The following is a 115,343-nucleotide window of genomic DNA, read 5'->3' as shown; positions in this document are numbered from 1 at the left end:
CTCGGGGTGGGTAGCGAGGGCGTGCAGCACCGCAGCCAGCGCGTGCACCGTCGTGTTGACCCCCGCCGCGAACAGCGAACGCACCACCTGTGGCGCTTGCTGGACGGTGATCTCACCGCGGTCGGCCGCCGACCAGATCTGGGCTCCGAACCCACCTTCGGCAAGCGCCTCACGCTCGCAGTGGGCGCTGACCCACTCCGAGAGCTCCCGCGCTCGCGGGGCGCTCGCCGCGACGAGGTCGTTCCGCGGCCCGAAGGCGTTGAGCAGGAAATCGCTGAACGGCAACAGGTTCTCCCTGCCCGCTTCCGGGATGCCGAGCGCGTCCGGGAACACCCGCAACGGGTACGCCTTCGCGAGCATGGACACGGCGTCGAACTCGACACCCGCTCCCGCCCGGGCGGCCAGCAACCCGTCGACCATCTCCTCGGCCACAGCGGTCCACTCGGTTCGCAGGCGGCGCTGCGCGCGGGGGCCGAGGAGGTCGGCCAGCACCCGGCGTGGCGCGTCGTGCTGCGGGGGGTCGGCCTCGACCACGGCGCTGAGCTGCCGCCATGGCTTCCGGATCCGGAAGTTCGACAGACCCACCCCTGCTCCGGACTGGAAGCTCTGCCAGTCGCGCAGCCCCGCGTACACGTGCTCGTAGCGGGCCATCGCGTAGATGTCGTGGGCGCTGAGGTACACGAGTGGTCCGGCCTCGCGCAGCGCGACCTCGAGCGGGAACGGGTCCTCCAGCTGCTGCCTGCCGAAGGGGTCGGTGTCGATGACGGGTACCGGCGCCCCAGAGCGGGCGGCCGTGGGGGAGAGTGTCTCGGTCATGGTTACTGCCTCCGTCGCGGGGAGCCTGTCGATCCGGCTGTTCGTGGTGGCCCGCCGTCACCGCGGTTCGTCGAGGTCCGGCAGCCGTGGTCAGAGATCCAGTACGAGCCGATCGCCGCGCGACCGGGACACGCAGGGGAACATGCAGTCGCCCGCGGCGCGCTCGTCGTCGGTGAGCAGCGAGTCCCTGTGGTCCACGACCCCGTCGAGGACGCCGGTCGCGCAGGTGCCACACGTGCCGCGCATGCAGGAGGACAGCACGTCGACGTGGGCGGTGCGCACGGCGTCCAGCACGGATACGCCCGGCGTGACGGTCACGGTCGTGCCCCTGCGAGCCAGGACGACCTCGAACGGTGCGTCCCGTACCTGCGATTCCTGCTGCCTCGCGGTGAACCGCTCGGTCCGTAGCGCGGGCGCGGGCCAGGTGGCGCACGCGGTGTCGACCGCGTCGAGTAGCCCGGGCGGGCCGCAGCAGTACACCCGGACGTCGTCGCGCGGCTCGCCGAGCCAGGTGTCGAGGTCCGGCCTCCCTCGCTCGTCCTCCGGCACCACGTGGACGCGGTCGCCGTAGCGTGCCAGCTCGCCGAGGAAGGCCATCGACCCCCGGTGGCGGCCCCCGTACACGAGGCTCCACTCCGCACCGAGGAGGTCCGCCTGGTGGAGCATCGGCATCAGCGGTGTGATGCCGATGCCACCCGCGATGAACAGGTAGTTGTCCGAGGGAACCAGTGGGAAGTTGTTCCGTGGACCCCCGACGCCGACGCTGTCCCCGACCCGCAGCCGGTCGTGCACGTAGGCCGAGCCGCCGCGCCCGTCCGGCTCGCGGAGCACGCCGACCCGGTACCGGTAGGCATCCCACCTGTCGCCGCACAACGAGTACTGGCGCGTGAGCCCGCCGGGCAGGATCAGGTCGATGTGCGCGCCAGGTGTCCAGTCCGGCAGGCGGGCACCGTCCGGGTGTGCCAGCTCGAGAGCGACGACACCTTCGGCGACGGTTTCCTTTGCCGTCACGCGCAGCGCCGGCGCGTGGCTCCCGCCGGCACCGACTTCGTCGACTCCCATGTGAATCCTCCGCGGCGGTTGGCGTTCCCTGTGGAACGGGTCAGACCTTGACCAGCTCGATGACTGACGTGAGCGACGTGGGGGTTATCGGGTACGTGGCGCGCACGGCGAGCCGCGCGTTCCCGGCGAGCTCGGCGATCTGGCCGAGGGTGCGTTCGCGCCCGCCGGTGTAGACGAGCATGCGCAGGTCCATCGCGGTGTTCGGCGACTCCGCGGTGTTGATCGCCTCGACGACGAGGACGACGCCGTCGTCGGTCGCGGCTTCCGAGCAGCGCCGGAGGATCGCGGTGGCGTGCTCGTCGTCCCAGTTGTGGATGACCGAGGACAGCAGGTAGCCGTCCGAGCCGGGCGGTAGCGGATCGAAGAAGCTCCCGGTCACCGTCTCCGTGCGCGCGGTGAGCCCGGCGCGCTGGAAGAGGCTGCGCGCGGCCTCCGCGGGCCCCGGCAGTTCGACGAGGGTTCCGCGGAGGCCGGGATACCGGCACAGCAGCTTGCCGAGAAGCGCGCCGTTGCCGCCACCGACGTCGACGACGTTCCGCAGCCTCGTCCAGTCGTACGCTTCTGTGATCCCGCTGTTGTCGATGTCGATGTGGTGCCCCATCAGTACGTCGAACGATGCCGACAGGGTGTCGTCGGATGCGAGGTCCTCCCAGAACGGCACGCCGTAACGCACGGCATAGGCCGGTGAACCGGTCCGGATCGTGTGGGCCAGCTCGACGAAGCTGAGATCCCCTCGCCCGACCGCACCGTGAATGTCCAGCCATTTCCGCATGCCCCCCGCATGGTTCTCGCGTAGGTGTTCCCCGGACTCGGTAAGGGTGTAGACGCCGGGTTCGTCGTCGGCCAGGAGGTCGATGGTGACCAGGTGCCGTAGCAGGCGGTCGAGCGCGCCCGGATGGGTACCGGTGACCGTGGCGATGTCGGCCGCGGTGCGGAACCCGGCCGCGATGTGGTCGGCTACCCGTAGCGTTGCCGCCACCCGTACCGCCATCGGTGTCGCCAGGTCGGCCATGGCTCTCAGCCCGACACGCCTGGCCTCGTCCACAGCCATCCGCTCTCCCTTCGTATGCAGGTAGTTCCGTGCCCGGTCCGTGACCCATCCGTGCGAGCCCGGAACCGGCTGCCGTCGGGGATGCCGCGGGGACGCGCCGTGGCCCGGAACGCTGTGCCGGATGCTCGTCGGGGTGTGCGCGTGACAGGCCGTCTGACGGGCCGTCAGACGGCCTGTCACGCGGCGGGTACCGGCCGGGCCCGTTCTCACGACGACGGTCGATCGGTCCGCGATGCCGCCTGCGCCGCTGTGTTCGCGACCGGGGACGTGCCGGGCGAGCCCGCCGGAGCGCGCGTGGCGCCGCGGGCTCCGCGGCGGAACAGCACCCGCCCGACGACGGACGGCTTCATGAGCTCCTGTGGCGGGTCGACGAGTGAGATCGCGCGGATGAAACGCCGCGCCACGACCGGATCGCTCGTGGCCGCGGCCTGCACCCGCGGCATGTACATGTTCGCCATCCGCGTGGCGAAGGTACGCCTGCCACGTACCTTCGGGTGGCCGAGATCCGCAGCTGCCGACATACTCCACGGGGCGTCGGTGGTGCGCGCGAGATCGCGGAAGTACGGGCCCGGCTGCGGCTCGACACCCTTCTCGAGGTGCTTGCGCAGCACAGCCGCACCCATGGCGGCGACAGTCATGCCCTGGGCGTAGACCGGGTTGAAGATGCACGCCGCGTCCCCGATGACCAGGTAGCCTTCCGGGAATCGCCGGAGGCGTTCGTAGCGGCGCCGGACACTGGCCGGGAACCGGAACGCTCCGGCATGCGCTCGCTGCTCGGCGTCGCGGACCGCCTCGTATATCTCGGGAACGGGCAGCGACTTGGCATAGGCAAGGAAGCCCTCCCGGTCCGTCGGTGCGCTGTCACCGTTGATCCCGGTCAGGGTAAGGGCGTAGCGGTCAGCCAGGCGCGCGAATATCGCCCCGCGCGGGTACGTCGGAGTCGCCGTCGGGACCAGCGCGATGTCCTCGCCGAGCGGGTCGTTGGGCAGCGGTCCGATGAAGTCCATGGTGGTGTAGGTAAGGTCCATGTGGACCTTCTCCTCGGGCGCTCTGGTGTAGCCGAGCTCCTCCAGCCAGCGAGGTGTGCGCGATGCCCGCCCGGTGGCATCGATGACCAGGTCGGCCTCGATGATCTCCTCCCTGCCTGCGCCGGCATCGCGGTCGCGCCCCTGGACGCGAACGCCGGTGATCCGGGTGTTGTCGGCAGAGGGGCGCAGACCGACGATGTCGGTGCCGTCCCGTACGGCGACCCCCGGGATGGCGCTGGTGCGGGTGCGGATGAAGTTCTCGATCACCGGACGGTTCGCGCCTACGCACGCCAGTCCGGTCTCGGCCTCGGCGAACATCGTGCCGTTGGCGTAGTAGTGGCAGGTCGTACCGTAGTCACCGACCGGCACGTCGAGGGCGAGCATGTCGTCGACGAAGCCCGGGAACAGGTCCTCGATGATCTCCCGCCCACGTTCGAGAAGCGCGTGGATGTGGATCGCCCACGGGATCGACGGGCGCAGCCCGGACCCCACATCCGTGAGGTCGTCGCGCTCGATGACGGTAACGCGGCTGTAGGCTTCGGAAAGCACGCGAGCGGACAGCATCCCGGCGATGCTTCCGCCGAGCACGACTGCGTGATCGCCGATCTGCTTTCCCATGGTCGTACCCTCCTGATCGGGTGTGTCAAGTCGTCCGGCAAGACTAGCCCGATGATCGGTACATTAACTTCTCTCGTGTTGCTGACTGTCTCGTTGCGACAGTTTTTCTCCGTAATTGCGGGAAGGGATCGTATCAATAGGCAGGGGCTCTTCGGGAATGTAGCGTCTCGGATGGACGAATACAGGCGATCCCGTGCGTTTCGGGAAGCGTGCTGCCGGACCGAGTACGGAGAAATGAGGACTACGTAATGCGCCAGTTCCGTGTCGAAGCCAGCCAGGAAGCACTCGACGACCTCCGTGCGCGTCTCACCGCTACCCGGTGGCCTGCCGAGACACCGGACGTCGGGTGGAGCCGTGGAGTCCCGCAGGCGTACCTCAGGGAGCTCGCCGAGTACTGGCACAGTGGCTTCGACTGGCGAGCGGTCGAGGCACGGGTCAACGAGTTCCCGCAGTTCGTCACGACGATCGACGGGACCGATATCCACTTCCTGCACGTGCGCTCGCCCGAGCCCGGTGCTGTACCACTGCTGCTCACTCACGGCTGGCCCGGGTCGTTCCTGGAGTTCCTCGACGTGCTCGGCCCGTTGACGGACCCGCGAGCGCACGGCGGTGACCCCGGGGATGCCTTCCACGTTGTGGTTCCGTCGTTGCCCGGCTTCGGTTTCTCGAGTCCGCTCACGCAGCACGGCTGGTCGATCCCCCGGGTAGCGAACGTCTGGTCGGAGCTGATGGCGTCCCTCGGGTATGACCGCTACATCCCGCAGGGTAGCGATCTCGGTGCCTTCGTCACGATCCTGCTCGGTGTGCTCGACAGCGATCACGTGGTGGGAACGCACGTCAACTTCCTGTTCACGCCCCCACCCGACGACGCTTCCGAGATCGGCGAGCTCGATCAGTCTGATTTGGACCGTCTGAGCCAGATGGCGAGTTCCGCAGACGACGGCTCGGGGTACATGAAACTCCAGGCGACGCGACCGCAGACGCTCGGCTACGGACTGACCGACTCGCCGGTAGGGCAGCTTGCCTGGATCATCGAGAAGTTCCAGGAGTGGACCGACTCGGACAAGACGCCGGAGGACGCCATCGATCGTGACCGTCTGCTCGCCAACGTCACGCTGTACTGGTTGACCGGGACGGCGGGCTCGTCGGCGCACTTCTACTACGACAACGCCGAGCTCTTGCCGGTCTCGGCGTCCCCGCCCGAGCCCTTGCCGCGGGTGCCGGGGCCGGTCGGTGTGGCGGTATACCCCCACGACATCGTGCGGCCCGTCCGGCGGTTCGCCGAGCGCAGCTTGCCGGACATCGTGCACTGGAACGAGCTCGACAGGGGCGGGCACTTCGCAGCCATGGAGGAGCCCGAGCTGTTCGTCGATGACCTGCGGATGTTCCGGCGGACGCTGCGGGCGCGGTAGGAAGGAGAACGAGATGGGTTCGGCGTTCGTCGTCCGTTACGAGACGACACCGGAAGCGGCAGACGAGAACCAGGCGCTGGTGGAGGCCGTGTTCGCCCAGCTGGCCGAGCAGCGGCCCGCGGGCCTGAGCTACGCGTCGTTCCGGTTGGACGACGGGGTGACGTTCGTGCACGTCGGCTGTATCGAGGGCGACGGCAACCCCCTGGCGGCGTCGACTGCGTTCCACGAGTTCCAGCGGGAGTTCCGCGCACGCGCTCCGGAGGGTCCGGTGGCATCCGGCGGTGTGCTGGTCGGTTCCTACGGATTCGGCGGGGAGGCAGCGGCTGCACGCCCGGCCACCGCGAGCAATGGAGAGGACGTGCCCGGATCGGCGTCGCTCTAGCGTGGAGCGCGGGCGCCGGAGGAACCGGCTTCGGGCAAGGCCCGGCCTGTCACCCGGTGATGGATCGATATACCGAGGAGAGTCCGAATGGTGGAGTCAGCAAACGCTGCCAACGTGGAGAACGTCGGGTTCGGGGTACGTGGCCTCGAGCTCGAGACCGTGACGTCGGCCGATGGCACGCGAATCGCGTTCGAGCGGTCCGGCGACGGCCCCCCTGTGGTGATACTCGGCGGGGGTCTCAATGAGAAGGCCATGTTTGCCAGGCTCGCCGAGGCACTGTCGGACCAGTTCACCGTGTTCAACTACGACCGTCGTGGACGTGGTGGGAGCGGCGACGCGCAACCCGCTGGGTGGTCCATAGAGCGGGAGGTCGAGGACCTCGCGGCCGTGGTGGAGGCCACCGGTGGGCGGGCGTCGGTCTTCGCCAACTGTACGGGCGGGATGATCGGCATTCGCGCGGCGGCCGACGGGGTACCCATGGGCAAGCTCGCCGTGTACGAGCCACCGTACGGTGGGCCGAAGGTCCCGGACGGCTATCTGGACGAGCTCAAGCGGCTCATCGCGGAGGACCGCAGGGGCGACGCCGTCACCCTGTTTTTGAAGGAGGACGTCTTCTTCAGTGACGAGGTGATCGACGAGCTCCGGGAGCATCCGGTATGGCCGTCATTCGAGGCGCTCGCCCCGACGATCGTCTACGATGCCATTCTCAGCGACGACCACGAGCGCGTCCCGGCCGACCTCCTTCCGTCCGTTCCCGTCGACACTCTCGTGATCAGCGGCAGCGACAGCGCGGACTGGTTGCTGGAGACCTGCCGTTCCGTCGCCGAGGGGATACCGCGGGGACGGTTCGTGAGCCTGCCGAGCGAGGGGCACCTGTTCAACCAGAAGCTGGGTGCGCCGTTGCTGGCCGAGTACTTCCTGTCGTGAGCTCGACGCCGGTCCGTCACAGCAGGAAGCGCGGAGATCCCGGCGCGGCGACCGTTCCGGGCCACGGGCTCACCGGGGTGCCTGCCCTCGACGGTGCCCTCACCGTCGACGCGGCCGACCTCGCGCGTGTCGCGCGTGACTTCGGCAACCAGGTCCACCGCGTGCCGCGTGCCGTCCTGCTACCAGGCAGCGCGGCCGACATCGCATCGATCGTGCGGTACGGGAGGGAACGCGGGATCCCCGTGGTGCCGCGCGGTGAGGGCCATTCCGTTCACGGGCAGACCCAGGTGCGCGACGGCATCGTCGTCGACATGCCTGCGCTGTCCCGCATACGCGCGGTCGGTCCGGACCGGGTGCACGCCGATGCCGGGGCACGGTGGGGCGCGGTGCTCGACGCTGCGCTCCGGGACGGCACCGCGCCGCCGGTACTGCCGGACTACCTCGCGCTGTCCGTCGGTGGCACGCTGTCGGTCGGTGGGATCGGTGGCGCCAGCCATCAGTACGGATACCAGGCCGACAACGTCCGTGACCTCGACGTCGTCACGCCCCGCGGGGACCTGGTGACGTGCTCGCCGCACCGCAACGGCGATCTCTTCGACGCGGTGCGGGGGAGCCAGGGCCGGCACGGGATCATCACCCGCGCCACCGTCGACCTGGTACCTGCGCGTCGTTCGGCGCGGCGCCACCTGCTGAGCTATGCCGACCTGCGGGTGTTCCTCGCCGACCAGTGCCTGCTCGCCGGGCAGGGACGGTTCAACCACGTAACGGGCTGGGCCAGGTATGCCAGCGGGGTCGGCTGGCGATACGTGCTGGAAGCGGTGTCGTTCTACGACCCGCCGGAGGAACCCGACCCGGACGTGCTGCTGCGCGGCCTCGGCCACGAACGCGGCGCGGAGGAGATCGCAACGACCGGCTACCGGGACTTTCTCCTGAGGTACACGCCGGTCGAGGTGGACTCGCGGGAGCCGGATCCGTGGCAGCAGCACGCGCACCCGCGGTGCAACGTCCTGCTGCCCGGCAGGTACGCCGAGGCGCTGATCTCCGGTGTGCTCGATGACCTCGCCCCGGACGATCTCGGCCCCGGTGGAGGCGTTCTCATCTACCCGATTCCCACCGCTCGGCTGGCCGCGCCGAATGTCCCGCGGGTCCGGGACGCGGTCACGGTGGTGTTCGGGGTGCAGCGGGCCGCACCGTCGGACGACCACGCGACGATCGAGCGAATGCAACGGGCCAACGCCGACCTGTACGCGGCGGCACGGCGGATCGGAGGCGTCGGGTACAGCGGTCTCACCGCCCACCACGAGGCACTGTACGGCGCGCATCCACGATTCTCGGAAATTGTTGACCGTCCGAGCAACGTAAGAGAATACCGGAACGAAATGAATTGCTAACGTCGTCCGATCACCACTCCGGTGGGGAGGACGTGGTCTTTGACAATTTTCTCGTGTCCTTAGGAGATGTCCGATGGAGAATCACTGCCCTGTCACACTGGACACTGCGGGCCAGGATGTTCACGCGGAAGCCGAGCGCATCCGCGAGAACGGACCGGTCGCACGGGTCGAGCTGCCCGGCGGCGTGCTTGCGTGGTCTGTTACCGGCTACGAAGAGGCCAAGAAGGTACTGTCCGATTCCCGGATCAGCAAGGATCCACAGAAGTGGCCCGCCTTCACCTCCGGTGAGATTCCGTCCAACTGGCCGTTGATCGGTTGGCTCCTGATGGACAACATGACCACGAACGACGACCCCGACCATATGCGTCTGCGCAAGCTGGTCTCACGCGCCTTCACGCCACGGCGGGTGGAGGATACCCGGCCGCTCATCGAGAAGACTGTCCACGACCTGCTCGATCAGCTGGAGGAGGCCGGGCCGGACGAGGTCGTCGACCTGAAGGGACGGTTCGCCACGCCGTTGCCTGCGCGGGTGATCTGCGAGATGTTCGGCGTTCCGGAGTCGGCCCGTAACGCGGTCCTGCGTGGAGCCGGAGTGAACGTCACCACGTCCATTTCCGGCGACGAGGCCGAAGCGAACGTCGAGAAGTGGCACGAGGAACTGTACGAGCTCGCCGAGATCAAGCGGCGGACCCCCGGTGACGACCTGACCAGCGTCGTTCTCGCTGCGAGGGAGGACGACGGCACCCGGCTCACCGACGAGGAGATGGTCGGCACCCTCCACCTCATGCTCGGCGCCGGGTCTGAGACCCTGATGAACGCGCTCAGCCACGCCGTGCTCGCCCTGCTGAGCCAGCCGGAGCAACGTGAGCTGCTCGAGGCCGGCCAGATCTCGTGGGACGACGTGATCGAGGAGACGCTCCGCGTGCAGGCCCCGGTGGCTCAGCTGCCGTTGCGCTTCGCCACCGACGACATCGAGGTCGGTGGCGTCGTGATCAACAAGGGTGACCCGGTGCTCATGGGATTCGCCGCCGTCGGGAGGGATCCCGACGTGCACGGTGCGAGCGCCGCCGAGTTCGATGCCACCCGTACCGACAAGACGCACCTGTCGTTCGGCCACGGCTCGCACTTCTGCCTCGGCGCACCGCTGGCCCGGTTGGAGCTGAGGATCGCGTTGCCCGCCCTTTTCGCGCGCTTCCCCGATCTCAGCCTCGGAGTGCGGCCCGACGAACTGGAGCCGCAGGGGACGTTCATCATGAACGGCCACAGCGCCCTTCCTGTCCGGCTGGGCTCTCCGGTACCGGCAAGCATCTGACCGCCCGACGCGCGCTGGAACCTTCCCACGGTTCCAGCCGGTCGACGCATCGTGCCGGCGAGCCGGTGCCGCACGGTCGGTGTGCCTCCGGTGTGTTCGGCAGTTGTGGTGATCGTGACCCCCTCTCCGGTCCCGGCTTGCCTGTCGACCGGGACCAAGAGGGCAAGCCGGGAGTCGTGTCGCGACACCGCCAGAGACGAGGATGCGGTAGCGACACAGTCGCCGGACGCCGCACCACGGTACCGGCGAAACAACCCGCCACCTCGTGTGGGGAACACGGTGACGATCACAGACATATTACCACGGCAATGCTCGCTTCTATCCGTAATCGACGAGTCCTCAGTGCACCGTAAAGATGCGGAAAAACGGATACGGGGCGGTATGCGGGAAACACGTCAATGAGACCTCCGCATTCCTTCCGGGGTACGGACGAGAACGTTGTTTAGGAGTAGCGATGCGGGTTCTCTACCGCGTTACCGGAATCCTGTTTGCGGTCGTGCTCGTGTTCGGCATGGGCGTGCTGACCGAGCGCCCGTCGCTCGGGGAGAGTGAGAAGGACGATCTCGCGGAACCCTACGACTTCGACGTACGCGATCTCAACTCCGCGCCGGAGGGCGCGAAGTACGGGCGCACGGTCGCCCCCGATCTGCGGCACTTCCGTGCGTGGATCTCCGGGGTGGGTGCGGGAGTCGCGCTCACCGACCTGCGCGACCTCGGCAGGCCCGCGGATGCCTGCCTGGTCGACCCGCGGGACGACAGCGTGACGCTGCGGTCGGTCCCCGGCAGCGGAGCGCCGGAGTACCCGGTGGTCGAGCTGCTTCCCGACGGGCTTCCCTACGACGACACCATGGCGCCGATGGGCTGCGTGCCCGCGGACCTCGACGAGGACGGCGATGTCGACTTCCTCGTCTACTACTGGGGCCGTTCCCCGGTGCTGTTCATGAACGAAGCGGGGCCGGACACGGCGCCGAGCGCGGAGGGCTTCACCGCGCACGAGCTGGTCGAGCCGATGCGGGTCTGGAACACCACGGCGGTGAACGTGGCCGATCTGGACGGTTCGGGTCACCTGGACATCGTGATCGGGAACTACTTCCCCGACGATGCGCGCGTGCTCGATCCGTCGGCCGACGACGAGACCCGGATGGAGATGCAGCACAGCATGAGCCTCGCCCGCAATGCGGGGCGCAACAAGGTGCTGCTGACCGAACCGACCGGGGAGTCCGATGCGCCCCCCGAGGTGACGGACGCGAGCAACGCGCTTCCCGAGCACGTGGCTACCGCATGGACGCTGGCGATGGGATTTCAGGACCTGACCGGCAATCACCGGCCGGACGTGTATGTCGCCAACGACTTCGGCAACGATCACCTTCTGGTCAATCGCTCCCGCACAGGTGAGCCGCGGTTCGACGTCGTCACCGGCGAGCGGGACATGACGACGCCGAAGTCGAAGGTGCTCGGCAACGGATCGTTCAAGGGTATGGGGGTCACATTCACCTATCGCGACCCGGACGAGCTGCCGATGATGGTCGTCAGCAACATCACCTCGCCGCATGCCCTGCACGAGAGCAACTTCGCGTTCGTGCCCGACGGCACCGGCAGCGACTTGCTCGACGGAACCGTCCCGTACAGCGACGAGAGTGAGCCACTCGGCATCTCGCGCAGCGGTTGGTCCTGGGACGTGAAGTCCGGTGATTTCGACAACAGCGGCACCGAGGAGCTGCTGCAGGCGACCGGGTTCATGGCAGGTGAGACCGATCGCTGGCCGGAGCTGCAGGAGGTCGCCATGGGCAACGACGCGCTGTTGAAGTACCCGGCGGTGTGGGCCAACTTCGAACCGGGTGAGGACGATCTGTCCGGGCACGAGCACAACCCGTTCTGGGCGGCCGACGCCGGTGGCGGTTTCGTCGACCTGGCGCCGCAGCTCGGTCTGGATTCTCCGGACGTCACACGGGCGTTCGCCCTCGGTGACGTCAACGGCGACGGCCTGCTCGACGCGGTGGTCGCCAACCAGTGGCAGGACTCCAGGGTGCTGCTCAACCGGGCGCCGGATGCGCCGCCGGGAATCAGCCTGCGGCTGGTGCGGCCGGGCGAGTCCGATGGTGGGTGGCCTGCCGCGATCGGAGCGTCCGTGACGACCCGCGAGGGCGTGGAGCCGGCACAGAAGCGCCAGCTCTACCCGGCGAACGGGCATGTCGGGGTATCGGCCGACCGCATGCATCTCGCCGCCCCCGGCAGCGGGCCGCTACCGGTCACGATCACGTGGCGCGCCGGTGGCCGGACACACGAGGCCGAGGTCGAGGTCCCTCCGGGCTCGGCGACAGTCGAACTGCACGACGACGGGACGGCGGTGCTGCGATGACAACCTCTCACCAAGGCGGCGTCGAGTACGTCGACGACCACAAGGTCGATCGGCACCTCACGCGGCACGTACTGGCGGATCCACCGGTTACGGACACGGCCGGGTCCACGCCCGGGGGTGCGGTGAACGGCACGCAGGCCGCGCCGGCGGCGAGCAGGCTCAAGCCCCTGCGGATGTTCGCCATGTCGATCACCGCGTTCACCGTGGTCGGTCATCTCCTGCTCGGCTTCGAGCAGTCCCCGGTCACACCGATCGCGGCGGTGTGCTTCGGCTACGTGATCGACCTGCTCCTGGAGTACCTGGACGCGCGGGCCGGTGACCGCAAGCCTGGCTACGCGGGTGGGTTCGGTCAGCTGGTCAGCTACCTCCTTCCCACGCACATCGCGGCGCTGGCTGCCGCGATGCTGTTGTGGGGTAACGAGTCATTGTGGCCGTACCTGTTCGCTGTCACGGTCGCCGTCACCAGCAAGCACCTGATCCGGATCAAGGTGAACGGCAGGTGGCGGCACTTCCTGAACCCGTCGAATTTCGGTATCGCCGCGACACTGCTGCTGTTCCCCTGGGTGGGGTTCGTGCCGCCGTACCACTTCACCAACAACGTGACGGGGGCCCTCGACTGGCTTGTGCCGCTCGGTGTCCTGATGGCAGGCACCATGCTCAACGCCAAGCTGACCGGGCGCTGGCCGCTCATCCTCGGTTGGGTCGGTGGCTTCGGCGCGCAGGCTGTCGTCCGGTGGGCCGTGCTGGATCACTCGCTCGTGGCAGCGCTCGTGCCGATGACCGGCGTGGCGTTCATACTGTTCACCAACTACATGATCACCGATCCCGGAACGACGCCGGGTCGGCCGCGGAACCAGGTCGTCTTCGGCGTGACGGCGGCCGCGGTGTACGGGCTCCTCGTCGCCTGGCACGTGGTGTTCGGCCTGTTCTTCGCGCTGGTGATCACCTGCATGCTGCGCGGCCTCGTGCTGGTGTCCGCTCCGTGGTGCAGGCAGGCGATTACCGAGAGCCTGCGCCGGAGGGCCGGGCGGGGCGGCAGCATCGTGCCGCCGTCGACGGCAGGCGTCGATGGGGCGAGATGAGGGGAGACATGCGATGACCACGACACCTCAACCGGAGCGCACGCGGGACGTGCGTACCGCGAGCCCCTGGCGGGTCGTTCTGTACAGTGCCCTTGCCGGGGTCGTCCTGGCCGTGCTGTGGTCGCCGTACCTGGTCGACCACGTGATCGCCGGAGGGATCGCCAACCCCGTCCTCGGCGGAGATATCCGGGAGATCACCATCACCGGGTCCGGAATGGCCATCGCGTTCGCGTTCATCACCGGGATGGCCGGCATGTTCACCGCCTGCAACGTCGCCGTGTTCAGCGCGCTCGCCCCGATGACGGCACAACGTTCCACCGCACGCGGCGGCGTAGCCATCCTGCTGCGGCCGGTGGCGTCGCTGCTGTCCGGCGCGGTGCTCGTCGCAGGGCTGTACGGGGCGATAGCGGTGTACTTCAGCAGCGGCATGCCGCAGCTGTCCGATGCCAGGATCGGGGACCCGGAGACCGGGATACCGGTCCGGCTGGTGCAGGCCGGCATCGTCTTCGGCGTGATCGGTGTCATCATGCTGTGGCGCGGGCTCGCCTACGCCGGGATCGCACCGAACCCGCTCGCCGGAGTGTTCGCGCGGCACTCCTGGGCCGAGATGTTCTTCCTCGGCGGCCTGATCGGAGCGTTCCTCATCGGCAGGCCGTACCCACCGTTTCGTAACCTGTTCGACTACGCAGCCTCGAGCAACGATCCCCTGCTCGGGTTCGTCACCTTCGCGCTGCAGTCGGTCGGCAACGTCATCGGCGTGGCCGTGATCTTCGTGGTGGTCGTGCTCGTGACGCGCGGACGTTTCCAGCGGTGGCTCGTCAGCAGGCCCGGCCGTCCTGAACGGTTCGCGGCCGCGGCGTTCGTCGTGGTGGGCACGTTCTTCGTCTTCTACTGGGCGGTCAAGCTCGGCTACCGCGCGGGCGTGATGTGGTGGCCGACCATGCCGTACCACTGATACCCGGCCGTGTGCCGTCGCTCGGGGCGGAATCGCCTCCCGGCCGTTGATGGCGCGGAAATTCGGGCGGGGATCCGGTAATGGTGCATGGTCCGGCGTATTTGTACCCCCAGCACAATCCGAGAAGACACGGTATCCGCGGGTCCGTCATGATTGAGTTGTCAGAATAAATTATGAACGCGCATCTGGCGTCTCGGGTTCGTGTGTTCATCAGAACGCCACGCAAATCTGTGGTCGGCGCGGAGGGTGGAAATCAGCTCATGGCAACGTCCATGCCGTGTAGGGCGCGACTCGACATTCCGGTGTCGATTTCGTTGAGACAATTGTTCGGCATGTTTCTGCTCCGTCCCCGGGGGGAGCCGTACTCGAAGGCGACGAGTTTCCAGGGCGGATCGTGTGGAGCGCGGTGATAATATGAGCAACGAGCGGATCGCGATCGTTGGTATCGGTCTTCGCTACCCCGATGCCGGTTCGACCGCCGAGCTGTGGGAGAACGTGCTGGCCGGCCGCCGCGCCTTCCGGCGACTTCCCGATGAGCGGATGAACCGCGCGGACTACTGGTCGCCCGACCCGGACGCTGCCGACCGTTTCTATACCGAGAAGGCCGCCGTACTGCGCGACTTCGAGTTCGACCGGGTCGGCTACCGCGTCGCGGGCAGTACGTACCGGTCCACGGACCTGACGCACTGGCTCGCGCTGGACGTGGCGGCCCAGGCGCTGGCCGACGCCGGGTTCCCGGACGGCGACGGCCTACCGCGGCAGGCCACCGGGGTCGTCCTCGGCAACAGCCTGACCGGCGAGTTCTCCCGGGCCAACCTGATGCGGCTCCGGTGGCCGTACGTCCGGCGTACGGTCGCCTCGGCGCTCGCAGGGAAGGGGTGGGACGAGGAGGAGACCGCGACGTTCCTGTCCGAACTGGAGACCCAGTACAAGGCACCGTTCCCTCCCGTTGACGAGGACACTCTCGCAGGCGGTCTCGCCAACACCATCGCGGGGCGGATCTGCAACTACTTCGATCTCGGCGGCGGCGGGTACACCGTCGACGGTGCGTGCTCGTCCTCGCTGCTCTCGATCCTCACCGCAGGCAAGGCGCTGGTCGCCGGCGACGTCGACGTCGCGGTCGCCGGTGGTGTCGACCTGTCGATCGACCCCTTCGAGGTGATCGGGTTCGCCAAGACAGGCGCGCTGGCCACCGGCGAGATGAAGGTCTACGACCGCGACTCGAACGGGTTCTGGCCCGGTGAGGGCTCGGGCCTGATGGTGCTGATGCGTGAGCCGGACGCGCTCGCGCGCGGCGCGCGGATCTACGCGTCGATCACCGGCTGGGGCATGTCCTCCGACGGGAAGGGCGGCATTACCCGACCCGAAGCGGGTGGTCACCGACTGGCGCTGGCACGCGCCTACGGGCGCGCCGGATACGGCATCGAGACCGTGTCCTACTTCGAGGGGCACGGGACAGGGACCGCGGTGGGTGACGCCACCGAGATCGAGGCGCTGTCCACCGCGCGGCGCGACGCCGACCCGGAAGCGGAGCCGGCCGCGCTGAGCACGATCAAGGCGAACTTCGGGCACACCAAGGCTGCGGCAGGGGTCGCCGGGCTGATCAAGGCGGCCCTTGCCGTGCACCATCAGGTCATTCCACCGGCGACCGGGCACGACCGCCCGCACTCGCGGCTGGCCGACGACGACGCCGCGATGTACGTGCCGGACCGGCCGCGGCTGTGGCCCGAGGACCATCCGGTCCGCGCAGGCGTGTCGGCGATGGGATTCGGCGGGATCAACACGCACATCGCGCTGCAGCAGGCTCCCGAGGCCGGGCGCAGGACCGAGCTCGACGCGCGCACGCTCGAGGTGTCCGGCGGGCGCCAGGATGCCGAGCTGCTGATGGTCGACGGCGCCGACCGCGCCGCGGTGCGCGACCGCGTGGCGCAGCTGGTCGAGGTCGTGCCCAAGCTGGCCTTCGCCGAACTGGCTGACCTGGCGGCCACGCTCAGCGGGGAGCTGTCCGGCCGTCCCGTCCGGGCCGCCGTCGTCGCCGACAACCCGGAGGACGCCGAGCGCAAGCTGACGCGCCTGCTCGCCCGGCTCGACAGTGGCGACAGCAGCCTGTTCTCGCCCGCCGACGGGGTCTTCCTCGATCATCGGCCGGTGCCGCCCGCGATCGCCTACCTCTTCCCCGGGCAGGGCTCCGGCACCGGAGCGGGTTCGGCGATACGCGGCCGGTTCCGTGTGGCCGAGGACGTCTTCCGTGCGGCGGACCTGCCGAGCGGCGGCGACCAGGTCGCTACGCAGGTGGCACAGCCGCGCATCGTGTCGGGGTCGCTCGCCGCGCTGCGCGTGCTGCGCGAGCTCGGCATCCACGCGCAGGCCGCTGCCGGGCACAGCCTGGGCGAGCTCACGGCGCTGCACTGGGCCGGGGCGATGACCGGGACGCAGGCGCAGCGGCTCGCCGGGATCCGCGGGCGGGTCATGGCCGAGGCAAGCCGCGGTGACGGTGCCATGGCCGGGCTCGCGATCGACCCTGACGGGGCGGAGCGTCTCGTGCGCGGCGAGGACGTGGTCGTCGCCGGGTACAACGGGCCACGCCAGACGGTGATCTCGGGCATGGCCGAGGCCGTGGAGCGGGTCTGTTCGGCCGCGCAGGCCGAGGGTGTCCAGGCCACGCGGATCAACGTCTCGCACGCCTTCCACTCGCCGTCGGTCGAGCCTGCCGCCGCCGCGCTCGCCGACGAGCTGCGCGAGTTCGAGTTCACCAGGCTCGAGCGGCCGGTGGCCTCCACCGTGACCGGCGAGGTGCTGCACGCCGCCGAGGACCTGCGCGCCTTGCTGCAGGATCAGGTGGTGCTTCCGGTGCGCTTCCGCGAGGCCGCGGCCACCGTGGCCGAACGGGCGGACCTGGTATTCGAGGTCGGGCCCGGATCGGTCCTCACGGGGCTGCTCGCCGAGATCGCGCCCGATGTGCCCGCGCTGCCTGTCGACACGGACAGCGCATCCCTCGCGGGGCTGCTCAAGGCGGTCGGGGCGGCGTTCGCCCTCGGTACGCCGGTGGATACCGATGCCCTGTTCGCGGGCCGGGCGGTGCGTCCGATCCCGCTCGACGGTTCGATGACCTTTCTCGCCAGTCCGTGCGAGCAGGCTCCCACCATCGATGCCGACCTGGCCAGTGATGCTCGGGCCGGCACGCGAAGCGATGGCGCCGCGGCCGCGGGGGATGCCGCCCCTGCCCACTCCGCGGCCGCGGCGCCGTCCGGTACGGACCCCGCGACCGGCGCGGACACCACGCTCGAGCTGCTGCGGACCCTTGCGGCCGAACGGGTGGAGCTGCCGGTGGAGTCGATCAGCGCGGATACCCATCCGCTGGACGACCTGCACCTGAGCTCGATCACGGTGGGCCAGCTCGTCAACGAGACCACACGGGCGCTCGGCCGCCCGCCACTGGAGGCGATGCCGAACTTCGCTACCGTCTGCCTCGGCGACCTCGCCGAGATGATCGACGAGCTGGCCGAGACGGCCAGGGAGGGCGACACGGCACGGGGCGAGGTGCCCGGGGTGGCCGACTGGGTGCGCCCGTTCGCGGTCGAGTACGTCGAGCAGGATGCGCCCGTGGTCGACATCGGCGCCGCCGGGTCCGGGACAGCGGTCGGCGACTGGACGGTGTACGCGCCGCCGGGGCACCCGCTGGCCGAGCCGCTGCGCGACGCGCTCGCGGGCGCGGGTGTCGGCGACGGCGTCCTGCTGTGCCTGCCCGCCGACTGCGATGAGAGCCATCTCGGCATGTTCCTCGACGCGGGACGTGCCGCCCTGGCGGCACCGACAGGCACGAGATTCGTCGTCGTGCAGCACGGTCTCGGCGCGGCCGGTCTCGCCCGGACACTGCGCCTGGAGGACCCGTCCACGCGGACGACGATCGTGGACCTCGCCGAGGTCGCGCCCGCCTCGGAGCCGGGGGTCAGCACGGCGGTGCGGCGGGTGGTCACCGAGGTCGCCGCCACGGACGACTTCGCGGAGGTGCGTTACGAGTCCGACGGCAGGCGCACGGTTCCGGAGCTGACCGGGGCTTCGGTAGCTGTCCCGGACCCGGCAGCGCCGCCACTCGAGGAGGACGACGTCCTGCTGGTCACGGGAGGTGGCAAGGGCATCACCGCGGAGTGCGCCCTCGCGGTGGCGCGCGACACCGGCGCCAGACTGGCCCTGCTGGGCCGCGCCGACCCGGACAGCGACGAGGAGCTCGCGGCGAACCTCGCCCGGCTGGACGCGGCAGGTGTGCGGTACCGCTACGAGCGGGCCGACGTGACATCGTCCGCACAGGTGCGGCACGCTGTCGATGCGGTCGAGTCCGAACTGGGCACGGTGACGGGTGTGCTGCACGGTGCCGGCCGCAACGCCCCTGCGGCGCTGTTCAGCCTGACCGAGGACGCGTTCCGCGACACCGTGGCACCCAAGGCCAGCGGCCTGCGCGCGGTACTGTCCGCTGTGGACGAGAGCGCCATCAAGCTGCTCGTAACCTTCGGCAGCATCATCGGGCGTGCCGGCCTGCGCGGGGAGGCGCACTACGCTACCGCGAACGACTGGATGACGGAGCTGACCCTGCGCCATCAACGCCGGAACCCGCACTCGCGCGTGCTTGCGCTGGAATGGTCGGTGTGGTCCGGTGCGGGTATGGGGGAGCGGCTCGGTGTGGTCGAGGCGCTGAAGCGGGACGGCATCACCCCGGTGTCCACGGAGGACGGTATCGAGGTGTTGCGGAACGTCCTCGCGGACCCCTCGGCGGGACCGGTCCTCGTGGTCGGCGGGCGGACCTCGGGCCTGCCGACGCTGCCCGTGCGGCGGGCCGAGCTGCCCCTGGCACGGTTCGTGGACCGGGTCGTCGTGCACTACCCGGAAATCGAGCTCATCACCGAGGCGGACCTGTCGGCGGGGAGCGACCCCTACCTGGAGGATCACCGGCTGGACGGGGACCTGCTGTTCCCCGCGGTCATGGGGATGGAGGCGATGACCCAGGTCGCGGCGGCGCTGTCCGGCCGGACCGGGTCACCGTTGCTGGAGAACGTCGAGTTCCTCCGGCCCGTCGTGGTGCAACCGTCCGGCTCCAGCATGCTCAGGGTGGCCGCGCTCGCGCGGGAACCGGGAACCGTGGACGTGGTGGTACGCAGTTCCGAGACCGGGTTCAGCGCGGACCACTTCCGTGCGAGGCTGCGTTTCCCCCGCCCGGACGCGCCGGGGGGCGCGGAACCTCCGGCGAACGAGTTGCCTGCCGTCCCCGTCGATCCGGTCACCGAGCTCTACGGCGGGGTGCTTTTCCAGGGTAAGCGGTTCCAGCGGCTGGCAGCGTACCGGCGGACGGGTGCGCGGCGTGCGGTGGCCGAGATCGTCACCGGTTCCGACGTGACCTGGTTCGCGCCCTTCCTGCCCCAGGAACGGGTGCTCGCCGACCCGGGAGCGCGGGACGCGATGATGCACGCCATCCAGTGCTGCGTGCCGGACGCGATCCTTCTCCCGGAAGGTGTCGAGCGGCTGTACCTGGCGGACAAGGCCGCGCAGGACGCCGAGTACCTGGTGCTGGACGCGCGGGAGCGCAGCCAGCACGGCGACAGCTACGTCTACGACCTGAACGTGTGGTCGCAGGCCGGTGAGCTCGTCGAGTGCTGGGAGGGCCTGACACTGCGTGCGGTACGCGGGCGCGACGGCGCGGGCCCGTGGGCGCCCGCCATGCTCGGGCCGTACCTCGAGCGTGCCCTGGAACGGGTGCTGGGCGGCAGCCGCACGGTGGTCGTCGAACCGGACCCCGCCGAGGGCGCGGTGGGCTCGACCAGTGAGCGGCGCGAGCGGACCGAGATGGCGGTGAGCCGGGCGTGGGGTGCGCCCGTGCAGCTGCGCTATCGGCCGGACGGTAAACCCGAGACGGATGACCTCGGCGTGTCTGCCTCGCATGGCGCCGGTCTGACCGTGGCCGTGGTCGGACCGGGCCGGCTGGCGTGCGATGTCGAGACGGTCGCCGAGCGTGGCGCCGGGGACTGGGCCGACCTGCTGGGTGCTGAGCTGCTGGCCGTTCGGGATCTGCTCGCCGCGGAGACCGGGGAGTCGGAGTCGGCGGCAGGCACCCGGGTCTGGTGTGCGATGGAGTGCGTCCGCAAGACAGGTGCGTGGACGCAGGCGGTCACTGTGGATCGCGTGCACCCCGACGGCTGGGCGGCACTGTCCGTCGGCGAGGCCAGGGTCGCCACCTGGGTGACGACGATCGACGGCCGGGAGGATCCGGTGGTCTTCGCGGTCCTCGAGGGAGAGGAGTGTTGACGTGTCGGACTACTACGAGATCCGCCACACCGTGGGGTTCGAGGAAACCAACCTGGTCGGCAACGTCTATTACGTGAACTACCTGAGGTGGCAGGGGCGCTGCCGCGAACTGTTCCTGAAGGAGAAGGCCCCTGCCGTGCTCGAGGACGTGCGCGCGGATCTGAAGCTCTTCACCCTCAAGGTCGACTGTGAGTTCTTCGCCGAGATCACCGCGTTCGACGAGCTGTCCATCCGGATGCGGCTGGAGGAGCTCACCCAGACCCAGCTCCAGTTCACGTTCGACTACGTGCACCTCACCGGCGAGCAGGAGGTCCTCGTTGCCAGAGGCAGGCAACGGATCGCCTGCATGCGCGGGCCGAACACCGACACCGCTCCCGCGCGGGTGCCGGACGCACTGCGGGACGCACTGGCGCCTTACACCGATGCGTCATCGGCGCTGCGCGCATCCGGCACCTGATGTGACTTCCGACCACGGAGGATCAATTGTCCAGCAACGGACTCAACTCGCAGGGCACGGCGGCACAGACGTTGGCGCGGACGTCGCTGCCAGGTGAGCGGCTCTCCGGTCAGGCGACGTTGCGTGAGGTCATGGCGCGGTTCGCCACCGGGGTCACCGTACTCACTGCCGGTGACGAGCACGGGCACGGCATGACGGCCAACGCGTTCAGCTCCGTGTCGCTCGATCCACCGTTGGTGCTGTGCTGCGTCGCCCGCGCGGCGCGGATGCACGAGGTAATCACGTCGGCGCAGTCCTTCGCGGTGTCGATCCTGGCCGCGGACCAGCAGGAGGTGGCACGATACTTCGCCGACTGGCGGCGCCCACGCGGGCGCGCCCAGTTCGACGCGGTCGAGTGGCTGCGCGGACCACGTACCGGAGCTCCACTGCTGGCGGGCTCGCTGGCTTGGCTGGAATGTGAACTGAGCACAGTGTACTCGGGCGGTGATCATTCGATATTCCTCGGCGAGGTGCTGAGTTCGAGTACCGGATCCGACCCTGATGCGTTGCTGTTCTTCGGCGGCGGCTTCCATCAGGTCGCGTGCTGATCGCGCGGGAACGACGCGCTCGCCAACTGGAAGGTTCACCGGTCGACAGGAGGGTTGGTTGATGACACAGGGAACTGGTTCGGATCGGGTCGACAGCACCGGAGTCGCCGGGGGTGTGCGCACCGGTCAGGAGGGGCCCCGGGCCGAGGATCCGGAGGTGCCGTACGCGCTCGCGCCTCCCGCAGCGCAGTCCGAGGTAGTGCACGGCCTGGGGCACGGGTTGCGGTGGAGCGATGTTCTCGCGGAGATGGCGCGGGACCAGGAAGCGCGGGAGGCCAGGGCCGGTTCACCGGCACGGATGCCGATCGACGAGGCCGGAAGCCACGCGACCCGTACGGAAGGGCGTGCAGCGTGACCGCCGCCGAACCCGATCCCGTCCAGGAACCGGAGACGCGTTCGGACGCTCGCCGCTCCGGCAGGATCCGGGTCGTGCGTGCCGATGGGAGCGGGACGTGGGAACCGCCGGCCGCCGACCGGTCGATGGGCGGACTCCGGCAGCGGCGTGAGCGGTTGCGCGAGGGGATCGTCGCGGGCAACAGCCGGGGTGTCGACCGCCAGCACACGCTCGGTAAGCATACGGCGCGGGAGCGGCTCGAGCAGCTGCTCGACGAGGACTCGTTCACCGAGATCGATATGTACCGGCGTAACCAGGAGGGTGGTGACGACGCCCCGCACACCGACGGCGTCGTTGCCGGTTCCGGGGAGATCGACGGTCGGAGGGTGTTCGTCTACGCGCAGGACTTCGCCATCTTCGGGGGTTCGCTCGGTGAGGCGCACGCGTCGAAGATCCACAAGGTGATGGATCTCGCGATCGCGACCGGTGCACCGATCATCGCGCTCAACGACAGCGGGGGCGCCCGGATCCAGGAAGGTGTGATGGCGCTGCACGGCTACGGCGGCATCTTCCGCCGCAATGTCGAGGCCGCAGGCGTTGTCCCCCAGATCAGCGTCGTACTCGGACCGTGCGCGGGCGGGGCGGCATACTCGCCTGCCCTTGCCGATTTCACTTTCATGGTCCGTGACACGGCGAAGATGTACCTGACCGGTCCGGATGTGGTCGAGGCCGTGAACGGTGAGCGGGTCAGCCACGAGGAGCTCGGTGGTGCGGACGTGCACGGCTCCCGGTCCGGCGTGGCCACCGTCGTGTACGACGACGAGGACAGCTGCCTCGAGGATGTGCGCTTCCTGGTGTCGATGCTGCCGGACAACAACCTGGAGCCTGCCCCGCGCGCGGAGCGGTGTGGTGCGGCGACGGACGACCGGCCACGGCTGGCCGAGATCGTCCCGGTGGAGCCGAACCAGCCGTACGACATGCGGGAGGTGGTCGGCGAGCTGGTGGATGACGGCGAGTTCTTCGAGGTGCACGAAACCTGGGCACGAAACGTGATCTGCGGGCTGGCGCGCATCGATGGTGAGGTCGTCGGGGTGGTCGGTAACCAGCCCATGGTGCTCGCGGGCGTGCTCGACCGCACGGCGTCGCAGAAGGCCGCGCGGTTCGTCCGTTTCTGTGACGCCTTCAGCATTCCCCTCGTGACACTGGTCGACGTACCCGGATTCCTTCCCGGAACCGAGCAGGAGCACGCGGGCATCATCCGGCACGGCGCGCAGCTGCTCTACGCCTACTGCGAGGCGACGGTGCCGCGCATCCAGGTGATCGTGCGCAAGGCCTACGGCGGCGCGTACATCGTGATGGACTCGCGTTCGATCGGCGCCGACCTGTCGCTGGCCTGGCCGACCAACGAGATCGCCGTGATGGGGGCGGAGGGCGCGGTGAACGTGCTCTACCGCAAGGACCTCGCGGTGGCCGCCGACCCGGACGAACGACGGAAGGAACTGGTCACCGAGTACACCGAGCGGCTGATGCACCCGCATTTCGCTGCGGAGCGCGGTCTCGTCGACGACGTGATCGACCCGGTGGAGACCCGTTCCGCCGTGGCGCGCGGTCTGGCGGTGCTGCGGGACAAGCGGAAGCACTCGCCGCAACGCAAGCACGGCACGATCCCGCTCTGAGCAGGCAGCCCGTCCCTGCGAGGCGCGTTCGAGCACGATGCGACGGATGGCGACGACCGCGCGTGAGTCCGGTCTACTGTGGAGAGCGTTGAGAGAACCTCGACCCGTTCTCCGCCACCGGCAGCTACGGTTCTCGTTCCCGTGGACGATGGGAGGCGGCACGATGGAGAACGTGTCAGCGACCGTGCACCCGCATCTCGCGGAACCGGCATCGGCGCACCTTGTCGATGAGGCCGCGGAGCTCGTGGAAGGCGTTCCGGTCGCCGGTGCAGGCCCCTGTCCGGACGAGGACCACATCGTGCTCGGCTACGACTGATCAGGACGGTTCCGCCCGTGGCGGTGTGCGCTCGGTCTGGTCGACCAGCACGCCGGGGTTGAGGATGCCGTGCGGGTCGAGGGTGTGCTTGGCGGCGCGCAGCACCGAGGCGAACAGCTCGGGCCGCTGCCGGTCGTACCACGGCCGGTGGTCACGACCGACCGCGTGATGGTGCGTGATGCTGGCACGATGGGAGTGCAGGATCTCGCCTGCCGCGGCCTTGATCTCGTCCCACTGCGCGACCTCCGAGCCGCGGCGGCCCGGGACGATCACGGTGAAGTAGGGCGCGGCACCGTCCGGGTAGACGTGCGTGAGCCTGCAGTTGATCGTCGGGGTGGCACCCGTGATCCCGGTGACGGCCGCGCCGAGCTCCTGCTGGATGGCCTCGTACAGCCGGAGGGCGCGGTCCCAGGTGCACGAGGTCTCGAAGGTCTCCACGATCGCGCTCATCCTGGCGAGCCCGTCGCGCTGGTAGGGCATGCGCAGGAACGCGGATCGCCAGGAGCGCACCGCGTCGTCGGTGGAATCGCCGGAGGGGCGGTGGTGGCCGCCGTGCTGGCGGGCCAGCTCGACGGCGTGTGCGAGCTGGTCGTCGACTGGGAAGTGGGCGGACTCGAAGCCGAGCACCAGCACGCTCTCGCCGCCGCCCGCGGCTCCGGACAGCAGCGCCTCGCCCGGGTCGAGCAGGCGGCAGTTGCTCGGGTACAGACCGGACTGGGCGATCGCGCGGGCGGCGTCGAGCGCGTCGCCGAACGCGGTGAACGAGACCGAGGTCGATGCCGTGTACCGGGGCCTGTCCTGCACGCGCATCCAGGCTTCCGTGATGACGCCCAGCGTCCCTTCGGAACCGAGGAACATCCGGTCCGGGGACGGTCCGGCTCCCGAGGACGGCAGCCGCAGCGACTCGGCCGTGCCCGCAGGCGTGAGTACGCGCAGGGACTCGACGAAGTCGTCGATGTGGGTGTGCAGGGTCGCGTAGTGCCCGGCGGCGCGGGTCGCCAGCCAGCCGCCGAGCGTGGAGAACTCGAAGCTCTGCGGGAAGTGCCGGAGCGTGTAGCCGTGCGGCCGCAGCTGGTCCTCCAGCGCGGGGCCGAAGGTCCCTGCCTGGATGCGGGCCGCGCGGTTGACCGGGTCCACCTCGAGTACCTCGCCGAGCGAGGTGAGGTCGAGGCTCAGCGTGCCGCGGTGGTCGCCGCCCCGGTACTCCACCCCGCCGACGACGGAGCTGCCCCCGCCGTAGGGGATCACGGCGATCGAGTTGGACATCGCCCAGTCGAGCAGCTCGACGATGTCGAACTCGCCGCGCGGGTAGGCGACCAGGTCCGGTGGGGTGGACAGCTGCCCGTAGAGCGCGCGCACGACGTCGCGGTAGGCCTGCCCGAAGGTGTGCGCGGCACGGTCGGCCGGGTCGGCCGAGCAGAGGTGTTCCAGCGAGGTCGGCGCGCGCAGCCGGGGTGTGGGCAGGTGCAGATCGCTGACGTCGGGGACCGGGAGCGGGGTCTCGGCCAGGCCGGGAAGCAGGTGCGCGAGCTCGACGCACTCGGCGTCGGACAGCGCGTCGTGCCGCCGTCCCCAGCCCCACCAGGATCGCGCGGGATCGTTCACGGGGAGCTACCGTATCGCGTGACCGCGCCGCGTACAGCCCGCGAACGCTGTCGGGATGACCGGTCGCGACACCCGGCAGCCCCGGCAGGCCGTGCGCGGTGGATCTACTGCGGTGCGACGCCGTTGGCGTGGCGCAGCTGTCCCTTGCCGTCGAACTGGAGTTCCAGCGACTTCCAGCCCTCTTCGGCGTCGAAGTAGAGCCAGATCTTGCCCTTGTGGTCGATCTTGTGCTGGATGCCGTCGCCGTCGGGTGCGGTGACGCCGAACCAGAACGAGCCGGTCCCGCTACTCGGCCCGAGGCAGTAGTTGTCCGGGCCGAGACGGACCGGCTCGCGGTAGACCGTCTCGTCGAAGTCGGTGAGCCCGTGGTCGACGCGGTAGAAGTCGAACTCGGCGTCGAAGTTGGCCTGGCCGGGATCGGAGGTCCGGGTCACGACGTCCCCTGGTTCGAGTTCGACCGGGTCGGCCTGCCCGCGCAGGTTGTTGTGCTGGCCCTCGCAGGCGTCCGGGCGCTGCTGCATGCCCTGGCCGCCGCCGCTGGCTAACGCCGGGCCCGCCATGACGCCGAGTGCGAGTACCGTGGCCCCGCCCGCCAGTACCGTCCGTCGCATCGTTGGATCCCTCCTCGGGAGATGGGGTCGAGTATGACTCTCCGACGGGGAGCCACCAGCCCGCGGAGGACGCGGCTGCAACGGCCAACACTACGGAAATGTCCGATTTTGGTCAATTGGCGTAGAATTGCGCGCAGGATTTGCGGGGAGCTGGACGCCGCTGCCGCATCAGGTGACCGGATCGAGCCGGCTTTCGCCGTCCCTGTCTCTATCTACCGGGTACTCCAGCACGTCGAGTGGAACCCGGTCGGCGCGGCGGACAGGGGGCGTGCCGCGCCCAGCGCTGGTTCAGTCATCGGGATACCCCAGAGTTTCGGCGTCGGTCTCGGCCCGGCTGTCCAGTTGTTCGCCGACCGCTCGGAGGTAGCCACCGAGGGCGCGGAGCTGTTCGGCAGGGGGCGGGTCCTCCTCGATGGAGCGCACCATCCGCAGTACGGCCCCCGTGATCTCGCGGTGTGTACAGGCCAACCGCGCGAGCATGTGGTGGTCACGATGGATCATTGGCGCGCTCCGTTCGGCTTGTGGCATCGACCCGTGACGCCGTGGACCAGCTCGACGCGCACGTCCTCGCCGTCCACGATCCGGTCGAGCAACAGCAGGATCTCGCCGACGCGGTCAAGGTGCTCGCGCTTGTTGATCGATCCGTACCAGCCGCGCACGAACGCCAGCTGGTCGATGAGGTCGGTGCGGTCCCCGGTCATCGCCGCACCGGCCGGACCTCATCGGACGCGAGCGTGTGGCGATGCGGCGGCCAGCCCTCGGGGTCGCGCTCGACGGCCCGATGGCGTCCGGCAACGGCCCTGCTGCGAATCCGGTCGATGCTGTCCCACACGACCACCAGCAGCACCGGTGTGCCGAACAGCGCCAGCAGCATCAGGATCCAGAACGCCTGCATCGCCTCTCCCTCCGTCGCCCACCGTTCCTCGATGAATCGCACATTAATAGTCGCATGTGCGAGTTAGCAATGCTGTTTAGTTCACTCGATAGTTTTAGTTACTCGCACATGCGATCAATGATTGGCACAATGCATGCATGACGTCACCGGTGGTCGCGAAGATCCAGCTGGGTCGGCTGCTGTACGACCTGCGGCTGGAGTGTGGTCAGTCGCGGGAGGACGCGGCCGAGGCGCTGGACTGCGACGTCTCCAAGGTCTCCCGTGTCGAGCACGGCAAGGGCAGTCTCAAGACGTCGGAAGTGGATGCGCTGCTGCGGTTGTACGACCGCGCCGACGCGCGGGATCGGGCCGTCGAGCTCGCCCGCACGGCTCGGCGCCGCTCCCGCTATCGCGTGCAGAAGTGGGCGCAGGACTTCGTCGGGATGGAAGCCGCTGCCGCCACGATCCGGGCCTGGCACAGCGAGCTCGTTCCCGGGCCGTTGCAGACACCCGCCTACACCCGTGCGCTGATCTCCGGCGCGAACCCCAACCGCACACCCGAGTTCGTCGAGCAGGCCGTGGCCAGTCGTGGCGAGCGCCAGGAGCGGCTGCTCAGTGACGACGGTCCCACCATGTTCATCGTGCTCAACGAGGCCGTGATCCGCCGTATGGTCGGCGGGGCCAAGGTGGTGGAGGACCAGCTCACCTTCCTGCTCAAGCTCAGCGAGCGCCCGCGCGTCTCGCTGCACGTGCTGCCGTTCACCGCGGGCGCGCACGCCGCGATGGACTCGCCGTTCGAGATGCTCGACGTGCCGGAGGCCGAGGTGCGGCTGGTGTATCTCGAAGACCTGGACGACAGCCGCTACCTGGACCAGCCCGAGGAGATCGAACGGTATAGCATGGTCTTCGAGAGGCTTCTCGGCGCGGCGCTCGGACCGGTAGAGACCGTCGCGCTGCTCGAGGAGGTGCGGCAGACGATGGCGTAAGGAGGATGCGTGCTGGATCGGGCCGACGACCGCGTGCGGTGGCGCACATCCAGCTACAGCAACTCCGAGGGTGGCGCGTGTGTCGAGGTCGCGCTGAGCACGCTGACCCGCGTCCGCGACACCAAGGACCGCGACGGCGGAGCCCTGAACCTCCCGCTTCCCGCCTGGCGCGCGTTCACCAGCGCACTGCACGAGGTGTGAGCCGAGCCCGCCCTTAGCCCTCGCCGCCCGGCCCCACGGCCCAACCACCGCCGATGCGCTCGTCCGGCGGCTCGTCCTCGGAGCCGGGGACCAGGTGGGCGTAGTGCTCGGAGTCGTCCTGCGGCCGGTAGCCGAGCGCGCGGGCCTCGGCGAGCGAGAAGGGGTTGCGCCGGTTCGCCGACACGCCCCACACCACCCGGAAACCCGGATCGGGTGTGTCGAGCAGCGCCTCCATCAGGCGGGCGCAGTCGTCCGGCGACAGCCAGGTCCCCAGCCCCCGGACGTTCGGCGGCCGCTCGTTGGCCGAGCCGATGCGCGCGCACAGCACATCCATCCCGTGCCGGTCGTGGTACAGGCTGCCCAGGGCCTCGTCGGTGGCCTTGCTGACCCCGTAGAAGGTGTCCGGGCGGGGAAACAGGTAGTCCGGGCAGGCCTCGTCGCCGATGGGGTGGAAGCCGACGGCGTGGTTGCTGCTGGCCAGGATCACGCGCGGGACACCGGCCCGGCGCGCGGCCTCCAGCGCCGTGTAGGTGCCGTGGATGTTGACCCGCAGGATCGTCTCCCAGTCGGCTTCGCCGCTCAGAGCCGCCAGGTGGATGACCGCGTCGGCGTCCTGGCAGGCCTCGGTCATCGCGGGCAGGTCGGTGACGTCGGCCCGCACGTGCTCGCCGCCGTCGGGCTGCTGCGGCCGCTGGATCGGCTCGGCGTCCAGCAGCCGCAGCGTGCGCCCTCGGCATGCCATCCGCGGCCGCAGCATCCGTCCGATCCTGCCTGCCGCTCCGGTGATGAGGATGCGCTGCGCCATCGCCACCCGAGGCTACGCGAGCGCCACGCCCTGCCGCGTGCGCTGCCTGCTCAGGCCAGCGCGTCCTCCAGCGGGCTGTAGGTCAGCCCGTGCGCGGTCGCGACCGGCTCGTTGACCAGCTTGCCCGCGTGGGTGTTCAGGCCCTTCGCGAGGTTGGCGTCCGCACGGCAGGCGCCGTGCCAGCCGTGCTCGGCGATCCGCAGCACGTACGGCAGCGTGACGTTGGTCAGCCCGTAGGTGGACGTGCGCGGGACCGCGCCCGGCATGTTCGCCACGCAGTAGAACACCGAGCCGTGCACCTGGTAGGTCGGGTCGTCGTGGGTGGTCGGCCGCGAGTCGGCGAAGCAGCCGCCCTGGTCGATGGAGATGTCGACCAGCACGCTGCCCGGCTTCATCCGCTCCACCAGCCGGTTGCTGATCAGCTTCGGCGCCTTCGCGCCGGGCAGCAGCACCGCACCGATCACCAGGTCGGCCTCCAGCGCGGCGTGCTCGAGGGCCAGCGAGTTCGACGTGACCGTGCGGATGCGGCCGCCGAACTCGTGGTCGATCTCGCGGAGCTTGTCCACGTTGGTGTCCAGGATCTCCACGTCGGCGCCGAGTCCGAGCGCCACCCGCGCGGCGTTGAGGCCCGCCACCCCGCCGCCGATCACGGCAACGCGCGCCGGGTGCACGCCGGGGATCCCGCCGGGCAGCACCCCGCGCCCCCCGGACGGGCGCAGCATGGCGTGCGCGCCGACCTGGGCGGACAGCCGGCCCGCCACCTCGGACATCGGCGCGAGCAGCGGCAGCGCACCGGAGGGCAGCTGTACGGTCTCGTAGGCGATGGCGGTCGTTCCGGCCTCGGTCAGCCGCTCGGTCAGCGCGCGGTCGGCTGCCAGGTGCAGGTAGGTGAACAGCACCTGGTCCTTGCGCAGCAGCGGGTACTCCTCGGGGATCGGTTCCTTGACCTTCAGGACGAGCTCGCCCTCACCCCAGGTCTCCTCCGCGGTCGCCAGCACCTTCGCGCCAGCGGCGAGGTACTCCTCGTTCGAGATGGCCGAGCCCGCGCCCGCCCCGGACTCGACGAACACGTCGTGACCGCGCTCGGTCAGCTCGCGCACGCCGGCAGGGGTCAGCGCGACCCGGTACTCGTGTTTCTTCGTCTCTCGGGGAACGGCGATGCGCACAGCAGGCTCCAAGGTCGGTGTCTCAGTTGATATGGCGATGTACTTGACACCACGATGAACCCCCGGAACGGGCCTGTCATCATGCCGGGAGAACAATGTTGTTCCCTGACCGTGGTTGTGGTGGAACAACACAGGGGTGCGGTGTGGTGCGCGGTCACGACCACCGCAGCGTGATCAGCTGGGCGAGCAGCGCCAGCCGCGTCTCCGGGTCCTCCAGGTCCAGACCGGTCAGGTTGAGCAGCTTGCGCAGCCGGTAGCGCAGCGTGTTCGGGTGGATGCTCAGCTCCCGCGCCGTCGCGCGCGGGTCGCCCTGGTGCCGCAGCCACGCGTAGAGGGTGTCGACGTAGTCGCTGTGCTGCCGCCTGTCGTGCTCGGTGAGCACCTCGAGCGGTCCCAGCTCGACCGCGCCCGCGCTACCCGCTGCGGTGGCCACCCGGTGCAGGGCCAGCGCCGTCCACACCTCGTCGAAACCGATCACCGCGCCCGGCACCAGGCCGGCGCGCACCAGCCCCAGCGCCTCCTCGGCCTCGCCCCTGGACCGTGCCAGCTCGCCGACCGGCGCCGCCGTGCCCGCTGCGGCGCGCAGCCACCCCTGCTCGCAGCCCGGCTCGGTGGCCAGCGTGTCCCGCAGCGCCGCCCAGCCGCCGTCCGGCACGACGAGGTAGAGCAGGCCGCCGAACTCGGTGGCCCGCGTCTGGTTGCCGATCCCGGCCGACAGCCGCTCGAGCAGCGCCAGCCGCAGTCCCTCCGCGCCGAGCTCCTCGTCGCCCTCGCCCTGCTGCCTGCTGGTGGCCACCGCCACCACCCGGTGGTCGGCATCGGTGAGCCCGAGCTCGGCCGCGGCCCTGCGCGGGCTCGCCCGGCCCTCCAGCACCGCGCGCAGCAGCTCGGCGTTGGCGTGGCGCTGGGTGTTGGCGTGCGCCCGCCTGCGCAGCAGGTGCACGGCCACCACAGGTGCGGCGTCGGCGAAGGCTGCGGCCCGCTCCTCGGACACCGGGCCGTCGACCACCGCCCACATCGAGCCGAGCAGCTCCCCGCCCATCCGGACCGGCACGATCAGCCTCGGCAGCGTGCCGTCCTTCTGCTCGGGGACGTAGATCGTCTGCCTGCCCCTGGACAGCTCCCGGAACACCCCGCGCGAACGGAACCGGGCGAGCACGTCGTCGGGGATGCGCCGGTCCATGATCGTCGACACCCGCGCGGGGTCGGTGAGGTCCTGCCGCGCCGAGTACGCGAGCACCCGGGAGTTGATGTCCTCGATCGTCACCGGAGCGTCCACAACGGATGCCGCGGCGTCGGCGAGCCGGAACAGGTCGGCGGCCTCGGGCTGGGTGTCGTCGGTGGCGTCGGCCTCGTCGGCGATCGCGTCGAGCACCGTGCGCAGCAGCCACACCAGCTGCGCCCACGAGGTGTCGGCGTGCACCTCGATGAGCCCGACCCCCGCCGACCGCGCGGCCTTGCGCACCTCGGCGTCCTGCGCGAGCCGGGGCTTGCACAGCACCGCGGCCGCCTCGTTGGCGCCGCAGGTGTGCACCAGCCCGACAGCGGTCTCCACCGAGTCGCCGAGCACCGCAAGCACCAGGTCGCCCGCGGCCACCCTGGCGTGCGGGTGTCCCTCGGCGATGACCACGTCCCCCACGGGACGGTCGGCGTCCGGCAGGCTCACGGTGTGCAGCAGTGTCGGGCCGACACGGTCGACGACGCTTCGCACCGAACGCATGCCTACACCTCCCGGGCCGTACGCGCGCCGGGGTCGGCGGGGGCGGGCGGCACCGGAAGCGCGGCCGGTGTCGCGGGCGCGGGACGGCTCTCGCTCACGCGCCGAGTATACGCACCGTATCCGGCCCCGCCTGACCTCGACGCATCCCACCTCAACCGGTATCGCGAGCACCGTCACCGTGGGGGCGCTCACAACCCCGTGCCCGTCCGTGCCGGCCCGCGCGATACTCGCGGTATCGGTTCCGAGGAGCGAGGGGCGAGTACGGTGAATCCCGCGACGGTCACGGTCGAGGCGCCGCACGTGTTCCACTGCCCGCTGCGGTGGTCCGATATGGATACCGCGGGGCACGTGCACAACGTGCAGCACCTGCGCTATCTCGAGGAGGCGCGGATCGACATGCTCTGCGTGCTCGCACCCAAGCACGGGGTGAGCACGCTGGCCGCGGGGATGGTGGTCGCCCAGCTCGACATCGAGTACCTGCGCCCGCTGGCCTACCGCCCGGACCCGGTGCGGATCGAGAGCCGGGTCACGCGGGTGGGCAACTCCTCGTTCGACCTCGCCCACGACATCGTCGACGGCGAGGCGCACTACGCCCACGCCACCTCGACGATCGTCGCTTTCGACGTGACGGCCGGCCGGTCGCGCCCGCTGACCGGGGACGAGCGGGCCCTGCTCACCGAGCTCGGTGAGCAGCCGACCTGACCGAGCACTCTGGACACAGCTTATGCCGCACCAGTACCCCATCCAGCTCCGGCGCGCGGACATGGACGCCTACGGGCACGTCAACAACGTCGTGTACCTGAGCTACGTCGACGAGGCGCGCCAGGACATGCTGACCTCGGCCACCGGCGGGGGTGACCTCGGCGAGAACGTCGTGGTCGCCAAGCACGCCATCAGCTACCTCAGCCCGCTGGTGTACCGGCCGGAGCGGGTGCGGGTCGACACGGTCGTGCGGCACGTCGGTGACTCGTCGTTCACCCTCGCCCACGAGGTGCGCGACGACGAGACGAGCTACTGCCGCGTCGAGTCGGTGCTGGTGGCCTTCGACCCCGTCGCGGGCGTCTCGCGTGCCATCACCGAGCCGGAGCGCTCCGCGCTGTCCGGCCTCACCTGACCCCGCCGAGGCGTTGGAGCCGAAGGTGACCGCCGGCTCCCTCTAGGGAACCAAGGTCACCCTCGGCTCCCACCACCGCGTGCCGGCCGGAGGGAGCCCAAGGTGACCGCGGTTCCATAGAACGAGCCGGATGTCACATTGGGCTCCAAACATTGGGCTCCAACCCCGCTGGGTGGACGTGGCCCGGGGTGCCGGCGGGGTCAGTCCTGGAGGGTGTCGGCGAGCCAGGGGGAGACGGGGAGGTCGCGGCTGACGCACTCGGCGCCGAGCCTGCTCGTCCACCGCAGTGCCTGCAGCACGAGGCTGCGCACCTCCCCGGGGGCTGCGTTGGCCAGGGCGATCTCGACCTGCTCGGCTGCCGCGCCCGGGTTGCCGTGTACCTCGGCGAGCAGCGTGCGCACCGCCGTGCGCACGGGCGGGTCGGCGCTGTCGATGGAGACCTCGGTGCCTTCCTCGTCGAAGACCTGCACCTGGACCGGGGTGGCACCGCCGTCGCCGAGCTCGCTCACCATCGTGCTGCACTCGCCGAACAACAGCATCACCAGCTCGCCGACGTGCTCGGTGGAGATCTCGTCGATGGCGTGCTCGTCGGCGCCCGCGTGCACGGCAAGCAGGGCGCGCTGGGCCTCGTCGACGAGTCGCGGGCGGTCAGGCCGGTCAGGGTTCACGGTTCCTATCCAACACGAAGCCGGTGACGAATGGGTAGCCGATCCTGCGCGGGCCCGTCACCTCAACGGGCGGCGTGCAGCGCGCCGAGTGCCAGCCGGTGCAGCAGCTCGGCCAGCTCGGTGCTGTCCACGTAGCGGTTGTGCGGGGTGGAGTTGAGCAAGCCGAACACCGCGTGGGCCGCCGACCGGGCGCGCTCCTCGGTGATGCCGGGCACCGCAGCGCTGATCGCACCGACCCAGACCTCGACGTACTGCCGCTGCAGGGCGCGGACCTGCTTGCGGTCGTCCTCGCGCAGGTTGCCGAGATTGCGCTCCTGCACGGTGATCAGCGCGGGGTTGTCCAGGGCGAAGTTGGTGTGGAACGTGACCAGCTCGGCCAGCGCCTTGCTGGGATCCTCCGCGGCGGCGGCGCGCTCCTTGCCTTCGGAGAACAGTTCGCGGCTTATGGAGATCAGCATCTCGCCGAGCATCGCGTCCTTGCTGCGGAAGTGCCGGTAGAGCGCGGGACCGGAGATGCCGACCGCGGCGCCGATGTCGTCGATGCCGACCCCGTGGAAGCCGTGCGCGGCGAACAGCTCGGCCGCGGCGGCGAGGATCTGCTCACGGCGGGTCGCCGGGACCGCCTGCGCGGCCGAACCTGCACTCACCTGCATCACCTCGTGGGCTCGTCGGGCCGCGCGCGGGTGTTGCCACCCGACGGGCACGCCTGTGGTGCGTCCCGGCCTGTGGTGCGGGACACTCGCGTGTGAGCTGCGGGTCCAGCCCGTATCGAGTTGGTCGCCGGGGCTGGACCTCCCAGTTAGTTGATACTAACATCGGGATCGCAGTTAACGATGACTAACGTAATCGACCCGATGGTGGGAACCAGATGGACGCTGTCACCCTGCGCACCGCCGCTGATCCGGGATCGCAGGCATTCCAGCGCAACGACGCCGGCCACGCCGCGCTCGTCGCCGAGCTGAACGACCGCCTCAAACGGGTACGGCAGGGCGGCTCGGAGCAGGCGAGGACACGTCATGTCGAGCGGGGCAAGCTGCTGCCTCGCGACCGGGTGGACGCCGTGCTCGACCCCGGCTCGCCGTTCCTCGAGCTCTCCCCGCTGGCAGCCGAGGGGATGTACGACGACGAGGCGCCGTCGGCGGGCATCATCACCGGCCTGGGCAGGGTCTCCGGGCGGGAGTGCGTGATCGTGGCCAACGACGCCACCGTCAAGGGCGGCACCTACTACCCGGTCACGGTCAAGAAGCACCTGCGGGCCCAGGAGGTGGCACTGCACAACAACCTGCCCTGCATCTACCTCGTCGACTCGGGCGGGGCCTTCCTGCCTGCCCAGGACGAGGTCTTCCCGGACAGGGAGCACTTCGGCAGGATCTTCTACAACCAGGCCACCATGTCGGAGCGCGGCATCCCGCAGATCGCCGCGGTGCTGGGCTCCTGCACCGCAGGCGGGGCCTATGTCCCCGCGATGAGCGACGAGGCGGTGATCGTGCGCAACCAGGGAACCATCTTCCTCGGTGGGCCGCCCCTGGTGAAGGCCGCTACCGGCGAGGAAGTCACCGCTGAGGAACTCGGCGGCGGGGACGTGCACGCCACCGCCTCCGGCGTCACCGACCACCTCGCTGCCGACGACGGCGACGCGCTACGCACCGTCCGGTCCATCGTGTCCACACTCGGCCCCTCCGAGCCCGCGCCGTGGGACGTGGTGCCGACCGAGGAACCCGCCGTCGACCCCGCCGAGCTGTACGGCATGGTGCCGCTCGACTCCCGCACCCCGTACGACGTGCGGGAGGTCATCGCCCGCGTCGTCGACGGCAGCAGGTTCACCGAGTTCAAGAAGGAGTACGGCACCACCCTGGTCACCGGGTTCGCCAGGATCCACGGTCACCCCGTCGGCATCATCGCCAACAACGGCGTGCTGTTCGCCGAGTCGGCGATGAAGGGCGCGCACTTCATCGAGCTGTGCGACAGGCGATCCGTGCCGCTGCTGTTCCTGCAGAACATCACCGGCTTCATGGTCGGCAAGGACTACGAGGCAGGCGGCATCGCCAAGCACGGCGCCAAGATGGTCACGGCGGTGGCCTGCGCCAGGGTGCCGAAGCTGACGGTGATCATCGGCGGGTCGTTCGGCGCGGGCAACTACTCGATGTGCGGCCGCGCCTACTCGCCCCGCTTCCTGTGGATGTGGCCGAACGCGCGCATCTCGGTGATGGGCGGGGAGCAGGCCGCGTCGGTGCTGGCCACCGTGCGCAGGGACACCCTGGAGGGCCGCGGGCAGGAATGGTCGGCCGAGGACGAGGAAGCGTTCAAGGACCCCATCAGGCAGCAGTACGAGCACCAGGGCCACCCGTACTACTCCACAGCGCGCCTCTGGGACGACGGGGTGATCGACCCGGCCGAGACCCGCACCGTCGTCGGCCTGGCCCTGTCGGCCGCGGCCAACGCGCCCCTTGACCCTGTCGGCTACGGCGTCTTCCGGATGTGACCATGAATCCTGTCGGTTCGACCCACGGTTCTTCCGTGCTGCACACCGTGCTCGTCGCCAATCGCGGTGAGATCGCCGTCCGGGTGATCCGGACGCTGCGCCGGATGGGTATCCGGTCGGTGGCGATCTACAGCGACGCCGACGTCGACGCCAGGCACGTGCACGAGGCCGACGTCGCTGTGCGCGTCGGCCCTGCGGAGGCACGCCGGAGCTACCTGTCCATTCCGGACATCGTGCGCGCCGCGGAGTCCACGGGCGCGCAGGCCGTGCACCCCGGGTACGGCTTCCTTGCGGAGAACCCGGCCTTCGCGCGGGCGTGCCAGCAGGCGGGCCTGGTCTTCATCGGCCCGCCCGCCGAGGCGATCGAGGCCATGGGAGACAAGATCACCGCGAAGGCCACCGTCTCGGCAGCTGGCGTGCCCGTCGTGCCGGGGATCTCCGGCACCCCCGACGAGCTGCTGGCCCGCGCCGCCGAGGAGGTGGGGTTCCCGATGCTGCTCAAACCCTCGGCCGGTGGCGGCGGCAAGGGGATGCGGCTGGTGGCCTCGGCAGCGGAGCTGGCCCCGGCGATCGAGTCGGCCCAGCGCGAGGCACGGGCTGCCTTCGGCGACGACGCGCTGCTGGCCGAGCGCTTCGTGCGCACGCCACGGCATATCGAGGTGCAGGTGCTGGCCGACACCTACGGCAACACGGTGCACCTGGGAGAGCGCGAGTGCAGCCTGCAGCGGCGGCACCAGAAGATCATCGAGGAGGCCCCCTCGGCACTGCTCGACGCCGCCACGCGCGAGCGGATGGGTTCGGCCGCCGTGGAGGCGGTGCGCGCGGTCGGCTACACCGGAGCGGGCACCGTGGAGTTCATCGTCTCCGGCGAGGAGTCCGCTGCCGGGGAGTTCTTCTTCATGGAGACCAACACCCGGCTGCAGGTCGAGCATCCGGTGACCGAGCTGGTGACCGGGATCGACCTGGTCGAGTGGCAGCTACGGGTCGCCGACGGGGAGCGGCTGCCGTTCACCTCCGAGGAGATCTCCCTCGACGGGCATGCCGTGGAGGCCCGGGTCTATGCCGAGGACCCGGCGCGCGGGTTCGTCCCCACAGGGGGCATGGTGCTCGACACCAGCGAGCCCGCGGGAGCGGGCGTGCGAGTGGATACCGGCGTGTGGGCGGGCACCGTGGTGGGCTCGGACTACGACCCCATGCTGGCGAAGGTCATCGCCGCGGGACGGGACCGCACCACGGCGCTGCACCGGCTGGACCGCGCGCTCGCCGATACCGCAGTACTAGGAGTGGGAACCAACGTGCCGTTCCTGCGCGGGCTGCTCGCCCAGCCGGACGTGCAGGACGGCAACCTGGACACCGGTCTGGTCGAGCGCGTGCTCGACGAGCTCACCTCGGCCGAGGCCACCGCCGTGCCCGCGGAGTTCTTCGCCGCGGCCGCGCTGGACCGGCTGCTGCAGCTGTGGCCGGCCGGCAGTGTCGTCGACCCCTGGGCCATCCCGACGGGCTGGCGGCTCGGCGGCGGCGCGGGCACCGTGTTCCTGCTGCGCGCGGGCGAGACCGAGGCCGAGGTACGGGTGCACGGCCATCCCGGCGAGGCGCACGTGCAGGTGGCCGACGGCGAGCCGGTGGCCGCGCGCGCACGCTGGGCCGGCCAGCGCGGCGAGGTCCTCGAACTGCGCTACGCCGGAGCCGTGCGGCGCTACCGCCGCGCCCTCGGCCCCGACGGCAGGCTGTGGCTGGCTCACGAGGGGCGCTGCGTGGCCGTCGACGACCGGCCGCGCCTGGCGGTCAGCCATGCCGCCGAGCAGGCCGCCGGGCCGGTCACCAGCCCGATGCCGGGATCGGTGATCGCGGTCAAGACCGAGCTGGGTGCCGAGGTCAGCGCGGGGGAGGCGCTGCTGATCGTGGAGGCGATGAAGATGGAGTACACCATCACCGCCCCTGTCGACGGCGTGGTCAGCGAGCTGCATGTACAGGCGGGCCAGCAGGTGGCCCTTGACGAACCGCTGGTCCTGGTCACCCCCGGTGAGAACGGCGCAGCGGGCGAGGCGTGAGGAGAGCAGATGATCGACTTCCGGCTGGACTCGGACTACGAGGACCTGCGCAAGACCGTCGAGGATTTCGCGCGGTCCGAGGTCGCCCCCGTGATCGGGGAGTACTACGAGCATGAGCGGTTCCCGTACGACCTCGTGGCGCAGATGGGCCGGATGGGGTTGTTCGGCTTGCCGTTCCCGGAGAGCTACGGCGGGATGGGCGGCGACTACTTCGCGCTGTGCGTGACGCTCGAGGAGCTCGCGAGGGTGGACTCGTCGGTGGCCATCACCCTGGAGGCCGGGGTCTCGCTCGGGGCGATGCCGATCTACCGGTTCGGCACCGACGAGCAGCGCCAGCAGTGGCTTCCGCGGCTGTGCAGCGGCGAGATGCTCGGCGCGTTCGGGCTGACCGAACCGGGTGGCGGCTCCGATGCCGGCGCGACCGCCACGACGGCGACGGCGCGGGACGGCGAGTGGGTGATCAACGGGAGCAAGGCCTTCATCACCAACTCCGGTACCGACATCACGGGGTTCGTCACGGTCACGGCCGTCACGGGTACGAAGGCAGGCGGCGGCAAGGAGATCTCCACCATCATCGTGCCGTCCGGGACTCCCGGCTTCACCGTGGAGCCGAAGTACTCCAAGGTCGGCTGGAACTGCTCGGACACGCACGGCCTGGCCTTCTCCGACGTGCGGGTACCCGAGGAGAACCTGCTCGGTGCGCGTGGCAAGGGCTACAACCAGTTCCTGTCGATCCTGGACGAGGGCCGCATCGCGATCGCCGCGATCGGGGTCGGTCTCGCACAGGGATGCGTCGACGAGTGCCTGCGCTACGTAGCGGAGCGCGAGGCGTTCGGCCACAAGATCGGGGATTTCCAGGCGATCCAGTTCAAGGTCGCCGATATGGAGGCACGCACGCACACCGCCCGGCTGGCCTACTACGCGGCTGCGTCGAAGATGCTGCGCGGGGAGCCGTTCAAGCGGGAGGCCGCGATCGCCAAGCTGACCTCGTCCAACGCGGCGATGGACAACGCGCGTGAGGCCACGCAGATCTTCGGCGGCTACGGCTTCATGAACGAGTTCCCCGTCGGCCGCTTCTACCGCGACGCCAAGATCCTGGAGGTCGGCGAGGGGACCAGCGAGGTCCAGCGCATGCTCATCGCCCGCGACCTCGGACTCTGACCCACCGTGCCGGGCTCTCCGGCACACCGTGTTGGGCCTTTCGGTACGCCGTGTCGGGTCGTGGAGCACGCCGTGTCGGGCCCTCCGGCACATGGTGTCGGCCGTCACGGCCGTATCGTGGACGGGCATGTACGCACGGTTGGTACTCCCGGTGGAGGCTCGATGACATCGCTCGCGGTCCGGTTGGCTGCGGCCACGTCGAACGCGCTCAGCAAGGTCGCCGGGGACGGTGTCGCCGACCTCCGCCCGATGCCGAGGGTGCTCATCGATCAGGGGCCACTGCGGTCGGTGTACCGGTTCACCGCGCACGGCGACGAGCCGGGCGGCGAACCGGTCCTGCTCGTGCCGCCGCTGGCCGCGCCCGCCCTGTGCTTCGACCTGCGCAGGGGCTGCAGCCTCGCCGAGCACCTCGTCGGTGCCGGTCGCCGCACCTACCTGGTCGACTACGGCAACGTCTCCTTCTCCGACCGCAACCTCGGCGTGGAGCACTGGATCGACGAGGTGCTGCCGAAGGCGATCGAGAAGGTGCACGCCGACTCCGGTGGCCGGGATGTGCACGTGGTCGCGTGGTGCCTCGGCGGCATCTTCTCGCTGCTGACCGCGGCGGACCGCGCCGACCTGCCCATCAAGTCGATCACCACGGTCGCCTCGCCCTTCGACTTCACCCAGATCCCGCTGGTCGCGCCGTTCCGGCCGCTGGTGGACGTGACGGGCGGGCACATCCTCACCCCCGTCTACCGCGCGCTCGGCGGTGCCCCGGCGGGTCTTGTCACCCAGGCGTTCCGGCTCACCGGGATCGACAAGGAGATCACCAAGCCGCTGGCGATCATGAAGAACCTGGACGACCGCGACTACCTCGCCCAGATCGAGGCTGTCGATCGTTTCATGGCAAGCATGCTGGCCTATCCCGGACGCACGTTCGGGCAGCTCTACCACCGGTTCTTCCGCGCGAACGACCTCGCCGAGGGCACTGTGGACCTCGGTGGCAGGGTGATATCGCTGTCCGGTGTGACGGTGCCGACCCTGGTCATCGCCGGGGAGAACGACGTCATCGCGCCGCGCGGAGCTGTGGAGCGGCTCGTCGGCCTGCTCGACGGAGCACCGTCGGTGCGGTTCGAGTCCGCGCCGGGCGGGCATCTCGGAGTGATCACCGGGCGCGCGGCGCGACGCACCACATGGCGCTACATCGACGAGTTCCTCGACGAGCAGATGCGTTGAGCCGAATGACGCTTTCAGTCCGTCCGCGGGACCGAAAGCGTCATTCGGCTCGCGTCCGCGAACGCCGGTTCCTGTCGGTGCCTTCCGCTATGTTCGGCACAGCCCGAAGCCCCTCGTGGTCTGCCCGCGACGGACTCGGCCACGGCGCACATCACGGAAGGTGACGACCATGCCCAAGCCCATTCCGGACAACTATCCGCGCGTGATCCCGCATCTGAGCGTCAACGGCGCAGCCGAGGCGATCGGGTTCTACAGCGAGGTCTTCGGCGCCACGGAGCGCGGTGAACGCTTCACCACGCCGGACGGCAGCATCGCGCACGCGGAGCTGCAGGTCGGGGACGCGGTCATCATGCTGGCCGACGAGGACCCCGAGTTCGGCAACCGCGGCCCCCACGCGTTCGGCGGCACGCCGGTGACCATCATGCTTTACGTCGAGGATGTCGACGCGACGGTGCAGCGTGCCGTGCAGACCGGGGCCACGCTGGAGCAGCCGGTGACTGACGAGTTCTACGGCGACCGCGTCGGGCGGGTCACTGACCCCTTCGGGTACGCGTGGCACGTCGCTACCCATGTCGAGGACGTCTCGGACGAGGAGATGGCCGAGCGGGCCGCCGCGCTGTTCGGCGGCTGACCCCGGAGCACGGTTCGCGATGGGAGCTGAGTGACGCTTTCGGCCCATCTGCGGGAGCGAAAGCGTCACTCAGCTCATGCTCGTCGCGATGGAGCCAGGGTGACCGCGGTTCCTTCTATGGAGCCGAACGTGACATTCGGCTCCACCCCCTGCTACTTCAGCTCGGAGCTGCTCTTGCCGAGCAGCTTGCGTGCGACGATGAGCTGCTGGATCTGCTGGGTTCCCTCGAAGATGTCCAGGATCTTGCTGTCCCTGCTCCACTTCTCCAGCAGGCTCTGCTCGCTGTAGCCGAGGGTGCCGCACAGCTCGACGCAGCGCAGCGTGATGTCCACGACCGAGCGTCCGGCCTTGGCCTTGGACATGGACGCCTCCAGCGAGTTGGGCTCGCGGTTGTCGGCCATCCATGCCGCGCTCATCGTCATCAGATGGGCGGCCTCGTAGTCGGCTTCCAGCTGCAGGTAGGTGGCCGCGGCGGCGGGCTGGGAGTTGGCAGGCCGGTCGTAGTCGACCTCGATTCCCGCCTCGGAGAGCAGCCGCGCCGTCTCGTCGAGGGCCGCACGGGCCACGCCGACACCCATCGCCGCCACGAGCGGGCGGGTGTTGTCGAAGGTCTCCATGACCCCGGCGAAGCCCTTCTTGGTGTCGATCTCCGGGCTGCCGAGGAGGTTCTCCTTGGGCACGCGGCAGTTCTCGAGGCGGATGACCGCGGTGTCGGAGGCCTTGATACCGAGCTTGTGCTCAAGGCGCTCCACCCGGATGCCGGGACGGGACTTCTCCACCACGAACGACTTGATCGCGGCACGGCCCTTGTCCTTGTCCAAAGTGGCCCATACGACGACCGAGTCGGCGCGGTCGCCGGCCGTGACGAAGATCTTCTCGCCGTTGAGCACGTACTCGTCGCCGTCGAGCTCGGCGGTGGTCGACACGGCGGCGGAGTCCGAGCCGAAGTGCGGCTCGGTGATGGCCATCGCCGCCCACGTTCCGGCGAAACGCTCGAGCTGCTCGGGGTCGGCGACCGAGGCGATGGCGGCGTTACCGAGTCCCTGCCGGGGCATCGACAGCAGCAGCGCGACATCGCCCCAGCACATCTCGATGGTGCCGACGACGGTACGCAGGTTGGCGCCGTTGACGTTCTTCTTGCCGCCCTCGCCGTTGTCGTCCTTTCGGACGCCGGACGCTCCGGCACCGCCTTCACCGGAGGAGTTCAACCCGTCGATGAGCGAGGCGAGCATGTCCAGTTCCGAGGGGTAGCTGTGCTCGGCCCGGTCGTACTTGCGGGAGATGGGCCGGAAGACCTCGTTCGCCGCCTGGTACGCCTGGTTGACCAGCGCCTCGGCCTTCTTCGGGATCTCAAGATTGATCATGAGTGTGTCTCCTGAAACTGACGTCGTGTGTGGGGCAGTGCGTCCTTGCCGGGGCTACGGGCCGAGCAGGCCGCAGGTGCCCGTCTAGACCAGGACCGTGCCTTCCATCACGCCGATGGCGCGCAGGTCGCGGTACCAGCGCTCGACCGGGTGTTCCTTGGTGTAGCCGTGCCCGCCGAGGAGCTGGACACCGGCGCTGCCGATGAACATGCCCTTGTCGGCGGCCAGCTTGCGCGCGAGTGCGACCTCGCGGGCGTAGGGCAGGCCCTGCTCGGCGCGTGCCGCGGCGCGCAGTGTCACCAGCCGGATGCTCTCCAGCTCGATGGCGATGTCGGAGACCTGGAATGCCACGCCCTGCCGGTGGCTGATCGGCTCACCGAACGCCACCCGCTCGTTGACGTACGGGATGACGTAGTCGAGCACGGCCTTGCCGGTGCCTGCTGCCAGGGCGCACCAGCCGAGCCGGGACAGCCGCACCACCTCGGTGAAGGCGTCCGGGTCCCCTCCCGCGATCAGCGAGCCCGCAGGGAGCGAGACCTTGTCCAGGTGCACGCTGGCTGTGGCGGCGCCACGCAGCCCCATCGCGGGGTCGGGCTCGGTCGACACGCCCGCCGTGGAGGCCTCGACGAGGAACAGTGCGGGGCGGTGTCCGTTCTGGCCCTCGAGGTCTGCCGAGACCACGAACAGCTCCGCCTCGGCGGCACGGGGCACCAGTGCCTTGACGCCGTCCAGCTGGTAACCCTTCGGGGTGCGTTTGGCCCGGGTGCGGGGGCGCAGCGGGTCGAACAGCGGGGCGTGCTCGGCGAGCGCCAGGGCCGCGGCCGGTACGTTCTCGCCGGTGAACGCCGGGAGGTAGGTGGCCTGCTGGTCGGCGTCACCCCACTGCGCGAGCGTGGTGCTCACCGCGGACGGCGCGAGTGTGGCCACGGCAAGGCCCATGTCCCCGTGCGCGAGTGCCTCGGCGACCAGCACGTTGGTGACCACGTCCCGCTCCGTGCCGAACCCGCCGACGTCCTCGGGGATGCCCATCATCCCGATGCCCAGCTCGGCGGCGCGGGTGAGTAGCCCGTCCGGGGTCTGGCACTTGGCGTCGGCGTCCGGTGCGGCCGGGCGGAGCTGCTCGGCGGCGAAGTCGCGGACGGTGTCGACGATCATCTGCTGCTCGTCGGTGGGGTTGAGGTCGAACAACCCGCGCTCGCTCGCCGGGCCGAGCCTGGCGGGCTTGTCGAGTTTCCGGGTGGCCTGGAAGGTGCGGTTCGCCGCCCCGACAGCACGGAAGCCGTACTTCGTCGAGCCGTGCACAAGGTCCTCGAGCGGCTTGCGGAGACCGACCCTGTCGATCACCCGCGAGCTCGCGACCTTGTTCAGCGCGGCGAGACCGGCTCCCATCGCGTCGCGCTTCCTCGGCGGGTGCCCGCCTTGCTTGTTCTTCGGAGTGGGTACGGCGTCAGACACGGTCACTCTCCCATCGGCCGCGCACGGCCGTCGCGATAACCTACTCGTGAGTAAAGTAAACCCTCGGAGCTGGTTCGCGCCAGTGGGGTCGGTCACCTCATCGGGACGGAAGCCCGAGCGCTGTCGCCATCAGGGTCTCGAGCTCGGCTCGAATGCCGGGTCTGGCCGTGATGCGCCGGGTCCGTAGCAGGTCGTTGGCGATGGTCAGCGCGATGTGCACGATGATCCTGCCTTCCTGGGTGTCGCGCTCCGGCTGGAGCGCACACAGCAGGCGTACCCACTCGCTGACGTAGTCACGCTGCACGCGCCGCAGCTCGGCGCGCTCACCCTCGGACAGGGCGCTCATCTGCTGACCGACCGCCAGCAGGTCCGCATGGGTGAACATGGTCTCCACGTAGCTGCTGATCAGGCCGCGCAGCGCCGCGGTCTCGTCGGTCGCGGTCTCGGAGACGCGCTGCCTGCCGCGTTCGAGGCGGTCGGTCACCCGCTGCGAGACGGCAAGGAACAGGGCAGCCTTGCTCGGGAAGTGCCGGTAGACGCTGGGCCCGCTGATACCGGCGGCGGCACCGATATCGTCCATGCTCACCTCGTGGAAGCCCCGTACCTGGAAGAGCCTGCCTGCCTCGGTGATCAGCTGCTCACGCCGCGAGGCGCGCAGCACCTGGGACTCGGTGACCTCGGCAGCGGTCTCGCGTGCCTGCGCGCCGGGCGCCGGAGGTGCGCTCTCCGGCAGCGTGCAGTGCAGCACCGCGCGGGCCCGCTCGGCGAGGACGCGTTCGAACCGGCGCTTGGCGATGCGGGTCGAGTGCATCGACGCGCTGCCGAACGTGCTCAGCGCCGCCCAGCACAGCAGCTCGGCATCGGCCTCGGGCAGCTCCGGGCGCACCGCGCGCAGCGCCCGTGTCCAGTTGTCGAGCAGCTCCCGGGAGCGGCGGCGCGTGGCGGCTCGATCGCTCTCGCGCATGTGCCTGCGTTGCGTTCGCCACAGCGCGGTGAGCTCGCGCCGCTCGACGGAGAGCTTCGCCATGGTCGCCAGCATGTCCTCGACCTGCTCGGCCGAGGGGTGGGGATCGGTCCCGATCGCCCTGCTGGTCGCCTCAGCCAGCTCGTCGACGCCGCTGAGCACCACGTGGGCGAGCATGTCCTGCTTGTCGGTGAAGTGCCGGTAGATCGCGGGCCCGGTAACGCCTGCCGCGGCCGCGATGTCGGAGATGCCGACCTCGTGGTAGCCGTGTGTCCGGAAGAGCTCGGCGGCCACCGCCGCGAGCTGGGCCTTCCGGTTGCGTGGCCGCGCTGTCGTCGTCCTGCTCATAGCCTGCTCACGGCCTTGTCCGCGGCGCGTGCCGGTCGCCTGGTTCCGGGCTGCTGATCGACCGTCATAGTGAACATACTCTAGCGCGAGTTGAATAGCTGACAACCCATTGACAACAGGGCGTTCAGGCGCATTATGTTAGTGAGTATTAGCGCCACGAGGCAGTAGTGCTAGCTAGCGGATGTCGCGTGCATCAGGAAGGACATGTTGGCGTGAGCAATGAGGCGTTCATTTACGAGGCGATCCGTACGCCTCGGGGTAAGGGCAAGAAGGGATCCCTGCACGGGATCAAACCGATCGATCTCACCATCGGGCTGATCGAGGAGATCAAGCGCCGCCATCCTGGTTTGGACCCCGCCGCGATCGACGACATCATCATGGGGATCGTCTCGCCGGTCGGTGACCAGGGCGGCGTGCTGCCGAGGGCCGCCGCGATGGCCTCGGGGCTGCCCGACTCGGTCGCGGGCGTGCAGCTCAACCGTTTCTGCGCCTCCGGGCTCGAGGCGGTCAACCAGGCCGCGCAGAAGGTGCTGGCCGGCTGGGACCGGCTGCTGCTGGCGGGTGGCGTCGAGTCGATGTCGCGGGTGCCGATGGGTACCGACGGCGGGGCGATGTTCCTCGACCCGGCCACGAACTACGACACCTACTTCGTGCCGCAGGGCATCGGCGCCGACCTGATCGCCACGCTGGAAGGCTTCTCCCGGGAGGACGTCGACGCCTTCGCCGCGCGTTCCCAGGAGCGGGCCGAGGCCGCCTGGTCCGGCGGGTACTTCGCCAAGTCCGTGGTCCCGGTCACCGACATCAACGGCGTCACGGTGCTCGACCACGACGAGCACCGCAGGCCGGGCACCACCGTCGAGGACCTCGGCAAGCTCAACCCGTCGTTCGCCGGTATCGGCGAGATGGGTGGCTTCGACGCGGTGGCGCTGCAGAAGTACCACAACGTCGAGAAGATCAACCACGTGCACACCGGCGGGAACTCGTCCGGCATCGTCGACGGTGCCTCGCTCGTGCTCCTCGGTGACGAGCAGGCCGGCAAGGACTTCGGCCTGACCCCGCGCGCCCGGGTCGCGGCAACGGCCGTGACCGGCTCGGACCCGACCATCATGCTGACCGGCCCGACCCCTGCCACCGAGAAGGTGCTCGCCAAGGCCGGTCTCGGCGTCGACGACATCGACCTGTTCGAGCTGAACGAGGCGTTCGCCTCGGTGGTGCTGAAGTACCAGAAGGACCTGAACATCCCGGACGAGAAGCTCAACGTCAACGGCGGCGCCATCGCCATGGGGCACCCGCTGGGGGCCACCGGGGCGATGATCCTCGGCACCATGGTCGACGAGCTGGAACGCCGTAACGCCCGCAGGGCGCTGGTGACGTTGTGCATCGGCGGCGGCATGGGCCTGGCCACCATCATCGAGCGGGTCTGACCGGGCAGCGCAAACGGCGAGGAGAGCGATGACTGAATCCAAGACCATCCGTTGGGAGCAGGACTCCGACGGCATCGTGGTGCTGACGCTTGACGATCCCAACCAGTCGGCGAACACGATGAACACCGACTACATCGATTCGATGCTGGCGATCGTGGACCGTCTCGAGCAGGAGAAGGACTCGATCACCGGCGTGGTGGTCACCTCCGCGAAGAAGACCTTCTTCGCCGGTGGTGACCTCAACGACCTGATCCAGGCTCAGCCCGAACACGCTGAGCAGATGACCAGGATGGCCGACGAGCGGGTCAAGGCTCCGCTGCGCAAGCTGGAGACACTCGGCAAGCCGGTCGTCGCAGCCATCAACGGCGCGGCACTCGGCGGCGGGCTCGAGATCGCGCTTGCCTGCCACCACCGCATCGCGGCCGACGTCAAGGGCAGCCAGATCGGCCTGCCCGAGGTCACCCTCGGGCTGCTGCCCGGCGGTGGCGGCGTGACCCGTACCGTCCGGCTGCTGGGTATCCAGAACGCCGTGCTCAACGTGCTGGCCGAGGGGCAGCGGCACAAGCCGCGCAAGGCCCAGGAGGTCGGCATCATCGACGAGGTCGTCGACTCGATCGACGAGCTGCTGCCCAAGGCCAAGGAATGGATCAAGGCCAACCCGGAAGGCGGGGTGCAGCCCTGGGACAAGGACGGCTACAAGATCCCGGGCGGCACGCCGTCGAACCCGAGCTTCGCCGCGAACCTGCCCGCGTTCCCCGCGAACCTGCGCAAGCAGCTCAAGGGCGCGCCGATGCCCGCCCCGCGGGCGATCCTGGCCGCCGCGGTGGAGGGCTCGCAGGTCGACTTCGACACTGCCTCGAAGATCGAGTCGCGGTACCTGGTGCACCTGGCCACCGGGCAGGTGTCGAAGAACATGATCCAGGCGTTCTTCTTCGACCTGGAGACCATCAACAACGGCGGCAGCCGCCCGTCCGGCTACGACAAGCACACCGTGCGCAAGGTGGGTGTGCTCGGCGCGGGCATGATGGGCGCGGGCATCGCCTACGTCTCGGCCAAGGCCGGCATGGAGGTCGTGCTCAAGGACGTCAGCGTCGACAATGCCGAGAAGGGCAAGGACTACTCCCGCAAGCTGGAGGAGAAGGCGCTCTCCAGGGGCAAGACGACCCAGGAGAAGTCGGACGCCCTGCTCGACCGCATCACCACCACGGGCTCGCCGGAGGACCTCGACGGCGTCGACTTCGTGATCGAGGCGGTCTTCGAGAGCACCGACCTCAAGCACAAGGTCTTCCAGGAGATCGAGGACGTCGTCAACGAGGACGCGGTGCTCGGCTCGAACACCTCCACGCTGCCGATCACGGGCCTGGCCCAGGGGGTCAAGCGGCAGGAGGACTTCATCGGCATCCACTTCTTCTCGCCGGTGGACAAGATGCCGCTCGTGGAGATCATCTGCGGGGAGAAGACCTCGGACGCCACGCTGGCCAAGGTCTTCGACTACACCCTGGCGATCAACAAGACGCCGATCGTGGTCAACGACAGCCGCGGGTTCTTCACCAGCCGCGTCATCGGGACCTTCATCAACGAGGCCATCGCCGCGGTCGGTGAGGGTGTCGAGCCCGCGAGCATCGAGCAGGCGGGTTCACAGGCCGGGTTCCCCGCGCCTCCGCTGCAGCTGTCCGACGAGCTCACCCTGACGCTGATGCAGAAGATCCGCAACGAGACCAGGGCCGGGGTCGAGGCGGCAGGCGGTACGTGGACACCGCACGGCGCCGACTTCGTCGTGGACCGGATGGTCGACGAGTTCGACCGGCCCAGCAAGGCGGCAGGCGCCGGGTTCTACGAGTACGACGAGGACGGCAAGCGGATCGGGCTGTGGCCGGGCCTGCGCGACGCGTTCAAGACCGACTCCGACGAGGTCCCGTTCGTCGACCTCCAGGAGCGGATGCTGTTCGTGCAGGCCATCGAGACGGTCCGCTGCTTCGACGAGGGCGTGCTGAACTCGGTGGAGGATGCCAACATCGGCTCCATCTTCGGCATCGGCTTCCCGCCGTGGACCGGTGGTGTCGTGCAGTACATCAAGCAGTACCCCGGTGGGCTGCCCGGCTTCGTCGAGCGGGCTCGCGAGCTCGCAGCGAGGTACGGTTCCCAGTTCGAGCCTCCGCAGTCCCTTGTGGACAAGGCGAACAAGGGCGGAACCTTCGAGTAGACGGGAAAGCCTCCCCCAGCAGCGTGGCCCCGCGGGATCGATCCCGCGGGGCCACGCTCATGCGTGCGAGCTCAGCAGGAGTCGCGTGGCTGCACGCCTGCGAACCTGCGGTCCAGCCATTCCAGCGCCATCGGCCCGCCGACGGCGACGCCACCGATGTGCTCGGCGAGCGGGATCGCCGTCCACTGCACGCCGGCCCCCAGCTCGCAGTAGCGGTCCCGCAGCTGCCTGCCGACCGAGTACGGGATCAGCTCGTCGAGCGTTCCGTGGTACAGCAGTAACGGGGCCTGAGGTGCGTGCTGTCCCGCCCTGTTCTCCGCCAGCCGTTCCTGCCAGGCCGGGTCGTTCAGCGGATCGTCCATAGTGGTGTAGTCGGTCAGCGCGCCGAACGGCGCCGCGGAGCCGAGCTCGGCGGTGCAGGCCTGCTCGATGCGCTGGACCGTCCGCTCACCCCGGTCGTTGAGGATCTCCTCGAACGGCACGTCCTGGTAGGCATTCGCCAGCCCCAGCGCCGCGCCGAGCACCAGCCCGAACGCGGGGCCGCGCTCGTTGAACTCCGCGACCTCGACGAGATCGGCGGGAACGCCACCGGGCGCGGCGCCGACGAGGTCGAGCTCGGGGGCGTAGCGCGGGTGCAGCTCCGCGGCGAACGCGGCCGCCTGGCCGCCCTGCGAGTAACCGGCGATCCCCACCGGCCCGCCGGCGGAGAGCCCGGCCCCGTCGGCGCGCTGCGCCGCGCGGGCGGCGTCGAGCACGGCCGGACCTTCCGCCCGGCCGGTGGCGTAGGTGTGTGTGCCGGGTGTGCCGAGGCCCTCGTAGTCGGTGACGACGACGGCCCATCCCTTGGACAGCGCCTGCGCCAGCAGAGCTGCCTCCTGCTCGGTACCGGTGCGCAGCGCGTACGAGGGAGCGCAGTGGTCACCGATGCCGTGCGTGCCGACCGCGTAGCTCAGTAGCGGGCGGTCGCCGTCTCCCGACCATCCGGACCCCGGCAGGAGCAGGGTCGCCGACACGGCATTGTCCTCCCCGGTGGCCGAGGTGGATCGGTAGAGCAGCTGCCAGGCCCGCACCGGAACGTCGAGCACGCCGAACGGTTCGGCCCGCACGTCGACCTCGCGCTGCCGCAGCACCTCGCCCGGTTCGCCGTCCGGCAGCGGTTCCGGCGGGGTGTAGAAGGGATCCTCGGAGGGCGGTGGAGGTCCCTCCGCGCCCGCGGCCGCCCCTGTCGCGGGCACGACAAGCCCGAGTAGCAGCCCCGGCAGCAGGCTCAGTAGCAGGCCGAGCGCGGTGATCGCCGCCGCCGGCTTCCGGTGCTGGAGCCGTCGCCGACGGCGGGGTCTGCGGCGTGGTTCCGATCGCATGGGCAGCCCGACCTTTCCGGTAGAGTGGTAACAACAATTTTCAAAATATAGGACGAGCTCCGCGTATCTGGCAATAGCCGTTACCAAATGCTCGTCTGCGAGCGGTACCGGTGGGCGCGTCCCCGGCCAGTACGGTGCGGTCGCGGCTACCGGAACCTGCCCTGGCGTCGGGACCAGGGTCCGAAGGCAGCACGGCGGTGCTGAGGCGAAGGAGGGAACGTGACCGAGCGCGCGGCCGCGGGCGCTCGCCCGTACCGGGGCAAGGACATCGACCAGCGGCGGGCCGAGCGGCGCGCGAGGCTACTGGATGCGGCGCTGGAGCTGTTCACCTCGACCGGGTACCAGCACGCCGGGATCGCGCGGATCTGCACGCTCGCGGGCGTGTCCACGCGCAATTTCTACGAGGAGTTCTCCGGCAAGGAAGCCGTGCTGTGTGAGCTGCACGAGCGCATCAACGCCGTGGCGATGGAGCGGGTCACCGCCGTGCTGGACGAGGCGCGCGAACAGGAGCCCGCCGGGCGGATCCGCGTCCTGATCGACGCGTTCCTTTCCGGTGTCACCGCCGACCCCCGGGTCCCCAGGCTCGCCTACGTGGAGGCCGTCGGGGTGAGCCCGGCCCTGGAACGGCAACACCGGCGCTGGGTGGAGCGGTGGGCGAGCTACATCGCGTCCGAGGCCGAACGGGTCGCCGCGTACGGTCAGGCGCCGTCCCGTGACTACCGGCTGACCGCGCTCGGGCTGGTGGGTGCGATCACCGAGCTGCTGCGCGCCTGGCAGGCCGGGAGCTCGAGTTGTTCCGTCAGCGAGATCGCCGAGGAGATCCGGGAGCTGATGCTCGACGCGATCATCCGCCGCCCGGCGCCGTAGCGTCGCCGCGCAGGCCGAGGAGCATCGCGCGTATCACGGCAGAGCACTCGTCGCGCATCCGGCGCTTGTCCTCCTCGCCGGTCTCGGCCAGCCGCAGCCCGGCCGCGCCGAGCAGCTGGAAGCAGAACCACACCGTGGTGTTGATGTCGCTCGGCCGCAGGTAACCGGCGCCGCGCAGGGAATGCACGAACTGCTCGACGAGACCGTAGGCGTACTCCTTCTCGCACTCCTTCCATCTGGTCCAGCCGAGAGCCGAGGGGCCTTCCTGCCAGACCAGCCTGCCGTAGGTCGGGTCACAGCACCGGTCGAGGAAGGACTCGAGGCCGGCCAGCGCCGCTTCCCACGGGTCGGCGACCTCGGCGGTCTCGGCGGCGATGCGCTCGATGAGCTCGAGTTCCTGCGCCGCGAGCACGGCCTCGAACAGCGCCTGCTTGCCGGAGAAGTGGTGGTACACCGCGCCGCGAGTGACCTGGGCGTCCGCGGCGACGTCCGCCAGCGCCGTCCCCGCGTAGCCGCGCTCGGCGAACAACCTCGTCGCCACGTCCAGTACCGCGGCCCTGGTGGCGTCCGCGTACATCTCCCGGCGGCTCTTGACATGCGACATACGCTAAGTCTAACGACATACACGGTGTATGTGAGAAACATAGGGTAGGTGAGCCTGATGTCAGGGTGGAGTCAGGTACGTCGGCGGTACCAGCTCGTCTATGCGGTGGCCGAGGACATCACGCGGCACGGAGCGCAGGCACTGGACGGGTGGCTGGCCGACATCGACGCGGAGTTCGGCGATCTCGGCGCGTTCCTCAAGGACGTCCAGCGCCGGTGGCACACCGCCGTCGACGCGCATCTCGACGGGGTGCTGGAGCGTCAGCCGCAGGAGATGGCGACAGCGGTCGCCGCGGCGTTCGCTGCCGCTGACAGGGCGAACGCCTCGCTGGTCCGGTTGCTCGATGCCGCGGACGGGCATCCGGCGCTGGAGGCAGGGCGGCAGCGGCACCGCTCGGAGGTGCTGACCGCCACCGGCGTGGACCCGGCTGCCCTGCCCGGTGCCGCGGAGGAGCCGGCCGGGCGGGGCGATGACCGGTGCCCGATCCGGCGAACGCGGCGCGTGCTGCGCGGGGCCTGGCGAGCCGGTGACTCCTGGGGCAGCGGGGGCCGTTCCCGACAGATGTCCGGCAGGTCGGCATGAACGGCCAGGCCCGGGCGGCTCACCCGACGGACGAACCCCTGTTCAACCCGTTCGCGGAGGGCTTCACCGACGACCCGTACCCGCACTATGCCGTGCTGCGCGACCGCGCCCCGGTGTACGAGCACCCGCTCGGGTTCTGGGTGCTGTCCCGCCACGAGGAGGTGTCCGAGCTGCTGCGCTCGGGCAACTCGGTGGAGGAGCGCAACGCGGGGCCAGGGCCGATGCGTGACGTGATAGCCGGAAGCTACGGTGATCGCGCACCCCGCATGAACGGTATGTCCATCCTGGATCTGGATCCTCCCGCGCATACGCGGTTGCGGAGACTGGTCGCGAAGGCGTTCACGCCGCGTGCGATCGAGGCGTTGCGGCCGCGGATCCGCGAACTCGTCGACGAGCTGGTGGAGCCGGTCATCGGGGAAGGCGAGGTCGACCTGGTCCGGACGGTCGCGTTCCCGCTCCCGTTCGCGGTGATCTCCGAGATGATGGGTATGCCCAGGGTCGATGTCGCCAGGCTGCGCGACCTCACCGGTACGCTGGTGCGCTCCCTCGAGCCGGTGGCCGACCCGGAGATGCTCGAGGCGATCGTCGCCGCCGACGACGAGGTGATGCGGATGATCGCCGACATCATCGCGTGGAAGCGGCGCAACAGGGGAGACGACCTGCTGACCGCGCTGATCGACGCGGAGGAGGACGGGGACAGTCTCAGCGATGACGAGCTGGTGGCTCAGGTCGCGCTGCTGTTCATCGCCGGGCACGAGACCACCGTCAACCTGATCGGGGGAGGGGCGCTGGCCCTGCTGCGCCATCCCGGCCAGCTCGCGCGGCTGCGCGCCGAGCCGGACCTGCTGCCCACTGCCGTGGAGGAGCTGTTGCGGTACGACAGCCCCGTGCAGTCGAGCAGGCGGATCACGGTGCGACCGCACCGGGCTGCTGGGGTGGAGATCCCGGAAGGGGCATTCGTGATGGCCGCACTCGCCTCGGCCAACCGGGACGAGCGGCAGTGGGGCGAGGATGCCGACCGGGTGCGCCTGGACCGGCCGCACCCGCACCGGCACGTGTCCTTCGGTGCGGGCGTGCATCACTGCCTCGGCGCCTCGCTCGCCCGGGTGGAGGCGCAGATCGCCCTGGAGAAGCTGGTCACCAGGACCGGCGATCTCGCCCTCACCGGCGAGGTCGCGTGGAACGGCCGCATCAACCTCCGCGGCCCGGCCCACCTCCCCGTCGCCGTACGCTGAATGACGCTTTCAGTCCACGAGACGGACTGAAAGCGTCATTCAACCTTCCGGCTGGCGGCGGGTCACACCGTCGCTGCGATGGCGCGCCCTGCCTGCCGGCCGGAGAACAGGCACCCGCCGAGGAACGTGCCTTCGAGGGCGCGGTAACCGTGTACCCCGCCGCCACCGAAACCGGCGGCCTCACCGGCTGCGTAGAGACCGGGTAACGGCTGCCCGTCGGTTCCGAGTACCCGCCCGGACAGGTCGGTCTCCAGCCCGCCGAGGGTCTTGCGGCTGATCACGCTCAGCCGTACCGCGATCAGCGGTCCGGCCTTGGGGTCGAGGAGGCGGTGCGGGGCGGCCACGCGCACGAGCTTGTCACCGAGGTAGCGGCGCGCCCCGTGAATCGCGGTCACCTGCATGTCCTTTGTGTACGGGTTGGCCATCTCCCTGTCGCGTGCCACGATCTCGGCCTCGACGTGCTCGGCGTCGAGCAGCTTCTCGCCCGTGCGGTCGTTCATACCCGCGACCAGCTCACCCACGGTGTCGGCGACCACGAAGTCGGCTCCCTTGCGGGTGAAGGCCTCGACGGGACCCGGCGGGCCGGGCCGGGCGCGCCGGAGCGTGTCGCGGACGCTCTTTCCGGTGATGTCGGGGTTCTGCTCCGAACCGGACAGCGCGAACTCGCGTTCGATGATCTTGTGGGTGAGCACGAACCACGAGTGGTCGTAGCCCGCACCGCGCAGGTGAGCCAGCGTGCCAAGGGTGTCGAACCCGGGGTAGAGGGGTACGGGCAGCCGGTTGCCGCGCGCGTCGAGCCACAGCGAGGAGGGACCCGGCAGGATGCGTATGCCGTGTCGCGGCCAGATCGGGTCGTAGTTGTCGATTCCCTCGACGTAGTGCCACATGCGGTCCGAGTTGATCAGCCGCGCTCCCGCCTGCTCGCTGATGCCCAGCATCCGCCCGTCGACGTGCGCGGGCACCCCGGAGAGCATGTGCACGGGAGGGTCTCCCATCCGGGACGGCCAGTTCTTCCGGATCAGCTCCTGGTTGCCGCCGATGCCGCCGGAGGCGACGAGCACGGCCTGCGCGCGCAGGGTGAACTCGCCGGTCTCCGTGCGCGAGCTCGCCTCGCCTCGCGCGACGTCGCTCGGTTCGAGTACGGCCCCGCGCACGCCGTCAACGGCACCGCCCGTTGTGGTCAGCGCGTCGACCCGGTGGCGGAACCTGAGCTCGATCCGGCCCCGGTCGGCGGCGTCGCGCACCCGCTGGACGAACGGTGCCAGCACGCCGGGGCCGGTGCCCCAGGTGATGTGGAAGCGCGGGACCGAGTTCCCGGGGCCGGTCGCGCCGTACCCGCCCCGCTCGGCCCACCCGACGACGGGGAAGAAGCGCAGTCCGAGACCGTGCAGCCACGATCGTTTCTCGCCTGCGGCGAAGTCCACGTACGCTCGCGCCCACTCGCGCGGCCAGTGGTCGTCCGCACGGTCGAAGCCTGCCGTGCCGAGCCAGTCCTGCCAGGCGAGCTCGGCCGAGTCGCGCACCCGCATGCGCCGCTGTTCCGGGCTGTCGACGAGGAACAGGCCGCCGAGTGACCAGTGGGCCTGGCCGCCGAAGGACGTCTCCGGCTCCTGCTCGACGATGATCACCCGTTTGCCTGCCTGCGCCGCGGCGTCCGCGGCCACCAGCCCGGCAAGGCCGGCACCGATCACGATCACGTCTGCGTCCATGCGGCACTCCGATCCGGGTGGCGATCAGCGCTGTCCGGTAGGACGGTATCGCGTCGGTCAGCCGCACGGGAGACCAGTGCACGAACCGTGCGGCACGCCGCCGGCCTGCGGGGTGTGCTGAATGACGCTTTCAGTCCGTCACGTGGACTGAAAGCGTCATTCAGCGTGCCTCCCACGGAGCGGGCCCCTCGCCGCTCCACCGGAACACGTCGAAGCCCCTGCCGATGTCACCCGCGTAGACGTACGGTCCGGTGTGGAACTTCGCCGCCCAGGTGTTGGTGTCCTCGAGGGCGGCCCCGGCGACCTCGACAGGGTTGCTCGGGTCCGACCAGTCCACGACGCGGGTGCCTGCGACGTACCAGCCGATCGACTGGATCTTGGTGTCCGGTGCGAACCGGCCGAAGTGCGAGGTGCACGGTCGCTCATCCGAGGGCCCGACGACATCGGGGGTGTAGTACCCGAGCGGGCCGACGGGGGCCTCCTCGTTGGTGGTGTCGTAGGCGGCGAGCCCCTCACCGGGGCAGACCCCGGACCCTTCCACTAGGAACCCGCCGATGACCAGGCTCTCGTTGTTGGTGACCATCAGCTCGCCGTCGGAGCTGGGGAACACCCCGTGGGCGTAGGAGCCCACATTGGGCGTCATCGAGATCAGCTGCGGGTCGAGCGGGTCGGTGTTGTCGTATATCTCGTAGTTGTTCTCCGAGGCCGCGTACATGCGGTCGCCGTCCGGGCTGAGCTCGCCGTCGTGCACCCCGCCGAGCGTTGCGGGACCTTCCCGCACGACCGGGTCGTCGAGATCGCTGAAGTCGACGATCGGGATGGTGTTGATCCCGCCGGGCAGCGCGCCGTTCCACGCGTAGCCGACGTCGGCGGTCGGGTGGAACGCGAAGTTGTGCACCCCGCCGAAGCCGGTGCGGAGCCGGTACATCGGTGACCACTCGTAGGGGTCGGTGATGTCGAAGACGCCGATGCCTCCCGAGCCCTCACCGCGCAGCGGGGACTCGCTCGGTCCGTCCTCGATGGTCGCGGTGACGCCGGTCCCGCCGATCACCGCGTCGCGAACGTCGAGCACGTCGTCGGTGCGGTACACCTCGATCGCGGGGATGTCGGCTGCGATCGCGGTGGCGTTGGACCTGGGTTCTGCCCCTTCCTCGGGGATCTGGACGAACCCGACGGCCCCGGCTTCCTGCGCTGTACGTACCTTCTGGAAGAACGTGTAGGTCGGGCACTGGTCGGCCTCGTTGGTCCGGCTCTGCCGGTCGTCGACGATGGCGATGTTGCCCTGGATCTCGCCTGCGACCGGTGCGTAGCTCGCCGCCGAGCACCCCGTGCCCGCGTAGACGAGCTCGGCGGACTGCCCGGCGACGGCTCCGGTAGCGCTCCACTGCTCGCCCTCGTGGAAGCCCTGCAGCTCCTCGGGGGCGTCGACGGTGACGCCGACCCCACCGGCGTCCGGGCACGGGTTGCCACTCTGCTTGGTCAGCGCGAGCACCACTCGCTCCTCGCCGGAGTCGGGGTCGGTGAACTTGGTGATGCCGACGTCGTTGCGGTCCTGCCTGCAGGTGACCTGGGAGACGAACCGGGGGTCCTCGGGGTCGGTGATGTCGAAGACGTACGCGCCGCGCTGGTAGGAGCCCAGGACGGCGAAGTCCCGCTCGGCCATCACCGGTTCGGCGTTCGCCTGGTCGGGCATCGGTTGACCAGCCCGGTTGAGCAATGCACCCGTCTCGTAGTCGCGCAGTGGCACGGTGTGCGTGAAGAACTCCAGGTCCGAGCCCGCTGTCGGCTCATCCTCCTGGTCGTCCGCTCGCGGGTCGTGTTCCTGCGGGTTGAAGTTGTACACGTGCTCGAGGTTGAACAGCTCCTCGTCCGCCGGAGCGGCGCTCGGCTGCGTCTGCGCACCGGCTCCGGGTGCCATCGTCAGCATCGTCGCCACCAGCGACACCGCGGCTCCGGCCGCCGCCGACCTCTTTCCCCGCCGCTTCGACATCGGACGCACCTCCTGGGCGTGTTTCCACCGGGCGCGCGCTCGGCGCCGCGATGTCGGCCCGCCGGGTGCCCCGTCGTTCATCGCCCAGCCGATGTCGGCGTCACCAGCCGCTCCCGCACTGGGTACAACGATCGTGCCGCTGATGTGATACGCGACACATGCGCCGGCTTGTCGGCTTCCTGCCGGATCCGGCAGGTGTGCTCGCGACTAGTCGTGCGGGTCGGCTCGCCGGAAGGTGAGCGTCTCCCCTTCCACCCCGCGCAGCCAGATGTCCTGGCAGGCGGCTGCGATGTCGTCGAGTCCCTCGGTGATGGTGGCGAAGACGTTACCGGGCACCCAGCCGGCGTCGCCGTTGATCAGCAGGTTGTTCCGCCCGTAGAAGATGGCCAGGTCGGTGGCGCCCGCGGTGTCGTAGGCCTGGCTGCCGGTGTCGTAGCCGTAGGCCGGGTTACCGATCTCCCATGGCTCGAAGGCGAAGTAGACGACATCGCCGGGGATCGGGGTGACGGTGGGGTTCTCCCTGCCGGGTTCCGGGTCGGCGAAGGGGGAGAGGAGGGTGTAGACCTCGTTGCGCGCGTACTTGGCGTGGTAGGCCTGGTCGCTCTGGGGTAGCGCGTCCCAGACCGCCCGGCAGGTCCGGGGTGCCTGCTCGTCGAGCAGGCGAGCGCGGCACGACACTCCCCGCTTGTCCAGGCTGATCGTGATGTACCTGGCCATAGTCTCTCCCTTGTGGACGTATCGGTGAGCGGGGCGGGCGGGCGACCCCGGGTGGCACCGTCGCGGCACATCCGGGACCACCCGCCCGCCACGGTCAGGAGCGTGCGGCGTCTCCGGTGACCGCGGCGACGGACTCGGACCAGATGCCGAGTGCGTCATCGACCTGCGCACCGCTGACGACGAGTGCGGGGATCATCCGGACGGTGTTCATCCACGCACCGCACATCAGCAGCAGCAGGCCACGCTCGGCGGCTGCCTGCTGGGCGGCCTTGGCGGTGTCCGGGTCTGCTCGCCCGTCCGCGGTGACGAACTCCGAGCCCACCATCAGGCCGAGGCCCCGCACGTCGCCGATCTGGGGGAATTTCTCGGCGATCTGGCGGCTGCCCTCGAGCAGCCGCGCCCCTTGCGTCGCCGCGTTGTTGACCAGGCCTTCCTCCTGGATGACGTCCAGGGTCGCCAGGGCGGCGGCGCAGGCCACGGCGTTGCCCCCGTAGGTCCCGCCCTGCGAGCCGGGCCATGCCTTGCTCATCAGCTCGGTCGAGGCGGCGATCCCGGACAGCGGGAACCCGCTGGCGAGCCCCTTCGCCGTGATGACGACGTCCGGCTGGACGTCGAAGTGCTCCATGCCCCAGAACTTGCCCGTGCGACCGAACCCGGTCTGGACCTCGTCGGCGACGAGCAGGATCCCGTGCTTGTCGGCGCGCTCGCGCAGGCCGGCGAGGAACTCCCGGTTGGCCGGGACGTACCCGCCCTCACCGAGTACGGGTTCGACGAAGATGGCGGCCGTCTCCTCACCCGGCGACATCGTCGCGAACAGGTAGTCCAGCTCCTGCAACGCGAAGCGGGTCGCCGTGGCCTCGTCCCAGCCGTAGCGATAGGCGAACGGGAACGGCGCGACGTGCCCCCCGTCCATGAGCGGGGCGTAACCGGCACGGAACCGGGTTCCGGAGGTGGTCAACGACGCCGCTCCCACGGTGCGGCCGTGGAAACCGCCCTGGAAGACGATGATGTTCGGCCGTCCGGTTGCCTGGCGTGCCAGGCGTAGCGCGGCTTCCACGGCCTCGCTTCCGGAGTTGGCGAAGAACACCGAGTCCAGCCCGGGTGGCAGCACGTCGCCGAGCCGCTCGGCCAGGGACCGCAGCGGGTCGTGCATCACCGTGGTGTACTGCCCGTGGATGAGCTTTCCCACCTGCTCCTGCGCGGCGGCGACCACCTTCGGGTGACAGTGTCCGGTGCTTGTCACGCCGATCCCGGCTGTGAAGTCGAGGTGCCGCCTGCCGCTGTGGTCGTACAGGTACACCCCTTCCCCGTAGTCGACCTCGACCGGTGTTGCCTGCTTCAGCAGTGGCGATAGCTGCGACATGGCGACCGTGCTCCTTCGTACGTGAACGTCGGCGGGCGTACGTGCCGGTTACCTTCGCCCGCTCGGCTGGACTGGGACACTCTATTGTCGATTGTTGACAATCTGTATAGCATGGCGCTCGTACCCGTTCCACGCCGCCGCGTGTGGCAGGTGGAGCGAGACGGCTCCAGTATGGCCGTAGGGATACGGTGCGTGTGCGCACCGGACGGTCCGTGCGTGCCGCACGCCCCGCTCGCCTGCGGCCGGTACCCGACGATAGGTGAGGCGGTGGCGCTGTGCCAGCGGCCACGCGCGGCGCCGCGCCATCGGCACGCGGTCACCGCGCGCGGCGGGTGCACCGTGGCGCGAGCCGACTGCGCCGTCCCGGTGTGCGGCCTAGTGTGGCCCGTAGAGGTGACTGACGACGAGGAGTGGACCCGAGGTGAACCGATGAGTATCGCAGCAGGTGAGACCGCCGTCGTGGACGGAGTCGGCAAGGATCTGTACATCGGGGGCGCGTGGCGGCCTGCTGCGGAAGGCAAACGCCTTCCGGTGTACGACCCGTCGACGGAGCGGGAGCTGTGCTCGGTCGCCGATGCCTCGCCCGCCGACGGCATCGCCGCGCTGGACGCTGCGGTGGCCGCGCAGCCGAGCTGGGCCGCGTACCCGCCCCGCGAACGGGGCGAGATCCTGCGCCGCTCGTACGAGCTGATCAGCGAGCGAGTCGACGAGCTGGCGCTGCTGATGACCCTGGAGATGGGCAAGCCGCTCGCCGAGTCGCGGGGAGAGGTGGCCTACGCGGCGGACTTCTTCCGGTGGTTCGCCGAGGAGGCGGTGCGTATCGACGGTGGCTATGCCGTCGCCCCGAAGGGCGGGGGGCGGTTCCTTGTGGCCCGCCAGCCCGTCGGCCCCAGCATCCTGATCACCCCGTGGAACTTCCCGATGGCGATGGGCACGCGCAAGATCGGTCCGGCGATCGCCGCGGGGTGCACGTCGGTGATCAAGCCCGCGGCTCAGACCCCGCTCTCGATGCTCGCGCTGGCAGGGATCCTGGCCGAGGCAGGGCTGCCCGACGGCGTCGTCAACGTCGTGACCACCAGTGACTCCGGTGGCGTTGTGGAGCCGATGATCCGGGACGGCCGGGCACGCAAGCTGTCGTTCACCGGGTCCACCGGCGTCGGCCGCAAGCTGCTCGAGCAGTGTGCCGACCAGGTGCTGCGCACCTCGATGGAGCTCGGTGGCAACGCCCCGTTCATCGTCTTCGACGACGCCGACGTCGACGCTGCCGTCGACGGCGCCATGCTGGCCAAGCTGCGCAACATCGGGGAGGCCTGCACGGCAGCCAATCGCTTCTACGTGCAGTCCGGGGTGGCCGAGGAGTTCACCCGCAAGTTCGCCGAACGTATGGAGGCCCAGCCGATCGGCCGGGGGACCGAAGAGGGTGTGGTCATCGGTCCGCTGATCGACAGCGCCGCCGTCGACAAGGTCACCACGCTGGTCGACGACGCGGTCGAGCGTGGTGCCGTGGTGCGCACCGGAGGTTCGACCATCGACGGCACCGGTCACTACTACCGGCCGACCGTGCTCACGGACATCCCGGCAGACGCGCGCATCGTCTCCGAGGAGATCTTCGGGCCGGTCGCCCCGATCAGCACCTTCGAGACCGAGCAGGAGGTGCTCGGCCGCGCCAACAACACCCCGTACGGCCTCGTCTCGTACCTCTACACCGGCGACTTCGACCGCGCGCTGCGGGTCAGCGAGGCGCTCGAGGCCGGCATGGTGGGGCTCAACCAGGGGATCGTGTCCAACCCGGCTGCCCCGTTCGGCGGCATCAAGCACTCCGGTATCGGGCGCGAGGGCGGCACGGTCGGTATCGACGAGTTCCTGGAGACCAAGTACGTGGCGATCGGGTTGCGCGAGCAGCCGTAGCGGGCTCGCGGGCCTGCCCGGCGGCCGGTACGGCGATGTCCCGGCAGATGTCCCCGCACCTCAGCCGGAGATGTCCACCCCGCCTTCGCCGATGGTGGGAGCCGACCCGGACAGCAGGCTCGTCCCCGGCGCGAGGCGGGCGACCGCGTCGTCCATGTGCGCCTCGATCACCGACAGCGCGGCGGGCTCGTCGCCGCGGCGGATGGCGTCTGTGATGCGCGCGTGTTCGGCGACCCGCTGCGTCGGGTCCGGGTAGTGGTGCTGCAGGGCGGCCAGGCACATACGGGTCTCGATGAACAGCGTGCGCGCCGTCCTGACCAGCCTGCGGCTGCCCGACTCGTGCACAAGGACCTCGTGGAAGCGGAAGTCCGCATCGGACACCGCCCGTGGGTCGTCCCGCGTGGTCGCCTGCTCGAGCTCGGCGAGTGCGTCCTCGAGGGCGGCCACCGCCGAGGTGTCCCGGCTGCGGATGATACGTACCGCCGCGGCGTACTCGATGGCCGCGCGGGTGGCGTAGATGTCGTAGACGTCGGCGGGTTCGAGCTCGATGACGAAGAGACCGCGGTGGCGTTCGCTCCGGAGCAGACCCTCGGAGACCAGCCGTTGCATGGCCTCCCGCAGGGGTCCTCTCGAGACCTGGAACTGCGCGGCGAGCTCGGCCTCGCCGAGCTGCTTGCCAGGCTCGAGCACGCCGCTGGTGATCGCCTCGCGCAGCTGGCGCGCGATGATCGCCGCGGTGGACTCCCTGGTGATGGGTTCGATGTCAGGAGACATGGTCCGCTTCACTCCCGGCTACCTGGCGGAACAGGGCACCGAGGGACGGTGCTTGCGGGTACAGTCCCGCGATCCGCAGGCCCTCCCACACCGTGACCTGGTTGGCCGTCAGCACCGGCTTGCCGAGCGCGTTCTCGATGGTGTCGAGCAGGCCGACCGTGCGCATCGCCGTGTCGGGGATCAGCACGGCGTCGGCATCGGGATGGTCGCCGCTCATCGCGATCTCGACAACGCGTTCGTCGTCGAGGCGACCCACCTCGGCTGCCGTGTCGATATCGGCGCTCGACATCGACACCGCGTCGATGCCCTCGATGGCGAGGAACTGGACGAACATCTCGGCGACCTCGTCCGGGTAGCTGGCCGCGACGGCGACCCGGCGTAACCCGAGAGCTTGTGCGGCTCGCGCGAAGGCGAACGACGTGGAGGACGCAGGTGTGCCGCTGTCGCGGGTGAGCGCCGCCACCTGCTCGGTGGCGCCGTCGTGGCCGAAGACGAAGCTCCCACTCGTGCAGGCCCACACGACCGCATCGGGGTCGTACGCGGCGAGCGAGGCCGCTCCCTCGCGTAGCCGTTCGGGGCTGCCGAGGTCGCGCAGCTCGGGCACGGCGTGCAGGTCCGTTCCGTAGACGTGCGCCACGGTCAGCCGGGCCACGTCGCCGAGAAGCCGCTGTGCGAGCGGGTAGTCGTCCTCGGCGGCGTGGTCGGGGTAGATGAACCCGATGGTGGTCATGGGGTGCCTCCGGGTCGCCTGTGGTTATTCATGATCCAGCGGACGGGCCCGCCCATCCACCTCCTGCTCTCGCCGCGGCGTCCCTTCCTGGTGTGAATAACCCGGTAGGTGAGTACGACATCATAGTGCCAGTGGGCCCGTTCAGCTGTCGTTTCGTTCAGCCGCGCCCGAGCCACCGGGGGTCTCCACGGGGGCCGGTCCACTGGGTTCGATTCCCTGGGTTCGATCCACTGGGGCCGGTCCGATGGGCGCCGCCGGCCGCATGCGTGTGACCTGCCTGCTGTGCGTACCGGGCCGGAGGGATCGCCGACAATCCCCGCGCAGTTTACCTACTCCGTGGTAGCCCTGTCGGGCATTCCGTGATGCCAGCTGCCCGGGCCGACGATCGGTAGCCCCATCCGGTCCAGGCACGCCCACATGGTGAGTTGGTTCGCCGTGAGCACCGGCTTGCCCAGCATGTTCTCCAGCGGGTCGATCAGGTCGAACGTGGGCAGGTTGGTGCAGCTGACGAACACGGCTTCGGCGTCGGGGTGGTCGGCGGCGATGATGTGTTCGGCGATCGTGCGATAGCTCACCCGCCAGATGCCGCCGCCCAGCCCCAGGTGATCGCTGGAGACCGTCTCAACATCCAGCTCGGCGAGGAACTCGTGCAGCTTGGCCGTCAGGTCGGAGTCGTACGGCGTGAGCACGGATACCCGCCCGATACCGAGATGATGGAGCGCCTCGGCCAGCGCGCCGGAGGTCGTGACCGCGTCCGGAGCGCCGGCATCGCAGATCACCTTGCGTAGCTCGCGCTCGGCGTCGACACCCTTGACGAAGCTGCCCGAGGTGCACAGGTAGGCCACTACCTCAGGCTCGACGTGCAGCACATCCCTGGTGGCCGCTGCGACGTGCTGCACGTTGCTGACCAGGTCGGCCATCTCCATGCTCACCGGAACGGGCTCGTACGGCGTGCGCGCGAGGTGCAGCGAGACCTCCACGGGGATCCAGCGCCACAGCTCACGTTCCAGCGCCAGGTCGAACGGCGCGATGACGCCGATGCCGCGTTGCGCGAGCGGACCTTCGAACGGCAGGTCCAGCGAAGACAGGTCCAAGGTCGGCGCTCCCACATACGGCTGGCAGGGTTCGGACGGTACGCGGCACGGCGGTCGCCCCGACGTGTCGCGGCAGGGCGGTCGGGCCTTCCCCGATTATCGGTGGTGTCTGCTGTGTCGCTACCCGGTTCGGTCGTGTCCGGGCCGGCGTGCCAGCCCAGGCCGAGCACGATTGTTGACAATCATACGATCCGCTCTTACGGTGTCAACGCACTGTCGGCGGTCACCGGTCGCCGGTCGCGCGCACGCCACGTAGGGTCGGGTCCGAGCGGCCCGACTGACGGATGAGGACAGGATGGGGGCAGGGAAAGTGCACCGTCCCGACGTTGACGTGCCCCGTGACGGTTCCCCGGCGACGGCACCGTCCGGATCCGGGTACGGCGGCGACACCGGGCGACCCGTCGTCGCGGTGCTGTGCGGTGACCACCGTCCGAACGGGATGGCCAAGGTCGAGCAGGAAGCCGAGGTTCGCTACGCGAACGCGGACGGGCTCGCCGACGCCCTGCGTGGCGCCGACGCGCTGTTCGTATGGGACTTCCTGTCCACGGCGGTTCCGGACGCCTGGCACGCGGCCGACCGGCTGCGGTGGCTGCACATCGCCAGCGCGGGGGTGGACCCCGTGCTGTTCCCCGAGCTGCGCTCCAGCGATGTCGTGCTGACCAACTCGCGCGGCGTGTTCGACACCCCCATCGCGGAGTACGTCCTCGGCGTGATCCTCGCGTTCGCCAAGGACCTCATGCGCAGCTACGATCTGCAACGCGAGAAGCGCTGGCAGCACAGGGAGACCGAGCGTCTCGGCGGCAAGCGTGCTCTCGTCGTGGGGACGGGGCCGATCGGTCGTGCCATCGCCACCACGCTGCGCGCCGCCGGTATGGAAGTCAGCGGGGCCGGGCGCAGCTACCGCGCGAACGACGCGCATTTCGGCACGGTGTACCCCACCGACGAGCTGTCCGAGCACGTCGGGTCGGCGGACTACGTGATCGCGATCGCCCCGCTGACCGAGCAGACGAGCGGGATGTTCGACAGGCATGTCTTCCGGGCGATGAAGAACGGTGCCCGGTTCATCAACGTCGGCCGTGGCGAGCTCGCCGTGACCGGGGACCTGATCGAGGCCCTGGACACCGGGCAGCTCGGGGGTGCTGCGCTGGACGTGTTCGACAACGAGCCGCTGCCTGCCGACAGCCCGCTGTGGACGATGCCGCACGTGCTCGTCTCCCCGCACATGTCGGGCGATGTCGTCGGATGGCGCGACTCGCTGGTGGAGATCTTCGTTGATAACTTCACGCGGTGGGCCGCGGGCGAGCCGTTGCGCAACGTGGTCGACAAGGACCTCGGGTACGTCCCGACGGGGACCTCACGAGTGTGAGCGGCGAGGGAGCGCGAGCGGAGGGCTCGATCGGTTTCCGGGTGACAGGAGCGCACGAAGGAGTGACTAGATGACCCTGCTGTCGGCGAGCGAGCTCGTCACCGCGTACTCCACCGGTGAGCTTTCCCCTGTGGAGGCGACCAGGGCCGCCCTCGAGGCGATCGAACAGTACGACGGGACGTACAACTCCTACTGCCTCGTCGACGCGGAGAGCGCGCTCGACCAGGCCCGCGCGTCCGAGCAGCGCTGGCACGAGGGAAATCCCATCGGGACGCTGGACGGGGTGCCGTCCTCGATCAAGGACATGTTCCTCACCCAGGGATGGCCCACGCTGCGCGGATCGCGGTGCATCGACCCGCAGCAGCCGTGGGAGATCGACGGCCCGGCGACGGCACGTATGCGCGAGAACGGCCTGGTGCTGCTCGGCAAGACGACCACTCCGGAACTGGGCTGGAAAGGCACGACGGACAGCCCGCTGACCGGCATCACGCGCAACCCCTGGGACCCTGGCAAGACGGCAGGCGGGTCCAGCGGCGGATCGGCCGCCGCGATCGCCGCAGGCATGGGGGCGCTGTCGGTGGGCACCGATGCGGGCGGCTCGGTCCGCATCCCCGCCTCGTTCTGCGGCATCGTGGGGTTCAAGCCGACCTACGGGCGGATCCCGCTGTACCCGGCGAGCCCGTTCGGGATGCTCGCGCACGCCGGTCCGATGGCGCTCACCGTGGAGGACATCGCGCTGTTCCTGGATGTGCTGGCGCTGTCGGACTACCGCGACCCCACAGCGTTGCAGCCGCCGCTCGGCTCGTACCGGGAAGCGACCCGGCGCGATGTCCGTGGCATCCACGCCGCGTACTCGCCGACGCTCGGCTACGTCGACGTCGACCCGGAGATCGCGCGCGTGGTCGACGGTGTGGTCCGTGACCTCGGCGAGGCCGGGCTGCACCTGGACGAGGCCGACCCGGGGTTCGGTGACCCGCGGGAGATGTTCGACGTGCTGTGGAGCACCGGTGCCGCCAAGTGGCTGAGCAAGTTCCCAGAGGGCTCGGAGAACCGGATCGACCCGGGGCTGCGCGAGCAGTGGAAGCGCGGCCTGACCTACTCGGCGCTCGACTACCTCGGCGCGAACGAGGCCCGCGTCGAGCTCGGTATCCATATGGGCGAGTTCCATACCCGGCACGACGTGCTGATCACCCCGACGATGCCGATCCGCCCGTTCGAGGCGGGCCACGACGTCCCACCGGACGGCGACTACCGGCACTGGCCGGAGTGGACGCGGTTCACCTACCCGTTCAACATGACCCAGCAGCCCGCGATCAGCGTGCCGGTCGGGTTCACCTCGGACGGGATGCCGGTGGGCCTGCAGATCGTCGGCCCCCGGCACTCCGACGACCTCGTCCTGGGCGTCGCGCGGCTGGTACGGGAGGTCTGTCCCTGGTCGGGCGAGCGCCCGCCTGCGCCGTCCGGGAGCCGTGCCGGACGGTAGCCCGCTCTCGAGGCGCCGACGCGCCTGGATGGATGGAGCCGAAGGTGACATTCGGTTCCCTAGAGGAACCCGATGTCACCTTCGGCTCCCACCTCCGGTGGTGTTGCGGATGAAGCTCGCGACCTCGGTCAGGGCGGCCTTGCTTTCCGGAAGCATGTGGCCGAGGACCGGGAAGGCGTGCACCTGGCCCGGCCACAGCTGCAGGGTGCAGGGAACGCCTGCGTCGGTGAGCCGCTGGGCCATCAGCTCGGAGTCCAGGCGCAGCACCTCCGACTCGGCGGCGATGATCAGCGCGGGCGGCAGGCCGCTCGGGTCCTCGTCGACAGGGGAGATCGGGCGGCGGCGGCCGTTCCCGTTACCCGACCACAGCTCGGACAGCGCGGGTAGGTGCTTGGTCGGCACGTAGGTGTCCCTGTGTGCGTTCGCGTGGCGCATCCGCGCCGACGAGTCGACCTCGAAGAGGGCGGACAGGGTCACCACGCCTGCTGGCAGCGGCATCCCGGTGTCGCGGGCGCGCATGGCCGTGGCCATGGCCAGGTACCCACCAGCCGAGTCGCCTGCGAAGACGATGCGGTCCGGACCGATGCCCTCGTCGAGCAGGTGCCGGTAGGCGGTCAGGCAGTCGGTGACCGAGCCGGTGAGGTCCGTTGCCGGGTACTGCCTGTAGTCCACGGAGAACACGCCGAGCCCGGTCTTCTGCGACAGCCGTGCGGCACAGCGCCGGTGTGTGTTGAGCCCGCAGAAGAAGAAACCACCGCCGTGGAAGTACAGCACCGCACCGTCGTCGCGGGTGTCGCCGCTGCGTACCCACTCGGCGTCGAACTCCCCGAAGGAGTGCGGGACCGACCGCGCGTAACGCGGGCCGGGGGCGAGCCCGGCGAGCGAGTCGAGCTTCTGCGCGGCGGCGATGCTGCGCTCGTTCAGCGGCACCGTGCGCAGCACGGAGCGGCCGGCCGCCCACGCCGCCGCGTACAGCACCCGCGACCGGGGACTGACGTCGCGAGGTTCTCCCGTCATGTGCATGGCCATTCAGCTCACGCTCCGCAGCCGGGGCGCGCACCCGAGCCCGTCCCACCGGCGTCTCGACACGCCCTCCGGCATCCGCACAACGCTGTGCATACCGCGCATACCGCATCCTTCCGGCACGTCGCTCGGGGGGCCGCGTGCTCGGCCCCCGCTTAGCGAACAACGTTACACAAGTACCGGCAGTATCTCCAACGGGAGGATCAGCGGCGTTCCGCGACGACAGCGGCCTGCGCGGCTACCGCGTGGCGAACTCCAGCTCCGTCAGCGCCGTGTCCAGGTGCAGCAACATGCGCTGCAGGTGCGGAATACTCTGCCGGCAGCCGACAATGCCGAAGTCGACGGAGTCGACGCGGGTAGTGAGCGTGATGTTCAACGCCTGGCCGTCCATCAGCAGCGACGCGGGGTAGACCCCGTCCAGCTCGGCGCCGTTCCAGTAGGTGGTCGTGCGCGGGCCGGGGACGTTGGAGATCACGAGGTTGAACGGCGGGCGCGTGTAGTTCACCATGCCCGGCACGGGCGAGAGCCCCAGCGGCGCGACGTTCATCGCCGACAGCAGCATGACCTGCACGGGGCTGAGCCCCTCGAACAGCTTCTTGCCGTCGGCCATCGAGTTCTTGATCGTCTCCAGACGCCTGGCCGGGTCGGGCTCGTTGGTGGCGAGGTTGCACAGGATGGCGCCGATCGAGTTGCCACCCTCCTCGGCCGCAGCGGGAGTGCGCAGCGTGGCAGGCACCATGGCGGTCAGCGGCGCGTCCGGCAGTGCCCGCTGCTCGATGAGGTAGTCCCGCAGGGCCCCGGCGCACATCGCGAGTACCACGTCGTTGAGCGTGGTCCCGGCGGACTTCTTGATCTTGCGGAACGACTCCAGCGGCCACGACTGTGCCGCGAACCGCCGCGCGCCGCCGATGGGCACGTTGAGCATCGTCTTCGGGGCCTGCAGGGGCAGGGTGAGCCGTTGCTCCCGGAACGCCTGGTTGGCCGCCCGCAGCGCCGTCGGGGGGAACGCGGCGAACTCGCCGAGCGCGCGTCCGGCAGAGCGTGCGAAGGACAGCGGGTTGAGGCCCGCCGACTTGGGCCGTGCGGCACGCAGCTCCCAGGGTGCGGGGCAGTCCCGGGCGGTGGGGTCCTCGCTCAGCGTGTTCGTCATGTGCCGCAACGCGGAGATCCCGTCCAGCACCGCGTGGTGCACCTTGGTGTAGATGGCGAAACGCCCGTCGGAGAGCCCCTCGACGAAGTGCGTCTCCCAGAGCGGGCGGTGCCTGTCGAGCAGCGAGCCGTGCCAGCGGGAGGTCAGCTCGAGCAGCTCCCGGATCCTGCCGGGGTTGGGCAGCGCCGACCGTCGGACGTGGTAGTCCAGGTCGAGCTGGTTGTCCGTGCTCCACATCCACTGACCGAGGCTGTTCACGGGCGCGGCCGGGCGTTTCTTGAACAGCGGGCGCACCTCGGCCGAGTCGATCAGGTTCCGGTAGATGGTGTGCACGTAGTCCTCCCCGGCACCTTCCGGCTTCTTGAACAGCTGGAGCCCACCCACGTGCATCGGGTGCTCGCGCGATTCCATCAGCAGGAACATCGAGTCGGTTACGGGCATCATCTGCATGGCACTACCGCCTTCGGTCGCTGATCTCACGTGGACTGTGTGCGTAGCCGAGTGATCCAGGTAACACCGGGACAGTTTACGCACCCGTGTAGTTCAACGAACCGGGTTGACACGAGGAAACTGCGAGCCGCAACACATCGTCACCAAACATCCACGCACAGTTGTGACCCGTGTCGCCACCGTACGGCCGGGAACGCTCCGAACGTGCCGTACACTGGGCGTTGCGTTATGCGGCAGGGCGGGCGGCAGCCCCGGTTCGTAGGCAGCGGGACTGTCGGCAGCCGTACCGGTAGCGGTGCTGGCGACGTCGGATCGCACGCACCGGTAGGGGCGGATCGCACCGGGCCCGTATGGGATCGTGGTACGGGACGCCGCCCCGGTGACGCTGGCTCCGGGCTCGCAAGAGCCCTGGCCCGCTCCCGGCGAGCACACGATCAATGGTCGTCGAAGGAACCGTACTCGAGGAGGCTGTCTGGTGTCGGATGGTGCGGGCAACGAGGCTGCCCGGCGCAGGACGTTCGCCGTCATCAGCCATCCGGACGCCGGTAAGTCCACGCTGACCGAGGCCCTCGCGCTGCACGCGCGCGTGCTGACCTCGGCGGGGGCGGTGCACGGCAAGGGCGACCGGCGTGGCGTGACCTCGGACTGGCTGGAGATGGAACAGGCGCGCGGCATCTCGATCACGTCGGCCGCGCTGCAGTTCGCCTACGGCGACACGGTGATCAACCTGCTGGACACCCCGGGGCACGCGGACTTCTCCGAGGACACCTACCGGGTGCTGGCCGCGGTGGACTCCGCGGTCATGCTGCTGGACGCAGCCAAGGGGCTGGAGCCGCAGACCCTGAAGCTGTTCGACGTCTGCCGGCACCGGGGCATCCCGGTGATGACCTTCATCAACAAGTGGGACCGTCCCGGTCTCGATCCGCTGCAGCTGTGCGAGGAGCTGTCCGAGCGGATCAACCTGCCCGCGATGCCGCTGACCTGGCCGGTCGGCTTCGCCGGTAACTTCCACGGGGTGCAGGACCTGCGCACCGGCGAGATGGTGCGCTACGAGCGCACCGCGGGCGGCGCCACGGCAGCCCCCGAGGAGCACCTCTCCCCGGAGCAGGCCCGCGAGCGGTACGCGGACGACTGGGAGCAGGCCTGCGAGGAGTCCGAGCTGATGCTCGCCGAGCGCGGGGAGTTCTCCTACCAGCGCTTCCTGGACGGGACGGCGACGCCGGTGCTGTTCGGGGCCGCCATGCTCAACTTCGGCGTGCGCCACCTGCTCGACGCGCTGGTCGAGATGGCCCCGCCACCGACACCGAGGCTGGATGTCGACGAGCGCGCCCGCGAGCTGGATGCGCCATTCTCCGCGTTCGTGTTCAAGGTGCAGACCGGGATGGACCGCGCGCACCGCGACCAGGTCGCTTTCGCGCGTGTCTGCTCGGGCAGGTTCGAGCGCGGCATGAACGTGACCAACGCGCGGACCGGGCGGCCGTTCGCGACGAAGTACGTCCAGCAGGTGTTCGGGCAGCAACGGTCCACCGTCGATGAGGCCTACCCCGGTGATGTGATCGGCCTGGTCAACGCGACCGCGCTACGGGTGGGGGACACGCTGTACGAGGGCAAGCCCGCAGTGCGGTTCCCGGGTCTGCCGAGCTTCGCCCCTGCCCACTTCGCTGTGGCGCGCCCGAAGGACCTCGGAAGGGCCAAGCAGTTCCGCAAGGGAGTCGACCAGCTCGAGTCGGAAGGCGTCGTGCAGATCCTGCGGTCGGACCGGCGCGGGGACGCGACGCCGGTCTTCGCGGCCGTCGGGCCGATGCAGTTCGAGGTCGCCGCGCACCGCCTCGACGACGAGTTCGGTGTCTCCGTCGAGCTCGACCACCTGCCCTACCGCACGGTCCGCCGCCTCACCGACTCCACGCAGCGCCGCGTCATCGAATCGAGCAGGCGAGCCGAGGTGCTCACCCGGACCGACGGCACCGATCTCGCGCTGTTCAACGACGACGTCGCACTCGGCGCGCTGCAGCGGCAGCACCCGGAGCTGGCTGTCGAGCACCTGATCGCCAGCGGGGACGGGGCGTAACCGCTCCCGGTCACCGGATCCGGTAGGCGTCCAGGTCGAGTCGTTTCGTCCTGCGGTCGTACTCGCTGACCAACCCGGGCCAGTTGGTCGCGATCCGCCCGTTGGCATCGCGGTACCAGCTCTCGCACATGGCCCATGCGGAGCGTTCGAGCCGCCGCTGCATCTCCGCGTCGAACCGGTGAGCCGTGTCCTCCCGCACGTCGAGCGCGGAGGCCTCGCTGGTATCGAGGTAGGTGACCGCCTCGCGGATGTAGCGGGCCTGCCGCTCGAGCATGTAGATGATCGAGCCGGAGCCCAGGTTGGTGTTGGGGCCGTACATCAGGAACATGTTGGGGAAATGCGGGACGGCCATACCCAGGTACGCGTACGCCCCGTTCTGCCACACCTGGGACAGCTCGGCACCGCCCGAGCCGGTGATCTTCAGCGGGGCGAGGAAGTCCGTCGCGGTGAAGCCGGTTCCGTAGATCAGCACGTCCGCGGCGTGCTCGGTGCCGTCGGCCGTGCGCACCCCGTTCGGGGTGATTTCGGATACGCGCTCGGTCTCGACGGTGACGTTGGGCTCGGCCAGCGCCGGGTAGTAGTCGTTGGACAGCAACCCGCGCTTGCAGCCGACCGGGTAGTCCGGCGTGAGCTTGGCCAGCAGGTCGGGGTCTGGCACCTGCCTGCGCCGGTGCCAGCGCGCGAGGGCGCCGAACATCGAGGCGATGGGCTTGTTCCCGATGAGGCCGGTGGTGACGAGCTCGAAGAACGACCAGCACAGCAAGCGTTCGGCGGCCTGGAGGAACGGGAGGCGCCGGAAGAGCGTGTGATGCAGCGCGGTGTAGACCCGGTCCGGTTTGGGGATGATGTACGGCGCGGATCGCTGGAAGACCGTCAGGTGCCGTGCCTGCGGCTGTATCTGGGGCACGAACTGGATCGCGCTGGCTCCGGTGCCGATGACGGCGACCCGCTTACCGTCCAGCTCGCAGTCGTGGTCCCAGCGGGCCGAGTGGAACGCCGTTCCGCCGAAGGTGTCCTGCCCGGGAATGCTCGGCCATGCGGGCCGCGACAGCTGGCCCACCGCGGGCACGAGCACCGTCGCCTCGAAGACCTCGCCGGTACGCGTCTCGACGCGCCACAGGCCGCGCTCGTCGTCGTATGCCGCGCCGGTGGCCGCGGTGTTGAACCGGATACGGCGGTCGATCCCGTACTTGGACGCCACCCGGCGCATGTAGGCGTGGATGTCCTCGCGCAGCGAGAAGCGCATCGGCCACGTGGGGTTGGGTTCGAACGAGAACGAGTACAGCGGCGATGGCACGTCGCAGCCGCATCCCGGGTAGGTGTTCTCCCGCCAGACCCCGCCGATCGAGTCGGAGGCCTCGAGCAGCGTGAAGTCGTCCCTGCCTGCTCGCGCGAGCTCCAGTGCCGCCGCGAGCCCGCCGAAGCCGGCTCCGATGATCAGGACCGAGGCGCGTGTAGCGGGTTCCGTCGTGCTCATACCCGGTAACGGTAGCGGCCGTACCGGCGGAAACGAAGAGAACAGCGGTCAGGTACCAATATTTCCGGCCACGGCGATACCGGGGACGGGGTGCACTCGACGACCCTGGCCCCTCGGCCCGCTCGGCGCGAGCACCGGGTGGCGAGCTCGCCACGGCACCCGATAATGACGGCCATGGACGAGTTGCCGCGACCTGCGGTGCGGGAATGGACCTTCCCGCGAGGCGCTACGAGCGTGTTGCTGATGACCAGGTATGCCGAGGAGCGCGGTGTCGATGCGGCGACCGTCCTGCGCGGCACGGGCCTGTCCGCCCGCAGGGTGGCCGACCCGGGCGCCCAGCTCGAGGCGCGCCAGGAACTCGCGGTGATCCGCAACCTGGTCGCCTCGTTCGAGGACCGGCACGTGCTGGGCCTCGAGATCGGGCGCAGGTACCGGGCCAGCACCTTCGGTGTGTTCGGGTTCGCCTGCGTGTCCAGCCCGACCCTGCGGGACGCGATCGCCTTCGCGCTGCGCTACTTCGACCTGTCCTTCGCGTTCTGCATCCCCACGGTGGAGGTGGCCGACGAGGAGCTGGTGCTGTCGTTGCACGACGAACGCGTGCCACCGGACGTGCGTGAGGTCCTTGTCGATCGGGATCTCGCCGCTATCCACACGGTCATCGGTGACCTGCTGGGTACCGCGCTGCCACTTCGAGCGCTCGCCCTGCGTACGGAGGCCCCGGGTCACGCGGCGCGCTACCGCGAGGCCTTCGGGGTGACGCCGGGCTTCGGCGCCCCCGCCAACACCGCCACGTTCGACCGCGTCTACCTCGACCGGCCGCTTCCACAGGCCAACGAGCACACCATGGCGATCTGCCAGGCGCAGTGCCGTGAGCTGGTCACCCGTAAGCGCGCTCGATCCGGCACGGCGCAGGAGGTGCGCTCCCGGCTGGCCCGGCCCGGCGGGCTGGGTATGGGCATCGACGAGATCGCCCGCGAGCTGGGCATGAGCCAGCGCACGTTGCGGCGCAGGCTGGACGAGGAGGGCACCGGCTACCGGGCGCTGCTCGACGAGGTGCGGGAGGCGCTGGCGGAGGAGATGCTCGGCACCGGGGCACTGTCGGTGTCCGACGTGGCGATCAGGTTGGGCTACGCCGAATCCACCAGTTTCGTCTACGCGTTCAAACGATGGAAAGGTGTGACGCCCGCGGCATATCAACGGGAGTTCGGGCGGTAAATTCCGTTGCGGGCAAAGCAACCGTTGCGCCATTCGCGCATTACCGGTTGAGGCGATCAAGAATACTCATGAATCCAACGTCATGTTTCCGTTGTCGCAGCGGTGGGATACGCCACGATGTGTCACGACGGTCGCCCTCGTGCTCGCACTCGGTGAGATGACCCACCTCAGGCCTGCTGCATCTTGCGGGCGAATTTGAGACTCAAGTTACCCCGTTTTGCTACTCTGTGTATGCATCACTCCCCTGAATGGGTGACTTGGATGTCAAGCGGGCCCTCGGATGCAGGGGCGGGTGCTGCGGTGTGTCGAAGGCGCGGCGCGACCGCTCCTACCTCCGGAAACGCCTGTGAATCCGCCCCTTACGGGCGCGCGATCATGCGCTCCAATGTGGCGCAGGTCATATACGAAAGGTGAAATTTCGGGGTCATGCCATCGACGCATTGAAATCTGGGCCGAAGAGCCCTATGTTGCTATGAGGAAGGCCTGAGGGCGATCAACGACGATCCCGCCCCTGGTGGCTCGGCGATTGTGGAATGCGCCCGAGCTGAGCAGAGTCGTCGCCGGTGAAGTGGCTGAACCGCGGCTCAACGCGCCGCCCGTATACGTGGGCGTAGCGCGACCGCATACGGTTTGGGCGACCTCTGGAACGGCGGATCTTGGTATCGGACGCATCGCGGGAAGGAGTGCAATGAGCGATTCTAGGTCGGTGCGTAGTGACGACAGGACAGGTGATCAGGACGGTTCCCGCGGCGCGGTAATCGAGAAGTCCATCGAAGCGCATCCGGCGCAATCGTTCGGCGACGATCCCCTGGAAGTTCGGGAATCGGATCACTACACGGATGAGTACACCGATGGGTTCGTCGACAAGTGGGACGAGCTCATCGATTGGAAGAAGCGTTACGAGAGTGAAGGCAGCTTCTTCGTTGATCTGTTGAAGTCTCATGGTGTGGAGTCGGTCCTCGACGTGGCCACCGGAACGGGGTTCCATTCGGTGCGTCTTATCGAGGCGGGGTTCGACACGGTCAGCGTCGACGGCAGTGCGGAGATGCTGTCCAAGGCCTTCGAGAACGGTCAGTCCTACGGAGGGCACATCCTGCGGGTCGTGCACGCCGACTGGCGGTGGCTCACCCAGGACGTGCAGGGTCAGTTCGACGCGGTGATCTGCCTGGGTAACTCGTTCACCCACCTGTTCTCCGAGCGTGACCGCCGCAAGGCGCTCGCCGAGTTCTACTCGGTGCTCAAGCCCAACGGCATCTTGATCGTTGATCACCGCAATTATGACTCGATTCTGGACAACGGATTCTCCAGTAAGCACACATATTATTATTGTGGTGAGTCCGTGTCGGCCGAGCCGGAATACGTGGACGAGGGATTGGCCCGATTCCGTTACCGGTTCCCCGACAAGAGCCAGTATCACCTGAATATGTACCCCCTCCGCCAAGATTACGTGCGGAGGCTTTTGCGTGAGGTCGGCTTCCAGCAGGTCGACACTTACGGGGACTTTCAGGAGAATTTCGCGGACGATGAGCCGGACTTTCTCGTGCATATCGCCGAAAAGGCGTACACGAAGGAAGACGAGCGTGCCAGCAAGTATTCCTCGGCAGTGCACACGGCTCGGGACTACTACAACTCGGAAGACGCGGACAACTTCTACTACGCCATCTGGGGCGGGGAGGACATCCACGTCGGGCTGTACGAGCCGGACGAGACGGACATCAAGGAGCCCAGCCGCCGCACGGTCGAGCGGATGGCAAGCAAGGTCACCATCACCAGCAAGACGCGGGTGCTCGACGCGGGCGCCGGCTACGGCGGTGCGGCGCGCTACCTGGCCAAGACCTACGGCTGCCATGTCACCTGCCTGAACCTCAGTGAGGTGGAGAACGAGCGCAACCGGAAGGCCAACGAGGAGCAGGGCCTGTCGCACCTGATCGAGGTGACGGACGGTTCGTTCGAGGACATGCCGTACCAGGACAACAGCTTCGACGTGGTCTGGTCGCAGGACTCGTTCCTGCACAGTGGTGACCGCGTGCGCTCGTTGCAGGAGGTCGACCGGGTTCTCAAGCCGGGAGGCGAGTTCATCTTCACCGACCCGATGGCCAAGGACGGAGCGACCAAGGACGTTCTGCGGCCGATTCTCGACCGCCTCCACCTGGAGAGTTTGGGTTCCCCCGGGCGTTACGAGCGGGAGCTCAAGCGACTCGGTATGAGGGAGGTGACGTTCGAGGATCACAGTTCCCAGCTGCCCGCGCACTACGGTCGCGTGCTGAGCCAGCTCGAGAAGCGCGAGTCGGATATCGCCGGGCAGGTCAGCCAGGCCTACATCGACCGGATGAAGCAGGGTCTGCGTCACTGGGTCGAGGGTGGCAACTCGGGGAACCTGGCTTGGGGGATCTTCGTGGCGCGCTCCTGAGCGCGCGCGGTCACATCCCCATGGTGTCATCGGCCACGCACCGGGAAGGTCGTTCGCTGGCGGCGGGAAGCGTCGCAGGCGCCTCGCGAGAGCGGGTGCCGGCAGTGGACGGCGCGACCACCGAGACAGACACCGAGGGTGGTTCGCCTGCGGGATCGACGCGTCGACCCCGCAGGCGGGCCCCTGGCTCATGAGGAAGATGCGCGGAGGCAGTCGTTGGCCCGTTGCGGTGAACGGCTCCCGCGCGACGAAGACACACCGAGGTGAGGACGAGAAGTTGAGTGCAACCAACCGCAGGCTGTTCACCAGCGAGTCGGTAACTGAAGGTCACCCTGACAAGATGGCTGACGGGATCAGCGACAGCATCCTGGACGCCTTCCTCGAGCAGGACCCGAACAGCCGGGTCGCTGTCGAGACGATGATCACCACCGGCCAGGTGCACCTTGCGGGTGAGGTCACGACGCAGGCGCAGGTGGAGCTTCCGGAGGTCGTCCGGAACAAGATCCTGGACGTGGGTTACGACACGTCGGACAAGGGCTTCGACGCCACGACCTGTGCCATCAACGTGTCGCTGGACGCCCAGTCCCCCGACATCGCCCAGGGTGTCGACGAGGCCCACGAGAAGCGTGTGGGCGGTAAGGACGACGACATCGACAGCCAGGGTGCCGGTGACCAGGGCCTGATGTTCGGCTACGCCAGCACCGACACCCCTGAGCTGATGCCGCTGCCGATCGCGCTGGCGCACCGCCTGTCCCGGCGGCTGACCAAGGTCCGTAAGGAAGGTGTGCTGCCGTACCTGCGCGCCGACGGCAAGACCCAGGTCACCATCGAGTACGACGGTGAGAAGCCGGTGCGGCTGGACACGGTGGTCATCTCCACCCAGCACGCCGACGGCATCGACCTGGACAAGACCCTGGCGCCGGACCTGACCGAGCACGTCATCAAGGCCGAGGCCGACAACCTGGGTCTGGACGTCAACGAGCCGAACATCCTGATCAACCCGACCGGCCGCTTCGTGGTCGGCGGTCCGATGGGTGACTGCGGTCTGACCGGCCGGAAGATCATCGTCGACACCTACGGCGGCATGGCCCGTCACGGTGGTGGCGCCTTCTCCGGCAAGGACCCGTCAAAGGTGGACCGTTCCGCGACCTACGCGATGCGCTGGGTGGCCAAGAACGTGGTCGCCGCCGGTCTTGCGGAGCGCGCCGAGATCCAGGTGGCGTACGCTATCGGTAAGGCCGCTCCCGTTGGCCTGTTCGTGGAGACCTTCGGCACGGAGAAGGTGGACCCCGCCAAGATCCAGAAGGCCATCACGGAGGTCTTCGACCTGCGGCCCGCGGCCATCGTCAAGGAGCTCGACCTGCTGCGTCCCATCTACGGGCCGACCGCGGCGTACGGCCACTTCGGCCGTAACGACGTGGACCTGCCCTGGGAGCGCACCGACCGCGCTGCGGCGCTGAAGGACATCGCGAACTCCTGATCTTCGGTCGGCGGGGCCCTTGACATGTGATCAAGGGCCCCGCCGGTCCGCGGTAGGGAGACTGCGGGTGCCGGCGGCACCCGCGATCGATTCGCCTGACTTCACAAGCGAGGAGAGTTGTTCACGATCCAGCTGGCGCCGGCCACCCGCGGGTGGGGGCGGCTGCTGGACCGGCGGGCCCCGGAGGCGAACCCGCAACGCCGGTTGTCCCCCGGCGTCGTGAACGACCCGACTCGTGAACACGACACGACTCGACTCGTGAACAAGACACAAGGTGGTATAAGCGATGCGCATTGCCGTCACCGGCTCAATCGCGACCGACCATTTGATGGCGTTCCCCGGTAAGTTCGCCGACCAGTTCGTCGCCGACCAGCTCGCCAACGTTTCCCTGTCGTTCCTGGTGGACGAACTCGAGATCCGCAAGGGCGGGGTCGCGGCCAACATCGCCTTCGGGCTCGGCGCCCTGGGGATGTCCCCGGTACTCGTCGGCGCGGTCGGTGCCGACTTCGAGGAGTACCGCGCGTGGCTGGAGCGGCACGGGGTGGACACCAAGTCGGTGTACGTCTCGCCGAACAAGCACACCGCGCGGTTCCTGTGCACGACTGACGAGACCCAGAACCAGATCGCATCGTTCTATGCTGGGGCGATGGGTGAGGCGAGCAACATCGAGCTGGCCCCGATCGCGGAGCGTTCCGGCGGGCTGGACCTGGTCATCGTCGCGCCCAACGACCCGGACGCCATGGTCAAGCACACCGAGGAGTGCCGCGCCAACGGTTACGCGTTCGCAGCGGACCCCTCGCAGCAGCTGGCCAGGATGGACGGCGACGCGGTCCGCAAGCTGGTGGACGGTGCCTCGTACCTGTTCACCAACGAGTACGAGACGGCGCTGCTCAAGCAGAGCACCGGCTGGTCGCACGACGAGGTCCTGGACCGGGTCGGCTCCTGGGTCATGACGCACGGTGCGGACGGCATCGTCATCGAGAGCCGCCAGCACGACCCGGTGAAGGTCGCGGCGGTGCCGGACGTCAAGGAAGTCGAACCGACCGGCGTCGGTGACGCGTTCCGCTCCGGGTTCCTGTGGGGGCTGAGCGTGAAGCTGCCGATGGAACGCGCCGCCCAGGCCGGCAGCACGCTGGCGTCGTTCGTGCTGGAAACGGTCGGCACGCAAGAGTACGCCCTGGACCGGTCCACCTTCTCGGACCGCGTCGCGCGGGCCTACGGCGGCGACGCGGCCGCAGAGATCGAGTCGAAGCTCCGTGTCTGAGCCCGGTAAGCGCGACGAGGTAAACCTCGTCACCTCACGCACACTGTTTACAGGAGGTAGGTAGTCCAGTGGATAGCTCGTTCCTGACCGAACTCGAGCGCCGTGTGCTCGTCGCAGACGGCGGAATGGGGACGGCACTCCAAGCTCACGACCTGTCGCTGGACGACTTCGATCAACTCGAAGGTTGCAACGAGGTCCTGAACGATACGCGTCCGGACGTCGTTCGCGCGGTCCACCGCGGCTTCCTCGAGGCGGGTTCGGACGCGATCGAGTCGAACACCTTCGGTACGAACCTGGCCAACTTCGCCGAGTACGACATCACCGACCGGATCCGCGAGCTCGCCCAGAAGGGCGCGGCCCTGGCGCGGGAGTGCGCGGACGAGTACTCCACCCCGGACAAGCCGCGTTTCGTGCTCGGTTCCATGGGACCGGGCACGAAGCTGCCCACTCTGGGACACGCACCGTATGCCGACCTGCGGGACGCCTACGAGGAGAGCGTACTCGGGCTCATCGACGGCGGCATCGACGTCGTACTCGTGGAGACCTCGCAGGACCTGCTGCAGACGAAGGCCGCGATCGTCGCCGCCAAGCGGGCCATGGAGCAGGCAGGCGTAAAGCTGCCGATCATCGCGCAGGTGACGGTGGAGCAGACCGGCACGATGCTGGTCGGTTCCGAGATCGGGGCCGCGCTTGTCGCGCTCGAACCGCTCGGCATCGACATGATCGGCATGAACTGCGCCACCGGCCCCGCCGAGATGAGCGAGCACATGCGGGTGCTCGCCGACCACGCGACCGTGCCGATCTCGGTGATGCCGAACGCGGGGCTGCCCGAGCTCGGACCGAACGGTGCCGTTTACCCGCTCCTGCCTGACGAGCTCGCCGAGGCCCTTGCCGGCTTCGTCACCGAGTTCGGCGCGCGCCTTGTCGGTGGCTGCTGCGGCACCACGGGCGAACACGTCACCGCGGTGTCGAACGCGGTGTCCGCACTGCCGGTTCCCCGGCGCACTCCGGAGATCGTTCCTTCGGTGTCGTCGGTCTACCAGGCGATCCCGTTCGATCAGGAAGCCTCGATCCTCAACGTGGGTGAGCGCACCAACGCCAACGGTTCGAAGGCCTTCCGGGAGGCGATGCTGGAGGAGCGCTACTCCGACTGCGTGGAGATCGCCAAGGGGCAGACCCGTGAGGGTGCGCATATGCTCGATCTCTGCGTCGACTACGTCGGCCGGGACGGTACCCACGACATGCGGGAGCTGGCCTCGCGGCTTGCCACGGGATCCACCCTGCCTGTCATGGTCGACTCCACCGAGCCCGACGTGATCGAGGTCGGGCTGGAGCACTTCGGCGGCCGGTGTGCGGTGAACTCGGTGAACTACGAGGACGGCACCGAGCCCGGCGGGCGTTACGACCGGGTCATGCGGATGATCCGTGAGCACGGTGCCACGGTGGTGTTCACCTGCATCGACGAGGACGGGCAGGCGCGTACGGCTGACTGGAAGCTTCGGGTCGCCGAGCGGGCCATCGAGGACGCGACCACCAACTGGGGTCTCGACAAGTCCGCGGTCATCATCGACCTCCTGGTCTTCCCGATCACGACGGGGCAGGAAGAGGTCCGCAAGGACGGGATCGAGACGATCGAGGCGATCCGGCAGCTGTCCCAGCGCCACCCGGACGTGCAGACCACGCTCGGGCTCTCGAACGTCTCGTTCGGCCTCAACCCCGCTGCGCGGCAGGTCCTGAACTCGGTGTTCCTCAACGAGTGCCGTGAGGCAGGGCTGAAGTCCGCGATCGTGAACTCGTCGAAGATCCTGCCGATGAACAAGATCGACGACGAGGCCAAGCAGGTCGCGCTCGATCTCGTCTATGACCGGCGCAGCGAGGATTACGACCCACTGCAGAAGCTGATGGGTCTGTTCGAGGGCAAGACGGCATCGTCGACGAGCGAATCGCGTGCCGAGGAGCTGGCCAAGCTGCCGCTGTTCGAGCGTTTGGAAAAGCGCATCGTCGACGGTGAGGTCAATGGGCTCGAGGACGACCTCATGGCGGCGATGGAGGAGAAGAAGCCGCTCGAGATCGTCAACCAGAACCTGCTGGCCGGGATGAAGGTCGTCGGTGACCTGTTCGGTTCCGGGCAGATGCAGCTGCCGTTCGTGCTCCAGTCGGCCGAGGTGATGAAGACCGCCGTTGCCCATCTGGAGCCGTACATGGAGAAGGACGACTCCGGTGGCAAGGGCAAGCTGCTGCTGGCCACGGTCAAGGGCGATGTGCACGACATCGGGAAGAATCTCGTCGACATCATCGTCTCGAACAACGGCTACGACGTGGTCAACATCGGCATCAAGCAGCCGATCAACACCATCCTGGAAGAGGCGGAGAAGCACGAGGTCGACGCCATCGGACTGTCCGGGCTGCTGGTGAAGTCCACTGTGATCATGAAGGACGACCTGCAGGAGATGAACGCCAGGGGGGTCGCGGAGAAGTATCCGGTGATGCTCGGTGGGGCCGCGTTGACCCGCACCTATGTGGAGAACGACCTCGACGAGGTCTACCAGGGCGAGGTCCACTACGCCAAGGATGCCTTCGAGGGTCTGCGGCTGATGGATACCGTCATGGCCCGCAAGAAGGGTGAAGTTCTCGAGACCGACGAGCAGGAGCAGGCCAAGCGCGAGGAGCGCAAGGCCCGCAGGGAGCGGTCCCTGCGTATCGCCGAGAAGCGCAAGGCCGAGGCCGGTGAGGTACCGGACCTGTACGACACCACCAGGTCGGATGTCGCCGCGGACCTTCCGGTGCCGACCGCGCCGTTCTGGGGCTCCAAGCTCATCAAGGGCGTGCCGGTCGCGGATTACGCCAAGATGCTCGACGAGCGCGCGACGTTCTTCGGGCAGTGGGGCCTGCGCGGCACCAAGGGCAAGGAAGGTCCGTCTTACGAGGAGCTCGTGGAGTCCGAGGGGCGTCCCCGGCTGCGGTCGTGGATGGACGAACTCACCACGAAGGGCATCCTCGCCCACGCGGCTGTGGTGTACGGCTACTTCCCGTGCGTCTCCGAGGGCAACGACCTGATCGTGCTGGAGGAGGCGAAGCCGGATGCCGCCGAGCGGTGCCGTTTCACCTTCCCTCGGCAGCAGAAGGACCGCAGGCTGTGCCTTGCGGACTTCTACCGCGGCCGGGAGGTCGCGCAGGAGCGTGGCGCGGTGGACGTGCTGCCGTTCCAACTGGTCACCATGGGTGAACCGATCGCCGACTACGCCAACGAGTTGTTCGAGAAGAACGCCTACCGTGACTACCTCGAGGTGCACGGGCTGAGTGTTCAGCTGACCGAGGCGCTGGCCGAGTACTGGCACCGCCGCATTCGCGAGGAGCTGCAGTGGGAGTCCGGCAAGGCCGTCGCGGCCGAGGACCCGGAGGACATCCAGGAGTTCTTCAAGCTCGGGTACCGCGGTGCCCGCTTCTCGCTCGGCTACGGCGCGTGCCCTGATTTGGAGGATCGCAAGAAGATAGTCGATTTGCTTGAACCGGAACGTATCGGCGTGAAGCTCTCGGAGGAGTTCCAGCTCCATCCCGAGCAGTCGACGGACGCCATCGTTGCCCATCACCTCGAAGCGAAGTACTTCAACACCTGATTTCGCGTTACACGACAAGGGGAAGTAGAGAATATGACCTTGGAAACGACGGACAAGCTGCAGACGCGCAACGGCATCGACTTCGCTGTTGCCGATCTCGAGCTGGCCGAGTACGGCCGCAAGGAGATCCGTCTGGCCGAGCACGAGATGCCGGGGCTGATGGCGCTGCGGCGGGAGTACGCGGACGTCAAGCCGCTCAAGGGCGCGCGGATCGCCGGCTCGCTGCACATGACCACGCAGACGGCCGTGCTGATCGAGACCCTTACCGACCTCGGTGCCGAGGTGCGCTGGGCGTCCTGCAACATCTTCTCCACGCAGGACCACGCCGCGGCCGCCGCGGTGGTGGGTCCGTACGGGACGCCGGAGAAGCCGCAGGGTGTGCCGATCTTCGCCTGGAAGGGCGAGTCGCTGGAAGAGTACTGGTGGTGCACCGAGCAGATCCTGACCTGGCCGAACGAGCCGGCCAACATGATTCTCGACGACGGTGGCGACGCCACGCTGCTGGTGCACAAGGGCACCGAGTTCGAGAAGGCCGGCGTTGTTCCCCCGGGCGAGGAGGACGACCCGGACGAGTACAAGGTCGTGCTGGGCAGGCTGCGTGCCTCGCTGGCCGCCGACGCCAGCAAGTGGACCAAGATCGGTGAGTCCATCCTCGGTGTGACCGAGGAGACCACGACCGGCGTGAACCGCCTGTACCAGCTGGCCGCGCAGGGCGAGCTGCTGTTCCCGGCGATCAACGTCAACGACTCGGTCACCAAGTCCAAGTTCGACAACAAGTACGGCATCCGCCACTCGCTGATCGACGGCATCAACCGCGCCACCGACGTGATGATGGGCGGCAAGGTGGCCGTGGTCTGCGGTTACGGTGACGTGGGCAAGGGCTCGGCTGACTCGCTGGTCGGCCAGGGCGCCCGGGTCATCGTCACCGAGATCGACCCGATCAACGCGCTGCAGGCCCAGATGGACGGCTACGAGGTGGCCGTGCTGGACAACGTGATCGAGAAGGCCGACGTCGTGATCACCACGACCGGTAACAAGGACGTCGTCACCTTCGAGCACATGAAGCGCATGAAGCACCAGGCGATCGTGGGCAACGTCGGTCACTTCGACAACGAGATCGAGATGATCGCGCTCGAGCGCAGCAAGGAAGTCAAGCACGTCAACATCAAGCCGCAGGTTGACGAGTTCATCTTCCCCGACGGCCACTCCATCCTGGTGCTGAGTGAGGGCAGGCTGCTCAACCTCGGTAACGCCACCGGCCACCCGTCGTTCGTGATGTCGAACAGCTTCTCCAACCAGGTGATCGCGCAGATCGAGCTGTACGGCAAGAACGAGGAGTACGACAACGAGGTCTACATGCTGCCGAAGGCGCTCGACGAGAAGGTCGCCAAGGTGCACGTCGAGGCACTCGGCGGTGAACTCACCAAGCTGACCAAGGACCAGGCCGAGTACATCGGCGTGGATGTCGAGGGCCCGTACAAGCCCGAGCACTACCGCTACTGATCACCTCTCGCAACGAGCCGAAGGGCCCCGTGCGTACCGCACAGGTATGCACGGGGCCCTTCGGCTCGCATCAGCTGCCTGCTCGTCGCATGTCGCGCCACCGGTGGTCACGGTCGGGTCGGTAGGTTCATGGTTCCGGATTGTCACTTCAATTCAAGGGAATGCTGACATGGGAGCTTTGTTCGACTTCAGCTTCAGCAGGTTCGTCGCGCCGGCGATCGCGAAGATCGTGTACATCCTGGCGATGATCGCGATCGCCCTCGGCTACATCGGAGCCGTGATCGGCGCGTTCACCGCCGACGTGGTCTTCGGCCTGCTGATGCTCGTGATCCTGGGGCCGCTCGGTGCGCTGCTGTACCTGGTCCTGATCCGTATCGCCATCGAGTCGCTGCTGGCGACGATCTACACAGCGCAGAACACCGGCGAGCTGGTGCGCATGCAGTCCGGGCCGCAGGGGCCCCCGCCCGGCTACGGTCCGCCGCCCGGTTACGGCCCGCCGCCCGGTCAGGGACCCCCACCCGGCGGGCCGCCGCCGCAGGGGCCGCCACCCGGACAGCAGGGGCCGGGCCAGCAGGGACCGCCCCCATCGCAAGGTCCACCCGGCTCGTACTGAGCGCGGCCACGGTGGTGGCGTGCCCCGGTCGGCCGGGGCACGCCACCCCGGCCGCCGGACCCGGGTTTCGATGCGTGTCAGCGGTCCTCGCGCCAGCAGCGCATGCACCGGTCGCCGGACACGTCGGGTCGGCTGACCGGGCGGCCACAGTGACACGAGGGGACCGGTCCCCACTCGACGACGACTTCCCGCTTCTCCGGCTCGGGCCGCGGCGGGGGAGGACCGCCCCGGTGGTGGCATCCGGCGCACACGGTCCGTTCCCCGGGGCGCAGGTAGATCTCCTGGTCACATCCTGGAGTGGAGCAGATCGGGTGGGTCGTGGTCACGGCGTCTCCTGGCACGTCGCGGTCGCCCCTTACGGCGCCCGTCGCGACTCCGCGCGGTGAGGTCGGCGGGGCCGCGCACAGTGCGCCGCCCCGATTGTCCTACCTGCCTCCGGCGCCGGTGATCCGGTCCTTGAGCTGACGGGTGTGCCGCCTGCTGACCGGTAGTATCTGCTCGCCGTCGCCGATGACGACCTGGTAGCCGCCCTGACCCATGCGCAGTTCCGTGATCTGCCGTAGGGCGACCAGGTATGACCGGTGGATCCGGACGAACCCTGAACCGGCCCACTGCTCTTCGAGCTGCGACAACGGAGTTCTCGCCAGGTGCGACCCGTCGTTGGTGTACAGCCGGACGTAGTCGCCGTGCGCCTCGACCCACCGGACGTCCGTTCTGCGGACGAGCTTGGTGACGCCGCCCAGCTCAACGGCAATGACCTCGGTGTCGTCCTGCTCGGGCTGCTGGGGTGTGGCGTCGGAGTTGTAGCGCGTGGCGTACAGACCGACGACCCGCTCGACCGCCTGGTCGAGACGGTCCTGCTGGTACGGCTTGAGTACGTAGTCGACGGCTCCGAGCTCGAAGGCGTGTACGGCCTCGTCGCTGTATCCGGTGACGAAGACCAGCAGCGGGGCCGGGTCCAGCGCGGTGAACACCCGCGCCATCTCCATACCGGACAGTCCCGGCATCTGCAGGTCGGCGAAGACGACGTCGATCGGCGGCAGCCCCGCCTCCCGCCTGCGCCGCACGTCCTCGTCATCGGTGGAGATGACCCGCAACGCTTCTGAAGCGTCCACAGCGGTCCGCACCTTGGCGATATGCGGGTTGTTGTTCAGGCAGCGCACGAGGATCTCCATGCCTGGCCGCTCATCGTCGACGGCGAGAGCGACGAGTTTCCTCGTGTCGTCTTCAGTACTCACAGTGACAGGTATCATAGCCCACTCGCCGAGTGGCCCGGAAGTGGTACCCGGCCGGTGCGTGGTCGGGGGTGGCACGCACCGGCCGGGAGCCTCGGTCCGTACGGGTCTCGTCAGTGGTGACGATCGCGACGTTGTCGGTGACCACGGTTACTCCGATTCCGCTGTGCAGCTCGGGCAGCGTGGGTGGCGGGCGATGCGGCTGCAGGGGTCGTGGCCGTAGATGGGCAGGCACCAGGCGCCGCAGACGGCCTGGTAGCCGCGGGGGAAGGCGTGGCCGGGCACGATCGGCTGCAGCGGGCTGCCGGGGCTGATGTAGTGGGCGGGCAGGGTGTGGCTGCCGGTGGGGATCTCGGGCATCCACCCGTGCGTGGGCAGCCGGGAGGCCGCTGTCATAGCCCGCCCCGGTCGAGCTCGTACCCGTCCCGGGTGGCGACCGTGCGCGGGCGCGTGTCGTGCGGGTCGTGCTGCCACCGGCGCGACAACAACCAGCGGCCGATGCGCTCCCACGGAGCGAGCGCGAGCAACGGTAGCGCGAAAATCAGCGATAGCCAGAGCCAGAACATGGTCGTCTCCCCAGGAATGGCGGTTGCAGTGTATAAAGTGGTTGCGCAACCAGAGTGACCGTTTGCGTAACCAATGCGCAATCCTTCGATCGGGGGACGTGCCTATCGTGAACTGTGAACTAATGTGTGGTTCGTGCGTGCAACCACCGGATCGCCCCGTGCCCGAGCACTATCCGCAGCACTTCGAGACGCCCGCGTATCTCGGGATGTCGGACTACGGGAACTGGCTCGCAGGGTCGGTATCTCCCACACCCTCGTATCCCAATGGGAGCAGGGACATCGCCTGCCAAAGACCGAGGATGTCGCGGCCGTACTGACCGGACTCGGCGTCAACGCCGAGGAGCGAGAGCGGATCGTCGAACTCGCCCGCCACGCCGGCGACTCGGACTGGCTGACTGTCGGACATCTGGGCGCCTCACAGCGCTTGGCCGGGGTGATGGAGTGCGAGCGCACCGCCGTGCGCATTACCGAGTGGCTGCCATGGATGATCCCTGGCCTGTTGCAGACCTCCGACTACGCGCGCGAGATCATCGGTCCCGACGAGAGTCGCCTCACGTTACGGCTTGCGCGTCGCGATGTGCTGACCCGTCGTGAACCTGTGGAGTTCCATGCGGTGATCGGCGAGCCGGGCTTGCGCGAGACGGTTGGCAGCCCGGGAGTTATGGCGCACCAGTTGAAGACATTGCAAGACTCGCCGAGCAACGTCACTGTGCAGGTTGTCCCCATTGGCCGCGGGTGGCACCCGGGCATCGTGGGACCGTTTATCCTCTACGAGTTCCCGGATTCCCCACCGATTGTGCACATTGAGCCGTACCGGTCGAGCGCGTTCGTCTACAACGAGCGTGACGTGTCGGATTACCAATCTGCGGCGGATATGCTCCGCAAGGAAGTGGCGATGAGCCCTGACGACTCGGCCCGGCTCATCGCGGACGTCATCACAGAGTGGGAGACGACAGAGTGAGTATACACCGGACACCGGACACCTGGCGCAAGTCGAGCTTCAGTGCGCAGGAGACCGCCTGCGTCGAGCTGGCCCTTGACCCTGCTCGCGCGCGGGTGCGTGACACCAAGGACCGCGATGGCGGTGTTCTTGAGGTGCCGTTCACCGCGTGGCAGGCATTCACCACGCAGCTTCGCGAGCAGTAGACCACTTCGGTCGGCGCCCCTGGTTTCTCCGTGGAACCGGGGGCGCTGTTGTGTGGTATCCGCGCAGGATGCCGCGACTCGCGTGCCCGGCCTGCGCTACTGGCGCCCGGCCGTATGCCAGCCGCGAATCCACCCGCGTGTGCCGCCGTAGTCGATGCGGTACCAGCCGTTCCTGCTCGCGGTGACGGTGACCTCGGTGCGAATGTCGAGCGAGCCCAGCCGCACATCCGTGTCGGGGCGGCTCTCGTCGTCGACGATGTCGCCGTAGGCGCGGACCCCGTCGAGGCGGGTGCGTGCCCGGAACGAAGAGGTCGGATAGCTGACGCCGGTGCTGACCCAGCCGTACTTCACTACCTGGGGGGTGTCCAGGCCCGGGCAGCCGCCCGTCTCGCGCGCGCGGTCGGCGGTCAGGCCGCTGCGGTTCGTCTCCGAGGTGCAATGCCACTGTACGCGGTTCCACTTCCCGGAAGCGTTGGTACCGAAGCTGGTCAGCAGCCTGCCGCCCGGCACGACACCGATGACTGGCCCGCCGGGCGAGCGCCGCACGTTGACCGTGGAGTAGTGCGGCGTGGTCTGCACTCCGGTCGCATCCGACCCCGCGGGCCGGGTACCGGAGTGGGCGACCCAGCCGGTGCGTCCCTCGTGCCGTACCAGGTACTGCCCCCGGTCGTTCTCCGAGACGGTGACCACCGCGCCTTCCGGGATCGTGCCCACGTAGCCGGAGCCGCTGCGCCGCGTCGTCTCGTACATGCCGAGGCCGCCGCTCTCGGTGACCCGCACGTCGAAGTCGCGTGCGGGCTCCAGCGGTATCGGTGTGAGCCCGCGGTAGATGCCGGGGATGTGCTCCCCGCCGGTAGCCCAGCTCCCCATGGTCAGGCCGGGGATGCTCAGCAGTTCACGCTCGCCCGTGGCCTTGTCGATCCGCGTGATGCTGAAGTGCACGTGCGGGCCACTCATGTTGGCGTTGCCGGTGCGGCTGACATAGCCGAGTACGGTCCCGCCGCCGACGGTCGCGGAGACGATGTCGCCCTTGCTGACGCGCGGTTCCTCGAGGAAGTGCGCGTAGAACGTCTGGTAGCTGTACTGGCCGACCCCGGTGTGTTCGATCCCCACGTGCCAGCCGCTGACCTCGCTCCACCCGGCCGAGATGACGCGCCCGGAACGTGCCGGGTGCACCGGGGTGTGGTGCGGTGCCGCGATGTCCGCAGTCCCCGAGTGGTGCGTACCGCCCACGTAGGTGTCGTTGGCGGCCACCCAACCCGAGGTCGGCCAGACGAACGCGTGGTTGTCGCCATCGGGTACGGGTGTGTGGTTGGGCGGAAGCCGCTCACCGGTCGCATCCGACGAGGCCTGACCGGTGGGCAGCGGCGTGGCCGTGGTGGCGATGATGGCGAGCAGGACGATGACAGCCGCGCCCAAGCTCCATCGGGTACCAGTCGACGTTGCCGTCACGCGTACTCCATGGTCGCGGGTCCGCGAGCGTGCTTCGGTGGCTCGCCCTGCCGCCGGAGATTCTCCGGGACCCACGGCAACCGAGCAATGGATGGAGGGAGAACTCGCCGTGTCAATCAGTCGTCTGAGTGTTTCGTACGCTGACGCTGACCGGAGCGGGGCGGGGCGGGGCGGTTCTACCGCGTCACGCCAGCGACAGCGCTTCGTTGAGCAGGAGGTACGACGGCAGCCAGGCGGTCGCCACGGCGGCGAAGAGTGTCACGTAGGCGGACAGCCGGGTGATCGCGCGGCGCTGCGCCAGCAGCAGGAAGTACAGGAACCACAGCACCGCCCAGACGGCCCAGTTCGCGGCCAGCCACAGCTGCCATGCTTGCCCACCCGCGGAGTCCAGGGTGATCCACGCTGTCGGTGCGGCGGTGATCGCCACGAACAGGCAGTACCAGCCGAGCCCGCGGCCATCGCTGCCGAGGTACTGGTTGATCGAGACCCACAGGTATGTGAAGGCGAACAGCAGGATGTACGAGGCCAGCGTGATCGAGGCGAGATCCTGCTCGACGGTGCCGCGTACCAGCAGGGTGACCGCGGAGATCAGCCCGATGCCCCCGGCGAAGGCGTTGATGACACCGACCTCCCGGTCGGCGATGTGCCCGAGCAGCCAGATCCCGTTCACGAACAGGACGGCCCCGACGTACAGCAGGACGAGTGCGATCACCATGGTGTTCTTCTCCCGGGGAGTACGTGCCGGCGGCGGGCACCGCGCGGCGAGGTGGTGCGCACCGGTGGGGAGGTGGCGGTGTGCCGGGCGTTCCCCACCGGCGCGCTGGTGTGCTACGAGCTCACCGCGGCCTGGCCACGGTCGGCGCGTACCGGCCCGGAGGCGGACGGCCGGACGTCGAAGTCGAAAATCGCCGTCGGCAGGTACAGCGAGCAGCAGGCGTTCGGGATGTCGACGACGCCGCTGATCCGCCCTTCGATCGGAGCCGAGCCGAGCAGCAGGTAAGCCTGCTCGCCGGTGTAACCGAACGTCTTGAGGTACTCGATGGCGTTCAGGCAGGCGTTGCGGTAGGCGATGGTGGCGTCCATGTAGTGGTTCGTGTTCGAGTCGTGCTCGACGGAGACCCCGATGAACGTCAGGAACTCGGAGTAACGGGGTTCGACGTTGCCCGGCATGAAGACGGGGTTCGTCGTGATGCCGTACGTGTCCATGCCGCCCTTGATCACGTCGACCGCGAAGTCGATATAGCCACCCATCTCGATGGCGCCGCAGAAGGTGATCTCCCCGTCACCCTGGCTGAAGTGAAGGTCGCCGCCCGAGAACTTCGCCCCGGGGACGAAGACCGGGTAGAAGATGCGCGACCCCCGTGTGAAGTTCTTGATGTCGTGGTTGCCGCCGTTCTCCCGTGCCGGTACCGTCCGCGCGCCTTCACCGGCCACCCGGTCGAACTCGGCCGAGCCGGGACGCAACGTGCCCGCGAGAGCGTCCGACGTGTTGGGAGGCAGCGCCAGCGGCGGCACGCGGCTGGGGTCGGTGGCGATGAGGTCGCGCTCGCGCTGGTTCCACTTGGCGAGCAGCTCCGCTGAGGGGGCGGTGCCGAACAGGCCGGGATGGGTGATTCCGGTGTACCTGATCCCAGGCAGGTGCCGGGATGTGGCTTGCTGCCCGTGGAAGTCCCAGATGGCCTTGAGCGCGTCCGGGTAGTAGTCGGTGAGGAACCCGCCGCCGTTCGCCTTGGAGAACACGCCCGTGTACCCCCAGCCCTGCCCGGCCGCGGGACCCGACTCCTGGGGGACCGGACCCAGATCCAGGATGTCGATGACGAGCAGGTCGCCGGGTTCGGCTCCGTGCACCGAGATGGGGCCGCTGAGCATGTGGCAACGATCCAACCCGATATCCCGTACGTCGTTGGCCGAGTCGTTGTTGCGAATCTGCCCGTCGGTCCACTCACGACATTCCACGCGGAACTCCTGCCCCGGCCGGACCTCCACGGCGGCAGGGATGTCCGGATGCCACCGGTTGTGCCCGGGAACGTCCTGCTCGGTCATGCTTCTCGACTGATCCACGCTGAAAACCACGTCAGGCATATCGGCCTCTCTTCGTTCGGTGTGTCGCGGAGGGTGGGTGTGTTCCCTGCCGGTGTGGCGGGGTTAGCGGGAGGGGCTCGCCGGATGCCGGGCCTGCCGTAGCTCGCTCGCGGCCTTCTTGCCGACCAGCCGCGCCAGTTCCGGAGGCTGGTGCCGGTCGTTGCGCTGCCGATCCGGTCGGCGGTGGGTGATCGCGGGGTTGTCGCCGCTTTCCTCGGCTCGTTCCCGCACCGACCGCAGCCGCCCGGAGGTCCGGGACAGCAAGGGGGCGCTGAAGACGCGTGGTGCCCCGGTGCCGCAGTGCGGGCAGGTCTCCGTCGCCGGTGCCGCACCCATGCGATGGAAACGTTGCACGATCCCGCAGTCCGGGCAGTGGAACTCGTAGCTCGGCATCCGCTCAGTCCCTTCAGATTGCAATGATTTCATATGAAACTAATCCGATAGGAACTAATAGTCAAGCATCGTGCTCGTGTACGTGCCGGTGGAACCGGTGGGGTCCGGGGAGGGGGCGTGCGGTCGCCCGGGAAAGGAGCGAGGTCAGCGCCCGCGTGCGGTGAGGCGCTCCAGGAGCTCGCCGAGCAGTTCCTTCTCCTGATCGCCGAGGGCGGCGGTCAGCGCTTCTTCCTCCCGCTCGAGTGTCGCGGCGAGAGTGCGATGCAGGTTGCGTCCCCGTGTGGAGAGGTAGACGAGTACGCGCCTGCGATCGCCGATGTCACCCCTGCGGTAGATCAGGTTCACCTCGACGAGGCGGTCGATGACGCGCGTGAGGGTAGCCGGAGGCAGCATCGCGTGGTCGGCGATGTCGCTCATCGTGTGCCCTGCGCCGTCGGCCAGGTGCGACAGGACGCGCCACTGGTTCAGCGTCAGCCCTTCCGCGTCCAGCGCAGTGGCCAGGCGCTGGGACACCTCGTGCTCGGCACGGCTGAGCAGCTCGGCGAGCTGCCAACCTACGCGTGCGATCATTGCGCCTCATGTCCGGCTGTGACTACTGTCTGAGTCACTATAAATGATTGCTGGCGGAAGTAGTGACACCCGACCGTGCGCCGGAGGATGGGAGTCCATCCATGGAGCCGACTTCACCCTCGCTCGAGCGAGCATCCAGGTCACCCGCTTCTGAGCTGGAGACCATGCAGGTCGCGCTGGTCATTCCGCTCCAGGGGCCGGAGGGGATATTCGGCCCCTCGTGCGAGGCGTGTGCCGAGCTGGCGGTCGAGGAGATCAACGCCGGTGCCGGTGTGCTGGGGCGGGAACTGCGTCTCGTCGTGGTCGACGGGGGTGCGGCGCCGGAACGCGTCGCCGACGAGCTCGACGTCCTCACGTCCGCCGGTGCCATCGATGCCGTGACCGGCTGGCATATCTCGGCGGTGCGCGAGGTCGTCGCGCCGCGGATCGCGAGCCGGATCCCGTACGTGTACACACCGCTCTACGAGGGCGGGGAGCGTACACCCGGCGTGTTCCTGACCGGTGAGACGCCGGGGCGTCAGCTGCTGCCCTCCCTCCGGTGGATGGCCGAGGAGCTGGGGGTGCGCCGCTGGTGCGTCGTCGGCGACGACTACGTATGGCCCAGAGGGTCCGCGGCAGCGGCTCACCGCTACGCGCGCAGGTGCGGGGTGCGGATCTGCGACGAGATCTACGTCGGGCTGGGCACGGACGACTTCGCCGAGCCGCTACGCCGCATCGAGCGCAGTGGCGCGCAGGGGGTACTCATGTTCCTCGTCGGCAACGACGCGGTGCGGTTCAACCGCGCGTTCGCCCGCGCCGGGCTCGACTCGTCGCTGGTACGGCTGAGTCCTCTCATGGAGGAGAACATGCTGGTGGCCAGCGGTGCCGGCGCCACGAGGGGAATCTATACCGCCTCCGGCTTCTTCCCCGCCGCGGCCACCCCGGAGACGCTGGACTTCGTGGGGCGCTATACCGCGCACTTCGGCCCCGAGGCCCCGCTGCTCAACAGCATGGGCGAGTCCTGCTACGAGGGTGTGCGGTTGCTGTCGGCTCTCACGCGGCAGGCCGACGGGCTCGGGGTGGGCGAGCTCTGCTCGGTCGCCGACTCCGTGTCCTACGGCGGCCCGCGAGGCGAGGTCCGGTTGAGCGGGCACCACCTCGATCAACGTATCTACCTGGCGAAGGCGGACGGTCTGCAGTTCGACGTGCTCGCCGAGCTGTCCCCGGTACCGCCCTGAGGCGCGGTCGCGCCCGGCAGGTCGCGACCGCGCGCGATCACGACCTCGGATCCCGTCACCCCGGGCGGGAGGGCTCGTTGGGAAACGTGAATCGCTTTCAAGGGAGGTAGCGTGCGCGCGTCTCGGTCTCTCGCCGTCCTGACGGCGTCGGTTCTGACAGTCAGTGGTCCGGTCACCGGGGCGCTCGCCCAGACCGGGCCGTCCGTGCCCGACCCGGCGGATGACTACGGCACGGCGTTGAACATCATGCCGCCGGGGCAGGCGGGAACGACGACCCCGGCCGAGCTGGCCGAGGTCTTGGCCAACGACCCGGAGAACCGCAACGCCGATGCGAGCACCCCGAGCAACGTCGGTGACCAGCTGGAGCCGTATGACGAGCTGAACACGCTCACCCCCGAGGAGATCAGCGGTTCCGACCTCACCGACTTCTACAAGCAGGCGACGTTCACCGCCCCGCCGGAAAGCGAGTGGTCGCGGCCACGGCAGACCTTCCCCGGCCGCCACGACCTGACCATCACCTGGGACGGCGACGGCGTGCCGCATATCGACGGCAACACCGATAAGGACGTGTCCTGGGGCGCCGGTTACGCCGGCACGTTGGACCGGATGTTCCTGATGGACGTGCTCAGGCACGCGGGCGCGGCGCGCTCGGCGGAGTTCCTCGGCCCGACCGACGGCAATATCGCGATGGATCAGCAGCAGCTCCGGCTCGCCCCGTACACCCCGGAGGAAGCGGAGGACCAGCTAGCCGCCGTCGCGGGGCGGTACGGCGAGGAGGGGCAGCGCCTGCTGGATGCCGCCGACGCGTTCGTCGATGGCATCAACGCGGCGCAGGAGGAGATGTGTCCGGGACTGCAGCCGACCGGCCCCGACTGCCCGGTCGAGTACGCCGCGCTGCAGAAGAAGCCGGAGGAGTGGACTCGCGCCGACGTCGTCTACATCGCTTCGCTCGTCGGCGGCATCTTCGGCAAGGGCGGGGGTGCCGAGTACGGCAACGCGATGTGGTTCCAGAAGCTGCGTGAGCGTCTCGGCGAGGAGGAGGCTCGTGACGTCTACGACGACCTGCGCGCCAAGGAGGACGCGGAGGCTCCGGTGACTGTGGACAGGAAGTTTCCCTACGGTGGCGATGAGGGGCTCGATCCGTCGTTGCCGGGGGTGGCGCTTCCCGACCTCGACCCCGCCGCGACCGCGCCCGGTTCCGGCGCGCTCGTCGGCGAGAGCGAGCTGCCGGCTCTCGACGACCTGACGACGGGCGAGACGACCGGGCTCCCCGGTCAGCTGGACACGCCATGGGGGCCGATCGATCTGAACCGGGCGGGCCGGGCGATGAGCAATGCCGCGCTCGTCGGCGCGGATCACACCCGTGACGGCCACCCCGCAGCGGTCTTCGGCCCGCAGACCGGGTACTTCGCCCCGCAGCTGTGGACCGAGCAGGTGCTGAACGGGCCGGGCATCAAGGCGCGCGGCGTCGCCTTCGCAGGCACGCACCTGTTCGTGCAGATCGGCCGGGGGATGGACTACGCCTGGTCGGCGACGAGCTCCAACAGCGACAACGTCGACACCGTCGTCGAGCGACTGTGCGAGATGGACGGCTCCGAGCCGACGGTGGAGTCCGAGGCGTACGTCCGCGACGGTGAGTGCGTGCCGATGGACTCGCGAACACATGAGCAGACGGCGCTTCCGAACGCGACAGCCCCGCAGGCTCCCCGGCATCTGGAGTTCCTCGTGCTGCGCACCCACCGCGGGATCGTGCAGCTGAGAACGACGGTGGACGGCGAGCCCGTGGCGATCGTCTCGCAGCGCAGCACCTACAACCATGAGGTCGACTCGGCAGTCGGCTTCATGCGGGCGAACGACCCCGACTACGTTCGCGATGCCGAGTCGTTCCAGGAGGCGATGCACGGGATCGACTACACGTTCAACTGGTTCTACGCCGACGACAGCGACATAGCCCACTTCGGGTCCGGGCTGCTGCCGAAACGTGCCGACGGGGTCGAGTTCGACCTGCCGCGCTGGGGCGACGACGAGTTCGGCTGGCAGGGATTCGAGCCATTCGACCGGCACGTGCAGCAGGTCAACCCGCCGTCCGGCTACTTGATCAACTGGAACAACAAGCAGGCGATCGACTTCGCGGCGGCCGACGACCAGTGGGGCTACGGGAGCGTGCACCGCAGCCAGGCCCTGTCCGACCGCATCGAGCCGATGGTCGAGCAGCGCGACGTCACGCCCGAGTCGCTGACAGCGGCGGTACAGGACGCGGCGACCGTGGACGTGCGGGCCCGCTACACACTGCCGCACCTGCTCGACGCGCTCGGCGACGACCCCGGTACAGCGGAGGCGACCACGTTGCTGCGTGCGTGGCTGGAGGACGGCGCGCACCGCGAGGACCGGGACCGCGACGGCGCGTACTCGCACCAGGCGGCGATCGCCGTCTTCGACGAATGGTGGGAGTCCGGCACCGGCGGCGTCGCCGAGGACGTGCTCCGCGGCGGGCTGGGAGAGCTGGTCGGCGAGCTGCCCAAGGAGCTGGACAACCATCCCCGGCACGGCCAGGGATCGACGTGGACCGGAGCCTGGTACAGCTATGTCAACAAGGACCTGCGCCAGCTGCTCGGCGAGCCGGTCCAGGATCGCTGGCACCGCTCGTACTGCGGTGACGGCTCGCTCGAGGAGTGCCGCTCTACGTTGCGTGACTCGCTGGCCGGGGCCATCGAGCGTGTCCGGGACCGTCAGGACGGCGCTGCCGTGGCTGAGCTGACCTACGACAAGAGCATCGACAGCATCCGTTCGGTCCGCGCCGGCGTCGTGGGCGTCCGGGACATCGACTGGCAGAACCGGCCGACGTTCCAGCAGGTCGTGCAGCTGACGTCGGGGCGGTAGAACCGGTGCGAGCGACCGGCACCGAGGACCGTCGGGTCCGCCGCGAGCGGATCCGACGCGCCGGATTCGCTCGCCTGAACGTGCGCCCGGCCGCCCGTCAGATGATCGGCGGGCGGCCCAGCCTGGCCATGCGCAGGATCGTGTTCCAGCTGATCGGCGACCGTTTCGCGCACGGAAGGCGCAGCCCGTCGTAGTAGCCGCGCAGGTGCTGGCGAAAGATCGTCAGGTTGCGCAGCCGTGTGGTGTCGATCAGGAACCACGCCAGGATGTAGATCGCCCCCAGGACGGCCGGGAGGTTGCGCTTGGCGAGCCAGACGCGGTTGCGCGCGCTCATGTAGCGCCCCTGCGGGTGACGCTCGGGGGGCACCGCGGAGTGGTAGGCGCATATCTCGGTGCAGTAGCGAACCGCGTAGCCGGCGTCCATCACGCGCCAGCTCAGGTCGATCCCCTCGTGCATGTAGAAGAACTCCTCGGGCCAGGCGCCCGCGGACTCGAGCGCGTCCCGCCTGGCGACACACGCCCCTTCCCACACGTTCACGACGTCGCCGCCCCGGTCCGGGTCACCGATAAGCAGCCGGGGGACGAAGCGCCGCGGCGTCGGCATGCCATCGGGGTCACGCACCCGGGGCTGCACGAGGCCGAGCGACGGGTCGTCCTTGAACATCGCCGCCGCGCGTTCGAGGAACTCCTTGCCGTCCAGGAACGCGTCGTCGTCGAGGAAGAACACGAGGTCGCCGGCTCCCTTGCTGATTCCCGCGTTGCGGCCGCCGGGAATGCCGACGTTCTCCGGCAGGGTCATGACGCGGATGTTCTCGTCCAGCCCCTCCGGGGTGACCCCGTTACCCACGACGATGATGTCGGTGGTCACGCCTTGCTGCTGCAGCAGCGATTCCACCCCGCGCCGCAAGTTGTCCGGTCGCTTGTTCTGGGTGAGCACGATGCAGCTGATAGCGTTCATCAGCGCAACCTCCTCGACGTCAGGACGCTGACGAGGTGGCCGATCACCACGATGATGGCGATCGGGACCAGCGCGACCAGCAGGATGCGGGTACCGGTCAGGGAGCCGAGCACAGCGTCGGCGACGGCGGCGATCAGGGCGAGCATGCTGAGCTCGATCGCGAGGAGCAGGCGGTGGAAGGGCACGTAGTTGACGAGCTGGCGCAGGTTGCGCAAGCCGCGTTTGCGCATGACCGTCTCGTCATCGGCCAGCAAGGCGCGCCCGGCGTGTGCGCGGGCGACATGCACGAGCTCGGTCTCGGACTTGATCATCAGCACGAGCAACGCCGTGGCCAGGCCCAGCGTCGTCCACCCGCCGATGGAGGAGTACCCACCGTCCGCCCGCACACCGAGTGCGGCGACAAGGGCGGCGTCGGTGGAGAAATGGCCGATGCGGTCGAGATAGACCCCGGCGGGGCTGCTCGTGCCGCGCCACCGGGCGATCTCCCCGTCGCTGCAGTCGAACAGCAGCTGCAGCTGGATCAGCACGAACGCGAGGACGGCGGCCCACAGGTACGGAAACCCCAGTAGCCCGGCCGCGAGCAAACCACTACCGATCATCAGCCATGTGACCCCGTTGGGGGTGATCGGCGTGGGCAGCAGCGCACGCGTCAGGTACAGCGACAGGTTCCGCATGTACAGGCGCCCTGCCCAGTGCTCACCGCTCGCCCGCCCGAGCACCGAGTCCGGATGGCAGGCCGCGCGCAGGTCAGCGATCGAAGGTTTCAATGAATGCATCGACATTCTTCCTGATCTGGTCCTCGTCCAGCTTGCGGGACTCGAGGATGGTGTACCGGTCGGGGCGGGTCGACGGTGCCGCCTTGACGGCGGCACAGAACTGTTCTCGGGTGAGGCCGATGTCGGCAGGCAGCCGCGCGACGCCGTGCCTGCGCATGCACGCGTCCATGGTGCCGAGTACCTCGTCCCCGCGCAGGAACGTCGCGAAGAGTGCGCCCACGCCGACCTGCTCGCCGTGCTTGGCATTCCCCGGGTAGAGCGCGTCGATCGCGTGCGATATCTCGTGGCACGCACCGCTGCACGGCTGGCTCGTCCCGGCCACCGACATCGCCAGCCCGCTCAGCACGAGGGCTTGAGCCAGCGTGTTGAGGAAGGCATCGGACTCGATCGACTCCTTGTGGTAGAGCACGGCCTCGGCACCGGATCGCGCGAACGCGGTCGCGAGACCGTCGACCGTCGCGTCCAGCTGCTGGTGGGCGAGCCACCAGTCGCTCAACGCCGACAGGTTGCTCACGGCCTCCCCGATACCCGCGCGTAACCACCGGGCGGGGCTGCGGTGGACGTAGTCGAGATCGACGACGACGGCGAGCGGGATGTGCACACCATGGGATCCCTTGCGGCCGTTGTGCTGGAGGGACGCGACCGGCGAGGCGAGTCCGTCGTGGGTGAGGCTGGTGGCCACGGACACCATGGGGATGCCGACGAGGCTGGCGGCGTATTTCGTGACGTCGAGCGTCTGACCCCCACCGATCCCGATGATGGCGTCGTAGAACGACTCGCGTAGTGAATGCGCGAGCTCGCGGGCGCTGTCGATCGACCCGCCTTCCACGCGGACGATGGTGGCCTCACGCAGTTGCGGCTCGAGCGTGCTCGCGACCTCGTCCCCCAGACCTGGACCGACGGCGATGGCTACCCGCCCGCCCGACGAGATCCTCCCGTCGGCGAGCAGCTCGCCGAGCCGGTCGATGGCCCCCCGCCGGATATCGACGGTGAGCGGGGATTCGATCATCCTGGCAAGTAATGGCATGCGACCTCCCGCGCACGGACGAGATCGGTGTGATCGTCCACCTCGACCCAGTCGGCCGCCCCGATCGAGGTGACGGCGATGCTCCCACCCTGGTTCACGAACTCCTGGTACCCGTCCTCGTAGTACAACGACGGGTCGGTCGACCAGGTCGTCTCCAACGCTGAGGTGAGCGCTCCGGCGGCACCCGGTTCGATCAGGGTGACGCCGATGTACTCACCGGCGGCGACCGTGGGGTCGACGGCCTTGTTGATGTGCGCGAGCATGCCGTCGGAGTCGAGGACGACCTTCATCTCCTCCTCGGCGAGCGGTTTGCCGTCGTCGACGGCGAGGAGGATGTCCGCGCCACGCGCCTCGAGCAGACGTTCCTCGACAGCGGGCGGATGGACCGTGTCCCCGTTGATGAGCAAGGCGCCTTCGCCGAACCACTGCCGTGCCACCCACAACGAATACGCGTTGTTCCACTCCTCGGCCTTGTCGTTGTACACGGTGTGCAGGTTCACGCCGTAGCGGCGCTCGAAGTCGTCGACCCGTTCCTCGATCCGCTGCGCTGCGAAGCCCGTGACGAGTACGACCTCGTCGATGCCGACCTCGCGGAGGTTGCCGAGCGCGATGTCGAGGATCGTCCGCTCGCCCGACACGGGCAGCAGGGCCTTCGGCAGCTCGTTCGTCAGCGGCTGCAGCCGCCGTCCCGCCCCCGCGGCCAACACAAGTCCGATCATTCTGCTTCGTCTTCTTCCTCTTCGTACTGGGCGGGGCGCTGGGCCTGGCTGAAGCGGCGCCAGCTTGCCACGGATTCGGTGATGTAGATCCCGCCGAGCGCGATCGCCGCCACCACCATGCCGACCGCGAGACCGCCCGTGAGCAGCAGCGCATACGCCACGAGGAGCCTCAGCTCCCATCCGCCGCCCGCGTAGCGGATCCACTGGGGCGGCGCCATTCCCTGGTGCCGCAGCCGGTAGACCGTGTCGTAGTGGTGGAAGGCCAGGACGCCGAACAGCGCGAAACACGCGGGCACGGCGGACGGGTCGGCGATGACGACGACCGCCAGCAGCGTGCCGTACTCGGCGACACGCAGCAGGGGCGGTACGAGCCAGTCGAACTGGCCCGCGAGGTCGTGCCGCGCGGCCACCCCGGCGAGCAGCACGTGGCCGACGGTTGCCACGCCCAGCCACGGTGTGACCTGACCACCCGTGCCTGCGAACGCGGCAGCCAGCAGGGCCGCGCCCACCAGCGTCAGCAGTGACGCGGGTACGGACGCCAGCCCTCTGCCGAGCGTCCGCCCGATCACCGAGGCGAGCGGACCGTCGTCGCGGTAGGCAACCAGAACCGTCATGCCGCCACCGTCCTCAGGGTCCGCCCGGTGAGTTGATACAGCAATGCCAGCGACCCCCATACGAGCAGCGCGATGAACGTGACCTGCGGGTTCCACACCGCCGCTGTTACCGAGATCAGTGCCATGCGCTCGCCGATGGGCAGCACGATGATCTTCTTCGGCCACCGGGTCACCGAGCGCCGCTCGAGGGCCCGCGATACCGCCGCACCACTCCGGCCGAGCCTGTTCAGCAACGAGGTTCGCGCCGCGGGCAGGGCGTCCTCCTCGGGGAGTGCACCTTCGGTTCGCCGTCCGGGAAGTAGGCGGTCCTCCGGTTGATCCAGCGGCAGAGCAGGCAGTGTCGAGAGAACGTGGTGCCTGGCCGAGGCGAACGAGAAGTCCACAGCGTGCCGAACCGTCTGCAGCGCGAACGCCGCGGCCGCGAGCGGCCACACGTCGAGGCCGAAGCCGATCGCGGCCCCGATGGCGAGGCCGGCGTAGGCGACGTACTCCTTGGCCCTGTCGAAGACCGAGTCGAGCCACGAACCGAGCTTGGAGAAGGTGCGGGTGTACCTGGCGAGCTGGCCGTCGACGCAGTCGAGGGTGAATGAGGCCTGGAGCATGACAGCGCCTGCGATGAGGCCTTCGCGCGTGCCCGTGGCGAACAGTACCGCGGCGACGATCCCGAGCGCCATCGACAGCACGGTGACCCCGTTGGGTGTCCATCCGCGGCGCGCGGCCCAGCGCGCGATGTACTTCGAGTACGGGCTGACGAAGAACGTGGTGAAGAACCCGTCGCTGCCCTTGACAGCCGAGTCGAGCAGGACGCGGTCCTCGTCGTAGCCCTCCATCCGCTCCATCGAGAGCTCGACGTCTTCCGCCGACAGCGGCCGTGACCAGTACAGCTCGCGCAGGTAGCTGTTCGTCAGGTGCACTTGCGAGCGGACGAGGCCGACCAGGAGCAGTGGGACGGGATCCCTCCTGGCCACTTCGATGCGCCGCGCGAGACTCCGCTCGGACTCGGGATCGAGCACGATGTCCTCGACGCTGTCGAGGTCGAGGGGGTCGTCGTCCTCTTCCTCGTCGTTGAGCAGTGCGACGCCCTGCTGCGTGTCCTGCGCATCACCCGCGGAGCGCTCGCCTGGCCGCTGGTCCGCTTCGGTGCCGGCCGCCGACCGCACGAGACCCAGCCGCCACGTCTGGCGGTTGCGCTCGAACTCCTCCTCCCATCGAGGTGGAAGCCCTGACTCGGTCAGCTCGGCGAGCTTCCGTGACGCCGAGACCAGCGATGCGCGGTCACGCTGGTCGATCTTGATCAGACCGAGGAAGTGCCCGGTCGGCTTGCGGACCCTGTGGTACGGGCTGCCCGCGCTGACCAGCCTTCCCCGCTCGGCACGGGTGCGGAAGGTCCAGGAGCCGCGCACGCGCTTGCTCCTGGTCAGGATGCCGGACACCACCCGCGGGTCGGCGAGCAGGCCCGCGAGGACTTCCCGCTGCGTGAGGATGTCTCCGGAACCGATCACCAGCGGTTTGCGCGTAGCGGATGCGACCTCGTCGACGGTACGCATGTCCTCGGCGGTACTCGCGCTGCTTCGGAGCTCGATGGTCAGCCCTGCCTGCGCGGTCGCGGCCTCGATATCGCCGTGCCACTCCGGCCGCGTGACCACCCAGGCCTTCTCGACGCCCAGGGAGGCCAGTTGGTCGAGCAGGCGTCCGATCAAGGTCGATGCGCCACACTTCAGGGCGGCGGCTGGGGGGCCGTCCGGGCTACCCACCGTGGCAAAAAGGACTGCGGCCGCAGTCACCAGGCATTCACCTCTGCATCGTGAGCTGTTGGTTCACCGGTAGTGTGCACGATACTCCCTCGTTATACGCGACTTGATGTCAACGGGGCGTGAGGACCGGTGTCCCGTTCCGTTCTCCCGAACGTGCACCACACAGGGCCGCTTCCGCACGGGGACGGTCACGGGCGCGGCGATCCGTACCTACGGGGCAACGCGCGTCAGGAGGACAAGCCGGATGGCTTTCACCGCCTCACGTCGATCACATGAGTCGGCCACTATATTCGACGTGATGGTACGAGCCGTCCGGGCCGGTACGGCCCCGATCAAGCCAGTCTCGCGTGCGAGGGGCCGGGGAGCCTTGCCGGGCGTGCCCGCTGCGCGGTACAGCCGTGCGCACGGCGCTACGCTACCGGTGTCTGTCCATACGAGAGTATTGACTGGAGGTCATCGTTGACGAAACTGATCTCGCCGGTCGTGCGCAGGCGCGTGCGCGGCCTGCTGGAGCGGGCGGGGTTCCGTGTCCGGCGCGTCGCACCGGGCGCGGTGCTCGTCTCGCGTGACAAGACGGCTACGAAGTACCAGCTACCGAACGACGCCGTGAGTTCGCGTTCCGGCCTCGTGGCGTCCCTGGTAGACGGGGTCGGTGAGGTGCACGTCCCGAACGCGGCGAAGGTTCAGCCGCTCGGGCACGGTGCAGCGATGGTCGAGCGTCCCCGGTCGGCACGCCGGCATGTCTTCGACATCCATAAGACGTTGTTCCAGCGGATGACCACGGCACATGTCGCCGACCAGCTTCAGGCTTACGGCGTGAACTGCGTCATCGATGTCGGTGCCCATAAGGGACAGTACGCTCGACAGCTCCGCCAAGCGGGATATGACGGACACATAGTGTCGTTCGAGCCCGTTCCCGAGATTTACGCGCATCTCGAAGGTAAAGCGGCAAATGATCCGAAATGGACTGTTTATGGGTGTGCGCTGGGCAGTGCCGAGGACACCCTCGAGATGAACGTCGTTTCCGGAACGATGAGTTCCATCCTGCCGCCGAGCGAGTACGGCACGGGGCGCTACAAGCGGTTCCGTGACATCACACCTGTCGAGGTGCCGGTCCGGCGGCTCGACAGGATGCTCGACGAGATCATCCCGGCCGACCTCGCCGAGCCGCGCCTGTACCTGAAGATGGACACGCAAGGCTACGACCTCGAGGTGTTCGCCGGCATGGGTGAGCGGATGCACGAGGTGGTCGGCATGCAGTCCGAGGTCGCCGTGCTGCAGATCTATGAGGGCATGCCACGACTGACGGAGGCGATCGATACGTTCGAGAAGGCCGGCTTCGAGATCACCGGCATGTTCCCGGTGACACGCGAGACCGGTACGGGCAGGGTGCTCGAGTTCGACTGCGTACTGGCACGGACGGCGGCGCTCACCTAGTCAGCATCCGGAAGAGCTCGTCCCAGCGACGGCCGATGGCGTCGATGTCGAACCCGCTCGCCGTCTCGACCGCGGCTGCGGCCATCCGCGCGCGGTCATCGGGGTGCTCGATCGTTTCGAGCAGCGCGCCGGCGAACGCGTGAGTGCGCTCCTCACCCGAGTCGGGGACGAGGAGGCCGTCGTGCCCATGCGTGATGATCTCGGCGGGACCACCCGCGTCGAAGCTCACGACGGGAAGCCCGGCACTCATCGCCTCGATGACCACGAGGCCGAAGCCTTCGACGTAGGAGGGCAGCGCGAAGACCGAGGCCTTCGCGAACTCCGCGACCATTCGGTTGCTGCGCCCCATCAGGTGCACGTGGCTGTCCAGCTGCGCCCGCGTGATCTGCTGCTGCAAGCGCTCTCGTTGCGCCCCCGAGCCGTAGATGCGCAGCCGCCAGTCGGGATGCTTCACCGCTACCAGCTCGAATGCCGCTATCAGCAGGTCGAACCTCTTTTCCGGAACCAGCCGGCCAGCGGCCGCTACGACCTTCTCCCTGCCGGCCGGTTCGGGGGGTACCGCGGAAGGCGGGACGGGGGAGGGAAGCGCGTTGGTGATCCGGACGACGTGTGTTCCCGAGTCGCCGAGTACGGCGGTGTAGTGGCGAACGTCCTCGTGGGTGAGTACCGCGAGAGCGTCGAGCCGGGAGTAGTCACGCGCGACCGCCCTGCGGATTCCCGGCCGGTGGCGCTGGTAACTGACGTGTTCCTGCGCCACCGTCGTGACCCACGGGGGAGCGAGCTGCGCCGCGAGCAAGTTGAGCCCGGGCCGGGTCGTCACGAGGATCTGCGGGGGAAGTGCCCGGAGCATCCGGGCCACCTGCAGGTCGGTCCACAGCGAGCACAGACCGTGTACCCAGTCCTCCTCGTGAACGAGCAGGCTCGGAAGTCGCGTGAGGACGTTCCGGATGAGTGACCGGCCCGGTATGTCGCGCTTGTCGTGCAGGACTCGGACGGTCGCGCCGGGCGGTATGGGAAAGAACGGACGTTCCCGGCGGCGAACCACGGTGGTGATCTCGACATCGTATTCGGATTCCAGGTGGCCGGCGACATTGAGAACGGTGCGGATCGTCCCGCCCATCCCGTAGACATGGCTGAGCAGAAAGGTGATCTTGACCGGAGCCTCCGCCGGGCGCGACGCCCGCGTCACGCCCGGCCTCGCTACCCAGTACCGGACCAACCGGACGGCGAGCCGCCGGGCCAGCCGCAGGGGCGGTTTGACGAGCCTCGGCCACCATCGCGCCGTGGAACTCACGAGAGGATCACCTCGGTAGAACGGTTGCTGCCCGGACCGGTACCCGCCGTAGCGCGGTACCGATCCGATGTCTGCGTGCCGCCACGACGGTATTCACGCCCTGTTGACAGGTCGTATAGTACGAACAATGGGCGGAGTGCTTGTCAGCGGCATCCGACTTCAGCCGCCGTTCGAGTGTTATGGGATGTGACGTGAACGAGACCGGTACTACGCCCCGTTCGGAAGCCGGCGAGGCCGTCTTCGTCTTCAGCACGCTTGGCACGAAGCGCGGAGGCGTCACCCGTATGATCCTCACGCGCATCCGGCTGTTCGCGGAGGCCGGTATTCCTGTGCGGTTGTTGCTGTCGGATCACTCGCCGCACGAGGATGCCGAGGAGGCGGCGATCCGGCGGAGCTGGGGGTTGCCCGACTCGGTCGAGATCCGCTACTTCTGGCGCGAGGCAGCCCCCGGCGGGGGTGGTACCGAGCCCGACCCGCTGGCTGCCGCCGAGGAGGAGCCGGGGTTGACCTCGTTCGCCGAGCCGTCGGGGTCGGGCCGGATCGTGCGCTTCTACGACAACGGGGTGCTGGCCAAGTCCAAGCACGTCGACAAGAACGGGCGCGTGGTGCGGATCGACCATCACGACATCGCCCGTCGGGTGGTGACCAGGGAGTACTTCGACCCGGACGGTCGCCTGGTGCGGGCGGACGACGTCAACCCTGAGACCGGTGCGCGGGCGCTGCGCAGGTGGTTCGACCGGTCCGGGGCGTGCTGGCTGACGAGCTGGATCTCCGAGGACGGCAAGACGACACGGTCGGTGCGGCACCGGCCGGAACCGGTCGCCTACGACAGCTACTACGAGTGCGTCGCCGAGTGGGTCGATGCGGTGCTCGCCGACTCCCCGGCGCCGGTGGTCTTCTCCGACAAGCGCCCGTTCGACCGGCTGCTGCTGGCGTTGCGCCACCCGCGCGCCCGCACGGTGGCCGCGCTGCACAACTGCCACACCACCAAGCCGTACCGGTCCACGGACCCGACGAACCCGACATGGCAGCCCCTTGTGGACAATTTCGATGCGTTCGACAGCGTCGTCGTGTTGACCGAGCGGCAGCGCCGCGACCTGACCGCGCGGTGCGGCGGAGGGAACGTCACGGTGATCAACCATGCGGCCGCGCCGCCTCCGGAGACGCGGGCGACCCGGGAGGCAGGTCTCCTGGTCACGGTTGCCCGCATGGAGCCGCAGAAACGGCTGAGCCACGCGATTCACGCCTTCGCGATCGTCGCCTCGAAGGTGCCGGGCGCCCGGTTCGACATCTACGGCAGCGGTAGCAACGAGGCCAAGCTCAAGGAGCTCGTCGACAAGCTCGACCTCGCCGACCATGTTCGCTTCCGCGGGTTCACCGACCGCCCGCTCGAGGTCTTCGCCCGCGCGTCCGCCGCCGTGCTGAGCTCCTGGTACGAGGGCTGGGGGCTGGTACTCAACGAGGCGATGTGTGTCGGAACCCCGGTGGTGGCCTACGACATCAACTACGGGCCGTCGGAGGTGATCCGGGACGAGGTGGACGGGCTGCTCGTGCCCCCGGGCGACATCGACGCGCTCGCCGCGGCCATGGTCCGCGTGCTCGGAGATGACGACTTCGCACGGTCGCTTGGCGAGCGCGCGACCGAGGTCACCGAACGGTTCTCCACCGAGCGATGGAAGCGTGAGTGGCTGGAGCTGTTCGACACACTGGCCGCGAACCCGGCCGACTCCGGCCGGGGCGGCCGCGACGCGAACCCTTCGACCCGTCACGCGGCCGGAACCTCATGAGCGCACCCGGCCTGCTGGAACGGATGCGTCCCTACGCGCGCCCCGCCGCGCGCAGGCTCCGGCCCGTCGTGCGTCGCGCTGCCGGCCAGGCACGCTCGACGGTGGGCCTTGCTCGCCTGTGCGGCTTCGTGCTGGCGCTGCGCTTGCGGCGGCGCAGGGTGTACGTACTGGTGGCCGGGGCAGAGACCGCACCACTGCGCACAGCCGCCCGGTGCGTGCACTTCGCTTCCGGCCTGCGGGCACCCGCCGAGCTGGTCGTCATGGACTACTCGCACGACCCGGCCGCGGCGGCGGCACTGGCCGGTGCCCCCGCCGGGGTCGCGGTCCGGCGGTTCTGGCGCGACGCCGCCCCGGACGGCGGGGGAGCCACGCCCCGGTACTCGCCCCACACAGCGGGCGTGCCCGAACCGCATCCCGGGGCGCTCGATCGGGTGTGGGACACGGGGTACTACCGAGCAGGCAGGCCCGTCATGACCGTCACCGAACGTGGTCGTACCACGGTCGTCGACCATTACCAGCACGGCAGTATGCCGTCGCGGCGCGACGAGATCGACGAGCGCGGCAGGTTGGTACGCGCCGTCGACCTGCACCCGGGCACCGGCCGCGCGGTGACCCACCGTTACCTGGACACCACGGGGCGCTGCTGGATGTCGGTGTGGATCGATCCCGACGGGTCGTTCGGTCGTGCCCAGCGGCACCACCCGGCGACCACGGAGTTCTCGAGTTTACGCACCGCACAGGCTGAATGGCTGGCGTCGCTCCTGGAAACCGAGCGACGGTACACGGTCCTGGCGGTCGGTGCCGACGCCGTGTCCCTCGCGGAGATGGTCGGCGCGCCGTACCGGTCCGTGCGCACGGCCGGCTGAGCGAACTCGCCGGCCCATCCCTGGCGCGAGACCGGCGGACGGGCCGGCGTCGACGGACGGGTCACCAGCGCACGGGCGGGCGGCGCTCACTGGTCCCGTCGTTTGCGGCAGACGACTATCTCCATGCTGGGAGTCCGCCTCCGCACGCGTGTGAGCAGTAGCTCGATCGGGAACATGACCGCGCCGAGCACGCCTCCCAAGCGTTCCCGCTTCATGACGGGCAGCTGGACGCGGTTCCAGAGTCGCCACCGCCACCGGTTGTTCGAGCCGTACGGCGGGGCCATGAGCACGAAGCCGGGCCGCCTGCTGACGACGTCGAAACCAGCCTGCCGGACCAGCTCGTCGATCTCCTCGCGCGAGCGGCTCACATAGTGCTTGGCGCCCAGCTTCTTGCGCGAGACGAAGTGCTCGGAGAAGACGAACCACCCATCGGGGCCGAGTAGCTTGTGGATGTTGGCAAGCGCCTGTTCGTAGCGTTTGTCGTCGACGATGTGGAACAGCACGTCGAAGGCAGAGACGACGTCGAAATCGCCTTCCTGGAACGGAAGTTCGTCGGAGACGTCGACGCGCTCGAAACGTACATCGGGGAACTTCTCGCGCAACCGCGCGACCGCGCTGTCGGCGATGTCGACTCCGTTGACACTCCGGGCACCGAGACGTTGCCACAGGGCGATGTAGAAGCCGGTGCCGGATCCGATGTCGACAACGGTCGACGAGGGCAGGTCCACGGGCAACGTGCGCACCGTCCGGCGGAACACGAAACGGCGTACCCGGTACATCCACCTGTTATAGCGATGGGACAGCTTCACCATCCCGACGCCGTGCAGGCTCCAGCGCCGCTTCAGGCGCTTGTCCCAGTAGCGGCGTGCGTCGAAGTCGGCTGCGGTCATCGATTCGTCCTCTTCGTGCTGTTGCCACGGAGTTCTGTACCGGTCCGGCGCGCGGTTCGCCACCGTCGCGGTGATACCCGGGCAGGGAACGGCCCTGCAACGGGAGAAAGGCACGGTGACTCCCGTATTAGACGCCTGACGCAGTGAAGATCATGTGAACGTGCCGTTCGCCCCCGATCCTCCCGGCATGGATGCGTGCCGCTTGCCGAGCGCGTCCGCGGCGATGTCGGGGTGGTCGACGAACAGGCGGTCGACACCGGCAGCGAGGAACACCTCGATCTCGCTTTCCATATCTCCCAGGTCGGTGCGCCGCAGCGAGGACCGGAACTCGCGGGGAAGGTAGGCGTTCTCCGCGCGGAACGTGTACGGGTGCACCGCGAGGCCCACGTCGTGCGCGTCAGCGACGAGCGACGTCGGCTGCCCCAGTGCGTCGTCGCCGGTGCGGGGGATGATGCTGTCCTTTCTCGGGCCGATCGCCTCTGCATACGTCGCGATCTCCGCGAGGCCTTCCGGGGTCATCATGTCCGCGTAGCTGCGCGGGTCGCCTGCCGACACCCGGTCGTACGGTGCCGAGGCGACCCAGGTGAGCTGGACCAGCGGAAGGTGTAGCTGCTCTCGAAGCTCCAGGAGGTTGGTGACTTCGAATGACTGGATGTATACGCCGGAGCCGGGGGCGTTGAGCCCGTACTGATCCAGGGTTTCGACGAGGGCGGGCTCGAGTGGCTTGCCGATCTGCCGGAAGTAGCTCGGGTGCTTGGTCTCCAGGTAGAGGCCGATGTGTCTGCCCAGCGTCGCGGACAGTGTCGCGGTGATGTCGATGATCTCCCGCAGTGTCGCGATCTCGTAGCGATCGTCGTAGAGCGTGCTGTACCGGCGGATCGCCGGGCTGGGCTCGCGCACGCGCAGCGTCTTGATCTCGTCGATGGTGAAATCCTCGACGAACCAGTCGTCGTCGATCCGCGTTCCGTCGATCGTCCTGGTGGTCCGCCGGTCCGCGAACTCGGGGCGCTCGGTCACGTCGGTCGTCTGGCTGAGGGTGGCGCCGTGGCCGGCGACCAGTACGCCGTCAGCGGTACTGACCAGGTCGCACTCGAGGTAGCCGACCCCCATCCGCGCGGCGAGCTCGAAGGCGGCGATGGTCTGCTCGGGCCGGTACCCGGCCGCACCTCTGTGACCGATGATCCGCTGGGGCGCGCGCCCGCACGCGACAGGTGACGCGTCCGGCATGGAACCTGACTCGCTCTCTCCGTTCTCGCCGTACGGGTTCGTACCGGCTTGTCCGGGCGAGCTCCTCCGGGGCCGGGTCGGTCGGCCCGCCCTTCGTGGTTACCGATCCTACCGCCGGGGAGCGCGGACTTCGATGCGGTGGACTCGCGTGTCCGCTCCGCATCCGGCATACCGCGCGCCGCCGTGGAAGCGGGACGGTCGGTATGTCCGACGCGTTCGTGATCGCCCGTCGCGACGGCGTCGACGGGCTGTGGTGACGGTGGCTTGCCCGGTCAGGGGCGGTCGAGGGCGTGCGGGAGGCCTGCGCGGTAGAGCTGCGCGTCCGTGGCCTTGAAGGCTTCGAACTCCGGCGGGTCGTACAGCTCGTACACCGTCACACGCTCCGCGTTGGAGTCCGCCGCGTCGAGCAGGGCGTTGACCGCTGCCCGCCCGGACTCGTTCGCGCATTCCATGGTGGCGAGATCGACGTCGGTGCGTACGAAGTCGCCTGCCAGGAAGAGGTTGGGCACCCCCGTGTGCGCGGTAGGGCGCTTGTCCCACGAGCTGGTGGTGTTGATCAGCAAGGGTGTCTCGTTGGTGTTGCGCTGCCGGTCCGGATCCCAGACGATCGCCGGGTCCAGGAACCAGGAGTGCAGGATCTCGTCCGGCAGCCACGACTCCCCGGTGTCCTCCAGGTGTGCCTTCATCTGGGCCCAGGTCTCGCGCGCGATCTCGTCGGCGGTGCACCGGCTTGCAGGCTTGCCGAAGAGCATCCCCGGGGTGTTCCAGTCCGAGATGTCCACGGAGAGGCAATCGGCAACGTTGCCGTCACCGTAGTCGGCACGGAAGTTCCGGTGCTCCCAGAACTGGTCCTGGGTGAGCGCGGTGATCGCCCATTGCGAGTCGACGAAGCTGATGTGCCCGTGCGTGTAGTCGATCCGTTCCCGCAGGTAGTACTGGATCCCGGTCATCCACTCGGTCGTCAGCTCCGTTGTGCCTTCCAGGCTGGAGTCGAGCGCCAGCACGTCGCGGGACCAGAGCTTCCTCGCGCGCTCCACCGGCATCGCGCACACGAACCAGTCGGCTTCGAAGTCGGCGGTGTCTCCGTCGCCGTCGCGCACCCGTACGGAACGGATCTGGCCATTGTCGACGTGCAGTGCGGTCACGGCCTCACCGAGCCGGAACTCGGCCCCGAGGGTACGGAGTAGACGGACCCACGGGTCGATCCAGGCTTCGTTGGTGGGTGCGTTGAGGACGCGGTCCAGCTCGCCGTCGTTGCCTCGGCGCATGATGTTCATGATGAACGCCTCGGCCATGTTGCCGATGGTGCGAGTGCTGGCCACATCGGCCTTGGCGGCGACGAGCTGGCGGGTCAGCCCTTCGGCGACGACATTGCGGTACTCATCGGAGTACTGCTCCGCCCGGACGTAGTCCCACCAGGAGACGTGTTCCCACTGTCCGAACCGGCGCTCGTCGCTGCTGGTCAGGAACACGACGATCCGGTTGGCGAAGAACTCCGCCTCCCACGGCTTGATGCCCTGCTGCTTGACGATCTCCTCGACCAGGATCCGCCGCAGCCCGTCCGGGGTGAGCGCGCCCGCCGGGTCGGGCAGCATCCCGAACATCGTTGCGTCCGCACGGCCGTTGGCTCGCGGGTACTTGCCCTCGGTGGCCGCGACCAGGTTGTCCCACACGCCGTTGGCGTTACCGGGAAACGGGATGCGCCGCATCGTGTCCGGAACGTTGTGGTAAAAGCCGGGGAAGAACCGGAAGCCGTGCTCGCCGGGCAGTTCCTTCCTGCCGCCCTCGCCGGTGCCCGGCACGGGTATGCTGCGCGCCTTGCCGCCGAGCGCGACCGGCTCGAGCACGGTCACCCGGAAGCCACGCTCCACCAGCTCGTGGGCAGCGGCGAGCCCGGCCATGCCGCCCCCGAGCACGGCGACCGACTTGCCGCCCGACCGCCTGGCGCGCCACGCCGGGCCGGCGCCTGCGGTGGGCAATGAGCCTGCGGTGAGCCCGGCGGTAGCCGCGGCGACACCGGTGCCGCGGAGGAATCGGCGGCGCGAGACCGAGCTTGCCCGGGTGTCCGTCATCAGTGCTTACCCCGCTTCCCGAGGAGTTGTCGTGATGACAACAAAACTTAACCAACAGATGTGTCGGTAGTCAATGGCGCATATGAATGCGCTGAACTGGAGGTAATACTGCTAACCTGCGAATGTGAAAGTGAATCGGATCGATCGTGTGCAGCGTCGAATGAGCGCTCCCGCGCGGCGAGCGCGCATCGTGAGCGCGGCGGTCGACGCGTTCGCCTCCGGCGGTTACGGCGCCTCGGGTATGGGCGACGTCGCCGCCCGCTCCGGCGTCACGCGCGCGGTCGTCTACGACTACTTCCCGTCCAAGAAGGCTCTCTTCCTCGCGGCGTTACAGGAACAGAGCGCGGCCTTCCTCGGCTACATCGGGGCGAGTATCACCGGCGAGGGCGCTCCGGAGCAGCGGATGCGCGCCACGGTCGACACGGTGTTCACCTTCGCCGAGCGCTACCCGAATGCCTGGCGGATGCTGTTCGTCAACGCCACGCACGGCGACGCCGAGATCGACGCAGCGTGGAGCCAGGTCGCCGAGCAGCGCAACCACGCGGTCGTCGAGTTGCTGGCCGACGACCTCACGAGCGCGGGCATCGACCCGTCGAGCATGCGTGCCGAGCTGACCGTCGAGATGCTGGTCGGTGCGCTGACGAGGGCGGTCGAATGGCGGCACGTCCGTCGCGGCATCGATCGCGGCGAAGCCATCGACGCGGCGATGGACCTCCTCTGGAGCGGGCTGGCAGGGAGTGCCGGGGGAGCGCTCGGTTGACGCGCGGCGTGCGCGGCCGGCGGCGGCCCGGCCCGGTGACGCCATGTCGCCGGGCCGGGCCGTGACCGTTCACTCGGTCGCGATGGCGCCGAGGACGTTCATCCTCGATGCGCGGACGGCCGGGCCGATCGCGGCGACCAGGCCGACGGCGGCCGCCCCGACGAGTACGTAGGCGATCGTGTCCCACGGGATCGTCAGCTCGGTCAGTCCCTCGCCTGCCAGTAGCCGCTGGCCCGCGACTCCCCACGCCAGGCCGAGCACGAGCCCGAGCGTGGCACCGTAGACGGCGATCATCACCGACTCCAGGCGCACCATGCGGCGGATCTGGATGCGAGTGGTGCCCACCGCGCGAAGCAACCCGACCTCGCGGGTGCGCTCCACGACGGACAGGGCAAGGGTGTTGATCACGCCGAGAATGGCGATGATGATCGACAGCGCCAGCAGGCCCCAGACCAGGTACAGCAGGAAGTCCACCTGCCCGGCGACCTCATCCTTGATCTCGGTCTGGTCGCGCAGCTCCACCTGCGGGTACGGTTCGAGCGCCGTGCCGAGTGCCTGCTCGACGGCGGTCGCGTCGGCGCCGGAGGCCATGGTGACCATCAGCGCGACGTCCTGGGTGCCCGGCAGCAGGTCCTCGAGCGTGTCGATGCTGACAGCGTTCATGGCCTGACCGCCCTGCGAGATCGCACCGACGGTCAGCTCCGCCGTCACACCGGACCCGAAGTCGAGCGGCACGACATCGCCCGGTGCTACGCCGAGCTCGGTCGCCTGGTCCTCGGTCACGATGAGCTCCCCGCCGCGCAGCGCCTGTTCACCGTCACCCTCGGCATAGTCGATGGTCATCGCCTCGCCGAAGTTCGTATCGACCGCGTTGAGCATCACCTGCGTGTCCTGGTCGCCGGACATGGTCGCCTGCACCATACGTTGCCGTGTCACGGTCTCGACGCCGTCGACGTCGCGAACCGCCTCGGCCACCGAGCCCGGAAACGGCTGTGGCGGGGCGTTGAAGCTGCCGCCGACCTGGAAGTCGGCGCCGAGCGCGTTGTCGATCTGCTCGAAGAACGAGGTCTTCATCGACGACGCGAAGATCGACGTACCGCTCGCCAGTGCCAGCCCGATCATCAGCGCCGCCGCCGTGGCGTTGGCGCGGCGCGGGTTACGGAGCACGTTCTGCTGGCCGAGCCTGCCCACGGAACCGAACGCCTTGATGAACGGCCAGCTCAGCACCGGCACGACGGCCTTGGCGAGTGCGGGACCGACCAGCACCGCGGCCAGCAGTGTGAGCAGCACGCCCGCGCCGAACAGGAGGCCGCTTGCCGCGCCGTCGGCCTGTATCGCGGCACCCAGGCCGGCGGTACCCGCCGCGCCGAGCAGCACGCCGGATATCACACGAGGCGCCAGCGGTCTGGCTGCCGGCGCGGCGGCCTCGGTGAGCGCGGCCATCGGCGAGATGCGGCTCGCGCGGCGTGCGGGAACCAGCGCCGCCACCACCGTGATGAGGATGCCGACGGCGTAGGCCGCGATGACCGTGGCCGGGGTGAACGCGAGCTCCGTGCCCTTGAGGTTCATCCCGAGCGTCGACATGAGCCAGATCAGCAGCAGCGCGATACCGGCACCGGCCCCCAGGCCGAGCGTGGCGCCGACGACGCCGAGCAGGACAGCCTCGATGAGGATGGACCGGCGGACCTGGCCGCTGGTGGCCCCCACCGCGCGCAGCAGGCCCACCTCGCGGGTGCGCTGCGCGATCAGCATGCCGAAGGTGTTGACGATGAGGAACCCGCCGACCAGCAGCGAGATACCGGCGAAGCCGAGCATGCCGTACCGGATGAAGGACAGGAACTCGCCGATCTCCTCGGACTGCGTGGCCGCTGCTTCCTCGCGCGTCTCCACGGTGTAACCGTCACCGAGGGCGGCGAGTACCTGCTCCTTGAGCTCCTCGTTGCTGACGCCGTCGACGGCCTGCAGGGAGATGTTGGTCAGCGCGTCGCCCTGCCCCATGACCTCCTGTGCCGTGGGCAGGTCGACCATGAAGTACGCAGCGCCCGGGTTGGTGGTGGAGAACGAGGCGATTCCGGAGACGCTGGCCCGGTACTCACCGGTGCCCGCGATGATCCGCAGCGTGTCGCCGACGGCGACGTCCTTGTTCTCCGCAGTGTCGGCGTCGACGATGACCTCGTCGCCGTCCGGGGACGTCCCGGAGGTCAGCTCGAGCGGTGACCAGTCGGCCTCGTACCAGGTGCCGAGGACGGTCGGCGGTCCTTCGGGGTTGAGCGTCTCGTTGCCCGCGTCGACGACCGTGATGCTCTGCAACAGCACCTCGGGCATGACCTCCTGCGCGTCCGGCACCTGTGCACGCAGCGTGCCGACCGTCTCTGCGGGGAGGCTCGCTGTGCGTCCCGAGATGGCGTCGGCCTCGGCGTCCGTGTCCGCCGGTGAGACGGTGACATCGGGGTTGGCC

General features: G+C 68.9%; 95 protein-coding genes (2 of these 95 cut by a window edge). 47 read left to right on the top strand and 48 right to left on the bottom strand.

What is annotated here, in order from left to right:
- From H0B56_RS07155 to H0B56_RS07140, 4 genes are all read right to left on the bottom strand, one after another.
- Positions 1-816: the 5' portion of a cytochrome P450 gene (locus H0B56_RS07155; protein WP_180892124.1), read on the bottom strand. 423 nt of this gene lie to the left of the window's left edge; 816 of the gene's 1,239 nt are visible here — the first part of the coding sequence; it begins with the start codon at positions 814-816; its stop codon lies beyond the left edge, outside the window.
- Between the two features lie 90 nt (positions 817-906).
- Complete coding sequence (locus H0B56_RS07150) at positions 907-1,878, bottom strand: PDR/VanB family oxidoreductase (RefSeq protein WP_180892123.1); 972 nt, start codon at positions 1,876-1,878, stop codon at positions 907-909.
- Positions 1,879-1,918: 40 nt separating this feature from the next.
- Positions 1,919-2,929, bottom strand: a complete 1,011-nt coding sequence (locus tag H0B56_RS07145; RefSeq protein ID WP_180892122.1) for a methyltransferase — start codon at positions 2,927-2,929, stop codon at positions 1,919-1,921.
- A gap of 206 nt (positions 2,930-3,135) precedes the next feature.
- Entirely contained in the window at positions 3,136-4,575 is a 1,440-nt protein-coding gene (locus H0B56_RS07140) for an FAD-dependent oxidoreductase (protein ID WP_180892121.1), read from the bottom strand.
- Between the two features lie 248 nt (positions 4,576-4,823).
- Here H0B56_RS07140 and H0B56_RS07135 point away from each other — a divergent pair, with 248 nt between their 5' ends.
- The 14 genes from H0B56_RS07135 (at position 4,824) to H0B56_RS07070 (ending at position 24,059) form a co-directional block, all read left to right on the top strand.
- Complete coding sequence (locus H0B56_RS07135; protein ID WP_180892120.1) at positions 4,824-5,987, top strand: epoxide hydrolase family protein; 1,164 nt, start codon at positions 4,824-4,826, stop codon at positions 5,985-5,987.
- A 13-nt stretch (positions 5,988-6,000) separates the two neighbouring features.
- Entirely contained in the window at positions 6,001-6,369 is a 369-nt protein-coding gene (locus tag H0B56_RS07130; protein ID WP_219632380.1) for a hypothetical protein, read from the top strand.
- 87 nt (positions 6,370-6,456) lie between these two features.
- On the top strand, positions 6,457-7,296 hold the full coding sequence (locus tag H0B56_RS07125) for an alpha/beta fold hydrolase (RefSeq protein WP_180892119.1): 840 nt from the start codon (positions 6,457-6,459) through the stop codon (positions 7,294-7,296).
- Positions 7,293-8,687, top strand: a complete 1,395-nt coding sequence (locus H0B56_RS07120; protein WP_180892118.1) for an FAD-binding protein — start codon at positions 7,293-7,295, stop codon at positions 8,685-8,687. The genes H0B56_RS07125 and H0B56_RS07120 overlap by 4 nt, the downstream gene beginning before the upstream one ends.
- A gap of 73 nt (positions 8,688-8,760) precedes the next feature.
- Positions 8,761-9,999: a cytochrome P450 family protein gene (locus H0B56_RS07115; protein ID WP_180892117.1), complete on the top strand. Its 1,239-nt coding sequence runs from the start codon at positions 8,761-8,763 to the stop codon at positions 9,997-9,999.
- 454 nt (positions 10,000-10,453) lie between these two features.
- Positions 10,454-12,358: an FG-GAP repeat domain-containing protein gene (locus H0B56_RS07110; RefSeq protein WP_180892116.1), complete on the top strand. Its 1,905-nt coding sequence runs from the start codon at positions 10,454-10,456 to the stop codon at positions 12,356-12,358.
- Positions 12,355-13,440 carry an enediyne biosynthesis protein UnbU gene (locus H0B56_RS07105; RefSeq protein ID WP_219632379.1) on the top strand — a complete coding sequence of 362 codons (1,086 nt, stop codon included), beginning with the start codon at positions 12,355-12,357 and terminating at the stop codon, positions 13,438-13,440. Before H0B56_RS07110 ends, H0B56_RS07105 begins: the two co-directional genes overlap by 4 nt.
- A gap of 13 nt (positions 13,441-13,453) precedes the next feature.
- Complete coding sequence (locus H0B56_RS07100) at positions 13,454-14,395, top strand: hypothetical protein (protein WP_180892115.1); 942 nt, start codon at positions 13,454-13,456, stop codon at positions 14,393-14,395.
- A 414-nt stretch (positions 14,396-14,809) separates the two neighbouring features.
- Entirely contained in the window at positions 14,810-20,689 is a 5,880-nt protein-coding gene (locus tag H0B56_RS07095) for a type I polyketide synthase (protein WP_180892114.1), read from the top strand.
- Position 20,690: 1 nt separating this feature from the next.
- A complete protein-coding gene (locus H0B56_RS07090; RefSeq protein ID WP_180892113.1) occupies positions 20,691-21,146 on the top strand; it encodes a thioesterase family protein in 456 nt (151 codons plus the stop codon).
- Between the two features lie 131 nt (positions 21,147-21,277).
- Positions 21,278-21,733, top strand: a complete 456-nt coding sequence (locus H0B56_RS07085; RefSeq protein WP_180892392.1) for a flavin reductase family protein — start codon at positions 21,278-21,280, stop codon at positions 21,731-21,733.
- A gap of 61 nt (positions 21,734-21,794) precedes the next feature.
- Positions 21,795-22,088, top strand: a complete 294-nt coding sequence (locus tag H0B56_RS07080; RefSeq protein WP_180892112.1) for a DUF6222 family protein — start codon at positions 21,795-21,797, stop codon at positions 22,086-22,088.
- 125 nt (positions 22,089-22,213) lie between these two features.
- Positions 22,214-23,743 (top strand): acyl-CoA carboxylase subunit beta, encoded by a 1,530-nt coding sequence (locus tag H0B56_RS07075; protein ID WP_180892391.1) that lies wholly within the window; start codon positions 22,214-22,216, stop codon positions 23,741-23,743.
- Between the two features lie 172 nt (positions 23,744-23,915).
- Positions 23,916-24,059: a hypothetical protein gene (locus H0B56_RS07070; RefSeq protein WP_180892111.1), complete on the top strand. Its 144-nt coding sequence runs from the start codon at positions 23,916-23,918 to the stop codon at positions 24,057-24,059.
- On the opposite strand, the gene H0B56_RS07065 is transcribed toward H0B56_RS07070, so the two are convergent.
- The 5 genes from H0B56_RS07065 to H0B56_RS07045 all read right to left on the bottom strand — a co-directional run bounded on the left by H0B56_RS07065 (position 24,060) and on the right by H0B56_RS07045 (position 27,170).
- Positions 24,060-25,664: an FAD-linked oxidase C-terminal domain-containing protein gene (locus tag H0B56_RS07065; protein ID WP_180892110.1), complete on the bottom strand. Its 1,605-nt coding sequence runs from the start codon at positions 25,662-25,664 to the stop codon at positions 24,060-24,062.
- Between the two features lie 104 nt (positions 25,665-25,768).
- The gene (locus H0B56_RS07060) at positions 25,769-26,275 is read right to left on the bottom strand and encodes a hypothetical protein (protein WP_180892109.1); all 507 of its coding nucleotides are present in this window, start codon (positions 26,273-26,275) and stop codon (positions 25,769-25,771) included.
- Positions 26,276-26,563: 288 nt separating this feature from the next.
- Positions 26,564-26,776: a hypothetical protein gene (locus H0B56_RS07055; RefSeq protein WP_180892108.1), complete on the bottom strand. Its 213-nt coding sequence runs from the start codon at positions 26,774-26,776 to the stop codon at positions 26,564-26,566.
- Positions 26,773-26,976 carry a hypothetical protein gene (locus H0B56_RS07050; protein ID WP_180892107.1) on the bottom strand — a complete coding sequence of 68 codons (204 nt, stop codon included), beginning with the start codon at positions 26,974-26,976 and terminating at the stop codon, positions 26,773-26,775. Before H0B56_RS07050 ends, H0B56_RS07055 begins: the two co-directional genes overlap by 4 nt.
- Entirely contained in the window at positions 26,973-27,170 is a 198-nt protein-coding gene (locus H0B56_RS07045) for a hypothetical protein (RefSeq protein ID WP_180892106.1), read from the bottom strand. Before H0B56_RS07045 ends, H0B56_RS07050 begins: the two co-directional genes overlap by 4 nt.
- Positions 27,171-27,307: 137 nt before the next feature.
- Between H0B56_RS07045 and H0B56_RS07040 the strand changes: the two genes are divergently transcribed.
- On the top strand, positions 27,308-28,135 hold the full coding sequence (locus H0B56_RS07040; protein WP_180892105.1) for a helix-turn-helix domain-containing protein: 828 nt from the start codon (positions 27,308-27,310) through the stop codon (positions 28,133-28,135).
- A 9-nt stretch (positions 28,136-28,144) separates the two neighbouring features.
- Complete coding sequence (locus H0B56_RS07035; RefSeq protein ID WP_343063789.1) at positions 28,145-28,336, top strand: DUF397 domain-containing protein; 192 nt, start codon at positions 28,145-28,147, stop codon at positions 28,334-28,336.
- 13 nt (positions 28,337-28,349) lie between these two features.
- Here H0B56_RS07035 and H0B56_RS07030 read toward each other — a convergent pair whose 3' ends face one another.
- From H0B56_RS07030 to H0B56_RS07020, 3 genes are all read right to left on the bottom strand, one after another.
- Positions 28,350-29,141, bottom strand: coding sequence for an NAD-dependent epimerase/dehydratase family protein (locus H0B56_RS07030; RefSeq protein WP_180892104.1), 792 nt, complete (start codon positions 29,139-29,141; stop codon positions 28,350-28,352).
- A gap of 50 nt (positions 29,142-29,191) precedes the next feature.
- Positions 29,192-30,307, bottom strand: a complete 1,116-nt coding sequence (gene ald, locus H0B56_RS07025; RefSeq protein ID WP_180892103.1) for an alanine dehydrogenase — start codon at positions 30,305-30,307, stop codon at positions 29,192-29,194.
- Positions 30,308-30,461: 154 nt separating this feature from the next.
- Positions 30,462-32,027, bottom strand: a complete 1,566-nt coding sequence (locus H0B56_RS07020; RefSeq protein WP_180892102.1) for a PucR family transcriptional regulator — start codon at positions 32,025-32,027, stop codon at positions 30,462-30,464.
- 264 nt (positions 32,028-32,291) lie between these two features.
- Between H0B56_RS07020 and H0B56_RS07015 the strand changes: the two genes are divergently transcribed.
- Positions 32,292-32,729, top strand: a complete 438-nt coding sequence (locus H0B56_RS07015) for an acyl-CoA thioesterase (protein WP_219632376.1) — start codon at positions 32,292-32,294, stop codon at positions 32,727-32,729.
- 22 nt (positions 32,730-32,751) lie between these two features.
- The gene (locus H0B56_RS07010) at positions 32,752-33,141 is read left to right on the top strand and encodes an acyl-CoA thioesterase (protein ID WP_180892101.1); all 390 of its coding nucleotides are present in this window, start codon (positions 32,752-32,754) and stop codon (positions 33,139-33,141) included.
- 200 nt (positions 33,142-33,341) lie between these two features.
- On the opposite strand, the gene H0B56_RS07005 is transcribed toward H0B56_RS07010, so the two are convergent.
- Positions 33,342-33,809 (bottom strand): hypothetical protein, encoded by a 468-nt coding sequence (locus H0B56_RS07005; RefSeq protein ID WP_180892100.1) that lies wholly within the window; start codon positions 33,807-33,809, stop codon positions 33,342-33,344.
- Positions 33,810-33,871: 62 nt separating this feature from the next.
- Complete coding sequence (locus H0B56_RS07000; RefSeq protein WP_180892099.1) at positions 33,872-34,462, bottom strand: SACE_7040 family transcriptional regulator; 591 nt, start codon at positions 34,460-34,462, stop codon at positions 33,872-33,874.
- Between the two features lie 215 nt (positions 34,463-34,677).
- Between H0B56_RS07000 and H0B56_RS06995 the strand changes: the two genes are divergently transcribed.
- The 5 genes from H0B56_RS06995 (at position 34,678) to H0B56_RS06975 (ending at position 41,352) form a co-directional block, all read left to right on the top strand.
- On the top strand, positions 34,678-36,291 hold the full coding sequence (locus H0B56_RS06995) for a carboxyl transferase domain-containing protein (RefSeq protein ID WP_180892098.1): 1,614 nt from the start codon (positions 34,678-34,680) through the stop codon (positions 36,289-36,291).
- 35 nt (positions 36,292-36,326) lie between these two features.
- Positions 36,327-38,342 (top strand): ATP-binding protein, encoded by a 2,016-nt coding sequence (locus H0B56_RS06990; RefSeq protein WP_180892097.1) that lies wholly within the window; start codon positions 36,327-36,329, stop codon positions 38,340-38,342.
- Positions 38,343-38,351: 9 nt separating this feature from the next.
- Positions 38,352-39,503 (top strand): acyl-CoA dehydrogenase family protein, encoded by a 1,152-nt coding sequence (locus H0B56_RS06985; protein ID WP_180892096.1) that lies wholly within the window; start codon positions 38,352-38,354, stop codon positions 39,501-39,503.
- 162 nt (positions 39,504-39,665) lie between these two features.
- Positions 39,666-40,721: an alpha/beta fold hydrolase gene (locus H0B56_RS06980; protein WP_180892095.1), complete on the top strand. Its 1,056-nt coding sequence runs from the start codon at positions 39,666-39,668 to the stop codon at positions 40,719-40,721.
- A gap of 169 nt (positions 40,722-40,890) precedes the next feature.
- Positions 40,891-41,352 (top strand): VOC family protein, encoded by a 462-nt coding sequence (locus H0B56_RS06975; protein WP_180892094.1) that lies wholly within the window; start codon positions 40,891-40,893, stop codon positions 41,350-41,352.
- A 152-nt stretch (positions 41,353-41,504) separates the two neighbouring features.
- Here the strand turns inward: H0B56_RS06975 and H0B56_RS06970 are convergent, their stop codons facing one another.
- From H0B56_RS06970 to H0B56_RS06960, 3 genes are all read right to left on the bottom strand, one after another.
- Complete coding sequence (locus H0B56_RS06970; protein ID WP_180892093.1) at positions 41,505-42,716, bottom strand: acyl-CoA dehydrogenase family protein; 1,212 nt, start codon at positions 42,714-42,716, stop codon at positions 41,505-41,507.
- 84 nt (positions 42,717-42,800) lie between these two features.
- Complete coding sequence (locus H0B56_RS06965; RefSeq protein ID WP_180892388.1) at positions 42,801-44,105, bottom strand: acyl-CoA dehydrogenase family protein; 1,305 nt, start codon at positions 44,103-44,105, stop codon at positions 42,801-42,803.
- Positions 44,106-44,268: 163 nt separating this feature from the next.
- On the bottom strand, positions 44,269-45,483 hold the full coding sequence (locus tag H0B56_RS06960; protein WP_180892092.1) for a TetR/AcrR family transcriptional regulator: 1,215 nt from the start codon (positions 45,481-45,483) through the stop codon (positions 44,269-44,271).
- A gap of 212 nt (positions 45,484-45,695) precedes the next feature.
- Between H0B56_RS06960 and H0B56_RS06955 the strand changes: the two genes are divergently transcribed.
- Both H0B56_RS06955 and H0B56_RS06950 read left to right on the top strand, forming a co-directional pair.
- Complete coding sequence (locus H0B56_RS06955) at positions 45,696-46,907, top strand: acetyl-CoA C-acetyltransferase (RefSeq protein ID WP_180892091.1); 1,212 nt, start codon at positions 45,696-45,698, stop codon at positions 46,905-46,907.
- Between the two features lie 28 nt (positions 46,908-46,935).
- Positions 46,936-49,110 carry a 3-hydroxyacyl-CoA dehydrogenase NAD-binding domain-containing protein gene (locus H0B56_RS06950; RefSeq protein WP_180892090.1) on the top strand — a complete coding sequence of 725 codons (2,175 nt, stop codon included), beginning with the start codon at positions 46,936-46,938 and terminating at the stop codon, positions 49,108-49,110.
- A 71-nt stretch (positions 49,111-49,181) separates the two neighbouring features.
- Here H0B56_RS06950 and H0B56_RS06945 read toward each other — a convergent pair whose 3' ends face one another.
- Positions 49,182-50,471 carry a lipase family protein gene (locus H0B56_RS06945; protein ID WP_180892089.1) on the bottom strand — a complete coding sequence of 430 codons (1,290 nt, stop codon included), beginning with the start codon at positions 50,469-50,471 and terminating at the stop codon, positions 49,182-49,184.
- 219 nt (positions 50,472-50,690) lie between these two features.
- Between H0B56_RS06945 and H0B56_RS06940 the strand changes: the two genes are divergently transcribed.
- Entirely contained in the window at positions 50,691-51,338 is a 648-nt protein-coding gene (locus H0B56_RS06940) for a TetR/AcrR family transcriptional regulator (RefSeq protein ID WP_343063786.1), read from the top strand.
- Here the strand turns inward: H0B56_RS06940 and H0B56_RS06935 are convergent.
- Positions 51,316-51,942: a TetR/AcrR family transcriptional regulator gene (locus H0B56_RS06935; RefSeq protein ID WP_180892088.1), complete on the bottom strand. Its 627-nt coding sequence runs from the start codon at positions 51,940-51,942 to the stop codon at positions 51,316-51,318. The two genes, H0B56_RS06940 and H0B56_RS06935, sit on opposite strands and share 23 nt — an antisense overlap.
- Positions 51,943-51,999: 57 nt before the next feature.
- Between H0B56_RS06935 and H0B56_RS06930 the strand changes: the two genes are divergently transcribed.
- Together H0B56_RS06930 and H0B56_RS06925 are read left to right on the top strand one after the other, a co-directional pair.
- Positions 52,000-52,524: a hypothetical protein gene (locus H0B56_RS06930; protein WP_180892087.1), complete on the top strand. Its 525-nt coding sequence runs from the start codon at positions 52,000-52,002 to the stop codon at positions 52,522-52,524.
- On the top strand, positions 52,521-53,759 hold the full coding sequence (locus H0B56_RS06925; protein ID WP_180892086.1) for a cytochrome P450: 1,239 nt from the start codon (positions 52,521-52,523) through the stop codon (positions 53,757-53,759). Before H0B56_RS06930 ends, H0B56_RS06925 begins: the two co-directional genes overlap by 4 nt.
- Before the next feature lie 62 nt (positions 53,760-53,821).
- Here the strand turns inward: H0B56_RS06925 and H0B56_RS06920 are convergent, their stop codons facing one another.
- The 4 genes from H0B56_RS06920 to H0B56_RS06905 form a co-directional block, all read right to left on the bottom strand.
- Positions 53,822-55,468 (bottom strand): FAD-binding dehydrogenase, encoded by a 1,647-nt coding sequence (locus tag H0B56_RS06920; protein WP_180892085.1) that lies wholly within the window; start codon positions 55,466-55,468, stop codon positions 53,822-53,824.
- Positions 55,469-55,628: 160 nt separating this feature from the next.
- Positions 55,629-57,458 carry a PA domain-containing protein gene (locus tag H0B56_RS06915; protein WP_180892084.1) on the bottom strand — a complete coding sequence of 610 codons (1,830 nt, stop codon included), beginning with the start codon at positions 57,456-57,458 and terminating at the stop codon, positions 55,629-55,631.
- Between the two features lie 207 nt (positions 57,459-57,665).
- On the bottom strand, positions 57,666-58,175 hold the full coding sequence (locus H0B56_RS06910) for a DUF3830 family protein (protein ID WP_180892083.1): 510 nt from the start codon (positions 58,173-58,175) through the stop codon (positions 57,666-57,668).
- 94 nt (positions 58,176-58,269) lie between these two features.
- Positions 58,270-59,538, bottom strand: a complete 1,269-nt coding sequence (locus tag H0B56_RS06905) for an aspartate aminotransferase family protein (RefSeq protein ID WP_180892082.1) — start codon at positions 59,536-59,538, stop codon at positions 58,270-58,272.
- Positions 59,539-59,967: 429 nt separating this feature from the next.
- Between H0B56_RS06905 and H0B56_RS06900 the strand changes: the two genes are divergently transcribed.
- Positions 59,968-61,446, top strand: coding sequence for an NAD-dependent succinate-semialdehyde dehydrogenase (locus H0B56_RS06900; RefSeq protein WP_180892081.1), 1,479 nt, complete (start codon positions 59,968-59,970; stop codon positions 61,444-61,446).
- Positions 61,447-61,506: 60 nt separating this feature from the next.
- Here the strand turns inward: H0B56_RS06900 and H0B56_RS06895 are convergent, their stop codons facing one another.
- From H0B56_RS06895 to H0B56_RS06885, 3 genes are all read right to left on the bottom strand, one after another.
- Complete coding sequence (locus tag H0B56_RS06895; protein WP_180892080.1) at positions 61,507-62,220, bottom strand: GntR family transcriptional regulator; 714 nt, start codon at positions 62,218-62,220, stop codon at positions 61,507-61,509.
- On the bottom strand, positions 62,210-62,950 hold the full coding sequence (locus tag H0B56_RS06890; protein WP_180892079.1) for a maleate cis-trans isomerase family protein: 741 nt from the start codon (positions 62,948-62,950) through the stop codon (positions 62,210-62,212). The genes H0B56_RS06895 and H0B56_RS06890 overlap by 11 nt, the downstream gene beginning before the upstream one ends.
- A 329-nt stretch (positions 62,951-63,279) precedes the next feature.
- On the bottom strand, positions 63,280-64,044 hold the full coding sequence (locus tag H0B56_RS06885) for a maleate cis-trans isomerase family protein (protein ID WP_180892078.1): 765 nt from the start codon (positions 64,042-64,044) through the stop codon (positions 63,280-63,282).
- Between the two features lie 439 nt (positions 64,045-64,483).
- On the opposite strand from H0B56_RS06885, the gene H0B56_RS06880 reads away from it, so the two are divergent.
- Complete coding sequence (locus H0B56_RS06880; RefSeq protein ID WP_180892386.1) at positions 64,484-65,410, top strand: D-2-hydroxyacid dehydrogenase; 927 nt, start codon at positions 64,484-64,486, stop codon at positions 65,408-65,410.
- A gap of 70 nt (positions 65,411-65,480) precedes the next feature.
- Positions 65,481-66,893 (top strand): amidase, encoded by a 1,413-nt coding sequence (locus tag H0B56_RS06875; protein ID WP_180892077.1) that lies wholly within the window; start codon positions 65,481-65,483, stop codon positions 66,891-66,893.
- 75 nt (positions 66,894-66,968) lie between these two features.
- On the opposite strand, the gene H0B56_RS06870 is transcribed toward H0B56_RS06875, so the two are convergent.
- The gene (locus H0B56_RS06870) at positions 66,969-67,922 is read right to left on the bottom strand and encodes an alpha/beta hydrolase (RefSeq protein ID WP_180892076.1); all 954 of its coding nucleotides are present in this window, start codon (positions 67,920-67,922) and stop codon (positions 66,969-66,971) included.
- 232 nt (positions 67,923-68,154) lie between these two features.
- Positions 68,155-69,516 (bottom strand): WS/DGAT/MGAT family O-acyltransferase, encoded by a 1,362-nt coding sequence (locus tag H0B56_RS06865; RefSeq protein WP_180892385.1) that lies wholly within the window; start codon positions 69,514-69,516, stop codon positions 68,155-68,157.
- Positions 69,517-69,991: 475 nt separating this feature from the next.
- On the opposite strand from H0B56_RS06865, the gene H0B56_RS06860 reads away from it, so the two are divergent.
- Positions 69,992-71,584 (top strand): peptide chain release factor 3, encoded by a 1,593-nt coding sequence (locus H0B56_RS06860; RefSeq protein ID WP_343063785.1) that lies wholly within the window; start codon positions 69,992-69,994, stop codon positions 71,582-71,584.
- 10 nt (positions 71,585-71,594) lie between these two features.
- On the opposite strand, the gene H0B56_RS06855 is transcribed toward H0B56_RS06860, so the two are convergent.
- Positions 71,595-73,061, bottom strand: a complete 1,467-nt coding sequence (locus H0B56_RS06855) for a flavin-containing monooxygenase (protein ID WP_180892075.1) — start codon at positions 73,059-73,061, stop codon at positions 71,595-71,597.
- A 174-nt stretch (positions 73,062-73,235) separates the two neighbouring features.
- Between H0B56_RS06855 and H0B56_RS06850 the strand changes: the two genes are divergently transcribed.
- From H0B56_RS06850 to H0B56_RS06820, 7 genes are all read left to right on the top strand, one after another.
- Entirely contained in the window at positions 73,236-74,276 is a 1,041-nt protein-coding gene (locus H0B56_RS06850; RefSeq protein ID WP_180892074.1) for an AraC family transcriptional regulator, read from the top strand.
- Positions 74,277-74,964: 688 nt separating this feature from the next.
- Entirely contained in the window at positions 74,965-76,686 is a 1,722-nt protein-coding gene (locus H0B56_RS06845; protein ID WP_180892073.1) for a glycine/sarcosine N-methyltransferase, read from the top strand.
- A gap of 277 nt (positions 76,687-76,963) precedes the next feature.
- Positions 76,964-78,166 (top strand): methionine adenosyltransferase, encoded by a 1,203-nt coding sequence (metK, locus tag H0B56_RS06840; RefSeq protein WP_281373605.1) that lies wholly within the window; start codon positions 76,964-76,966, stop codon positions 78,164-78,166.
- A 286-nt stretch (positions 78,167-78,452) separates the two neighbouring features.
- The gene (locus H0B56_RS06835) at positions 78,453-79,430 is read left to right on the top strand and encodes a carbohydrate kinase family protein (RefSeq protein ID WP_180892071.1); all 978 of its coding nucleotides are present in this window, start codon (positions 78,453-78,455) and stop codon (positions 79,428-79,430) included.
- Between the two features lie 68 nt (positions 79,431-79,498).
- The gene (metH, locus tag H0B56_RS06830; protein ID WP_180892070.1) at positions 79,499-83,047 is read left to right on the top strand and encodes a methionine synthase; all 3,549 of its coding nucleotides are present in this window, start codon (positions 79,499-79,501) and stop codon (positions 83,045-83,047) included.
- Positions 83,048-83,080: 33 nt separating this feature from the next.
- Positions 83,081-84,550: an adenosylhomocysteinase gene (ahcY, locus tag H0B56_RS06825; protein ID WP_180892069.1), complete on the top strand. Its 1,470-nt coding sequence runs from the start codon at positions 83,081-83,083 to the stop codon at positions 84,548-84,550.
- A gap of 169 nt (positions 84,551-84,719) precedes the next feature.
- The gene (locus H0B56_RS06820) at positions 84,720-85,163 is read left to right on the top strand and encodes a DUF4282 domain-containing protein (RefSeq protein ID WP_180892068.1); all 444 of its coding nucleotides are present in this window, start codon (positions 84,720-84,722) and stop codon (positions 85,161-85,163) included.
- Between the two features lie 425 nt (positions 85,164-85,588).
- On the opposite strand, the gene H0B56_RS06815 is transcribed toward H0B56_RS06820, so the two are convergent.
- The 3 genes from H0B56_RS06815 to H0B56_RS06805 form a co-directional block, all read right to left on the bottom strand.
- The gene (locus H0B56_RS06815) at positions 85,589-86,416 is read right to left on the bottom strand and encodes a LytR/AlgR family response regulator transcription factor (protein WP_180892067.1); all 828 of its coding nucleotides are present in this window, start codon (positions 86,414-86,416) and stop codon (positions 85,589-85,591) included.
- A 132-nt stretch (positions 86,417-86,548) separates the two neighbouring features.
- Complete coding sequence (locus H0B56_RS06810) at positions 86,549-86,794, bottom strand: hypothetical protein (protein WP_180892066.1); 246 nt, start codon at positions 86,792-86,794, stop codon at positions 86,549-86,551.
- Positions 86,791-86,964, bottom strand: a complete 174-nt coding sequence (locus H0B56_RS06805) for a hypothetical protein (RefSeq protein WP_180892065.1) — start codon at positions 86,962-86,964, stop codon at positions 86,791-86,793. The genes H0B56_RS06810 and H0B56_RS06805 overlap by 4 nt, the downstream gene beginning before the upstream one ends.
- 133 nt (positions 86,965-87,097) lie before the next feature.
- On the opposite strand from H0B56_RS06805, the gene H0B56_RS06800 reads away from it, so the two are divergent.
- Positions 87,098-87,925, top strand: a complete 828-nt coding sequence (locus H0B56_RS06800; RefSeq protein ID WP_180892064.1) for a Scr1 family TA system antitoxin-like transcriptional regulator — start codon at positions 87,098-87,100, stop codon at positions 87,923-87,925.
- Positions 87,922-88,110 carry a DUF397 domain-containing protein gene (locus H0B56_RS06795; RefSeq protein WP_180892063.1) on the top strand — a complete coding sequence of 63 codons (189 nt, stop codon included), beginning with the start codon at positions 87,922-87,924 and terminating at the stop codon, positions 88,108-88,110. The genes H0B56_RS06800 and H0B56_RS06795 overlap by 4 nt, the downstream gene beginning before the upstream one ends.
- Positions 88,111-88,206: 96 nt before the next feature.
- Here the strand turns inward: H0B56_RS06795 and H0B56_RS06790 are convergent, their stop codons facing one another.
- The 5 genes from H0B56_RS06790 to H0B56_RS06770 all read right to left on the bottom strand — a co-directional run bounded on the left by H0B56_RS06790 (position 88,207) and on the right by H0B56_RS06770 (position 92,607).
- Complete coding sequence (locus H0B56_RS06790; RefSeq protein WP_425484511.1) at positions 88,207-89,343, bottom strand: peptidoglycan DD-metalloendopeptidase family protein; 1,137 nt, start codon at positions 89,341-89,343, stop codon at positions 88,207-88,209.
- Positions 89,344-89,746: 403 nt separating this feature from the next.
- Positions 89,747-90,277, bottom strand: a complete 531-nt coding sequence (locus H0B56_RS06785; RefSeq protein WP_180892061.1) for an AmiS/UreI family transporter — start codon at positions 90,275-90,277, stop codon at positions 89,747-89,749.
- A 113-nt stretch (positions 90,278-90,390) separates the two neighbouring features.
- Positions 90,391-91,644: a formamidase gene (fmdA, locus tag H0B56_RS06780; RefSeq protein WP_180892060.1), complete on the bottom strand. Its 1,254-nt coding sequence runs from the start codon at positions 91,642-91,644 to the stop codon at positions 90,391-90,393.
- 63 nt (positions 91,645-91,707) lie between these two features.
- A complete protein-coding gene (locus tag H0B56_RS06775) occupies positions 91,708-92,037 on the bottom strand; it encodes a zinc ribbon domain-containing protein (protein WP_180892059.1) in 330 nt (109 codons plus the stop codon).
- A 144-nt stretch (positions 92,038-92,181) separates the two neighbouring features.
- The gene (locus H0B56_RS06770; RefSeq protein ID WP_180892058.1) at positions 92,182-92,607 is read right to left on the bottom strand and encodes a MarR family winged helix-turn-helix transcriptional regulator; all 426 of its coding nucleotides are present in this window, start codon (positions 92,605-92,607) and stop codon (positions 92,182-92,184) included.
- 101 nt (positions 92,608-92,708) lie between these two features.
- Here H0B56_RS06770 and H0B56_RS06765 point away from each other — a divergent pair, with 101 nt between their 5' ends.
- Positions 92,709-93,824 (top strand): substrate-binding domain-containing protein, encoded by a 1,116-nt coding sequence (locus H0B56_RS06765; protein ID WP_180892057.1) that lies wholly within the window; start codon positions 92,709-92,711, stop codon positions 93,822-93,824.
- Positions 93,825-93,935: 111 nt separating this feature from the next.
- Entirely contained in the window at positions 93,936-96,704 is a 2,769-nt protein-coding gene (locus H0B56_RS06760; RefSeq protein WP_180892056.1) for a penicillin acylase family protein, read from the top strand.
- 97 nt (positions 96,705-96,801) lie between these two features.
- On the opposite strand, the gene H0B56_RS06755 is transcribed toward H0B56_RS06760, so the two are convergent.
- From H0B56_RS06755 to H0B56_RS23435, 6 genes are read right to left on the bottom strand one after another with little or no spacing between them, the layout of a single operon-like run.
- A complete protein-coding gene (locus tag H0B56_RS06755; RefSeq protein WP_180892055.1) occupies positions 96,802-97,662 on the bottom strand; it encodes a glycosyltransferase family 2 protein in 861 nt (286 codons plus the stop codon).
- On the bottom strand, positions 97,662-98,429 hold the full coding sequence (locus H0B56_RS06750) for a CDP-alcohol phosphatidyltransferase family protein (RefSeq protein WP_219632374.1): 768 nt from the start codon (positions 98,427-98,429) through the stop codon (positions 97,662-97,664). Before H0B56_RS06750 ends, H0B56_RS06755 begins: the two co-directional genes overlap by 1 nt.
- On the bottom strand, positions 98,410-99,465 hold the full coding sequence (locus tag H0B56_RS06745) for an iron-containing alcohol dehydrogenase family protein (RefSeq protein ID WP_180892053.1): 1,056 nt from the start codon (positions 99,463-99,465) through the stop codon (positions 98,410-98,412). Before H0B56_RS06745 ends, H0B56_RS06750 begins: the two co-directional genes overlap by 20 nt.
- Entirely contained in the window at positions 99,444-100,184 is a 741-nt protein-coding gene (locus H0B56_RS06740) for a phosphocholine cytidylyltransferase family protein (RefSeq protein ID WP_180892052.1), read from the bottom strand. Before H0B56_RS06740 ends, H0B56_RS06745 begins: the two co-directional genes overlap by 22 nt.
- Entirely contained in the window at positions 100,181-100,798 is a 618-nt protein-coding gene (locus H0B56_RS23440; protein WP_180892051.1) for a DUF5941 domain-containing protein, read from the bottom strand. The genes H0B56_RS06740 and H0B56_RS23440 overlap by 4 nt, the downstream gene beginning before the upstream one ends.
- The gene (locus H0B56_RS23435) at positions 100,795-102,582 is read right to left on the bottom strand and encodes a CDP-alcohol phosphatidyltransferase family protein (RefSeq protein WP_219632373.1); all 1,788 of its coding nucleotides are present in this window, start codon (positions 102,580-102,582) and stop codon (positions 100,795-100,797) included. The genes H0B56_RS23440 and H0B56_RS23435 overlap by 4 nt, the downstream gene beginning before the upstream one ends.
- Before the next feature lie 429 nt (positions 102,583-103,011).
- Here H0B56_RS23435 and H0B56_RS06725 point away from each other — a divergent pair, with 429 nt between their 5' ends.
- Positions 103,012-103,989 carry an FkbM family methyltransferase gene (locus H0B56_RS06725; RefSeq protein ID WP_219632372.1) on the top strand — a complete coding sequence of 326 codons (978 nt, stop codon included), beginning with the start codon at positions 103,012-103,014 and terminating at the stop codon, positions 103,987-103,989.
- Here the strand turns inward: H0B56_RS06725 and H0B56_RS06720 are convergent.
- On the bottom strand, positions 103,982-105,283 hold the full coding sequence (locus tag H0B56_RS06720; protein ID WP_180892050.1) for a glycosyltransferase: 1,302 nt from the start codon (positions 105,281-105,283) through the stop codon (positions 103,982-103,984). The genes H0B56_RS06725 and H0B56_RS06720 overlap by 8 nt on opposite strands.
- Positions 105,284-105,567: 284 nt before the next feature.
- On the opposite strand from H0B56_RS06720, the gene H0B56_RS06715 reads away from it, so the two are divergent.
- Both H0B56_RS06715 and H0B56_RS06710 read left to right on the top strand, forming a co-directional pair.
- Positions 105,568-107,070: a glycosyltransferase gene (locus tag H0B56_RS06715; RefSeq protein WP_180892049.1), complete on the top strand. Its 1,503-nt coding sequence runs from the start codon at positions 105,568-105,570 to the stop codon at positions 107,068-107,070.
- Positions 107,067-107,936 (top strand): hypothetical protein, encoded by an 870-nt coding sequence (locus H0B56_RS06710; protein WP_180892048.1) that lies wholly within the window; start codon positions 107,067-107,069, stop codon positions 107,934-107,936. Before H0B56_RS06715 ends, H0B56_RS06710 begins: the two co-directional genes overlap by 4 nt.
- Positions 107,937-108,022: 86 nt before the next feature.
- Here H0B56_RS06710 and H0B56_RS06705 read toward each other — a convergent pair whose 3' ends face one another.
- The 3 genes from H0B56_RS06705 to H0B56_RS06695 all read right to left on the bottom strand — a co-directional run bounded on the left by H0B56_RS06705 (position 108,023) and on the right by H0B56_RS06695 (position 112,125).
- Positions 108,023-108,826 (bottom strand): class I SAM-dependent methyltransferase, encoded by an 804-nt coding sequence (locus H0B56_RS06705; RefSeq protein ID WP_180892047.1) that lies wholly within the window; start codon positions 108,824-108,826, stop codon positions 108,023-108,025.
- Between the two features lie 150 nt (positions 108,827-108,976).
- Positions 108,977-110,053, bottom strand: coding sequence for a glycerophosphodiester phosphodiesterase family protein (locus tag H0B56_RS06700; RefSeq protein ID WP_180892046.1), 1,077 nt, complete (start codon positions 110,051-110,053; stop codon positions 108,977-108,979).
- A gap of 272 nt (positions 110,054-110,325) precedes the next feature.
- Positions 110,326-112,125, bottom strand: coding sequence for a hydroxysqualene dehydroxylase (locus H0B56_RS06695; RefSeq protein ID WP_180892045.1), 1,800 nt, complete (start codon positions 112,123-112,125; stop codon positions 110,326-110,328).
- 160 nt (positions 112,126-112,285) lie between these two features.
- On the opposite strand from H0B56_RS06695, the gene H0B56_RS06690 reads away from it, so the two are divergent.
- Positions 112,286-112,885, top strand: a complete 600-nt coding sequence (locus tag H0B56_RS06690) for a TetR/AcrR family transcriptional regulator (protein ID WP_180892044.1) — start codon at positions 112,286-112,288, stop codon at positions 112,883-112,885.
- 69 nt (positions 112,886-112,954) lie between these two features.
- Here H0B56_RS06690 and H0B56_RS06685 read toward each other — a convergent pair whose 3' ends face one another.
- A protein-coding gene (locus H0B56_RS06685) for an ABC transporter permease (RefSeq protein ID WP_180892043.1) crosses the window boundary here: on the bottom strand, positions 112,955-115,343 show its 3' portion. The gene runs 149 nt beyond the window's last position; 2,389 of the gene's 2,538 nt are visible here — the last part of the coding sequence; its start codon lies off the right edge, out of view; its stop codon occupies positions 112,955-112,957.

Origin of the sequence: Haloechinothrix aidingensis (assembly GCF_013450155.1) — a bacterium.
Lineage (GTDB): Bacteria > Actinomycetota > Actinomycetes > Mycobacteriales > Pseudonocardiaceae > Haloechinothrix > Haloechinothrix aidingensis.
Note: the sequence above shows the minus strand (reverse complement) of the source record. Positions and strands in the feature narration are given on the sequence as shown.

Coding starts and splice junctions, on each gene's coding strand:
- H0B56_RS07150 (WP_180892123.1), bottom strand. CDS start 1,878: ATGGGAGTCGACGAAGTCGGTGCCGGCGGGAGCCACGCGCCGGCGCTG.
- H0B56_RS07145 (WP_180892122.1), bottom strand. CDS start 2,929: ATGGCTGTGGACGAGGCCAGGCGTGTCGGGCTGAGAGCCATGGCCGAC.
- H0B56_RS07140 (WP_180892121.1), bottom strand. CDS start 4,575: ATGGGAAAGCAGATCGGCGATCACGCAGTCGTGCTCGGCGGAAGCATC.
- H0B56_RS07135 (WP_180892120.1), top strand. CDS start 4,824: ATGCGCCAGTTCCGTGTCGAAGCCAGCCAGGAAGCACTCGACGACCTC.
- H0B56_RS07130 (WP_219632380.1), top strand. CDS start 6,001: ATGGGTTCGGCGTTCGTCGTCCGTTACGAGACGACACCGGAAGCGGCA.
- H0B56_RS07125 (WP_180892119.1), top strand. CDS start 6,457: ATGGTGGAGTCAGCAAACGCTGCCAACGTGGAGAACGTCGGGTTCGGG.
- H0B56_RS07115 (WP_180892117.1), top strand. CDS start 8,761: ATGGAGAATCACTGCCCTGTCACACTGGACACTGCGGGCCAGGATGTT.
- H0B56_RS07110 (WP_180892116.1), top strand. CDS start 10,454: ATGCGGGTTCTCTACCGCGTTACCGGAATCCTGTTTGCGGTCGTGCTC.
- H0B56_RS07105 (WP_219632379.1), top strand. CDS start 12,355: ATGACAACCTCTCACCAAGGCGGCGTCGAGTACGTCGACGACCACAAG.
- H0B56_RS07100 (WP_180892115.1), top strand. CDS start 13,454: ATGACCACGACACCTCAACCGGAGCGCACGCGGGACGTGCGTACCGCG.
- H0B56_RS07095 (WP_180892114.1), top strand. CDS start 14,810: ATGAGCAACGAGCGGATCGCGATCGTTGGTATCGGTCTTCGCTACCCC.
- H0B56_RS07085 (WP_180892392.1), top strand. CDS start 21,278: ATGGCGCGGTTCGCCACCGGGGTCACCGTACTCACTGCCGGTGACGAG.
- H0B56_RS07080 (WP_180892112.1), top strand. CDS start 21,795: ATGACACAGGGAACTGGTTCGGATCGGGTCGACAGCACCGGAGTCGCC.
- H0B56_RS07075 (WP_180892391.1), top strand. CDS start 22,214: ATGGGCGGACTCCGGCAGCGGCGTGAGCGGTTGCGCGAGGGGATCGTC.
- H0B56_RS07060 (WP_180892109.1), bottom strand. CDS start 26,275: ATGCGACGGACGGTACTGGCGGGCGGGGCCACGGTACTCGCACTCGGC.
- H0B56_RS07055 (WP_180892108.1), bottom strand. CDS start 26,776: ATGATCCATCGTGACCACCACATGCTCGCGCGGTTGGCCTGTACACAC.
- H0B56_RS07050 (WP_180892107.1), bottom strand. CDS start 26,976: ATGACCGGGGACCGCACCGACCTCATCGACCAGCTGGCGTTCGTGCGC.
- H0B56_RS07045 (WP_180892106.1), bottom strand. CDS start 27,170: ATGCAGGCGTTCTGGATCCTGATGCTGCTGGCGCTGTTCGGCACACCG.
- H0B56_RS07040 (WP_180892105.1), top strand. CDS start 27,308: ATGACGTCACCGGTGGTCGCGAAGATCCAGCTGGGTCGGCTGCTGTAC.
- H0B56_RS07030 (WP_180892104.1), bottom strand. CDS start 29,141: ATGGCGCAGCGCATCCTCATCACCGGAGCGGCAGGCAGGATCGGACGG.
- H0B56_RS07020 (WP_180892102.1), bottom strand. CDS start 32,027: ATGCGTTCGGTGCGAAGCGTCGTCGACCGTGTCGGCCCGACACTGCTG.
- H0B56_RS07010 (WP_180892101.1), top strand. CDS start 32,752: ATGCCGCACCAGTACCCCATCCAGCTCCGGCGCGCGGACATGGACGCC.
- H0B56_RS07000 (WP_180892099.1), bottom strand. CDS start 34,462: ATGCAGGTGAGTGCAGGTTCGGCCGCGCAGGCGGTCCCGGCGACCCGC.
- H0B56_RS06995 (WP_180892098.1), top strand. CDS start 34,678: ATGGACGCTGTCACCCTGCGCACCGCCGCTGATCCGGGATCGCAGGCA.
- H0B56_RS06985 (WP_180892096.1), top strand. CDS start 38,352: ATGATCGACTTCCGGCTGGACTCGGACTACGAGGACCTGCGCAAGACC.
- H0B56_RS06980 (WP_180892095.1), top strand. CDS start 39,666: ATGACATCGCTCGCGGTCCGGTTGGCTGCGGCCACGTCGAACGCGCTC.
- H0B56_RS06975 (WP_180892094.1), top strand. CDS start 40,891: ATGCCCAAGCCCATTCCGGACAACTATCCGCGCGTGATCCCGCATCTG.
- H0B56_RS06970 (WP_180892093.1), bottom strand. CDS start 42,716: ATGATCAATCTTGAGATCCCGAAGAAGGCCGAGGCGCTGGTCAACCAG.
- H0B56_RS06965 (WP_180892388.1), bottom strand. CDS start 44,105: ATGGGAGCCGGTCTCGCCGCGCTGAACAAGGTCGCGAGCTCGCGGGTG.
- H0B56_RS06960 (WP_180892092.1), bottom strand. CDS start 45,483: ATGAGCAGGACGACGACAGCGCGGCCACGCAACCGGAAGGCCCAGCTC.
- H0B56_RS06950 (WP_180892090.1), top strand. CDS start 46,936: ATGACTGAATCCAAGACCATCCGTTGGGAGCAGGACTCCGACGGCATC.
- H0B56_RS06945 (WP_180892089.1), bottom strand. CDS start 50,471: ATGCGATCGGAACCACGCCGCAGACCCCGCCGTCGGCGACGGCTCCAG.
- H0B56_RS06935 (WP_180892088.1), bottom strand. CDS start 51,942: ATGTCGCATGTCAAGAGCCGCCGGGAGATGTACGCGGACGCCACCAGG.
- H0B56_RS06930 (WP_180892087.1), top strand. CDS start 52,000: ATGTCAGGGTGGAGTCAGGTACGTCGGCGGTACCAGCTCGTCTATGCG.
- H0B56_RS06925 (WP_180892086.1), top strand. CDS start 52,521: ATGAACGGCCAGGCCCGGGCGGCTCACCCGACGGACGAACCCCTGTTC.
- H0B56_RS06920 (WP_180892085.1), bottom strand. CDS start 55,468: ATGGACGCAGACGTGATCGTGATCGGTGCCGGCCTTGCCGGGCTGGTG.
- H0B56_RS06915 (WP_180892084.1), bottom strand. CDS start 57,458: ATGTCGAAGCGGCGGGGAAAGAGGTCGGCGGCGGCCGGAGCCGCGGTG.
- H0B56_RS06910 (WP_180892083.1), bottom strand. CDS start 58,175: ATGGCCAGGTACATCACGATCAGCCTGGACAAGCGGGGAGTGTCGTGC.
- H0B56_RS06905 (WP_180892082.1), bottom strand. CDS start 59,538: ATGTCGCAGCTATCGCCACTGCTGAAGCAGGCAACACCGGTCGAGGTC.
- H0B56_RS06900 (WP_180892081.1), top strand. CDS start 59,968: ATGAGTATCGCAGCAGGTGAGACCGCCGTCGTGGACGGAGTCGGCAAG.
- H0B56_RS06895 (WP_180892080.1), bottom strand. CDS start 62,220: ATGTCTCCTGACATCGAACCCATCACCAGGGAGTCCACCGCGGCGATC.
- H0B56_RS06890 (WP_180892079.1), bottom strand. CDS start 62,950: ATGACCACCATCGGGTTCATCTACCCCGACCACGCCGCCGAGGACGAC.
- H0B56_RS06880 (WP_180892386.1), top strand. CDS start 64,484: ATGGCCAAGGTCGAGCAGGAAGCCGAGGTTCGCTACGCGAACGCGGAC.
- H0B56_RS06875 (WP_180892077.1), top strand. CDS start 65,481: ATGACCCTGCTGTCGGCGAGCGAGCTCGTCACCGCGTACTCCACCGGT.
- H0B56_RS06870 (WP_180892076.1), bottom strand. CDS start 67,922: ATGGCCATGCACATGACGGGAGAACCTCGCGACGTCAGTCCCCGGTCG.
- H0B56_RS06865 (WP_180892385.1), bottom strand. CDS start 69,516: ATGCAGATGATGCCCGTAACCGACTCGATGTTCCTGCTGATGGAATCG.
- H0B56_RS06855 (WP_180892075.1), bottom strand. CDS start 73,061: ATGAGCACGACGGAACCCGCTACACGCGCCTCGGTCCTGATCATCGGA.
- H0B56_RS06850 (WP_180892074.1), top strand. CDS start 73,236: ATGGACGAGTTGCCGCGACCTGCGGTGCGGGAATGGACCTTCCCGCGA.
- H0B56_RS06845 (WP_180892073.1), top strand. CDS start 74,965: ATGAGCGATTCTAGGTCGGTGCGTAGTGACGACAGGACAGGTGATCAG.
- H0B56_RS06835 (WP_180892071.1), top strand. CDS start 78,453: ATGCGCATTGCCGTCACCGGCTCAATCGCGACCGACCATTTGATGGCG.
- ahcY (WP_180892069.1), top strand. CDS start 83,081: ATGACCTTGGAAACGACGGACAAGCTGCAGACGCGCAACGGCATCGAC.
- H0B56_RS06820 (WP_180892068.1), top strand. CDS start 84,720: ATGGGAGCTTTGTTCGACTTCAGCTTCAGCAGGTTCGTCGCGCCGGCG.
- H0B56_RS06815 (WP_180892067.1), bottom strand. CDS start 86,416: ATGATACCTGTCACTGTGAGTACTGAAGACGACACGAGGAAACTCGTC.
- H0B56_RS06810 (WP_180892066.1), bottom strand. CDS start 86,794: ATGACAGCGGCCTCCCGGCTGCCCACGCACGGGTGGATGCCCGAGATC.
- H0B56_RS06805 (WP_180892065.1), bottom strand. CDS start 86,964: ATGTTCTGGCTCTGGCTATCGCTGATTTTCGCGCTACCGTTGCTCGCG.
- H0B56_RS06785 (WP_180892061.1), bottom strand. CDS start 90,277: ATGGTGATCGCACTCGTCCTGCTGTACGTCGGGGCCGTCCTGTTCGTG.
- fmdA (WP_180892060.1), bottom strand. CDS start 91,644: ATGCCTGACGTGGTTTTCAGCGTGGATCAGTCGAGAAGCATGACCGAG.
- H0B56_RS06775 (WP_180892059.1), bottom strand. CDS start 92,037: ATGCCGAGCTACGAGTTCCACTGCCCGGACTGCGGGATCGTGCAACGT.
- H0B56_RS06770 (WP_180892058.1), bottom strand. CDS start 92,607: ATGATCGCACGCGTAGGTTGGCAGCTCGCCGAGCTGCTCAGCCGTGCC.
- H0B56_RS06765 (WP_180892057.1), top strand. CDS start 92,709: ATGGAGCCGACTTCACCCTCGCTCGAGCGAGCATCCAGGTCACCCGCT.
- H0B56_RS06755 (WP_180892055.1), bottom strand. CDS start 97,662: ATGAACGCTATCAGCTGCATCGTGCTCACCCAGAACAAGCGACCGGAC.
- H0B56_RS06745 (WP_180892053.1), bottom strand. CDS start 99,465: ATGCCATTACTTGCCAGGATGATCGAATCCCCGCTCACCGTCGATATC.
- H0B56_RS06740 (WP_180892052.1), bottom strand. CDS start 100,184: ATGATCGGACTTGTGTTGGCCGCGGGGGCGGGACGGCGGCTGCAGCCG.
- H0B56_RS23440 (WP_180892051.1), bottom strand. CDS start 100,798: ATGACGGTTCTGGTTGCCTACCGCGACGACGGTCCGCTCGCCTCGGTG.
- H0B56_RS06715 (WP_180892049.1), top strand. CDS start 105,568: ATGATCCTCACGCGCATCCGGCTGTTCGCGGAGGCCGGTATTCCTGTG.
- H0B56_RS06710 (WP_180892048.1), top strand. CDS start 107,067: ATGAGCGCACCCGGCCTGCTGGAACGGATGCGTCCCTACGCGCGCCCC.
- H0B56_RS06705 (WP_180892047.1), bottom strand. CDS start 108,826: ATGACCGCAGCCGACTTCGACGCACGCCGCTACTGGGACAAGCGCCTG.
- H0B56_RS06700 (WP_180892046.1), bottom strand. CDS start 110,053: ATGCCGGACGCGTCACCTGTCGCGTGCGGGCGCGCGCCCCAGCGGATC.
- H0B56_RS06695 (WP_180892045.1), bottom strand. CDS start 112,125: ATGACGGACACCCGGGCAAGCTCGGTCTCGCGCCGCCGATTCCTCCGC.
- H0B56_RS06690 (WP_180892044.1), top strand. CDS start 112,286: ATGAGCGCTCCCGCGCGGCGAGCGCGCATCGTGAGCGCGGCGGTCGAC.